This window comes from Labrys sp. LIt4 (genome assembly GCF_017813775.1).
Lineage (GTDB): Bacteria > Pseudomonadota > Alphaproteobacteria > Rhizobiales > Labraceae > Labrys > Labrys okinawensis_A.
In genome coordinates this window covers 1-115,343 of record NZ_JAGIPY010000008.1, presented here as the reverse complement: position 1 = coordinate 115,343, position 115,343 = coordinate 1, and the positions used below count along the sequence as shown (strand labels likewise).

Sequence of the window (115,343 nt, the reverse complement as noted above, 5' to 3'; positions counted from 1 at the left end):
GATGTCGAAATCGGTCGGCAACGTGATCGATCCGTTCACGCTTGCCGAGCACTACGGCGTCGACCAGCTGCGCTATTTCTTCCTGCGCGAGGTTCCCTTCGGCCAGGACGGCAATTATTCGCATGAGGCCATCGTCAACCGCATCAACGCCGATCTCGCCAATGATTTCGGCAATCTTGCCAATCGCTGCCTGAAGATGATCGCGGCCAATTGCGGCGGCAAGGTACCGAGCCCCGGCGACCTCCTGCCGTCCGACGAGCAATTGCTGAAGGCGGCCGACAATCTGGTCTGGCAGGCGCGCGACGCCATCTTCAATTTTGCCCTCCACACGATCTTGGCCGATCTGTGGAGCGTGGTGGGCGAAGCGAACCGCTATTTCGCGGCCGAGGAACCCTGGAAGCTGAAGACCAGCAACCCGGCCCGCATGGAAACCGTGCTCTATGTCACCGCCGAGGTGGTTCGCCAGGTCGCCATCCTGGCCCAGCCGGTCATCCCGGCGGGCGCGGCGCGCCTGCTCGATCAGTTGGGTGTGCCGGAAGACGCGCGCGACTTCGACCATCTCGGCATTGACGGCCGCCTGTCGCCCGACGTCGAGCTGCCGGCGCCGGCAGCGGTCTTCCCCCGCTATGTCGAAGCGCCCGATGGCGCGGGCAAGGCCTGAGACGAGCAAGGTAAGCCATGCTGATCGATAGCCATTGCCATCTCGATTTCCCCGATCTTCAGGCCGAGATCGACGATGTTGTTGCGCGCGCCCGCGAGGCGGGGATCGGGCGCATGATCACCATCTCGACCCGCATCCGGCAATTCGAGAAGATCAAGGCGCTGATCGAGCGCTATGACGATGTCTTCGGTTCGATCGGCACGCATTGCCTGCACGCCCACGAAGAGGACGACATTCCGCTCGACGCGATCCTGGAACTCGCCGCTCACCCCAAAGTGGTGGCGATCGGCGAGGCCGGGCTCGACTATCACTATGACTACGCCCCGCGCGACGTGCAGGCGCGCGGCTTTCGCAAGCATATAGCCGCGGCCCGGCTCACCGGCTTGCCATTGGTGATCCATGCCCGCCAGGCCGACCAGGACATCGGCGACATTCTCGAGGAAGAAATGGAGAAGGGCGCCTTCACCGCTGTCCTCCATTGCTATTCGTCGGGCCCCGAACTGGCGCGCCGGGGGCTCGCGCTTGGTTTCTACGTGTCTTTCTCCGGCATCCTCACCTTCAAATCGGCGGAGGAGATCCGGGACATCGCCCGCTTCGTCCCGCATGACCGTCTGCTGGTGGAAACGGATGCGCCTTACCTCGCGCCCATGCCGTTCCGCGGCAAGCGCAACGAACCCGCCTATGTAACCAATACTGCGCGGGTTCTGGCTGAGACCATCGGTCTCAGCGAGAGCGAGGTGGCGAGGCAGACCAGCGAGAACGCCTTCCGTCTCTTTGGCAAAATGCCTCGTCCCGACGGCATCCGGGCGGCAGCCTGACGCCGATGAAGTTGACTGCGACCTTATTGGGCTGCGGCTCCTCCGGTGGCGTTCCCCGTGTCGGGTTCGGCTGGGGCAGCTGCGATCCCCTCGAACCCCGCAACCGGCGCCGGCGTTGCGCTCTGCTACTGGAACAGGATGGGGCCGAGGGCGGCCGTACTACGGTGCTGATCGACACCGGCGCCGATATGCGCCAGCAATTGCTTGATGCCGAGGTCAAGGCGGTCGATGGGGTGCTCTATACCCATGATCACGCCGACCATACCCACGGCATCGATGATCTGCGCGTGCTGGCGCTCTATCAGCGCAGCCTCGTTGACGTCTATGCCGACCGGCGCACCGCCTCCTTGCTTCGGTCCCGCTTCGACTATTGCTTCGAGACGCCGCCGGGCTCGTCCTATCCGCCCATCCTCACGCTCAACACGATCACGGTCGGGCAGGCCGTGACGATCGGAGGCGCCGGCGGTTCGATCACGGCCCTGCCGTTCGAGCAGGACCACGGAGATATCCAATCCCTCGGCTTTCGCATCGGGAACCTCGCTTATTCCAGCGATGTCAACGGATTGTCGAAAGAGAGCGAAGCTTTGCTGCAGGGACTGGACGTCTGGATCGTCGACGCTCTCCGCCCCACGCCGCATCCCAGCCATTGGTCACTGCCGGAAACGCTGGCCTGGATCGAAAAACTGAAACCGCGCCGCGCCATCCTGACCAACATGCACACGGACATGGATTATCAGACCCTCAGACGCACCTTGCCGGCGGGCGTCGAGCCGGGTCACGACGGCTTGCGTATCGACCTGATGCGGCCGGAAGCAAAACGCCTCTAAACCGAAACGCTGCTTTGCTCCCAGCTTTTTGGTTCGACGCGTCCTTGCGATTGCTGACGTGGGTGCCAACGCGCCAGGCGCTCTGGAACAAACCGACCGAAAAGCACAAAATGTGACATTAATGTTCATGCTGTTTCAATTGCTTATGTGATAGATTCCTCTTTCTTGTCATGAAGAGGATTCGTCCTAAGGAATTATTCGGTTGGCTGGTCAGCACGTTTTTCTCAATCTTCTCGCCGGTGTCGCCCTTCTGATCTGGTCCACCCGTCTGGTAAAGACGGGCATCATGCGGGCCTTCGGCGAGCGATTGCGCGGCGTGATTTCGCGAGCGACCTCCAATCGTTTTTCGGCCTGCCTGGCCGGGGCAGGGGTGGCAGCGGCTCTGCAGAGTTCGACGGGCTCGACCCTGCTGGTGATGTCCTTCGTCGAGCGGGGGTTCCTCACGCTCGCCATGGCCCTGGCCGTGTTGCTCGGCAGCAATGTCGGCACCACGATCGTGGTCCAGGCTCTGTCCTTCGATCTTTCCGCCCTGATGCCGGTCCTGATTATCGCCGGCGTGGCCTCGTTCATGCTCGGGCGCTCGTCCGTGTCGCAGAATGTCGGCCGGGCCATGATCGGCCTTGGCCTGATGATCCTGTCACTGCATCTGGTTGTGGGAATTGCCGATCCGATCCGCCAAAGCGAGATCATGACGCTGATCTTCGAACGTCTCAACGGCCAGCCCTGGGCCGCGCTGCTGATCGGCGCGGCGCTGGCGTGGCTCGTGCATTCGAGCGTGGCGATCCTGCTTCTGGTGATGTCGCTCGCCGGGGCAGGAGTCGTGGGCATTCCGCTCGGATTTGCCCTGGTCCTGGGCGCCAATATCGGCTCGGGGCTCGCACCTCTGGGCTTGTCCCTGGCCGCGCCGATCGAAGTCCGACGTGCTTTGCTCGGCAATCTCGGCACCCGCTTGGTCGGGGCCGTGGTGCTCTTGCCGCTGATCGGCTTCATCCAGCCTTGGCTGGCGCAGTTGGAGGCCTCGGGAGCCCGCCAGATCGCCAACTTCCATGTCGGCTTCAATCTACTGCTTCTGATCGTTTTCCTGCCCTTCATCGGCCAGACCGCACGCCTGCTCGAAAGGCTGGTGAGGGCACCGGAAGCGCCGATCGGCGAGCGCCCATCGCCCGTGCTCGACGAGGGGGATTTCGACAGTCCTTCGGTCGCGCTGGTCGCGGCCTCCCGCGAGGTGATCCGGCTGGCCGAACTGGTTGAGATCATGCTGCGGGAATCGATCATAACCTTCGAGGAACAGGACGATTCCAGGCGCAAGCAGATCAGCCAGCTTGATTACCAGGTCGACCGGCTACAGGAGAACATCAAGCTCTATCTGACCCGGCTGACGCGGACGCCGCTGGACAAGGATATGAGCCGGAAGGCGTTCGAGCTTATCCTGTTCACCACCAATCTGGAGCATGTCGGCGACATTCTCGACAAGACCCTGCTGGAACTGGCGGCCAAGAAGCAGCGGCTCAATCTGAGCTTCTCGAGCGAGGGCTGGGCTGAAATCAAGGCCATGCATCGCGAAGTGGTGGCGCAGATGCGCCTCGCCATCACGGTGTTCATGACGCAGGATCCCGTCATGGCCCGGCAATTGGTGGTGGCCAAGGACCATATCCGCAATTTCGAACGCTCGGCGGCCGAGAGTCACCTCAACCGCCTGCGCGCCGGCACGCTGGCTTCGATCGAGACCAGCTCGCTGCATATGGACGTCATCCGCGACCTCAAGCGCATCGTCGCCCATTTGACGGCCGTGGCTTATCCGATCCTTGAGGCTGCTGGCGAGCTCTCGACGTCACGCCTCAAGGATGCCGGATAAAATCTAGCTTCACCAATGTGATAAATAGAATTTTTCGAGCGATTGATCAGCTACAGCGGATTGGGATCACCCCGGCGCAGCAGTGAGATCCCGCACCACCTCAAGGAGCACGCTCGCACCGGCGATCAGGTCGGCATCCGGCGTGAACTCCTTGGGATTGTGGCTAATGCCAGCGGCCTCCGCGTTCGCCATCTGCACATCCTCGGGGGTGAGACCGACGAGATCCCGATAGCGCTCGGGGTCGGTGGCGCCTTCGCTGTTGATCACCAGGACGCGGGCATCCGCGTCCAGGCCGAGAGCCTGACGCATGGCATCGTCGCGAGTAGCCCGGAGCAAACCGGCAAGACCGGCCGCGCCGCTCTCGCCGGCGACAATGGCGGGATCACCCGGCAGGGGGTGAGCCATGTCGTTCATCGCCGCGATCGCTTGCCCGTCGTCAACCGTCATGAAGCCGTCGGCCACACGCGCCAGGATCCGCCATGCGACCTGCGAGGGTTCGTAACATTCCAGCATCGCCATCACCGTGGGCGCTCCATGGCTGACCTTTACCGGGCGGCCGGCCTTTGCACTGGCGAAGACACAGGCCGAGAGAGCGGGCTCGACCACCACCAGCTTCGGTCGCCGGGCTTCGAGGACGAGTTCGGCATGACCGCCGAGCGCGGCGGCGACGCCTCCGACGCCGGCCTGGACGAATAAATGGGTTGGCGGCTCGCGCATCTGCAGCAAGGCTTCGCGCAGGATGGTGGTATAGCCCTGCATCACCAGGCTCGGAATGCGCTCATATCCCTCCCAGGACGTATCCGAGACAATGGTCCAGCCGCGGGTCTGGCTGACACGCGCAGCCTCGGCCACGGAGTCGTCATAAGTGCCGTTCACCCGCACGATGTCGGCCCCGAAGGCGGCGATCGCCTCCACGCGCCCCTGGCTCACGCCGCCATGTACGAAAATTACGGCTTTCGCTCCGACGAACCGCGCTCCCTGCGCCACGGAACGACCATGATTGCCATCGGTCGCGCAGGCGAAGATCATCCCCGCGGCAGCCGATCTGACCTCGGCAGAGCCGATTTCACTGTAATCGACCTGTCTCCCCAGCTGCCGGCTGGCCTCTTCGATCACAAGCCGGACCACGGCATAGGCCCCGCCAAGAGCCTTGAAACTACAAAGGCCTAGACGCTGTCCCTCATCTTTTACAAAGAGATTGCGGATGCCGATCCGCGCCGCGAGGGCCGGCAGCGAGAGCAGGGGAGTTGGGCGGTGATCGGCACGTACGGCCAGGAAGCGCCCGACCTCGTCTGCACCGGCGCTTCCCAACATGGCAGCGTCCTCGGCAGGCAGCGGAGAGCGGTAGTGAGGACCGGAATTGGCGAGAAACATCTTGATCTCCATTGTCGCGATGCAATCCTATTGCGCAGTGCATGATAAAAGCGCTCTGATTGGAGACAGTTGGCGCAATTTTGTATCGTCAGGTCTTCATGTCCCGCATTTCCGGCTCATCCCTCGAACTGGATGGCTTCGACGTTGCCATTCTGGCCATCCTGCAACGTGACAACCGGACGCCCCAGCGCAAGATTGCCGAGGCCATTCATCTATCGGCGCCGGCCGTGCAACGCCGCATCCACCGCCTGGAGGCGAGTGGCATCATTGCCGCGAATGTCGCCTTGCTCGACCCGGCAAAGATTGGACAGCCCCTGACCATCGTCGTGAACGTCGACCTGGAGCGTGAACACAGCGCCTTGATCGATGAAGCCAAAAAGGCATTTCTAGCCGAAACCAGCGTACAGCAATGCTACTATGTCGCCGGGGAAACGGATTTCGTGCTGATCTTGAACGTGCCGTCGATGGCCGATTACGAGGCCCTGACGCGGAAGCTGTTCTTCGCCAGCGACAACATCAAACGCTTCCGGACTTTCGTCGTGATGGATCGGGTCAAGACCGGCACCAGCCTGTCCCTGGACGGAGTTCCAGGGTCCACCACACAATCACGCCCGAATAAATAGAGTTAGAAAAATCAATCAATATGTTGATTTATAATAATATTTTTATATTCTTAAACACGAGAATCGTCGCTTTCATGACCAAGATTTCATATTGCTGGCCTTGAAGCCGCCCGGTTCTTGGCACCACATCCGGCCGTGCTGATCGATCGAATCCCGAGGTGGAGCGTCCGAAACTTCGTGGCGTGCTCGGGCCGGGCGATCGTAGAGGAGCAAGGCGAATAATGGATCTGAACAATCTGCTTGGAAAAGTGCTGGGTGCCGGTGGGCAAATTCTCGACACGCCAGGCAAGAAATTGGCAGCCGGCGGTGCCGCGGCAGGTATCCTGTTTACCGAGACTGGCCGGGACCTCGCTGGCGCTGCGGTGAAATATGGCGGTATTGCCGCTATCGGTGCGCTGGCGCTGCATGCCTGGCAGCGCAGCCAGGCCCAACAGGCTGGCGCGCCGGCAACGGCCGACAGTGGCGCGACCGCAGCGAACAACGCGCCTGGCGGCTTCCTGCCACCGCAATTGTCGAGCCCGCAGCCGCTGCCGCCCGTCATCGACGCCCGCGCAGTGGAGGCAATGCCTGTGGAAACGCCCGCGGCAGCTGAAAGCCACGCCAAGCTCTTACTGGGCGCCATGATCAATGCGGCCAAGGCCGACGGCAATGTCGATGCCGAGGAGCAGAGCCTGATCCTCGGCCATGCCGACAAGCTCGATCTCTCCGACGAGGAACGCAACTTCCTGTTCCAGGAATTGAGCAAGCCATTCGACATGGAGCCGATCGTGCGCGGCGCGACCACGCCGGAACTGGCGGCCGAAGTCTACGCGGTTTCGCGCATCGCCGTCGGCGCCGCATCGCCGGCCGAGAATTCCTATCTGCACGTGCTGGCCGGCCGCCTGAAGCTGCCGCAGACCGTGACCGGTCAGATCGACGATGGTCTGGCCGCCGCCGTCGGCCGATAGGCGCCACGGGGCGCCGGATGGCGATGATCCCCAACTCGCAGGAGACCGGGCTTTTGAGAAAAGCCCAGTTTTTCAAGCCCTTGGGTGGGTTGGGAGGACGGGATTATGTTCCATAATATATCTTATGCGAATTAGAGATGGGGCCAAGCGCCCCACTCCCGGGACTGGTTTCGGCCCGCCTTCGCCGCATCCTTGAGCAAACACTCACAATCGAAATAGCCGGCTGGCGGTGACGCATCTTACCGGCGTTAGCAGCGCTCTTCGGGCGTACGGGCTTCGTCCGTGCGGTATCTGGCAAGGCCGCAGCGCGCCACGCAGTTTCAGCCGACCATCGACTGCCGCTCATCGGCATGCCAATTTCAGCGACTAGGACCGACATTTTCGGAGGTCGTCCGATGCGCCGCATGTTCCTCGTCTGCCTGCTCTTGCTGGCGCCGCCGGCCTGGGCCGCTTCGGACTTCACGGATGGAGTCTGGCTCACGACGGGATATGGCCACGCCTATGCCATTAGCGGTGGCCATTTGCAGCGCTTCGAGATCACGGCAATCAGTTGCCAGAAGTCGGTCTCCGCCGAACGCGTAACCGCTTCTGGAAACGCCGCGCGGTTTGTCGGCTCCAGCATCAACAGCGATACCGGAGTGACCGATGCCTTCGTTTTTCGCCCTGGGCAGCGGCCCCATGAGCTCGTGCTGACTGTCGACGGCGCCGCAACCCAGACCGAACTCACCCGCTCCGACACGCTGCCGGCAACCTGCTCACAGACCGCCTCCACGGATGCCCTCGTCAATTTCGATATTTTTGCGCGGACCTTCGCCGAGCAATATCCTCTCTTCGCACAGCACCGCGTGGATTGGGCAGCCGTGACAGCCAGGCACCGTGCGGCCATCAGTTCCTCGACGGATGAACAGACGCTCTTCGCCCATTTTCGCGAGATGCTGGCGCCCCTCGAAGATGCCCATGTCTGGGTGGAGGCGCCGGCTCTCGGCCAGGAATTCAGCGGCTGGCGCCCACCCTTGGCCAGGAGCGAGGCAATTCACCAAAAGTCGCTCGCCATCGTCGAGAAGCGCTTCCTGGCGACGCCCCTCGCCTGGTATTGCAACCGCCAGCTTGCATTCGGCATGCTGCCCGACGGTATCGGCTATTTGCTGATCGTCAGTTTCGAGAACTACGACAGGAATGCCGAAACCGCAGTGCAGACGGCGGCGCTCGACGCCGCGCTGGACGATATCTTCGGCAAGGCACCAGGCCTGCGGGGTCTTGTTGTCGACATACGTTTCAATGGCGGCGGCACTGAAATGTTAGGGCTTCAGATCGCCGCGCGTCTCACCACCAGGCCTTATCCCGCCTCCAGCAAGATTTTCCGCATCGATCCGGTGGATTCGACGAAATTCAGCAAACCGCAGCCCATCATGGTCACGCCTTCCGGGCGCTCGGGTTTTTACGGGCCAATGGTGCTGCTGATGGGCCACGACAGCGTCAGCGCGGCAGAGGCTTTCGCCATGTCGCTCCAAGGGCGCACACCTGAACCCGTCTTCATCGGCGAGAACACCCAAGGGGTCTTCTCCGACGTGCTGATCCGCCATTTACCGAATGGCTGGCGCTTCGGCGTTCCTAATGAAATCTACTTGAATGAAGATAAGCAAGCCTATGATGTAGCGGGCATTCCGCCCGATGTTCCTGTCCCTCTGTTCACGGACGCTGATCTCGAGGCCGGGCGCGATCCGGCCCTCCGGACCGCGATGCGCGCCATTGACGAAGCGGCCCTTGCGGATCGTTTTCCGAGTCACTCAAATCGCTAGGAAGATACTTTAATTTATATATGCAATATATTGATATGTATAGCTTTTTATGATAGTCTTTGCTTCAATAATCTCTCGATCTCCGCGATCATGGCATCGGTACTGCGTGTACGGCAATAATGGCCGTTCATGCTCTCAATCGAAGCAATGTGATTTTCGGGCGTCTCGGCTGCACAACAATCCTCGATCTGCGTCACGAGGAAGCCGCGGTCGGCCGCATCTCGAATGGCGGATTCGACGCATTGGTCGGTCACCACCCCATAGATGACCAGGAACTCCACGCCGAGATTGCGCAGCACATACTCGATATTGGTGGCGTTGAAGATGCCGGATGCCGTCTTGGGAATGACGATCTCATCGCCCCTGGGACCGACGGCCTCGATCACCTTGGCCTCCCAGCAGCCCTTCGGGAAATTCAGGCCCGAGATCTTGTGGTCGAGGCTACGGTCCCGCCCATCCTGAGTGAGGCTTTCCAGCACGGTGAAGATAACCTCGATGCCAGCCGTCCTGGCCGCTTCCTGCAGGCGCGCCTGGTTCGGGATCACCACGCTGTCGATGCGCTCATAGAAAGCCCGCTTCGGCGCTTCCGGCGTACCGGGCATGCGCGCCCGGGCCAGGATCTGCGCATTGAACTCGCCGTTCTGCATGTCGACATTGAGCAGCGCCGTTCGGGCCGGAACGATCGCGCGCTCCCGGTAAGCGCCGCGCGGCGCGTCGATGGCTGGAAGGCCGGCCATGAGGTCCTCACAGATGGATGCCTTGTTGTAATTCAGATTACGGCTTTGCCCGTAATTGACCTATCCTGTACCGAGCCATTGTGAAAGACAATGGCATCCGCACGGACGCCGAGAAGAGGTATCGCCATGGAGCCCCCAAGAGCCGCCCTGCCCCAGACCGGCACGACGCTTGCCGACCGCGTCGCGGCGACCATGCCATCCCTGAGCGACGCGGAGAAACGGGCGGCCCGCGCCCTCCTCGCCCGTTATCCGACCACCGGCATGGAGACGGTGGCCCTGTTCGCCGAGAGGGCCAAGGTGAGCGCTCCCACCATTCTGCGCTTCGTGGCCAAGCTGGGATTTCCAGGCTATGCCGATTTTCGGCGTGCCCTGCGCGAGGAGATGGAGGCTCAGGCCGAATTCCCCCTGACGCGCCCCCATGCGGATGCCTCGACCTCGGCGCTCGCCGAATTCGGGGGCGCCCTGGCCGAGACGGTGCAAGGCTCGATCGCCATGATCAACGAGGCGGAACTCGCCCGTCTGGTCGACATCCTCGTCGATGAGCGACGCCAGGTCTTTCTGCTTGGCGGCGACTTTACCGAGCCGGCCGCACGTCATCTCGAATTCCATCTGCGCAAGCTTCGCGGCAGGGTCCGACTGTTCTCTCCGGGCCTGATGCGACGCGCCGACGAACTCGCCGAACTTCGGCGCAAGGACGTCGTCATTCTGTTCGACATCCGCCGTTATCAGGCGGATACCGTGCGTACGGCCGAGGTGGCCAGGAGCCGCGAAGCCGTGGTCGCTCTCTTTACCGACCAGTGGATGTCGGATGCCGCTCAGGTTGCTGATATCGTGCTGAGGGCCCGTGTCGACGTTCCCTCCCCCTGGGACAGCCTGATCGGTGTAATCGCCCTGGTGGAAGCGGTCGCCCTCGCCATCGACGCCCGGCAATGGCCGATTGCCAGAGCCCGCTTCGAAACCATCGAAGGTGTCCGTCACAAGCTGCTCCCATGACGCTCTTCATTTTTGCCAAAAATTACGGCATCGCCGCTATTAACATCATCTTGTAAGAAATAATTCTCGCATGCTAGCGTTCGTCCCCATAATAACAGGGGAACGGCACGCCAATGGCAACAAAGCCTGAGAGCGTCATCACGGTCTGCTGTAGCGACATTGCCGGCCAGGTCAGGGGCAAGGGATTTCCCGCAGCCGATCTGGAGAGCCGCCGTCGCTTCGGTGTCGGCTGGACCCCGACCAACGTCATGATCAACTGCTTCGGCCGTATCCCCGCCACGCCCTTCGGTGCGGAAGGCGACCTCATGCTGGTGCCGCAAGCGGGTGGGGATATCCGCCTGCCCTATGAGGACGGCACGCCCGCCGAGCACATCATTCTCGGCGATATCAAGACCATGGCGGGTGAGGCCTGGGATTGCTGTCTGCGCAGCCTGCTCAAGCGAGCCCTGGCCGCACTCGAAGCGGAGGCGGGCCTGCGCCTCGTCGCCAGCTTCGAGCACGAATTCTGGTACGAGGCCGGTGAGGAACGCCCGGGCGACTCGTATGCGGCCAGCAGTCTCAGAGGCATGGAGGGCTTCATCGGCTCCTTCCTGGCGGCCTTGCGTGCCAACGATATCGTCCCCGACACCTTCCTGCCCGAATATGGGCCGAGGCAGTATGAGATTACCATCGAGCCGGCGGAAGGTTTGAAGGCGGCCGACCAGGCGGTGAAGCTCCGCGAGATCTGCCGCTCGCTGGCCCGCCGCCACGGCAGCCATGCCAGTTTCTCGCCGGTGGTGACGCCGGGTATCGTCGGCAATGGCGTGCATATCCATTTCAGCTTGACCGATCTTGCCGGCAAACCAGTCTGTCATGCCCCCGCAGGTCCGGCCGGACTGAGCGAAATCGCTGCTTCCTTCTGCGCCGGCATTCTCAGGCATGCCCGGGCGCTATGCGCCGTTACCGCGCCAAGCGTGATCTCCTATGAGCGACTGAAACCGCATTCCTGGTCGGCCTGTTACGCCAATCTCGCCGATCGGGACCGCGAGGCGCTCTTGAGGATCTGCCCTTATCCGGAGATCCAGGGCGTCGATATCGCCAAGCGCTACAATATCGAATATCGCGGTGCCGATGCCGCTGCGAGCCCTTACCTGCAGCTCGCCATGCTGGTTTTTGCCGGCCTTTCGGGCATACGCGACACCCTGCCCGTTCCCTTCATCTCCAGCGGCGATCCGGGACGCTGGAGCACCGAGGAGCGCTCTCAGCGCGGTATCCATGACCTGCCGCGCAGCCTCGGCGAGGCCTTGGAAGCACTGGAGGCCGACAGCCTCGCCACGGCCTGGCTCGGCCCGGTGCTGACCAAGGCCTATCTGACGCACAAGCGCGGTGAGATCGAGATGGCCGGGGATAGGAGCCTGGAAGAACTCTGCGCGCTCTATGCGAGAGCCTATTGATGACCTCGCCCCTGCGCACAAGCTCGACCGGCTTGCTCACTGGCGGGGATCCGCCGCCGGTCGGCCTGCACAATGGGGAGGCCTCCTCGCCGTTCCTGATCATCTGCGACCATGCCGGCAATGCGGTTCCCGCCGCCTTGGCGGGGCTGGGCCTGCCGCAATCTGAGCTCGACCGCCATATCGGTGTCGACATCGGCATTCTGGGCGTCAGCAAAGGCCTGTCCGATCATCTGCAGGCGCCCCTGATCTTCCAGCGTTATTCGCGTCTGGTGGCCGAGTGCAACAGGCGGCTCGACTCGCCGAGCTTCATGACCCCCATTTCCGACGGAACGGTCGTGCCGGCCAACCAGGATCCAACGGCCGATGACCGCCAGGCCCGCATCCGCGAGATCGTCGAACCCTATCATGCCGAGATATCAGGCCGCATCGACCACAGGCTGGCGGCCGGCCTGCCCCTCATCCTGGTGTCGATGCACAGCTTCACGCCCTCGCTCCGCGCCGCGCCCGCCCCGCGCCCCTGGCATATCGGCCTTTGCTATCACCACAATCGTCACTTCTCGGACCTGGTTCTCGATGAGCTGGCCCACCAGCGAGATCTCGTGATCGGGCGCAACGAACCCTATGGCGTCAACATGGCCGAGGACTATTCCGTGCCCGTCCATGGCGAGGAACGGCGCCTGCCCTATGTCGAATTCGAGATCCGCCAGGACCTGATCGCCGATGCCTCCGGCCAGGCCGCCTGGGCGGAGCGGCTCGCTCCCGTCCTGAGCGCGGCCCATGCGCGCTTGGCAATGGAGAGCGGCCGATGATCCCCGACCGCAATGCCCCTCTCGATCCGGCCCGGACCGCCATCCTGGTGATCGACACGCAAGATGGCATCTTCAACGCACAGGCGGAGGTGACGCGTCCCCATTTCTATCGCTCGGCACGAGACATCACGATTCCCAACATCGCGCGCCTGCTGGCCGCCGGCCGGGCCGCCGGTACCGAGATCGTCTATACCGTCATCGCCAGCCTGACCAGGAACGGGCGCGACCGCAGCCTCGACTACAAGCAAACCGGCTTTCATTTCTCACCCGGCAGCCCGGAAACGCGTGTCATCGCCGAACTCGCGCCAGGGCCGGACGAGATGGTGCTGCCGAAGACCTCTTCCAGTCTCTTCAACTCCACCAATTTCGAATATCTCATCCGCAATATCGGGCTCGATACCATCGTGGTAACGGGCTTCCTGACCGACCAGTGCGTCGACCACACGGTGCGCGACGGCGCCGATCGCGGCTTTCGCATGGTCTGTCCCATCGACGCCTGCACCACCGACACGCCTGAGCGCCATGAACAGGCCCTGAGCGCCTTCAAGGGCTATTGCCGGCAGGCCAGCACCGACGAGTTGGTCGGCGAACTGGCGAGCCCGCGGAGACGCGGCGATGGCTGAACCGTCCGTGCAATCCACCGCTCCCCTGCTGCGCACGGCCGATCTCACCAAGGCCTTTCGCGGCCTGGTCGCCCTGCGAAATCACGCGATCAGCGTGGGGGCGGGCGAGATCGTCGGCATCATCGGTCCGAACGGATCGGGCAAAAGCACCTTCTTCAATCTGGTAACCGGCTTCTCTCGTCCCAATGCCGGCACGATCGAGTTCCTGGGGCAATCGATCGCCGGCCTGTCCACCGCTGCCATCGTCGAACGGGGCATCGCCCGGACCTTCCAGGGCTCGCGCCTGTTCGGCTCGCTGAGCGTGCGGGACAACGTGCTGGCCGCAGCGCAGCTTCGTCACCCCATCGGCCCGCTGGCGGCGATCGTGCGGGGCGCGCGTTACCGGGAGCGCCTGGCTGCCGCCCAACACTATGCCGATGAACTGCTCGAACTGATGGCCCTCAAGCCGAAGGCCCGGCAGCCCGCATCCGCCCTGCCCTATGGCGACCAGCGACGCCTCGAAATCGCCCGCGCCTTGGCGACGCAACCACGCCTGCTGCTGCTCGACGAACCCGCCGCCGGCCTCGATTCCCACGAGACTCGAATCCTGGCCGGACTGATCCGAACCATCCGGGATCGCTACGGCATCGCCGTCGTCGTGGTCGAGCACGACATGGACCTGATCATGACTCTGTGCGAGCGCATCCAGGTCCTGGCCACCGGCGAGGTCATCTGCACCGGCACCCCCGCGGAAGTGCGCAGCAACAGCAGGGTCCGGGAGGCCTATCTCGGCCATGCCTGACGCCCCCTCTTCCCCCCTGCTCCGGATCGACGGGCTCGAAGTCAATTTCGGCGCGGTGCGCGCGCTCAAGGGCGTGTCCCTCGATATCGGACAGGGAGAAGTCGTCGCACTGGTCGGTGCGAACGGTGCCGGCAAGAGCACGACGCTGCGCACGGTTTCCGGTCTGAGCCGCCCGAAGTCCGGAAGCATCAGCTTTGCAGGCAACACCATCACGGCCCTACGGCCGGCCGAGATCGTGCGGATCGGCATCTCGCACAGTCCGGAAGGCCGGCGCCTGTTCGGCAGCTTGACGGTAGCGGACAATCTGCGCCTCGGCGCCTGCACGCGTCGGGATCGCGCCGGCATCATCCGAGACCAGGAACGCATGTTCGCCCTGTTCCCCATCCTCAAGCAGCGCTTGGCGCAATTGGCCGGCACGCTCTCGGGCGGCGAGCAGCAGCAGCTTGCCCTTGCCCGCGCCATGATGGCCGCCCCCCGCCTCCTCCTGCTCGACGAGCCCTCGCTCGGCGTCGCTCCGCTGCTGGTCCGTCACATCTTCGACGCGCTGGCCGAGCTCAAGCGCCAGGGCATGACCATGCTCCTGGTGGAGCAAAACATCGCCATCGCGCTCGAGCTGGCCGATCGGGCCTATGTGCTGCGCACCGGCCGGGTGGTGCTGTCCGGCAGCTCCGCCGAGCTGACCGCCAATGACCGCGTCGCCCAGGCCTATCTGGGGGCCGATGAATGAGCGCCTTCGAATATATCCTCCAACAGATCATCAACGCCGTCAGCCTGGGCAGTCTCTACGCCCTGGTCGCCGTGGGCCTGTCCATCGTCTTCGGCGTGTTGCGGCTGACCAATTTCGCCCATGGCGATGTAATGATGGTGGGCGCCTTCACCACCGTGATCCTCGGCGCCGCCGGCATACCTTTCGCTCTCGCCATGCTCTGCGGCATCCTCGCCGCCGCCCTGGCCGGCTTCCTGATCGAACGCATCGCGTATCGGCCCATCCGCAGCGCGCCGGACGTGACGCGGCTGCTGACGAGCCTGGCCGTCACCTACATCCTGGAAAATCTCGGCATCCTGGCCTTTACCTCTTCACCACGTAATTTTCCCCTGCCCGACCTGCTCAACGGCTCCTGGCAATTGGCGGAGGGCGCCATCACCTTCACCAACATCAACCTGCTCACCATCGGCCTCTCCTTCCTGTCGCTGCTGGTCCTCGGCTGGTTCATCACCCGCACCACCGTCGGGCTCGGCATGCGCGCGGCGGCCGAGGACATGTCGGCCGCCCATCTCGTCGGCCTCGACGTCAACCGCGTGATCGTGATCGCCTTCGTGGTGGCTTCCGCCTATGCCGGGCTCGCCGGCGTGCTCTGGGCGGCGCAGGCGGGCGTCGTCCAGCCCCAGATGGGTTTCACGCCCTTGCTGAAGGCCTTCGTCGCCGCGATCATCGGCGGCTTCGGCTCGATCTCGGGCGCCCTCGTCGGCGGCTACATGCTTGGGGCGCTGGAGATCTTCATCGTCGCCTTCCTGCCGGATGCCGTGACGCCCTATCGCGACGCCATCGTCTTCAGCCTGCTGATCGCCTTCCTGCTGTTCCGTCCCGGTGGCCTGCTGCAGCCCAATCGCGAGATCAAGCTATGAAAGCCGGCCTGCGCCTTCCGCTCACCATCGCCCTGGGCCTGGCGCTCGCTGCCGTGGTCGCCATCGGTGCGCCACTTGTCCTGAGCGATTATTTCACCCGCATCCTCATCCTGATCGCGCTCAACTCGATCCTGGTGCTCTCGCTCTCCCTCAGCAACGGCTTCACCGGCGTGTTCTCGCTCGGCCATGTCGGCTTCGTCGGCGCGGGCGCCTATGCCTCGGGCATCCTGTCGCTGACGGTGCAGCAGAAGGCTGCCTTGCTGCCGCATCTACCGGCGCTGCTGTCGGGCTTCAGCCTGCCCTTCCTGCCGGCCACATTGGCGGCAGGCCTGTTCACGGCTCTGCTCGCGGTGATCGTCGGCTATCCCCTGATGCGCCTGTCGGGCTATTTCGTCTCGGTGGCGACGATGGGCTTTCTCATCATCGTCAACGTCGTCCTGATCAATGCGGCCGATTTCACCCGCGGCTCGCGCACTTTCACCGGCGTGCCGCTGCAGACCAACCTGCCCTGGGTGATGGCCTGGCTGGTGGTGACACTGCTCCTGCTGGCCCGCTTGGTCTATTCGCCTTTCGGCCGCTCGATGATGGCCGCCAGGGACGACACCATCGCCGCCGGCGCCGTCGGCATCGACGTGCTACGTACACGGCTGATCGCCTTCGTGACCGGGGCCTTCTTCGCGGGCGTGGGCGGCTCGCTCTATGCCCATTATCTCGGCTCTTTCTCGCCGATCACCTTCTACTTCGCCATGACGCTGAACCTGATCGCCATGCTCGTGCTGGGCGGCATGGGCTCCCTTTCCGGCGCCCTGATCGGCGTCGTCTACGTCTCCATTCTTTCGGAAGTGCTGCGCACGGCCGAGCGCGGGTTCAGCCTGCTCGGCCTGAGCGTGCCGCCTCTGTTCGGGGCGAGCCAGATCGTGCTCGGCATCCTCTTCATCCTGATCATGATCTTCCGGCCGAAGGGGATCATGGGCGACCGCGAACTGACTTTCGGGGCGACCAAAACATCGGCGAGCAGTCCATCAATTGAGAGGTGACCAGATGTTGACGTTGAGCAGACGCAGAACCCTCGCCCTCGGCCTGTCGGCCGCCGCCATGCTGGCGATTGCCGGCCCGGCTCTCGCCGCCGATCCGATCAAGATCGGCTATTCGGCCAATCTCACCGGCGTGCAGGCCTCGCTTGACGGGCCGATGCTGAACGGCGCCAAATTGGCGGCGCAGGAGATCAATGCCGCTGGCGGCGTACTGGGCCGGCCGATCGAGCTGGTGACCTATGATTCAAAATCGGACGCCACCGTGATCTCCACCGTCGCCAGCCAGATGATCGACAGCGACAAGGTGGTCGGCATCATCGGCTTTGCGGATTCGGATTCGGTACTCGCCATCGGCCCCCAGGTCCAGAAGGCGGAAATCCCCTTCGTCACCCCGGGCGCCACCTCGCCCAAGCTGCCGGCCCAGCTCGGCAACGAGGTCTTCCTCGCCGCCTTCGGCGACAATGTCCAGGCTGCCGTGGGAGCCGAGTTCGCGCTGAAGACGCTGAACGCCAAGACCTGCTATCTGCTCACGGATATCGGCACCGAATACACCACCCTGCTCTCCGACTATTTCGTCAAGGCCTATGAGCATGGCGGCGGCAAGATCGTCGGCAAGGACAGCTACAAGATCGGCGACAAGACCTTCACGGCCCAGATCGCCAAGATCAAGGCCCTGTCCGAAAAGCCGGCCTTCATCTATGCGGCCGCCAATGCCGAGGAGATCGGCCTCATCCTCAAGCAATTGCGTCAGGCCGGTATCACCCTGCCAGTGGTCGGCGGCGACGGGTACGACACGCCCCTGCTGCTGCAGGTCGGTGGCGAGGCCGCCAACGACACCTATTTCACCACCCACGCTTTCATCGGCGATGGCGCCAACGCCAAGGTGAAGGCCTTCATGGACGCATATCAGAAGGCCTACAACACCGCGCCCGAAAATGCCTTTGCCGCACTCGGCTACGATGCGGTGAAACTGATGGCCGATGCGATCAAACGGGCCGGTGCGCCCGAGTCCGCCAAGATCCGCGATGCTCTCGCGGCGACTTCCGGTCTCGACGGCGTGACGGGCACGATCACCTACCGCCCGAACGTCTCGGTGCCGGACAAGTCGGTCTCGGTGATCGGCGTCAAGGGCGGCAAGCTCACGCTCGCCGGCGAGGCCGCACCCTCCTTCGTCGCGGAGCCCTGACATGGCCGCGCCCCTGTCCTTGTGGGAGGTCTATCGCGCCGCATTCGCCGGCGCGATCTTCACCGATCTGAGCCACGCCTTCCACCCCGGGCAGCCCCGCTTCTCGGCCTTTCCGGACGAGGAGCGCCAGCTCGTATTCGACTACCCCAAGGGCGATGCCTTCCAGGTGCATCGCTATACCTTTGTGGGGCAATGGGGCACGCATGTCGATCCGCCGGTGCATTTCATCGAGGGTGGGCGTGCTGTTGACGACCTGCCGGTCACTGAAATGCTGCTGCCCCTGGTGGTGCTGGATATCCGCGAGAAAGTCGCCGGCAATGCCGATGCCACACCGGAGCCGGCAGATGTCGCAGCCTGGGAGGAGCGCAACGGGCCCATTCCCGCCGGATGCTTCGTTGCCCTGCGCACCGGGTGGTCGAAACGCTGGCCCGACAATGAGCGCTTCTATAATCGCTCGGCGGACGGTATTTCCCATTGTCCCGGCTGGTCGCGGGTGGTGCTCGAGGAACTGTTCGAGGGACGGGGGATCGCCGCCATCGGCCACGAACAGATCGACACCGATCCCGGCCAGGCGACGTCCAGGGGCGATTTCAGCCTCGAGCATTATGTACTCTCACGCGACCGATGGCAGATCGAGTTGCTCGCCAATCTCGATGAACTGCCGGAGGCCGGCGCCTTGATCATGGCATGCTGGCCAAAAGCGAAAGGAGGTTCGGGCTTTCCAGCGCGCGCCATCGCCATCCATCATTGATTTCCGACAGGTTCGGTCTCGTGCCTGCCCTGCCAAAAGCATTCCGACGGACCGCGCTCAACTCTTTCCAGGCCAGTATTCACATACGAAATCCGTCCGGACGATATCGCTTCACCGCGAAGACAGGCATTTCACGCCTAGCTTGACTTCACAAGCCAGCACTTCGACACACACTGCACTTACCTGACCCGTCGCACTCGAATCCATGTGACCGCACAACCATTCCGTGCTAGCCTATCCTTAGGTAATTTTGCCTGATACGCCTGGAGTGAACATGGGACTGTTCAATTTCATCAAAGACGCCGGCCACAAAATGTTCGGTTCGAGCAAGGCCGAGGCGGCACCGGCGCCGGCTCCGACCGATGTCGCCGCGCTGGTGAAAAAGCAGATCGAGGAAGCCGGACTCAAGGCCGACGGCCTGCAGGTTTCGGTGGACGGCGACAAGGTCGTCCTGGGCGGCACCGCTCCTTCCCAGGAAATTGCCGAGAAGATCATCCTCACCGCCGGCAACAACAATGGCGTGGCGCAGGTCGACAGCCAGCTCGGCGTCAACACCCCCGGCACGCCCTCGACCATGTATACGGTCGTCAAGGGTGACACGCTCTGGGCCATTGCCGAGAAGCATTACGGCAAGGGCAAGGGCAATCTCTACAAGGAGATCGTCAAGGCCAACACGCCGCCGGTCAAGGATCCCGACCACATTCTCCCAGGCTGGGTCCTGCGTATTCCGCCGATCGGGCAGGCCTAAAGCACATCCTGCGTCCCAGCTACAGATCGAACCCGGCGAGCCGTCTCGCCGGGTTTTTCTTTCGAGGAGGTGCTTTTCAGAAGATGACACACGCCGCACCTCTTGGCCGCAGGCGCCTCAACGCTTGCCTGTTGCCATCAAGGGAATCGACTTATCGCCCGTAGCTCTGGAGCCAGAGCGTGCGTCGCGCCAGTTCCTCCAAGCGACAACTCCTGTCATCGATCAAGGCAGCCTGACCGCCCTCGCCATCCTCGCCGCTATCACACGCATTCCACCGTGATTTCAGCCATTCGCGCTGCGACTGGCGCAGTGTCTCCCGGCTGGCTTCATCCTGAAGGCGCCTCAGTACGGCTTGATAGTTGGTATTCAATTTCTTGTCGACGCGCTCGAATTCGTCATCGATGCAGTCCGTGATCTTGGCGGTGACACCTTCGGTCCGGCCTGCGCAATCGTCATATTGCCGGGAATAGACCTTTCCATTGATCTCGTCATGGCTCGGTTTGAAGGCTTCGTAGGCGGGTGCGGCCAGCGCCGGCATCGAAGCGAGGCTGAGAAACAACAGGGAAAATGCAGGGAGTCGTGACATGGTGATCCTATTCTTCACGATTACCGACGGATGACACCGCATTCCGTCGCGCGCGGATATATGTTGTGGAACACCGTCTCGCATGCATGAAGGCAGGCAACGCTGACATATTCCCGCGCTTGGGGCGTCGCTGAGCAAAAACGTCGCCGCCGGTCGGTATGAGCCCCCTACTTCACCGCTCCTGCCGTAAGCCCCGCCACGATCTGACGCTGGGCGAACAGGGTCAGCAGCAGCACGGGCAACGTCACCACGAGCGCCGCGGCGGCGAGCGGCCCCCAGCTCACCTGTTCGAAGGACAGCATGTTGTAGACGGCCACCGGCAGCGTGCGCGTCTCGCGGCTGGCCAGCACGATGCCGAAGACGAAATTGTTCCAGGAGAAGATCACCGCCAGGATGAGGGACACCACGATACCCGGCTTGGCGATCGGCAGCGCCACCTTGAGGAAGATCTGCCATCGCGAGGCGCCGTCGATCATGGCGGCCTCCTCCAGTTCCAGCGGCGTAGTCTCGAAATAGCCGATCATGATCCAGATCACGATCGGGATCGTCACCACCAGATGGATGATGATCTGCGGCCACAGCGTACCGAGCAGGCCGAGCGACTGGAACAACAGGAACATCGGGATCAGGAAGGAAAGGCCTGGCGTCATGCGGGCGATCATGATCACCATTGCCGCCTTGTCCGCCTTGATGCGAGCGATGCCATAGCCAGCCGGCACGCCGACGATCAGCGCCAGCGCCGTGGCCGCGCCGGTTACGATCACGCTGTTCCAGAAATAGCGCAGGAAATCATTGGTGGCGAAGATCTCGGTATAGTTCGACCAGGCGAACTGCTCGGGGATCAGGATCGGCGGATAGGCGCCATTGTCGATCTCGTATTTCAGCGAGAGCGACAGCATCCAGATGAAGAACAGCAGCGCCGGCGACACCACGACAAAGCCGAGAAAGAGCGTGCCGGCGAGACGCAGGAGGCGTCGAAATTTCATCATCCTGGCCTCATGTATTCCATTTCGCGCGCTGGCGCAGATGCAGCAGCACCAGCGACATCACGATGATGATGATGAAGAACACCACGGCGATCGCCGAGCCGTAGCCGATGTCGTAATAGGAGAAGGCCACGTTGTAGAGGTAGAGATTGATGGTCTCCGAAGCCGTGCCCGGACCTCCCTGCGTCATGGCGTAGATGATGTCGAAGCTCTTGAGGGCGTCGATCGAGCGGATGATCACCGCGATCATCATGAAGGGCAGGATCATCGGCAGGGTGATGTAGCGGAACTTCTGCCAGGCATTGGCGCCGTCGATCTCGGCACCCTCGAAGGGCTCGCGCGGCATCGAGGCGAGCCCACCAAGCACGATGAGCATGATGAGCGGCGTCCACTGCCAGGTCTCGACCAGCACCAGGGACGGGATCACGGTGCCCTGCTCGAAGATCCAGGCCTGCGCCGGAATGCCGACCAGCGACAGCAGATAGTTCAGGACGCCGAGCTGGGGATGGAACATCATGGTCCAGACCAGGGCGACGGCGACGGGCGTGGCCATCATCGGCATCACGAAGATGCCGCGCAGCACGCCGCGCAGCGGCATTTTCGAATCGAACACCAGAGCAGCCAGCGTTCCCAGGATCAGCGGCGCCACCACCGAGAGCACAGTGTAGGTGAGCGTGTGCCACATCGACTCCCAGAACCGGGTATCGCCGACCAGGCGGGTATAGTTCTCCAGCCCGACGAAGCGCGGCGCCGATCCGACCTGCCAGGCGTTGGCACTCATGCCGACGGTAAACAGCCACGGGAAGACGATCACCGCCGCCACGAGTATGAGCGCCGGCAGGATGAAGGGCCAATAGCCCGGCCGCAGGGGGCCGGACGCATTGGCGTTCGTCTGGACAGACGCCATGGCGGGGCTTTGGACGCTCATTGCGCCTCGCTGCGGGCGAGCACGGGCTTGAAGGCTTCCGTCGCCTTCTTCATCTCGGCCGCCGGATCGGCACCGCCGAGCAGATTGGTCAGCCCGACGCCGATGATGTCGCGGAATTCCGTCACCGGAATGATCACGGGAAGCCCGAGCTGGCTGATCGGCGCCGATTGCGCGACGCAGTCGACCCAGCTGCCGGGCATGGTGACGCCTTCGCGCACCTTGGCGTCACCAAGGATCGAATTGCGGAACGGTACGCCGGCTCCAGCCTGCAGCAGGCGCGCGCCCATCTCCTTGGAAATCGCCCACTGGCAATAGAGATAGGCGGCTTCCTTCTTGGCCGAGGCCTCGGTGACGCCGATGCCGTCACCGAAAGTGGCGGAGGCCTGTGCAGCCGGCCCCTTGGGCATCACGCCATAGCCGACCTTGCCGACCACGCGGGACTTCTGCGGATTTTCCAGCGGCGGGGCAAAGCCGACGCCATCGAGCCACATGCCGACCTTGCCCTGCAGGAAGGCGGACTGGCATTCGGCCCAGTTGAAACCGGTGACGCCGCGCGGAGCCGACTTGGTCATCAGGCGCTGGTAGAGCGCGGCAGCCTCGATCGCCTCGGCGGAATCGGTCTGCAGCGAACCGTCCGCGCCGACGGGGCTCTTGCCATGGCCGAGCAGGAAGCTGGTCCACACCGGCACATTGGCGTTCTTGGCACCGCGCGCCACGAAGCCGGAAATGTTGTTGTCGGCATCTGTGATGGTTTCGGCCGCCTTGACCATCTCCTCGAAGGTCTTGGGATATTCCAGCCCCTTGGCGGCGAACAGATCCTTGTTCCAATAGACGATCCAGTAGTCGACCGAGAAAGGCAGCGCCCCGAAGCGGCCATTCTTGTCCTTGGCGAAAGCGAGACCCGCGGCAGCGAAATCACTCTCGACTAGGGAAGGATCCGTCAGTTCCGGATTTTTGAGGAACGGGCCGAGATCAGCCAGCCAGCCGGCCTTCTCGAACTGGCGCTTCTGTACGTGATAGCTGACATGGATGACGTCGAAGCTCGGCTTGCCGGAGGTCAGCTCGATCACCGCCTTCTGGCGTTGCTGCTGTTCGGGCGTCTGCTCGGCATTGACCTTGATGCCGGTCAGCTCTTCGAATTCCTTCTGGTATTTCTGCAGCGTATCGCCGCGCGGGCTCTTGATCAGGTTCACCTCGAGCGTGGTGCCGGCATATTTCTTCCAGTCGACAGCTGCGAAGGCAGGCCGAAGGCCGGCAAGGCCAGCGGCACCGAATGCGGCTGAACCGGCCAGAAATTGGCGACGCGACGGCTTCAACAAATCAAAACTCATAGGTTTCTCCTCCCAAAGCTTCTTATGGATCGTCTGTCTCGCAGATCGTCCCGGCGCTAGACCTTCAGCGCCAGGGCGCGGGCGTTGTTGATGTGTTCGGCAATGGCATCCACCGCCTTTTGCGGCTCGCGGCTCTCGATCGCAGCGAGAATGGCCAGATGCTCGCGCATGACCGGCACCACCCGGCCGTCGATCCGGAAGCGCTCCTGATTGATCAGGCGCATCTTGATGGAATTGACCCGGTAGGCCTTGGCGATGATCTCGTTGCCGACCGCATCGATGATGGTGTCATGCAGGTTCCAGTCGATCGCCTGGGCCTGCTCGACGATCTCGGGTGCGAGCTCTTCGGCCAGCCCCCGGGCGAGCATGTCCTCATGCTCGCGGCGCAGTTTCGCGACCACGGCATCCGATGCCGAAACGGTGAACAGCGCGATCGCCTCCTTTTCCAGAAAGAGACGGAACTGGAAGGCATCGCGGATGAGATTGAGATCGATATGGGCGATTTGGATGCCGCGCTGCGGGATGGTGGAAAGCAGGCCTTCGGCCTCCAGGCGCGGCACGAGTTCGCGTATGGCGCCGAGCGGCAACCCCGTCAGCGCCACCAGTTCGCGCTGCGACACGAACTGGCCGGGACGGACATCGCGCGCCAGGAGATGGCGAGTGAAACTGGCATAGGCCTTTTCCCGCAGTCGCAGCGGCTCGCCTCCCTCGTCCATCCGCCCCTCCCTGATCCGCAGCAGCGCGCGTCGGTGACCGCACGCTTGCCTGCTCCGCCTCTTCGTTTCGACGCTTTTTGCGATTCCTGCCGATTCCGGCAAACCGCAAAACGCTTCAGGCCGCCTTCGTCTGCCCGATACGATCCAACAGCCCGGCCAGTGTCCTGGCGTCATTATCCGACAGCGCGACCAGCGGCGCCCTCGTGGCGGACCATGCCGCATCGCCGGTGCGATGGGCAACCATTGCCTTGACCGCCGGGATCACCGGATAGCGAACGAGCTGGTCGACAAAGGCGGTCAGCCCGCTGTCGTCCCGCCCCTCCTGCACCATGGGGAGCATGCGTTCGGGGCAGATGTTCGCCATGCCGGAAATCGCCCCCTGCCCGCCCAGACGCACACCGGCAGCAAGGCCTCGCTCGTCGCCGATCAGGATGGCAAGATCGCGGTGGGCAGCCAGCAGGGATTGGGTGAATGCCCAATTGCCCGAGGAATCCTTGACGCCGGCCACCACCGCCGGAAAGGCCTGCTTCAGCCGTGCGATCAGATCGACCGAGAGCTCCACCGCGGTGACCGAGGGAATGTTGTAGAGATAAATGCCCCTGGCCTGGGGTCCGATAGCCTCGAACACAGCCGCGAACCAGGCGAACAAACCGTCGTCCTGCAGTCCCTTGAAATAGGAAGGGGGCGCAAGCAGCACGCCGCGGCACCCGGCATCCAGGGCCTGTTTCGCCTGTAATCCGGCATCGGCGATGGCGTTGGCCATCACACCGATGACGATCTGCCTGGCCTCTACGCCCTCAGCCAGGAAAGCGGCGAGCAAAGCCTGGCGTTCGCTGGCGCCGATCGAAGCGCCCTCCCCGGTGGTGCCGAACAGCGTGACGCTGCTGCAGCCATGGGCAAGGCACCAGCGCGCGTGGGCGACGGCACGGACCGCATCAATCTGTCCCCAGGAGTCGAACGGCGTCGTCAATGCCGCCGAAAGACCGAAACGTTCCTCTGCCATCCCAATAATTCCATCGAAATCTCAATATGCAATCTTCGATAACAGACTGACATGTCAGTCGCAAGACAGACGCCATGTTTGTCTGAACAATATTTCTGCTCACAGGCTTGACCCGGGAGATTGCGCCAATGGAAATAAGGGCATTGCTCACTTCACGGCTTCGGCTCGGCGCAGCTGCAAGCCGGACCGACAAAGCGCCCGACTTCTGGCCGATAATGATTTCATCCGAAAGGCTCGCCGCCGGCTGGCCCAACCTCGCACGCAATGCCGATTTCGCCGCCTTGCTCGATCGCAGCCTTCATCGCCTTACGGGCCAAGGCCTTCTTCCCGATCGCTTCGAAAACCAGGCTGCCGCCGATTGGCTCTATGCCGAGGCACCCTTCTGCCTCCTGGCTCACGACACCAGGGCGGATCCCATATTCATCTATGGAAACAAGGCTGTGCAGGCATGTTTTGAATATGATTGGGAGGAATTGACGCAACTTCCATCCCGCCTGTCAGCGGAATTTCCAGATCGGAGCGAACGCCAGCGCTTGCTCGACACCGTGAAGAAGCAGGGCTTCATTTCCGACTATCGGGGCATTCGTGTCGCCAAATCCGGCCGCCGCTTCCTGATCGAGAAGGCCATCGTCTGGGAAATATTCGACGACGCAGGCAACCGCCATGGCCAGGCTGCGACATTCTCATCCTGGCGCAATGTGAGCTGATGCTTCAGCGAATGAGCAGCGCCGTTCCCCACAGTCCGAGCGCAAACACGGTGTGCGCCATCAGGTTGAGCAGGCGCGCCTTGTTGGGATTAGGCGTCTTGGAGGCGGCCCAACCGATGCCGAGCCCTGGCTGCAGCAGGAACCAGCCGGCGCCGACCGTGACGATGCCCCAGATCCAGGCGGGAAGGAAGGTCGGGTTCGCCAGCCAGGAACTGCCCATGAAAACGACCAGCATAATGCCGTAGAGAATGCCCACGACATAATGGCCGATCCAGCCCAGCGCCAATTCATGATCATAGGGCGACGCCTTGGCGATATCGTCATGGAAGACGCGGCCATACTGCAGGTGCCAGAACCAGCGGCCGACCGGAGCCCAGTTCGGCAGGTTCTGACCGAAGAATTTGTGCAGCACTAGCGCCCACAGATCCATCAGGACCGTTGCACCGATACCGATCGCGACGCCGCGCCAGAGAAGCTCGAACATACCGAATCCGCAAAGCCCACCGTGAATTCATCATACAAAACACCGGGCGACTGGCCGGCGCAAGCTCTCAGGCCTCGAGAAGAGCGCGGATTTCGTCGGGATCGCCGGTGATGATACGGCGGGCCAGCGAAATGCTGAAACCGCCGCGGGCCAGCACGGCAATCTCCTTCTCGATCTCGAAAGCCCTTTCCTCACGGCGCCAGGGACCGATCCGCCGGCGCTGCGCCAGGCGGGCAGCCGCCCTTTCTTCCGCGTCATGCCGGTCCTCGCCCGCGAAAACTTGTGCCATCAGGGTGCGATCGATCCCCTTCGCCGCCAAGGCTGCGCCGATGCGGCGTGCGGAAAGCCCCCGACTGCGGCCGGCATGAAGGCGAGCCTCCACGAAACTGGTGTCGTCGACGAAGCCATATTGCCGGCAATAGTCGATCGTGCGTTCGATCATTTCGGCCACATCCACGTCCGGCCCGAGCCTGCGGCGCGCCCGCCGCTGCAAGACCTGGCGAAGATTGGCGACGCTGGTCGACCGCTGGCCGAGATAATGGAGCGCGGACTTGCGCATCCAGCTTTCTTCGCGGCTCAGCGACGGGATGACGGACATGGCGGCCTCGAATCGTTGGAAAGAACTTGCCGGAACTCATGGCCGCGCGCCATCATCACCGGGCTCGGACCTGGCTTGACAAGAATCGCGGCACGCCGGCCTCTGCACGTCTTCTCGGATCAGGCGGTTCCCATGTCCTTCTCTCTGGTGATTTTCGATTGCGACGGCGTTCTCGTCGATAGCGAGATTCTGTCGGCGGAAGTCGAAGCCGAGGCACTGTCGGCCCTCGGCGTAGAAGTCACCGCCCATGACGTGATGCAGCGTTTCCTGGGCCTGACCCAGGAGGCCTTGGAGGAGCGTTTCGAGCAGGATTTCGGCGTCAGGCTGCCGCCGGACCATGCCGAGACCACGCGTCGCATGCTTCGGGCGGCCTATGTAGCCCGTCTGGAACCCATTCCAGGCGTGCGCGACGTGCTTCAAAGCCTGCCGATGCCCTATTGCGTCGCCTCCAACAGCCCCCCCGCCAAGCTCGGCCTTGGCCTCAGCATCACCAACCTGTTCGAACTGGTCTATCCCAACATCTTCAGCGCGCAGCTGGTAGCGCAGGGAAAACCGGCGCCGGACCTGTTTCTTCATGCGGCAAAGGTTCTCGGGGCAGAACCCGCGGATACCGTGGTGGTCGAGGACAGCGTGGTCGGCATCAAGGCAGCCAAGGCCGCCGGTATGACGGCGATCGGCTTCGTCGGCGGGCTGCATCATATGCCGCCCAGCGAAGAAACCCTGGTCGCGGCAGGCGCCGATCACATCGCGCACACGATGGACGAGGTGAAGGCACTGATCCTGGCTTGAGATCGGGGGCTGTTGTCATTGCCGGTCTTCGTCGCGGCAATCCAGCAAAAGCCGCCGATCTCAATCCATCGAAATCTTGCCGCCGCGCAGCGATTTGACGTTGGAGCGACGCGATTTCGACTCGAGCCGCCGCGCTTTGGCGGCCTTGGAAGGCTTGGTTGCCTTGCGGGGCGGCGGGGGCGGCGTGGCGGCCTCGCGCAGCAGCGCAACAAGTCTCTCGCGGGCATCTTCGCGATTGCGCTCCTGGGTGCGGAAACGCTGGGCGAGGATGACGACAACCCCCTCCTGCGTCAGCTTGCGCCCGGCGAGCTTCTGAGCGCGGATGGCGACATCGTTCGGCAGCGAGGGCGAGGTGCGGATGTCGAAACGCAATTGCACCGCCGTCGACAACTTGTTGACGTTCTGTCCGCCGGGACCGGAGGAGCGAACGAAATCTTCGATGATTTCGCGCTCGTCGATGGACAAACTGGGGGTAATTTCAATCATGAGGCCTGCATAGCGCATGACTTTGGGCCATGCCGCTAAATTCTGCGGATAAGTTCACGAATTGTTCTTGTATTTTCAGAACCCCTCCTTCAATTTGCGAGCCAAAGCGCCTATCTCAGCCCGAAAGCCCACAGGATCGTCCGTATGTCTGGCCGCCCCACCTCCGGCAGCGCTGTTCCATCGCCTGCCGATCGCCGCTTCATTACCGTACGCGGCGCTCGCGAGCACAATCTCAAAAATGTCGATCTCGAAATCCCGCGCGACAAGCTGGTGGTGTTCACCGGCCTTTCCGGCTCGGGCAAGTCATCGCTCGCCTTCGACACCATCTATGCGGAGGGGCAGCGGCGCTATGTCGAGAGCCTGTCGGCCTATGCGCGTCAATTCCTCGAAATGATGCAGAAGCCGGACGTCGACCAGATCGACGGCCTGTCGCCCGCCATCTCGATCGAGCAGAAGACCACCTCGCGCAATCCGCGCTCGACGGTGGCAACGGTCACCGAGATCTACGACTATATGCGCCTGCTCTGGGCCCGCATCGGCATCCCCTATTCGCCGGCGACGGGACTGCCGATCGAAAGCCAGACGGTCAGCCAGATGGTGGACCGCGTCATGGCCATGCCGGAGGGCACCCGCCTGTTCCTGCTCGCCCCTGTCGTACGCGGGCGCAAGGGCGAATACCGCAAGGAACTCGCCGACTTCCTCAAGCGCGGCTTCCAGCGCGTCAAGATCGACGGCACCTTCTATGAGATCGCCGACGCTCCTGCCCTCGACAAGAAGCTCAAGCATGATCTCGACGTGGTGGTCGACCGTATCGTGGTGCGCGCCGACATCGCCAGCCGCCTGGCCGACTCCTTCGAGACGGCCCTCGAACTTGCCGACGGCATTGCCGTGGTCGAACTGGCCGACCAGAAGGAGGCCGACGGCTCGCCCAAGCGCGTGATGTTCAGCCAGAAATTCGCCTGCCCCGTTTCGGGCTTCACCATTCCGGAGATCGAGCCGCGGCTGTTTTCCTTCAACAATCCCTTCGGCGCCTGTCCGTCCTGTGATGGTATCGGCACCGAGATGACGGTCGATCCCGTCCTGGTGGTACCCGACGAAACGCTGTCGCTGCGCAAGGGCGCACTGGCGCCCTGGGCGAAATCGACCAGCCCCTATTACAGCCAGACGGTCGACGCGCTCGCCAAGCATTACAAATTCGGCGTGACCACGCCCTGGAAGGACCTGCCGGAAAAGGTACAGCAGGTGTTCCTCTACGGCTCGGGCGAGGAACAGATCGTATTTTCCTTCGATGACGGCCTGCGTTCCTACGAGACCCGCAAGGCCTTCGAGGGCGTGGTGACCAATCTGGAGCGGCGCTGGAAGGAGACCGATTCCGAGCAGGCCCGCGAGGATATTTCGCGCTTCATGGCGAATACGCCCTGCAAGGCCTGCGCCGGTTTCCGCCTCAAGCCGGAGTCGCTGGCGGTCAAGGTCACGCACAAGCATATCGGCGAGATCTCGGCAATGTCGGTGCGCCAGGCCCAACACTGGTTCGAAGCGCTGCCCGCCGAACTCAGCGCCAAGCAGAACGAGATCGCCGTCCGCATCCTCAAGGAGATTCGCGAGCGCCTGCGCTTCCTGGTCGATGTCGGCCTGGATTACCTGACGCTGGCCCGCAATTCCGGAACCCTGTCGGGCGGCGAGAGCCAGCGCATCCGCCTCGCCTCTCAGATCGGATCTGGTCTCAGCGGCGTGCTCTATGTGTTGGACGAACCCTCCATCGGCCTGCATCAGCGCGACAATGAACGCCTGCTCGAAACGCTGCGGCGCCTGCGCGAGCTCGGCAACACCGTGATCGTCGTCGAGCATGACGAAGACGCCATCCTGCAGGCCGATCATGTCGTCGATGTCGGCCCCGGCGCCGGCGTGCATGGCGGGCGCATCGTGGCCCAGGGCACGCCTTCGGAGGTGATGGCCAATCCGGCGTCCCTTACCGGCAAATATCTGACCGGTGAACTCTCGGTCCCCATGCCGGCCGAACGCCGCCGGCGCCAGAAAGGCAAGGCTCTGAAGCTCACGGGCGCCCGCGGCAACAATCTCAAGGATGTCTCGGTCGAGATCCCGCTCGGCCTGTTCACCTGCGTCACCGGCGTATCGGGCGGCGGCAAGTCGACCCTGCTGATCGATACCATCTACAAGGCCGTTGCCCGCAAGCTGAACGGCGCGCTGGAGCACCCCGCACCCTATGACAAGCTCGACGGCCTGGAACTGATCGACAAGGTCATCGATATCGACCAGTCGCCGATCGGCCGCACGCCGCGCTCGAATCCGGCGACCTATACCGGTGCCTTCACGCCCATCCGGGAATGGTTCGCCGGCCTGCCCGAAGCAAAGGCGCGCGGCTATCTGCCGGGACGTTTCTCCTTCAACGTCAAGGGCGGGCGCTGCGAGGCCTGCCAGGGCGACGGCGTCATCAAGATCGAGATGCACTTCCTGCCCGACGTCTATGTCACCTGCGACGTCTGCAAGGGCAAGCGCTACGGCCGCGAGACGCTGGACGTGCGCTTCAAGAACAAGTCGATCGCCGACGTGCTCGACATGACCGTCGACGAAGGGGCCGAATTCTTCAAAGCCGTGCCGACCATCCGCAACACCATGGAAACACTGGCGCGGGTAGGCCTGGGCTATGTCAAGGTCGGCCAGCAGGCGACCACCCTGTCGGGCGGCGAGGCCCAGCGCGTGAAGCTCTCCAAGGAATTGTCGCGTCGTTCCACCGGGCGAACGCTCTACATCCTCGACGAGCCGACCACCGGGCTGCATTTCCACGACGTCGCCAAGCTCCTGGAAGTGCTGCATGAGCTGGTCGAACAGGGCAACACCGTGGTGGTGATCGAGCATAATCTCGAAGTCATCAAGACGGCCGACTGGGTCATCGACATGGGGCCGGAAGGCGGCGACGGCGGTGGCGAGGTGGTTGCCGAAGGCACGCCGGAGGCGATCGTCCGCGAACCGCGCTCCCATACCGGGCGCTTCCTGCGCGAGGTGATGGAGCGTCGCCCCCAAGGGCGCCGGGGTGAAGCCGCGGAATAGCTTGCCTGGAAGGCGGGCCCCTCGCCCGTGAGCCTTGGCGGCAGCGCGGGCTTGGAGGGTCGATCTCCAGATCGACCCTCTTGAACATGCCGGGCGAGGAAACTCTGCCAGGAGCGCCGCCAACGATCCCGGGCTGCCGGCTGCGCGCCGCCTTCCGTTGCCAATCTCCCCTCGCAGCAAAACCATTGCCAAGCGGGCGTTTTGACGGCTAACGCTATAGCCATACATATATAACGAGTCGGCACAGCCGTTCCGTTTCCGGGAGATGCACATGCTCAGGGTCCTGCTCGCCTCTTGCCTGCTCTTCGGCGGCGCCGCCGCCCGGGCTGACGAGGTGGTGCTCTATGGCGCCGGCAGCCTGCGTGCGGTGTTGAGCGACATCGTGCAGGATTTCAGCCGGAAGAGCGGCATCAAGGTGCGCACCGACTTCGGTCCTTCGGGCCTGATGCGGGAAAAGATCGAGCAGGGCGACAAAGTCGACATCCTGGCCTCGGCGGACATGGCCAGTCCCGTCAAATTGCAGAAGGATGGCTTGGCGAGTGCCGTCGTCATGTTCACCCGCAACCGGCTTTGCGCCTTCGCCCTCCCGGAAGCCAGGCTCTCCGGCGCCAATTTTGCCGAACGCCTGCTCGATCCAGCCGTGAAGCTCGGCACGTCGACGCCCAAGGCCGACCCCGGCGGCGACTACACCTGGGCGATGTTCCAGCTGATCGACAAGCGAAACCCGGGCGCCTTCGTCAAGCTGGAAGCCAAGGCCAAGAAAATCGTCGGGGGCTCGGCCGCCCCCATTCAAGCCGGGGAAGATCCGATTGCCGACGCTTTCAAGTCCGGCCAGATCAATGTGATGATGGGCTATTGCAGCGGCGCGGCTCAGCGCAAGGCAGCCACACCCAAGCTGGATGTCGTCGAGGTTCCTGAAGCCTATGAGACCGGCCCCGAATATGGCCTGGCTCTGGCGCGCACCGACAATGCCGCTGCGGTGGCGCTGATGCTAGCGATTCTCTCGCCGCAAGGTCAGGCCACTTTCGGCAGATACGGTTTCGCGCCAGTCGGCCTGCCGACTCGCCCCTGAACGAAGCGACACAACCGACGTCGGCATCCGCTGCCCTGCACTGTCTATCGGCTTGCGTGATGGGCGAGCGCCCTGGGCGACGTATGTCTCGGCGGGTTCCATCGGAAATCGCGTGCGGACATTCCCGGCGGCTCCCCGCCACAGATGGCGCCAATGAACCAGGATGGCACGCAGGCGCCCCGTCACCGGTCTGCGCAGGGGCGCTGCCGCCAGCAGGATAAGGGCCCCTAGCAACAGGCTCGTACGCCCCTTCGTGACGCGCCCCGACCGGCCGATGGCGGAGAATGGTGTGGCCCGCAGCCAGGGTACGCGAAACAGCGCGAGAATGGCGTGAATATCGTCCTCATAAAGACGCCCGTCGGCAAAGCCGTTGGCGCTCTTGTTGCCGCCCACCGGCTCGGTATGCCGAACCGGGAATTCGTCGATCACGGCAAAATCGCGCGGGTCTTCCGCCACAAGGTTGCACCAGATGAGGTCGATGCCGCTTTCATATCCCAGGGCATAAAGCGGCGCGATCCGTTCGAGAATGTCGTGCCGGAAGACCGGGCACATCATCTCCACGAAATTGACATAGCGCAGAGCATATCGCTTCTGCTGCAGCAGGCAGGCATAGGTGAAATGGCTATCCCAGGTCAGCGCCGGCTGCGCGATCTTGAGATTGTACTCATCGCAGCGTGAAAAAATCCCGTTGATGCAAGCGGGAGACGCCTCGATATCGTCGTCGAAAAAACATATATATTTATACCGAGCCAGAAAATCAGCGTGCTCGCGCAAGAAACCAGCATAACCTGCGACTTTGCTGCCCCCGCGATATTCGAGATAGACACCGTCCTCGCGAATTTCGGGCAAGTTGGTGTCGTAGCTGCTGAGGAAGACGTCGTAATTTCTTTCCACGCCGGCGGCCAACCACTGGGCATGAAGACTCTTCGGCCCGATCCGCGCGACCAGCAGATATTTTCGGTCGCTTTTCTCCGGGCCATCTCCTGAACCGTTCGTCGTCATTGCTCCAGTCTCCCGCTAACCTTCCAAGGGTTCGGTGCACTTCGGCGTCACGTAAGCTCAGGACCCACCAAAAATAAATAAATGACTTCGAAACAAATAGGCTATGCAATATTTAGCAGGATTTACGCAATTTTATATTTGAATATATCTTTAATGTACGCGCCGTAAAACGCACCATAGATTTTTGATTATTCCTACTTTGTGGGCTCCCTATAGCATATCAGCACCTCAGGAAGCCAAGTCCAACTTTGGTGTATAGCGGTACTACTGGTGGGTAAGGCCTGCTAAGTCTCGACAGGCATTCCTGGGCGCAGATCAGCGCTGCTCCCTGCCAATTATGCCTAGCGGTATGATCATGTTTGTCTGGTGGTATTAGGCCGATACCACCACTTGTTTTTCAGGCGCTCAATCCCGAAATTTCGTAGGGACCAGGGCCTCAAGAGATATGCACAGCACGCATCACGTCAATTTCAAGGAAGCCGTTCTTGACGGTTTTCTGACAAAGGCGGCAATGCGGCATGCAAAAACCGCATGATTGTTGTGCAATGCAGCATCTACCTCGTTCGGCCAAAACCGGGCATATAGAGAATGTGAACGGCGTTGAGGAATTCGCTTCAACGCAGGTTCACAGAAGAGGAACCTTATCATGTTGTTCGCAGCTTTGATCGAACGTGTCCGCATCTGGCGCCGTGAGCGCGAGACGCTGGCCGAGCTCAGGCGCTTGAACGGACGCGATTTGGCCGACATCGGTATCAACCCTGCCGACGTTCGCGCAATCGCGCGTCAGGCCGCCCGCGCCTAATCTTGCAGGTAATGACCAATGGGCTGCATGGCTCATTGGTACAGTTTCGACGATCCGCCCGCGTGTCCATCTTTTGCAGTGGAAAGTCGTATCGCTTTTGCCAGCTGGTGGCATTCCGGCCGGCGATCGGGCTACGATGATATCGTGCCTAAGCGAAAAGTCGTAGGTGCCGTCTCGCAGGACCGAGGCCGAGCGCCAGATAGCCGCCCTTCCAGGGCGGCTTTTTATTGTGCCGGAGCTTCAATCGCGAAGCCCGATGGTCTAAAAGCCGGTCATGACCATCAGCCCCATTCATATCATCGGCGGCGGCCTCGCCGGTTCCGAAGCCGCCTGGCAGACCGCCCAGGCGGGTGTCCCCGTCATCCTCCATGAGATGCGCCCCGTGCAGCCGACCGAAGTCCACAAGACCACGGACTTCGCCGAGCTCGTCTGCTCCAATTCCTTTCGCTCGGACGACGCCGAGACCAATGCCGTGGGCCTGCTCCATGAGGAAATGCGCCGGCTGGACTCGGTGATCATGGCCTGCGCAGACATCCATAAAGTCCCGGCCGGCGGTGCCCTGGCAGTGGACCGGGACGGCTTTTCGGCCGCGGTGACGCAACGGCTGACGGCTCATCCCTTGATCGAGATCCGGCGCGAACATGTCGACGGCCTGCCGCCGGCTGATTGGGACAATGTCATCGTCGCGACCGGTCCCCTCACCTCCAAGCCGCTTGCCGATGCCATTGCTGCCCTCACCGGCGAAACTTCGCTCGCATTCTTCGATGCGATCGCACCGATCGTGCATCGCGAATCCATCAACATGGACATCGCCTGGTATCAGTCGCGCTACGACAAGCCGGGCCCTGGCGGTACCGGTGCCGACTATATCAACTGCCCCCTCAGCAAGGAGGAGTACGAAGCCTTTCTCGACGCCGTTCTTGCCGGCGACAAGACAAGCTTCAAGGAGTTCGAGGGCACGCCCTATTTCGATGGCTGCCTGCCGATCGAAGTCATGGCCGAGCGCGGCCGCGAAACCCTGCGCTTCGGACCGCTGAAGCCGGTCGGCCTCACCAACCCCCGCAATCCCGACGTCAAGCCTCACGCCATCGTGCAGTTGCGCCAGGACAATGCGCTCGGCACGCTCTACAACATGGTCGGTTTCCAGACGAAGCTGAAATATGCCGAACAGGTGCGTGTCTTCCGCCTGATTCCCGGGCTCGAAAATGCCGAATTCGCTCGTCTGGGCGGCCTGCATCGCAACACCTATCTGAATTCGCCGGTGCTGCTGGATTCGACGCTGCGCCTGAAAACGCAGCCGCGCCTGCGTTTTGCCGGCCAGATCACCGGATGCGAAGGCTATATCGAAAGTGCGAGCGTCGGCCTGATGACGGGCCGCTTCGCCGCGGCTGAACGCCTTGGCCGGCCCGTTACGATACCGCCGGCCACGACGGCTCTCGGCGCCCTGCTCAACCACATCACCGGCGGCCATCTCGTCAGCGAGGACGCAGGACCACGCTCCTTCCAGCCGATGAACGTCAATTTCGGCCTGTTCCCGCCTTTGGAACTCGCCCCCAAGGGGGAAGGCGGAAAGCGGCTGCGCGGCAGCGAAAAGGCCCTCGCCAAGAAAAAGGCAATGAGCGCCAGGGCCCTGGAAGCCCTGGAAGGCTGGAAGAAGGCGTCCGCAGGCGAGCATCTTCCGGCCTGAGCATCGCAGGTTGCCGAGGCGCTTGCCGTCCTGGACCAGGAAGCAGGATGGGCAGCGCCTCGATAAGGATGTAGCCTGCTTCCGGCTCCTGCCCGCCCCATATCATGGCAGGAACCGGAGATCCGATCGACGTTTCTAATCCCGCCTCGTCCTCTACGAACAGGATCCTGCCATGCCCCGCCTCCATGGCCTTGCGTCCGCCTTGGCCCTGCTTCTCGCCACCGGCCCGGCCTCGGCTGCCGACACCTCATCCGACGCCCCTGCTGCTGCGGCGACGCCCGACCTCGCCTCCATCCGGGCCCAGATCAAGGTGGAGGACTACAAAGCCGCCATAGCGGCCCTCCAACCCCTGGCCGACCAGGGCTCGAAAGATCCCGACGTCTACAATCTGCTCGGCTTCAGCCTGCGCAAGAGCGGAGACCGCAAGACCGCGCAAACCTTTTACGAGAAGGCGCTCGCCATCGATCCCAACCACAAGGGAGCCCTGGAATATCAGGGCGAGCTCTTCATTGAAAACGGCGATCTTCCCAAGGCCCAGCAAAATCTTGCGGCCCTGGTCAAGCTTTGCCCCCAGGGCTGCGAAGAGCGCGAAGACCTCGAGAAGGCGCTGGCACAGGCCGCCAAGTCGAAATAGTCAGTCCCGCCTGACCCGTTCGGGCCAGCGCCGATGCAATTCCCTTAAGCGCCTTCGAGTTTGCTCGAGCTTTGTCATTGCCGGGCTTGACCCGGCAATTCAGCCTGGGCCTCCGCGTTGCGCGGGGCAGCTTCCGAATAGTCAGGTCAAGCCCCACTATGACCATTCGGAACGCTTCCTTCCTACATGAGCTGCATTGGGTCTAACGCAGCTTGCGCGAGAAACGCCACAGATGCCATTGGCTGCGCCACTGCGGCAAGTCGGCTTCGTGGCGAAACCGGTCGAAACCAGGGCGTGCCATACGCCTGAGCAAAGGGTCGACCAGCCCGAGGCCGATATAGGCGGGCGCCACCGTGACGGGCGCGGCTGGCAGCAATTGCTCGGCCGTATCCAGATGATGCCGCGCCACCCCGGCGAGCTCGGCGAACATCGCACGCATCTCTTCGGTATTGCGCCCATTCAGCAGGTCCTCGCGAGCCATTCCGTGCTTGAGCACGAGATCGGCCGGCACGAAGATCTGCCCCCGCGCCGCATGCCGGGCGGCCTGTTTCATCAGGGAGGCGATGCCATAGGCCACACCGGCATGCCCGGCGAGATCGGCACTGCCGGGATCCCCGCCATCGGCAAGGATGAGGCTGGCCAGTCGAAACAGGCTGGAATAGGCCTCGCCGCAATAGCCCTCCAGATCGCCGATGCTCTGCAGCAGATCGTCATAGAGATCATGCGTATGGGCATCGATCAGGGTTGCGAGCGCGGAAACAGGCAAATGGTAGCGGTCCACGGCCGCGAGCAATTCGGAGGCAACGGGATGCCCCGATACATGTCCCCTCGCCTGCCCCTCCAGCAGGTCCCGCCACCATTGCAGGCGGACCTCGCCCGGTAGGGGCTCCGATACCATGTCCCGTATGCGCTCGATTTCGCTGTTGAAGGCGTAGAGCGCATTGAGGCCGCGCCGATGCTCGGCCGGCGCAAACAGATTGGCAAGCCAGCGATTGCGATCATGTTCGCGTAGCAGGCTCGCGCAATAGGCTTCGTTGCTCATGCTGACATTGGTATTGGCCAGGGAATTGGCCGGTCGATCGGCGCTCATGGCACGGCGATCAAGGCAGCAGCGACGCGCCGATCCTCGGCGAGCAAGACGTTCCAGGTGCGTGTGGCCGCGCCCGTCGGCATCGCATCGACGACGATCTTCAGATCGCGAAAACGCCAGCGTAGCGCCTCGGGAAAAAAAATAACATCGGGGCCGGTGCCGACAAGCAGAATCTCGATGGCATCGGCTTCCGCGAAGACCGGCTCGAAGGCCTGGACCGAGAACTCGGCCGCGCTCGTCACCGGCCAGGCATGCATGCCCGAAGGCAGGCAAAGAAGCGAGCCGCGATGCGACATTTCCGCAAAGCGGAAACCGCCGGTGCCATAGGCATCGATCGGCGCCACACGCGGCAGGAAGCGCCGTTCGCCTCCGGTCATGGCAGCTTACTCCGGCTTGTCGCCTCCGGCCGTCTCATGGCTGCCCGGACGCAGGCCCAGATAGATCAGGACGGGCGAGGCAATGAAGATCGAGGTGTAGGTACCGACCAGCACCACACCGAACAGCATGGTGGCGGTGAAGCTGTGAATGGCGTGGCCCCCGAACAGAAGCAGGGCGAGCAGCGCCAATGCCACGGTGACGTGGGTGATCACCGAGCGCGACAGCGTGGCGTTGATCGATTCGTCCAAGAGCTCATCCATCGGCTTCTTCTTGTACTTGCGCAGGAGCTCGCGGATACGGTCGTAGATCACCACCGTGTCGTTGAGCGAATAGCCGAGAATGGTCAGCAGCGCGGCGACGCTGGTGAGGTCGAAATCGATCTGCGTCAGCGACATGAAGCCGATGGTCAGCACGATATCGTGCACGTTGGCGATCATGGCGCCGACGGCGAATTGCCAGTCGAAGCGGAACCACAGATAGATCAGAATGCCCAGAATGGCGACGAAAATGCCGACTGTGCCGACCGTCACCAGTTCCTGCGAAACGCTCGGACCGATGATCTGGATCTGGTCGTCCTTGCCGGAAATATAGTCGGGCGCAAGGGTCTGCTTGACCTTCTCAGCTACCGCATTCTGCTCCGCGTCGCCGCCCGGCTGCAGGGCGATGCGCATGAGCACCTGCCCCTTATCGCCGAAACTCTGGATCTGGACCTCGCCCAGCCCGAGCGGGGCCAGCTTGTCGCGAATGGCCTGCACATCGGCCTGCCCCGATTGAGCCGTGACGCCAAGGGCGATGCCGCCCTTGAAATCGATGCCGTAATTCAGGCCATGGGTAAAGAAGAGCACCAGAGCCAGGATCGACAGCACAGCCGAAATCGGAAAGCTGATACGCCGGAACCGAATGAAGCCGAAGCTGGTGTTGTCGGGAACAATGCGAAGATGGCGCACCGCGCTCACTCCATCAATCTATCAAATCGGGATGGAACGAGGCTTGACCCCGCGATACCACCAGGAAACCAACAGGCGCGTGACCGTGAAGGCAGTGAACACCGTGGTGATGATGCCGATTCCCAGCGTCACCGCGAAGCCCTTCACGGCGCCGGTGCCGACGAAATACAGCACGGCAGCGGCAATGAAGGTGGTGATGTTGGAATCGAGAATGGTCGCCAAAGCTCGGGCAAAGCCGGCATCGAGCGACATCAGCACGGTTCGTCCGGCCCGAACCTCCTCCCGTATGCGCTCATAGATCAGCACGTTGGAATCAACCGCGATGCCGACCGTCAGCACGATGCCGGCGATACCCGGCAAGGTCAGTGTCGCACCGAGCAGGGATAGAATGCCGAAGATCATGCCGACATTGAGGGCCACGGCGATCGAGGCGATGATGCCGAACAGGCCATAGCTGGCAATCATGAAGCCGACGACCAAAAGAGAGCCGACCAGGGCCGCCATCTCACCGGCACGAATGGCCGCCTGCCCGAGGCCCGGGCCGACCGTCTGCTCCTGAATCACCGTCATCGGCGCGGGCAAGGCGCCCGACCGCAGCAGCAGCGCCAGATCCTGCGCCTGCTGCGTCGTGAAGCTGCCGGAGATTTGGCCCGAACCGCCAGTGATCGGTTCGCGAATGACGGGCGCCGACAACACCTTGCCATCGAGCACGATGGCGAAAGGCTTGTTGACATTCTCCGTCGTGACACGGCCGAACTGGCGAGCGCCATTGGTGTTGAAGCGGAAGGAGACCACGGGCTCGCGCGTATTCTGGTCGAAGCTCGCCTGGGCGTCGGTCAGTTCGTCGCCGGCGACCATCACCTGGTCTTCGATCAGATAGTTCTGGCCTCCGTCCGCCGACGGCAGAACCGTGGAGCCCACGGGCGGCCGCGTGCGCATGGCCTGGTCCACAGGCATGCTCAGGTCGACCAGCCGGAACTCGAGCTTGGCCGTCTGGCCCAACAGATTCTTGAAGCGATCAGGGTCTTCCAGCCCTGGCAACTGCACCACGATGCGATCTTCGCCCTGGCGCTGAATGATCGGCTCGACCACACCGGTCTGGTTGACGCGATTACCGACGATCTCCACCGAACGCTGGACGATGCGGGTCATGCGGTCACGCAGGCCTTCATCGGTCAGTGCCACGCTGACCTGCCCCGGCGTCGAGGATGTGATGGTCGCGGTGCGGTTGCCGGTGCCGAAGAGATTACCGTCGGCGGGGTTGCCCAGCACCTGCAGCAGCTGAACGGCCTTTTCGGTGTCGGCCGGATTGGGCAGCGTCACCAGGATGCCGCGCCCCTGCAGGGCGGCCTGGCTGCGGATCTTGTTGTCGTTCAGGATCTGGCGCGCCTGCGAGCGCAGGCTGGCGACCTGTTCCTTGATCACCGCATTCCTGTCGATCTCGAGCAGGAAGTAGGAACCGCCCTGAAGATCGAGCCCGAGCGTCAGCGTCTTGTGCGGCAGCCAGGACGGCATCGCCTTGACCCAGCTGGCCGGCATCAGATTGGGTGCGGCGAGCCATAGACCGATCAGCAAGGTGAGAAGAACCGAAGCCGTCTTGGCGGGAGAAAAGTGCAGCATAGCGGAGCAATTCCGAGCCTTGACAGGCCATTCTCAGGACAGTCGGGAGATGAAGAACCGCGCCGACCCTATCCTGAGTCTCTTATCGTGTCTTGTGATCGAAACCAAAGAAGGGCGTTACCCCTGCAGGCCTCAGGCAGCTTCGGTCTTCTTCACCGGCTCGGTCTTGGAGCGGACGGTGACCACCATCTCGCGGATGACCTTCACGCGGACTCCTTCGGCGATTTCGGCCTCGATCTCGGACTCGCCTTCGACCGCCTTGGTGACCTTGCCGATCATCCCGCCCGACATCACGATGGTATCGCCACGACGGATTGCCTTGAGCAGAGCGGCCTGTTCCTTCGCCTTGCGCTGCTGAGGGCGGATCAGCAGGAAATAGAAGATCACGAACATCGCGATCGGCAGCAGCAGCGTGCCGCCGAGACTGGAGAACAGGTCGCCGCCGCCCTGGGCTGCCTGGGCAAAGGCTGGTGTCGTGAACATGGGATCGCCTCTCAAGAGAAGCGGCCGGGACAGCCCAGCCGCGAATTCGCGCGGAATATAGTGAACCAGCCACCGAAAGCAAACAGAACGCCACTTTCGCCTAGCACATGACGAAAAATTCATGGCTAACGATGTGGGAAACCGTCCGTTCGGCTATCACGGCCTTTCGTCACGGACCAAGCGCCGGCGGGGAATCGCGCTCCCTGCGTCAAGGGAGCAGCCGGCTGGTCACGCCCCTGCCACGATCGGCGTCCGCCGGCGCCAGCCGTTTTGCGGCCGGTATCAAGCCTCGTCTGAGGGCGGGCGCGGCATGGCGCCGCTTTTCAGCGCCCCGCCGGCGCGTTAGAGACGAAGAGCCCCGAAATTCATTTCATCTGGTTGCCATGACAAACGTTTCATCCAGCGAATTGCCGCAATTGCTCGCCCGCATCGCCGAAGCGCTGGAGCGGCTGGCGCCGCCCGCCGCCATCAAGGCCGACTTCGATGCCGCCGAGGCCTTCATCTGGCAGGCCAGCGAAAAATATCTGCAACCCGTGCCGAAGGTGAACAGGGTTGCCATGCCGCTGCTCAAGGGCATCGACCTGGTGCGCGATCTCCTGGTCGACAATACCGAGCGCTTCGCCCGCGGGCTGCCTGCCAACAACGCCTTGCTCTGGGGGGCCCGCGGCATGGGCAAGTCGTCGCTGGTGAAGGCCTCCCATGCCGACATCAACGCCAAGGTGGGCGGCATCCTGAAGCTGATCGAGATCCATCGCGAGGACATCGACAGCCTGCCCGAACTGATGAACCTCACCCGTCGGGCTCCCTATCGCTTCATCGTGTTCTGCGATGATCTCTCCTTCGACAGCGACGACACCTCCTACAAATCACTCAAGGCGGCGCTGGAGGGGGGCGTCGAAGGGCGTCCGGACAATCTCATCTTCTACGCAACCTCGAACCGTCGTCACCTGATGCCCCGCGATATGATCGACAATGAGCGATCGACGGCGATCAATCCCGGCGAGGCGGTGGAAGAAAAAGTGTCGCTCTCCGATCGTTTCGGCCTGTGGCTCGGCTTCCATCGCTGCAGCCAGGACGATTATCTCGACATGGTCTATGGCTATGCCGATCATTTTGGCCTCGATCTCGATCGCGACACCATGCGGGCCGAGGCCCTCGAATGGGCGACGACCCGCGGCGCCCGCTCCGGCCGTACGGCCTGGCAATATGTGCAGGATCTCGCAGGCCGACTGGGCAAGACCCTGAACTGAACGGCTTCCTTCGGCGTAATGAAAAGTGGCCCGACATCACTGCCGGGCCACTCGAGCTGCTTCGGGGTCTCGCGGAGAAGCAGATTTCGTTATCAGGTGCCGGAAAGATAGCGGGTCGGATCGACCGGCGCTGCACCTTTGCGGACTTCGAACAGCACCTGCGGCGAGGTCACGTTGCCGGTCTGGCCCGCTGTCGCGATCGTCTGGCCTCGCCGGACGGTTTCGCCCTTCTTGACGTCGAGCTGCTTGGCATGGCCATAAGCCGTGACATAGCCGTTGGCATGGCGGATGAGGATCAGATTGCCATAGCCTTTCAGTTCGTTGCCGGCATAGGCGACGACGCCATCCTCGGCAGCCTTCACCTCGGTTCCTTCCGGCACGGAAATATTGATGCCGTCGCTGTTGCGGCCGAAGCTCTGGATGATGCGCCCCTTCACCGGCCAGCGGAACTCCGGGCTGCCCGGAGTGGCGGCATTGGCGTCCTTCGGCAGTTCCGCAGCAGGAGCAGCCGGCAGCTGCGCGCTCGCGGCGGGCGGGATCGTTCCCGTCGCGACCGGCGCAGGCTGGCTGGCTTCGGCAGGCTTGACCGACTTGGCGGCTGCCACCTGAGCGGGCTTGCTGACCGGCACCTTCTGCTTGGCTGCCGCCAGCTTCTCGGCCTTGAGCTTGCTCGTTTTGACCGCATCGGCCGGCTTGGCAGCCGCCACCTGGGCAGGCTTGGCCTTGACCTCGGCCGGAGCAACCCTCGCCGTCTGAACCGGCTTGACGGCAACCGGCTTGACGGTCGCGGTTTTGACGGTCTGCCCATGCGGCGCGGCTACCTGCATAGCCTCGGCGGCAATCGACTTCTGCGTCTTCGTGGTCTTCACCGGAGCCGGGGCGGCTGCACGTGCTGTTTGCACCGGCTTGGGCGCTGCCACAGGCCGCGGCTGCACGGCCGCGGCGACCGGCACGTCACGCGGCGGACGGTTGTCAACGACAGCTTCGGCCGCCGGTGCCGGCGCAGCGGCGTGGGCGGTTCCGCGTACGACCAGTTTCTGGCCGATTTTGACGCTCATCCATTCATCGATACCGTTCTCCTTGGCCAGACGCGGACGCGTCGTGCCATAGGCCTTGGCGATCGACGTCAGCGTCTCGCCCGGCTTGACGACGTGGACGCCGGAGGCAGCAGCGACAGGAGCCGGCTTCGGCTTGGCGCCCGCTGCCGGCGTGGTGGCGACAGGGCGAACCTTGACCTCGCCAACGCTACCCCGCGACGTTTCAGGCGCATCGCCGGGATAAGGCTGGTCGGTATTCGCGGCCACCGTCGTCACCGCGGCATTGCCATTCTGGGCCGCATTGTAGACGGGAATGATGACTTGCTGTCCCGGTGTCAGCGAACGGGAAGTCAGGCCATTGACCTTCATGATCGCATCGGAGGGCACGCCGTAGCGGTTGGAGAGCGTGTTGACGGTCTCTCCCGCGGCAGCGGTGACCGGCGTTCCGCCCGTGGCGGTCCAGCCACCGGCCTTGAAGCCACCGATCTGCGGCGCTGGCGTCGAGATCGCGCCGGTCACGATCGGCTGCTCTCCGCGCGCCAGGCGATATTGCGTGGAGGGCGTGCTGCGCTGCGCCACGGCGCCGACCGGCGGCAGAGGCTGCGAGGCAACCACACCCGCCGCGGGCACGGTGTTGACGGCGTAGCCGGAGTTGTCATAGCGCGGCCTCGCCTTGGAAGGCTGGGGCTGGGCGTAGGCCAACTGGTTGTCGCTCGAGGTGAACGGATTGGAGAAGGGATTCTCGGCGAACCTCGATGTGTCGCTGCAGCTTGCTGCGAGGCCTGCCACCAGGGCGATCACGGCGACGCGCGACAAGTGGCGCGAACGGATCAATTCGATCGGAAAACGCATAGGACGCTCACACCCACGCTTGAGAAGAAGATGGGGTGATTAAGCCTCTATTGGGGTAAACAACGCCTTAAGAGCCGGACTCAATTTGGACAGAATTTGGAAAAGGGGCCCGGTTGCACGGGGGCGTACAGGCTGCCCTGCGCGCGCCTCATCCCATTGAGATCGCTTTACTTTTCAGCCTAGAACTTCACGCTCCAACCTGTGTCCCGGCAGGAGTTCACAATCGAGGGACAGGATCGCTCCCGCCTCAGGCGTTAAAGCTACGCCGCGCCGGCATGCGCAGGGAATCGGCATCACCGGCGCGACTCACGAAGGGCGTCAGAGTGTCCATTCCAGACGGAGATTCTCGGCGCTGCGAATGCCGCCATGGCCCTCGACCTTCAGCTTGCCGACGAGCCTGGCCTGCGGAACACGACTGATGAGCGCCGCCAACCCTTCTTCCAGTTCGGCTTTTGCCAGGGCCTCCCCCAGACAGCGATGGGCGCCGCCGCCGAAAACATAATGCCAGCGCGTGTGATCGGTCCGCCTTATGTCGAATCGGTCGGGCTCGCCGAACACATCGGGATCGCGCAGAGCCGACATGGTGGAGAGCATCAGCAGCGACCCCGGCGCCAATGTGTGGCCGCCGATCTCGATGTCCTCCAGCACCAGCCGAGGCAGCGACGCCACCGAGGGCTCGAATCGCAGAGCTTCGGAAACCGCACCGGGAATGAGGCTGGGGTCGTCGCACACAGCCTGCCACTGTTCGCGATGCTCGAGCAGAAGCGCGGTCTGGATCGCCATCGAGGCCCGCGTGGTATCGCTGCCGCCCAGCACCACGATGATGATCTGCATGATCGCCTCGAGGGGCGTCATCTCGGGATTCTCATCAATGGCGGCGATATAGTCGGACAGGAAATCACCGCGAGGGTTCTGACGGCGTTCCGCGACCAGCTCATACATGTAGTCCGTCATCTGACGGCAGGCATCCTCGAGCTCAGGAATGTCCTTTTCTGTCCAGGACGTGCCTAGGCTGCGGGCAATGATATAGATCCAGCGCGCGAATTTCGGAATGTCGGCCTCGGGCATCCCGAGAATGGCAGCGACAGTATGGGCCGGAATGATTGCGGAATAGTCCTCGAACAGGTCCATCCCGCCAGCCTCGTAATGCCGGTCGATCAGTTTCTCCGCCATGGCCCGCACTTTGGGGCGGACCTCGGCGACCATCTTGAAGGCGAAGGTTCGCGCCATCGGCCCGCGACGCCTCTTATGAGCGGCCCCGTTCGAAAGCAGCATGCATTTGTCATAGAAGTCGAAGAGCGGCCCGGAGGTGACCCCTCTCAGCTGCAGGAGTTCCGTTTCGATCTGGCGCGTACGCTCGTCGGTGGTGAGGCTGACGACATCCTTGGCGCGCAAGATAAAAAGCGGGCCGTCGTCCCGTCGGATGAAAGGCGTCTCCGGTCGAAATTTGCGGAACAGGGCATGCGTGTCCTGGTCCAGTTCGGCAATGCTGAATGTTGGAATATCTGAATAGAATTGTTGTGCTGCCTGTTCGGTCATCTCAAATCCCCCAACCGACGTGCTGTTAGACCGATCGGCCAGGAGCGATCTTGAAATCAGACCTGGGCTGCCAATCCCGCGCCGTCGGAAACGCCGCATACTGCACGGGATGGCGGTATCCCGCCATCCCTCCGCGACCTGAATTTGCTGCGATCCACCAGGGCCGATACTTCGCCGTCGCACCGACAACCCGGCGACCGAAGTCTAGTCGGCACGAAAGACTGAACTGTCTTGCAATAATTGCGTCGACGGGACGAAAAACCGGGCCGGCCCTAGATTCGGCAGAGGCTCAAAGCCGGTCGGCCACGCCCAGAATCATGGACGCGGCGCGGATATCCATCAGGGGCGTATGGTGGAAGCCGTCGGCGTCGCGCACGATCATGGTCAATTGCTGCTCTTCGCCCGGCGGACCGATAGGCGCGATCATGCGCCCTCCCAGGGCCAACTGATCCAGTAGCTCTTCGGGTACCTCGCTCATCGCCGCCGTGGTGACGATACGATCGAAGGGCGCCTGCTGTCGCCAGCCGGAACTGCCATCGGCCACCATCATGGTGACGTTGAGAATGGTGACGGCCCTCAGCCTCTCCTCGGCCTCGGTGACCAGGGTGCGCCAGCGGTCGAGCGTGAGGACACGCTTGGCGAGGCGTCCGAGCACCGCCGTCAGATAGCCCGAGCCCGTGCCGATCTCCAGCACGCGGTGCAGCGGTTCGACATCCAAGCGTTCGGCGATGGTGGCTGCGAGCACTGGAGGGGTGATGGTCTGGCCGCACTGGATGGGAAGACTGAGATCGCGCCAGGCGAACTCGGCGAACTCCGGCAGCACGAAGACCGGGCGCGGCAAGGTGGAAACGGCATTCAGCACCTTCTGGTCCGTCAACCCGTGACGGCGCAGGCGCAGGATGAAGGCCATCATCTCCTGCGCATGTTCGTCGTCGGGATTCACAAAGGGCTCATAGTCCGTCATGTTGTCCGTCATGATGTCGGTCTTGGCACCGTTTAAAAGGCATCCGAAAGGCGTTTCAAAGCCGGCACGTCCGTCAGGTTGAGATGAAGGGGCGTGACGGAAATGCGCTTGTTGAAGAGAGCGTCCAGATCCGTACCTTCAAGCCGGGGCGGCGTTTCACGGCGCGGCGCCAGCCAGTAATAGGGGCCGCCGCGAAAATCCTGTCGCTCGACCACGTCCACCAGGGCGGCGTCGCGCTGTCCCTGCGTGGTCACGGCAATTCCTGCGACTTCGTCGGGCTCGCAATTGGGAAAATTGACGTTGAACAAGGTTCCCTTGGCGAAACCATGGGCCAGGAGCTTGCGGATCACGCCGGGTGCATGCTGTTCGGCACAATCCCAACGCATGCCGTCCCTCCCCCCGATGCCATAGGCCTGGCTGAGCGCGATCGAGGGAATCCCGAGAACGGTACCTTCCATGGCAGCAGCCACCGTGCCGGAATAGGTGACGTCTTCGGCGATGTTCTGGCCGCGATTGACGCCGGACAGCACCAGATCCGGCTGCTTGCCCTTGAGCAGATGCTGCACGCCCATCAGCACGCAATCGGTCGGCGTCCCGCTGACCGCATAGCGCTGTTCCTCGATCTGGCGCAGGCGCAACGGCGTGCTGAGCGAAAGGGAATGGGAAACGCCGGACTGGTCGGTTTCGGGCGCTACGACGATCACGTCGTCACTCAGGCTGCGTGCGATCTTCTCAAGCGAAACCAGGCCGGGCGCGTGGATGCCATCATCGTTGGTAATCAGAACTCGCATCCGCCGTCCGTCCTTGCTCGCTGAGTCCACGCCAGTGTGCCACAGGAAAAGGAGCTCCGGCGAGAGTTTGTCTTACACAATCCCCTGCCGCTGCAAAAATCCTTGCAGAAACAAATGATTGCTGCGCCCTTCCTGATTCTGGAATCAGGAAGGGGCGCGGCAAGATAAGCAGAGGCGGGGCTTATTGTCTTTCGATCCGGCGCAGGCCGCCCATATAGGGAACCAGAACATCCGGAACGGTGATGGAACCGTCCTCATTCTGGTAATTTTCCATCACGGCCACGAGCGCACGGCCGACCGCCACGCCCGATCCGTTCAGCGTATGCACGAAACGAGGGGCGCCTCCGGATTTCGGGCGGGTGCGCGCGTTCATGCGGCGCGCCTGGAAGTCGCCACAGACCGAGCAGGAGGAGATTTCGCGGAACAGCCCCTGTCCCGGCAGCCAGACTTCGATGTCATAGGTCTTCTGCGAGGCAAAGCCCATGTCGCCGGTGCACAGCGTCATCACCCGGTAATGCAGATCCAGCCCCTTCAGTACGGCTTCGGCACAGGCGAGCATGCGTTCGTGCTCGGCCCGGCTCTGTTCGGGCGTGGTGATCGAGACGAGTTCGACCTTCTGGAACTGGTGCTGACGGATCATGCCCCGAGTATCGCGCCCCGCCGCGCCGGCTTCGGCCCGGAAGCAGTGGGTCAGCGCGGTGTAGCGCAGCGGCAGCTCCTCCTCGGCGGTGATGGCGTCGCGCACGAGATTGGTCAGCGAGACCTCGGCCGTCGGAATCAGCCAGAAGTCGCCGGGCTGTACGCGGAACTGATCCTCGGCGAATTTCGGCAGTTGGGCGGTGCCGATCATGGCATCGTCGCGCACCAGCAAGGGCGCAGCGACCTCCGTATAGCCGTGCTCGCCGGTATGCTTGTCGATGAAATACTGACCGATCGCCCGCTCGAGCCGGGCCAGGCTCTTCTGCAACACCACGAAGCGGGAGCCGGAGAGCTTGGCGGCAATCTCGAAATCCATCAGGCCGAGCGCCTCACCCAGTTCGAAATGCTCCTTGGGGGCGAAGGTATAGGCCCGCGCCACGCCATGGCGGTGGTGTTCGACATTACCGTGTTCGTCGGCGCCGGTGGGAACCTCGTCGAGCGGCAGGTTCGGAATCGAGATGAGCTGGTCGTAGAGAGCCTTGTCGGCGAGCCGCAACGCTTCCTCGTCAGCCGGCATCGAGGCCTTGAGAGCATTGACCTCGGCCATAAGCGCCTGTGCCCTGGCTTCGTCCTTGGCCTGCTTGGCAGCGCCGATCTCCTTGGAAGCGGCGTTACGGCGCTCCTGGGAAGCTTGCAGCCTCGCGACGAGCGCACGGCGGCTCTCGTCGAGCTCGAGTATGGTGGCGGCCAGCGGCTCGAGCCCTCTGCGAACCCGGCCTTGGTCGAAGAGACCCGAGTTCTCGCGGATCCACTTCACATCATACATCAGATCAACTCCAGAACGGACGTCAGGACACCGACGGGCTATTCCGAAGTCTGAGCATCGCTTTCCGCGCGCTTCTTCTCAACCCACCGGACCGAATAGATCGAGAGTTCGTAAAGGAGCACGCCCGGCACGGCAAGCGCGATCATGCTCCAGGGGTCGGGCGGCGCCAGAACGGCCGAGATCGCTGTGACGATGACGATGGCATAACGCCGTTTTTCCTTGAGGAAGGTGGAATCGACCACCCCGATCCGCCCCAGTAGCGTCAACACCACCGGCAGTTGGAACACCAGCCCGAAGGCGAAGATCAGGTTCATCAGCAAGGAAAGATAGCCATCCACCGTCGCCAGCAATTCGATGGTAGCGATCCCACTGCCGCCGATCTGCTGCATGCTCAGCGCGAAATGCATCACCGCCGGCATGGCCAGGAAATAGACCAGCAACCCGCCGAGGAAGAAGAACAGAGGCGTGGCGATCAGATAGGGCACGAAGATGTTTCGCTCGTGCCGGTAGAGACCGGGCGCGATGAACCGGTAGACCTGAATGGCGAAGAAGGGAAAGCCGATGAAGGCGGCGGTGAAAAAGGCCACGCGGATCTGGGTGAACAGAAAATCCAGCGGGTGAGTATAGATCAACTTCACCTGGCCGGCAGGATAGCTCGACGCAGCCCATTCGTAGGGCCAGAGGAGAAAATTGTAGATCGTTTTAGAAATCGCGAAAGCGCCGATGAACAGGACGATGAACGCAATGCCGGATTTCATCAGGCGCGAGCGCAACTCGATGAGGTGGTCGAGAAGCGGCGCCTTGGAGGCGTCAATGTCGTCTTCGGTCATCTTAGGATTTGAACACTGCGAGGGGCGCGAAGGCGGAGGGGATTTCGACCCCGACGAGTTTGGCCGCCAAGGAGGAAGGGTTGGGGCCGGCAATGGAAGGCTCGAGCACCGCGGCGCCCCCTGCTCCGCTCTCCACAATCGGTGCGATTGCGGCCGGGCTGAGCGGAGGTTCCGAATCGAACACGGACGATCTCAGGGCGTTACGTGCCAGCCCTGCCGGACTGCTGATGCTGCTCAAGGTCGCCGCGGATTGGCGCAGCGTGTCGAATTCCTTCTTGACGTCCTCGAGATTGGCTTCCTTGAGCGCCTCGTTGAACTGCCCCTGAAACTCGCCGGCCATGCGGCGCAGCTTGTTCACGCCCCGACCGAGGGAACGCATCGTGCTGGGCAGTTCCTTGGGGCCGATGACAACGACAGCCACCGCCCCCACGATCAGGATATGGCTCCAGCTGATATCAAACATGCAACGCTCGGTCTGGCGAAACGAAATGCTCCGCGTTCATACGCGGAGCCAGGAAGACTCAGTCTTCAGGGTAAGACCACCGGCGCGAACCGCACCGGCTCACCCCGCCTTGGTCTGCTCTGCCGGATTGACGGTGGTACCGGCCTGGGTGTCGATCGTCTTCACGGGCTGCTGGGCAGCCGCCGGTTCGTCGTCCGCAATGCCCTTCTTGAAGGATTTGATGCCCTTGGCAACGTCACCCATCAAGTCGGAAATCTTGCCGCGTCCACCAAACAGGACGAGTACGACGACAGCCAGAATGATCCAGTGCGTAATACCCCATGTACCCATGATACCCTCCAACGCGGCAAAGCCGATTGCAACAACACTACAACGGCGCCGCACGCGACCCGATGATCCCACTGGAATCTAGGCGGGCTTCACGGCAAAAACAAGAAGGTTCGGTGTTGTTACTCAACCTTCATGTTCGGGTTCCGGTTCGGGAAATGCAAAGGAAAGGTCGGCGGACTCCAAGGGCTCCTCATCCGGCGTCAGGGCACTGTCGTCATTGGGCATCGGCACGCTGAAGCCGGGCGGCAGGCGGCCGTCGAGCAGGCCTGCCCCCTTGAGTTCATCGAGTCCAGGCAAATCCCCGACCCCATCCAGGCCGAAATGCTCCAGAAATGCCGGTGTGGTGCCATAAGTCACCGGACGTCCCGGCGCGCGCCGCCGCCCGCGCAGACGCACCCAGCCGGTTTCCAAAAGCACGTCCAGCGTGCCCTTGGAGATCGAAACCGAACGGATGTCCTCGATCTCGGCGCGTGTCACAGGCTGGTGATAGGCGATGATCGCCAGGGTTTCCATCGCTGCCCGCGACAATTTGCGCGTCTCGTAGGCATCGCGCGACAGGATCCAGGCCAGGTCGTCGGCGGTGCGGAAAGCCCAGCGCCCGCCCAACCTGACCAGATTGACACCGCGCGTGGCATAGTCCGCCTGCAAGGCGCCGATAGCGGCGCCGATATCGGCCCCCTCGGGCAGCCGTGATGCCAGCGTCGCCTCGTCCAGCGGTTCCGTCGCCGCGAACAGCAATGCCTCGATCAGGCGCATATGCTGCTGCAGCTCGGTCTGGGGCGCGACTTCCGGTTGGAACGATGCAATTTCGCCCAATGCCTAATCCTTCCCTATGCAGGCCGCGCCCAAAAAGTGGCACCGGCCGCATGGCCTGCCAAAACCCATTCACCATCCAGCGGATTCTTCCCGATCGAGCCGCGGCCGATCAGGAGGACTCCGCCTGGCCGGCATCCCCGCGCGACCGCAGATAGATCGGCGAGAAGGGAGTTGCCTGGCGCAAATCGAGCTTGCCTTCCTTCACCAGCTCGAGGCTCGCCGAGAAGCTAGAGGCCCGAACCGTCGCCCGTGTCGAGGGCTCGGCCAGATAGTCCACCAGAAATTCGTCGAGACTGAGCCAGTCCGCTCCCGGCCCGATCAGCGATTCCAGCAATTCACGCGCTTCGGCCAGCGTCCAGACATTGCGCTCGGGCAATCTGACATAGCCGACCATGGCGCGCTGGCGCTGCTGGGCATAGGCCGTGAGCAGATCATGCAGCGTCGCCTCGAAGCGCCCGTGATTGTTGAGCCTGATACCCTCGGGCATGCCCCGCTTGAATACGTCGCGTCCCAGGACGGCCCGCTCCTGCAGCTGGGCGGCGGCATTGCGCATGGCTTCCAGGCGCTGCAGACGGAAAGCAAGGGCAGCGGCGAGCTCGGCCGCCGGCGGTTCCTCGCCCTTGGGCGATTCCGGCAGCAGCAGGCGCGACTTGAGATAGGCCAGCCACGCGGCCATCACCAGATAGTCGGCCGCCAGTTCGAGCCTGAGACGGCGAGCCTCCTCGACAAAGGCGAGATATTGCTCGGCGAGGGCGAGGATGGAGATGCGCGTGAGATCGACCTTTTGACGCCGCGCCAGTTCCAGCAGCAGATCGAGGGGACCTTCGAAGCCATCGACGTCCACGACGAGCGTGGGGTCGCTGACCGCCTTGTCCACCCTCACCTCCTCCTCGAATTCGTCACTCATTCAGACCATGTCTCCGTCGGCGAGCGCGGCCGCCAGCCGTTGGCGCGCCTCGTCGATATCGAGCGGCTCCGGCAAATGCCGGATGCGGGCCAAGGCGGCGTCGGCGCGCCGACGTGCCTTGCCTGCCAGACTCGGAGCGGCACGGGCCACCCCCATCATCTCATCCATCTTGCCGTTGCAATGCAGGCCGAGATCGCACCCCGCGGCAAAGGCCGCCGCGGCCCGTTGCTCCAATGTTCCCTCGAGAGCCTGCATGGAAAGATCGTCGCTCATCAGGAGACCATCATAGCCGATTGCGTTCCTGATCACATGGCGGATCACCTTTTTGGACGTCGTAGCTGGGGATGACGGGTCCAAGGCCTGGTAAACCACATGTGCGGTCATCGCAGCGGGCATGTCGGCAAGCATGCGGAAGGGCAGGAAGTCGAGTGATTCGAGCTCGGCCCGGCTCGCGGATACGATCGGCAGCGAGAGATGGCTGTCCACGCCGGCGCGGCCATGGCCGGGCATATGCTTCATCACGGGCAGCACGCCACCGGCAATCATGCCCTCGGCCGCGGCCCTGCCGAGCGTGCCCACCGTGGCCGCGTCGACGCCATAGGCCCGGTCACCGATCACGTCATGAGCGCCAGGCACGGGAATATCGAGTACGGGCAGGCAATCGACATTAATGCCGACCTCCAGGAGGTCATGTGCGATCAGCCGCGCAGCCAGCCGGGTGATCTCGCGGCGCGTCACCGGATCGTTGGCATGGATCTGGCCATAGCGCCGCGCCGCCGGATATTTCTGCCAATGGGGAGCCGTCAGACGCTGGACCCGTCCGCCCTCCTGATCCACCAGGACGGGCGCATCGCGTCCCACCGTCTCACGCAGCGACTCCGTCAGGGTCCGTACCTCGTCCGGCGTGCCGACATTGCGCCGGAACAGGATAAAACCCCATGGATCCGCGTCACGGTAGAAGGCGCGCTCGTCGGGGGTGAGCGACAGGCCGGAACAGCCCAGGATCAACGCCGATTGGGGCATGACAGTCTCTTCGGTTTTCGGAAAAATGTGTGAAGGACGGCCAGGCCAAACTGGATCGGGGCGATCGGAACCCGGCTCCGATCGCCCCGATCCAGTTTGGCCTGGTCGAAATCTCTCGAGGGCTGAGCCCCGGCGCGGCCGGGCTCGAACCGGCCGGCAATCAATTGCGGGCGATCACGCAATCCCCGCCGGCAGCCTTGAGCTTGCCGCAGAAGGCCGTCGCCTCGGCGGGGGTCGACCAGCCGCCGACACGTACCCGGTAATAGGTGCCGCGATCAGGCAGATCGACCTTGCGGATTGAGGGCTTCATACCACCCAGCACCCCGGCGAAGCGGCGCTGCAGCGACTGGAAGGCGTTCTGGGCATCAGCCGGCGAGCGCTGCGAGGAAACCTGGACGACATAGCTGCCATTGGCGACCGGCGCGGCGACCGTCGCTGGTGCGGGCGCTGCTCCGGCGGCAGGCTCGGCCGACGCCACCTGCGCCGGCTTCGGCGCCGGCGGCATATGGCGGGGACGTACCGGCGGCACTGCAGGCGGCGCCACCTGGGTCTGGGTCGGCTCGACGAGCGTGGTGGCACCGTCCTCCTCGCCCGGCAAGGCCTGCGCCGACGCCTGCTCATCCGGCGATGCGGCGGCGGAGTCGGCGGGCACGGTTGCGACCGGGCCAGCGGAGGCCGGAGGCGAAGCCTGGCCCGCCTCGCCCTGGACGAGCGGCGCGGCCTCAGGGGCAACAACGGGAGCCGGCGGTGCCGCTTCGGAAGAGGGCTGGCCGGCAGGAGGCGTCGGAGCCAAGGCCGAGACATCCACGGAACGGGTCTGCGGGGCGCGCGGCTCGGCACTGGTGATCGGCGCTTCGCCCGTCACCACGGAACTGTCCGGCATGATCTTGATTGTCTTTACCCGCCGCGGCTCGTCGGGCGCCTGGGCAATCTGGGTTTCCGACGCATTGCTGGCGGTCTGGTCGGGCGCGGCAGTGCCCTCGGGGTTGGGGAGCACGATGTTGCTGGTCGTCACCGGACGCGTCGCATCGGCATCGGGTGCGGCCGGAGCCGCCGCCCCCTCCGGACGGGTCGGCACCACTGCGACGGGCTGCTCCTCGTGACGAACGAGACGTTCATCGGCCACGGAAGCGGTCTGGCTGCTGCGGTTGAAAATCTCATGAGTCGGCTGGCTTGCGACGGTGGCCGTCTCGGCTGGCTTGATCTTGACCGGATCGGTGCTTGCCTTGATCACCGGCGGCTCGCTGCCGATTCCCGGGATGTCGCTGCCGACGAAGCCACCTTTCTTCCAGACATAGGCCATACCGCCGCCAATGCTGGCGACGAGAACGAGAGCGGCAAGGCTGACGGCGCTGCCGCGAGACTTGCGCCGGGGTACCCGGGCCTCGGCGCGAGGAGCGAGATATTCGTCATCGGCCGCCGGCGCGTAGCGATCCTCCTCGCCCTCGGGATAGGCTTCCACATAGGGATTGCCGTCGCGATCGACCCAGACGCCGCGCTGCTCGTCGTAAACCCATTCGGGGCCCTGCTCCTCGCGCTCGTCATCGAAGACATAGGCCTTCGACTGGCGCGTGGCGACATCCTGGTAGTCGCCGTAATAATCGTCCTGATAGGCTTGCACCTGCTCCGCCTGGGCGTGTTTCGACACGGTCTCCGAATGACCATCACGAAGCTCGTGCCCATTGCGATCATAGCGATCCGTCATGCCCGCCTCCCGCGAACGCAAAACGCCGGCCGCAGCATAGGCCTTTGTGTCACGCCTTTCAGCATAAACATCGCGATCGCCGCCTGCGGTTGCCAGATCGGCCAGCCATTGATCGCTGCTGCTGGCTGCGACACGGCGATGTTCGGTTTCAATCATGACTCGTTCCTGACCAGGCTGGTCGATCACCGGGGCGATCTATGGCCAAAAGCGGCCGATCTCGTTTCAGCGCATCTCGTCCGGCGCAGAACTGCCGAGCAAGCCGAGTCCAGACTTAAGAACCATCTCGACCCCGCGCACCAACGCCAAGCGGGCGCCTGTTAACAATCGATCATCATCCCTAATGAAGCGTAAATGTGGAGCCCCGAGACTGCGATAATATTGCCGGTGCAACTCACCGGCGAGGCCACACAGATACTGGAGCAGCCTGTAAGGTTCGCCCCGCCTGGCGCCGAGATCGATTTGACTTGGATATAAGACGAGCAGCCGCAGAATCAACCGAGCACCCTCATCCTCGAAAGCGCGAACATCCCAACGCCCCGCGTCGAGATCGCCATGCCCGCGCCCTTCGCCCTGCTGGCGCAGAGCACAGCAGCGAGCATGGGCATAATGCAAGTCAAAGACAGGGTTGGCATGGCTCCGATCGAGCAGGAGATCGAGATCGAGCAGGAGAGGAGCGCCGGCAGGCTGCATCAGCATGCCCAGTCGAGCCGCATCGTCACCGATGACGCCGGCGATCGTCGAGAGATCGAGACCATCAGGGGGGAGGCCGGCCAGTATGGCGGAATCTCGTCCCTGGAAGCGCAGATTCGATCCGAGCCGGACAACGACATCGGCTTTCTCCGAACCTGCGCGAAAACGCCTGTCCGCGCGAAAACCAAGATGGTCCAGCATATTGGCCAAGGCGGTCCCGACCGCTTCGCGGCGTGCCTCCGGCAACGCCCCGGTGCTCTGCGGGTCTATGGCGCGAAAGCCGATCGTAATGTCGCGTGACCGTCCGCGCTCGCTGGCGCCGTAGCTCCCACCGGCCTTCAGCACGGCGGCAAGCATCGCCGCCCAAGCGCCTGGAGCCAGGCTCAGGTTCAGGAAGCCGGGCCCGGCAATTTCGACGCCGGCGATACCCTCGAAGTCCTCCAGTATTCCGGCAATAAGGCCAGCCAGGGTCTGGGAGGTCATTCCCGCCGGCCGGGCCAGCATGAGGGCGGCGTTGCAGGTGAAATCTCCCCGCCCTTCCTGATCCGACATCCCGATGCCGATCGGGGTGGGAGCGAGATCAGCCGGCAGGCGGCCCGCAGCCTGAAGCGAGGCGATAGCGTCCTGCACGCCACGCCTGAGCCATTCGATCGGATCCATGGCGGTCAGCGCAGATCCGGCGCTGAGCCGAACAGGCGCCGATGCTCGTTGATAGCGAAAGTATCCGTCATGCCGGCAATATAATCGGCGACCCGGCGCGCACGCTTGTCCTCCCGCGCACCCTCCAGCCCCTCACACCATTCGGCCGGCATCTGGCCGATATCGGCGAACAGGCGATCGAACAGGCGGGTGACCATTTCTGCGGCATGCATGCGCACGCGCATCACCCGTTCGTGCCGGTACATGTTGGGATAGAGAAAGCCCTTGATGCCCTTGTCGGCCAGCGCGACGGCCGGCGAAAAGGTAATGAGCATCTTGCCGGCAGCCCGCACATCCTCACTCGATCGATAGAGTCCGGCAGTGAAGGCGGCCCTGCCCATCCCGATCACATCTTCCACCAGGCGGGTGATTACGCGGCGCATCAATTCGTGCGTGGTGCGGCTGCGGTCGAGCCCGGGGTGCTGTTCGCCAATCTCGGCGAGCAATTCTCCCGCCAGCGGTACCTGCTGCATATCCGAAAGCTCGAACAGACCGGCACGCAATCCGTCATCGATATCATGGGCGTTATAGGCAATGTCGTCGGCGATGGCGGCGGCCTGCGCTTCGGCACTGGCGAAACTCTCGAGCTCGAGATTCTGCTGGGCCTGATATTCCAGGATGGCGACGGGAATGCCGCGCTCGCGATAGCGCGCGACAGGCCTGCCATCTGCCTGCAGCAGCGGCCCGTTATGCTTCACCAGCCCTTCCAGCGTTTCCCAGGCAAGGTTGAGCCCGTCGAACTCGGCATAGCGTCGCTCGAGGCGGGTGACGATACGCAGCGACTGGGCGTTGTGGTCAAACCCGCCATAGGCGCGCATCGCTTGGTCCAGCGCATCTTCGCCGGTATGGCCGAACGGCGTATGGCCGAGATCATGCGCCAGTGCCAGGGCCTCGGCCAGGTCTTCGTCGAGCGCCAGCGAGCGGGCGATCGAACGGGCAATCTGGGCAACTTCGATCGTGTGGGTCAGCCGGGTGCGGTAATGGTCGCCCTCATGCGCGACGAAAACCTGCGTCTTGTGCTTGAGGCGGCGGAAGGCCGTGGAGTGAATGACGCGATCGCGGTCGCGCTGGAAATCGGTTCGCGTCGGCGACTGCGGTTCGGCGAACAACCGCCCGCGCGATTGGGGCGCCACGGCCCACGGACCGCGAGGCCGGATCACGCAATCGGGTATCTCGAGTTCGGCCATCGCGCCTCACGCCTTGCTCGCGCCTGCATAGAGGTTGCCACGTGCCAAGGCAAAGCTTCTTTGCGACGTGATCGGCATTGAACCTTTGGTCCTTCGCACATATTTTCGGGTCAGGATGCAGACAAGTTTGCAGGATGTCATGACCAGTCCCGTTTCCGTGAGCGACCGCGCTGCGCGCCGGATCGCCAAGATCCTCGAAAATGAACCATCCGGCTCGATGCTGCGCATCAGCGTGGAGGGCGGCGGCTGCTCCGGCTTCCAGTACAAGTTCGTGTTCGACACCGAACGCCATGAGGACGATCTGGCGATCGCCAAGGAAGGCGCCACGGTGCTGATCGACGAGATGTCGCAGCAATATATGGAAGGCGCCGAGCTCGATTATGTCGAGGATCTGATCGGGTCCGCTTTCAAGATCAACAACCCGCAGGCCACCGCCGCTTGCGGCTGCGGCACCAGCTTCTCGGTGTGACATGGTGCGCATTGCCAGCTGGAACGTGAATTCCATCCGCCAGAGGCTTCCCCATCTCACGGGCTGGCTGAAGGACGCCCAACCGGACGTCGTCTGCCTCCAGGAAATCAAATGCGTGGACGAGGCATTTCCCGCGGCCGAGATCGAGGCGCTGGGCTACAACGTTGCCGTCCATGGCCAGAAAACCTTCAATGGCGTGGCCATACTCTCCAAGCACCCCTTCGACGAGGTGAAAACGCGGCTGCCGGGCAACGATGATGATGAACAGGCCCGCTATATCGAGGCCGTGATCTCCACCGCGTCGGGAGCACTGCGGGTCGCATCGATCTATCTGCCGAACGGCAATCCGGTCGGCACCGAGAAATACCCCTACAAGCTCGGCTGGATGGAGCGCCTCAGGCTGCATATCAGCGGCCTGCTCGCGCTGGAGGAGCCCTTCGTGATGGCGGGCGACTACAACATCATTCCGCAGGCGGCCGACGCCAAGAACCCGGCGGAATGGGTAAACGACGCCCTCTTCCTGCTGCAGAGCCGCTCCAAGTTCCGCGAATTGCTGGCGCTCGGTCTGACGGATGCGTTCCGGGCCTGCGAGGATGCAGCCGGACACTACACCTTCTGGGACTATCAGGGCGGCGGCTGGCAGCGGGACAATGGCATCCGCATCGACCATCTGCTGCTGTCGCCGCAGGCAGCCTCGCGCCTTCAAGGCTGCGCCATCGACAAGGCGATGCGCGGACAGGAAAAGGCTTCCGACCACGTGCCGATTCGCTGCGACCTCGCTCTCTAGAGGAAAGCACCTTCGGGCCTGAACGCGCTCTTTCGGGCCTGAACGCGCTCTCCACTAACTTTTTTTGGACGCGCCTTGGCGATTCTCGGTGGCTCTATCTCGCAAACGCTATCGGGCGTGTCGTCAGCCTCGCTGCTGCGGCGGGTTGAAGGTGGGGAAATTGAAGCCCGGCCGCCGCTGGCCACGGTTCTTGCCGCCACCGCCGCCATAGCGGCCGCAGAGTTGCGCCCCCGCCCCGGCCTCGGCGCAACGGGGTGAGAAAACCACCGGCGGCCCGCCACGGCGCGACTTGCTGCCGGGGAAGATGGTGATCGTGTCTCCCCGCCGTTTCAGAAGCGGGCAACGCCGCCGGCGCTCTTCTTCGACCGAAAGCCCTCTCTGACGCGGACAAACCTCGATAACGCCTTCCCAAATAGTAAACCGTTCATAACTATCGCTGATTTCAGCGGTGAAATTGGTCCCTCTCACGCCGATTCCGGCGAGCGGCGTCCGGATCCAATAAGCCTTCTTGGCGGAGACGCCGGTGGCAAAGCGAAACACTCCCTTCGACAGGCCGATCACCACGTCACGGGCCTGGCCACCCGAATAGACGAAGCGGTCGAGCTTGGCGGACGACGAAGAGCCGAGCGCCAGGCGCGTCTGGTCGAGAAACCTGATTTCGAGCGTGCCGGAAGGCCCGGTGCGTACCGTCTCGTCGCGATAGACAGCGACATCGACCCCGAGGTCGCCCGACACCGTGCCGATCGCGGCCGGCGTAACGCCGACGGCGGTGCCAACGGTCTCGGCTGCCACAGCGGGTGCAAGGGCCCACCCGCAGGCGACAATCAGTCCGAAGAGGCGGAAAGTCAGAAAGCGCGGTCGTGGCATGCCGATAGTCCGCCCTGTATACGGTCACTGAGTTGTTGTTGGCGAAAACCGGCCTCCGACCGTCGGCGCTCCAAGCGAGCGAGCCGAAGGGGTGACAGCGATGCCGAGACCATCATGACGCATTCGTTTCCATGATCAAGAGGCGAGACTTTTGCGGCCCACAACCTGTCGTGGCGGCTGCCGCAAGGGAAAAGCCGATAATTCACTGGCCGAGCCGGGCGAATTCCTCCAGTAGTACTTTCCGTGCCGGAGTATGAGCGTGACATCGACATGCGGCTGAAGCGCTTTTTTGGATATCCGTTGGTGGTGGCTCTGCCGCTGCTGATCTTCGGCCTGTTGACTTTGCTTGGCCCGGCCCCCCTGCCCCGGCTGCAGGACATCGTGTTCGACACGTATCAACGCTGGCACGCCAAGGGACGCGACCCCGATTCGCCTGTGCGCATCGTGGCGATCGACGAGAAATCGCTGTCCGAGATCGGCCAATTCCCCTGGCCACGCAGCGTGATCGCGACGCTCACGCAAAAGCTGGCCGACGCCGGCGCCGTCGTCGTCGCCTTCGACGTCCTGTTCAGCGAGGCTGACCAGACTTCGCCTGGACTGCTGGTCAAAAAACTGCCCACCAGCGCCGAACGGGAAGCGCTGGAAAAAGCCATGACCGCCTCCACCGCCTCCTATGACGTCATGTTTGCGCAGACCATGGCGAACATACCCGTCGTACTCGGTCTTTTGGGAACCGACGTCGGCGAGCCGGCCAAGATCAAAAGCGGATACGGCCAGGTGGGGGACGATCCCGTCAATTTCCTGCCCTCCTTCCCGGCCGCCAAAAATCCCCTCCCCGTCCTTTACGAGGCGGCGCGCGGAGCCGGCGCCATCAACTGGTTTCCGGACGGCGACAGCGTCATCCGCAAGGTGCCGACTTTCGTCGCCATCGGCGGCAAGGTGGTCCCCTCCCTCTCGCTCGAGACCATTCGCGTCGCCATGGGTGCCGACACCATCATGGTGCGCGCTTCCAATGCGAGCGGCCAACCCGCCTTTGGCGCCCAAAGCGGCATCAACACGATCCGAATCGGCGATGGCGACAGAAGCATTTTCATCGACACCGACAGCAATGGCGAGGTCCGCCTGGTTGCGCGCCAATCGGAGCCGTCATCCTGGATTTCGGCTGCCTCGATCCTCGACGGCAGCTTCAATCCGCAGGACATCAAGGATCACATCGTCTTTGTCGGCGCCGTCGCCATCGGGCTGCGCGATCAACGCAGCACTTCGGTGGAAGAGGCGATCCCCGGCGTCGAGGTGCATGCCCAGATCGTCGAACAAGTGCTTGCAGGCGCCAATCTGGTACGCCCCGACTGGATGCGGGGCCTGGAGGCTTTCCTCATCCTCGCCCTGGGCAGCCTGCTGGCCTGGATCTTGAGGCGCACCCGCAACATGCCGCTGGTTTCGACGGTGGCGGGCCTCTCCATCCCGATCATGATCGCCTGCTGGAGCTGGATCCTCTATGTGCGGCAAGGCGTGCTGTTCGATGCGGTCATGCCGAGCGTGGGTATTCTCTCGGTCTTTCTTGCCGCCACCGTCTATCACTACCAGGAGGCCGAGCATCGGCGGGCCGAGGTGCGCTCGATGTTCGGCCGCTTCGTGACACCGGCGGTGGTGGAGCGGCTGGTCGAGGCTCCGGATCGCATCGTGCTCGGTGGCGAGATCCGCGAACTCACCATCATGTTCTCCGACGTGCGCAACTTCACCGGCATCGCCGAGACCCAGTCGCCGGAGGGCGTGGTGTCGCTGATCCGTCGCATCCATACGCCGGCGACGGAGGCCGTTCTTCGCCACAGCGGCACCATCGACAAGTTCATCGGCGACGGCATGATGGCGTTCTGGAATGCCCCCCTCGACATGCCGAACCATGCAACGCTCGCCTGCAAGGCCGCGCTGGATATCGCCGTCATGGCACGCGAGTTTCGCGATCCGCCGATCCAGATGGGTATCGGATTGCATACGGGCGAGGCCTGCGTCGGCAATCTCGGTTCGGAGCAGCGGCTCGAATATTCGGCTCTCGGCGATGCGGTCAATCTCGCCTCGCGCCTGGAGGCCCTCACCAAGCTCTATGGCGTTGAGATTCTCGTCACCGAGGCCACAAGCCAGGCGGCGACCGGCATGCCATTCCTGGAACTGGATCGTGCCATGGTGCGAGGCCGGCAAGGTGCCATCGGCCTCTTCGCTCTTCACACCGGCACGGCGGATGCTGACTTCTTCCGCCTGCAGGCCGCCCAAGCGGAAATCCTGCCTCCCTATCGAGCCGGCGATTTCGTGCAGGCCCTGGCCCTGCTGGAAAAGAACAAGGCCGCCTATCAAAATGGCTATCAGCGATTGTTCGAATATTATTCAAAACAATTCAATAGATTGATGGGGGATCCTAAATTTGTCTGGCAAGGTGTGACGCAGCTTTGACAAGTGCACGCTTGTCGTTGCGAGACGCTCACCATGGCAAGGAATAAGTGCAACGGCTCGACTGCAGAGACAGAAAACAACGGCAATGCTCAAGAGAATCTGAAACTCGATGAGCCTGTTTCGACGGGTGACGCGCCGCCTCGGAACGCGCAACCTGACCACGCTATTGAGAGACCGCAGCAACACGCGATCATGGCGCGACGACAGGAACGCCGGACCGCTGAAGAAAAAGAGAGAGGCGCTGACGTCTATTGCTGCAACAAATCACTGCTGATACGACGGCGCCGCCGGCCCGCCCGTTCCCCGAACGGCGTGCGGGATAGACAGAATGTCAGCGTCTGGCCGCCCTCAATCCCGTTCGAATGAAACAGCGACCGTCGAACTATGAATGATCCTTGAGGAACTGCGCCAGATAAGTCAGGCACATCTCGCGCTCGTCCGGGGTCGCCTTGGCGAAGGCATCGTCATAGAGGTCGATGATCCACTGGTCGCGCTCGCCATTGGCGCCGTCACGCGCCAAGGTCAGATACATCAGGCCGCGCGCGCCCTGGCGCGGCATGTCGTTGCCCGACAGCAGGAGATGGCCGAGCACGGCCTGTGCCTGGCGATGGCCTTTGTCGGCGGCCAGACGCAGCCAGCGGCCGGCCGTGATGGCATCGCGCTTTTGCACGGCATTGCCGTCGAGATAGATGCGGCCGAGATTGTACTGCGCATCGCTGTCGCCGAAATAGGTGGCGGCATACTGGAACAGTTCGGTCGCGTGCCTGGGATTGGGCTTCACCTCGTTGGGAATGCCGGAAACGTAATAGGAGCCGAGCGCAACGATCGCGCTGGAGACGAAGCGGGCCTGGGCGGTATCCGGGCTGTCCTCGCCATGGGCGTCGACGATGGCCTGATAGTAGTCGAACGCCTTCTTGTCGTCGCGGGGAACGCCGTCCCCTTCCGAATACATGCGCGCAAGCTTCCACTGGGCCAGGGCATGGCCTTTGCTGGCGGCGAATTCCAGCGCCTGGGACGCACCGGCGAGATCGCCGGCCTTATAGGCCCTGGTGCCATTGCGGAAGGCCTGCATCGGGGAAGGGTCGTCCGCCGGCGTCTTGGTGCCGTCGAAAGCCTGTGCTGCCACGCAGCCCAGGGACAGGAAGAGGCCAAGGCCGCTCGCACGCAGAAGACAGCGCATCCTGGCAAGCGATTTGCCATGGCGCACCGGGACCCGATCGAGGGATCCGCCTGCCTGCCGGTCGGCCAAAAGAGAAATCTGGTTCATAGTGAAGGACATAGCCGACACTTCTGCCGATTCTTTGACCGATTCACGGCGGCTCTTCTGCCAAAGCCGCAAAGTTGATGGCTTTTTCGCGACGGCACCGTTCGGCCGGCGGAATCCCCCGGGCACGTGGACACGACCACGGGCCAATCCGGCGCTATCCATTGCGTGTTCGCGAAAAGCTCTATCCAAGTTCGACCGCCACTCAAGCAACTCAACTACGTCCGGCACGCTGGAGAACTTGACGCTCCAAAATGCAGGCTGAATTCAGCGGTTACTTTGTGGCAGGAACGCGGCCAAGTCGACGGCCCAAAGCCGTCGACGCAAGACTTCGAATCCGTGTTGCTCTATTGCCACACCGGACAGCGAAGCATTAACCATAGCATTTACGGTCGTACGCGAGGATAACGTGCCATCGCTTCCAGGTCGTCAAGGTCTATGGTGTTGCGCATATACTGTTTGGACGCGTCCTTGAAAGGTTGAAAGTCCCAAGAAGTCGCTTTTCCCGAGTTCAAGGCGTCGTCAACCACCCGCCTGCGGCGTTGGCTGGCGCGAACATCGGCATCAATAGCAGCAAGGTCCCAGCGCGTTTCTACGTCCTTACGGAAACCCGCGACGATTTCGGCATGGGCCGGATCAGCCGCAAGATTCGTCAGTTCGGCAGGGTCGGCAGCCAGATCATAGAGCTGATCGGGATCGGCAGGCGAATGCACGAATTTGAGGTTGCCGCGACGGAGCATCATCAAAGGCGCGATGGCCCCCTCGGCGAGATACTCGCCGCGAACCTCGTCATGTCCGCCTTCCCCGAGACAATGCGGCACCAGGCTGGCTCCGTCGATGCCGCTCAGCTCCGCAGCCGCTCCGGGCTCGGCCATATCCACCAGCGTCGGCAGGATGTCGACCAGCGATACGCTGGCCTCGACCCGGTGCGGGCGATAGAGTTGGGGCGCGGTGATGATCAACGGCACGCGGGCCGAGCCCTCGAACCAGCTCATCTTGTACCAGAGGCCACGCTCGCCCAGCATTTCGCCGTGGTCGCCGGTGAACAGAATGATCGTGTCCTTGTCGAGGCCCGTCGCTTCCAGGGCCTTGAGCAGCTTGCCGACATTGGCGTCGACATAGGAGATCGCGCCGAAATAGGCATGCCGGGCATTGCGGATGTGCTGGTCGGTGATCTCCGCCTTGTCCATGTCGCAGACATGGCGCAGGCGCCGGGAGTGCGGATCGAGTTCCTCGACTGGCACCACGTGGCCCGGCAGGGGAATATCCTCATTGCGATAGAGATCCCAATAGTCCTGCGTGATCGCATAGGGATCGTGCGGATGGGTCAGCGAGGCCACCATGCAGAAGGGGCGCTTGTCGGGGCTGCGCACATGTTCATAGAGCGCCCGCTCGGCCGCGAATACCACCTCGTCGTCGAAATCGAGCTGGTTGGTGCGCACGCACAGGCCGGCATCGGTCACCGAAGACATATTATGATACCAGCTCGGGCGCTCCTGCGGATGGTCCCAATCCGGCGTCCAGCCATAGTCCGCCGGATAGATGTCGGTGGTCAGCCGCTCCTCGAAACCGTGCAACTGATCCGGCCCGCAGAAATGCATCTTGCCCGACAGCACGGTGCGATAGCCCGCGCGCCGGAGATAATGCGCCCAGGTCGGAATGTCGGCGCGGAATTCAGCGGCATTGTCGTAGACGCCCGAACGGGACGGCAATTGCCCGCTCATGAACACGGCGCGCGAGGGCGAGCACAGAGGCGAGTTGCAATAGGCGCTGTCAAAGACCACGCCGCGCTCGGCCAGGGCCGTGATGTTGGGCGCCTTGACGAGATCGAAGCCGTGCACCGGCAGGAAAGCCGGGGCGAGCTGATCCACCATGATGATGAGAATATTGGGCTTGGACTGGGACATGACGAGCCTGACGCTGGGCTGGATTCGCAAAGGGGAATAGCAATTGTCGGAACACATCGCGAGAAGGCCTTGCTCGCATCCGACACGGGCTGGCCTCAATGGTGCATTTGGGCTTATACGGACGGCCCTATTTTCGGGAGATCGCCATGTCCCCTGCCCGCCTCACCACCCTTGCCTTCGACGCCGACGACACGCTCTGGCAGAACGAGCAGTATTTCAGGACGGCCGAGGAGGAATTGGCAAGCCTGCTCGCCGATTATGCCGATAAGGAAACCCTGCAGGCGCATCTTCTGGAGGTCGGCAAGCGCAATGTCGTGAGCCATGGCTTCGGCATGAAGACCTTCACCTTCTCGATGATCGACACCGCCATCGAGATCAGCAACGGCCAGGTGCCGGCGCCGGTGATCGGGCGCATCCTGGCACTCGGCAAGGAAATTCTCAACCATCCGGTCGAGTTGCTGCCGGGCGTCGCCGACACGCTGGAAAGCTTGGCGGGCAGCTACCGGCTCATCCTCATCACCAAGGGCGACCTGTTCCACCAGGAAAACAAGATCACCCAGTCCGGGCTGCGCGGATTGTTCGAGGCGGTTGAGATCGTCAGCGAGAAGAGCGCCGATACCTATGCGCGGGCCTTCGCCCGGCATGGCGAGGGTCCCGAGGCCTCCATGATGATCGGCAACTCGCTGAAGTCCGACGTGATTCCGGCTCTCCGGGTCGGCAGCTGGGGTGTCTATGTCCCCCACCCCCTGACCTGGGCCTTCGAACACGCGGAAGCGCCGCTGCACGAGCCCCGCTTTCGCGAGATCGAGGTCCTGACGCAGACCGTCGACGTGATCCGGGCGATTGAGGAATAGGAATACAGCGGGCCGCCCCCGACGGGCCTGCGACCTCACGCCGGCCTAAAAATCCGCGCCACCGAGCCCCCCGGAAAAGCGGTCGAGCTGATCGGCTTGAGGCGCCTTGGCAAGGTGATGTCGGAAAAGATCGACAAGCCCTTGCCGAGAGCCACCGGATGCACCAGCAGGAAGTATTGATCGACCAGTTCCCGGGCGACGAGGCTGCGCGCCAAGGCGGCACCACCATGGGCGATGATCGGCTTGTCGTCGCGGGCCTTCATCCTGGCGATCTCGTCGGCCAGATCGCCGCCGGCCACATAGGCTTCGCCCCAACTTTCCGCGCCCGGCTGCAGCGGTCCAGTTTGGCTGCTTCCGGCGGTGGCCGCCTTCAGGATTGCCGGCCCCTGTTTTGAGAAGACCGCCTTGGGAATTTGGTTCATCGGCGGCGCGAACACGGTGGTGGAAGTCGGCCAATAAGAGGCCATGACCCGGAAGGTATGGCTGCCCATGACGTGCAGGCTGGCATTCCAGACATTTTCCAACTTCCAGGCCATGGCCTCCTGGTCGCCATCGAATATCCAGTCGACTTCGCCGTCGGGGCCGCACACGAAACCATCGAGCGACATGGTCATCGCCAGGATCAATTCTCTCATTGCGTTCTCCTCGTGCCCATCCGCCCCAAGGACGTATGAGATCGACCGGTCCCGACACCGCAGGAAGTCGGGGGCTCAATAACCGATGGCAAGCCCATCCTTTCTCGGATCGGAGCCGCCGGTCAGAGTTCCCCTGTCCCAATCGACAAGAACCATCTGTCCGCCGCCAAGCGCCTCCTCGGCAGGGCCGACCTTGTGGCCGCGAGCCTCCAGCGCGCGGAGCGTGGCCGCGGGAACACCGCGCTCGGCGATAAGTTCGCCCTTCTGGTAGAAAACCCGCGGCAGATCGATCGCGGCCTGCGGATCCATGCCGTAATCGAGCAGATTGCTCAGCACATGAACATTGCCGAAAGGCTGGTAATCGCCTCCCATCACCCCAAACGGCGCGAACACGCGGCCATTGCGGGTCGCCATGCCGGGCATGATGGTATGAAGGGGGCGCTTGCGCGGGGCGATGCAGTTCGGATGACGGCGGTCGATGCGAAATCCCTTGCCCCGGTTCTGCAGGACGATGCCCGATTTCGGGCCGACCAGGCCGCTGCCGAAGGAATGATAGGTCGAATTGATGAAGCTGACCGCATTCCGATCGCGGTCCACCACCGAGAGATAGACGGTATCCGATGGCTCCATCACCGCCGCCGGCAGTTCCGTGTTGGCGATGGCCGGATCGATCCTGCCCCTCAACCCGTTGGCATAGGACGAGGACAGCAGGGCGTCGACGGGAACCTCGGCATGATCGGGATCGGCGATCAACTCGTCCCGGATCCCATAGGCAAGGCGGCCGGCCTCGACCTCCAGATGCAGCCGCTCCGCCCCCAGCGGGTCGAGCCCGGCGAGATCGAAACCAGACAGCAGGTTGAGCATCACCAGGGCCGTCAGCCCCTGGTTGCTCGGCGGCATCTGCCAGACATCGGTGCCGCGATAGCTGGTCCTGACAGGCTCTGCGTACTCGCCGCCGGCAGCAGCGAAGTCGTCAAGGGTGTGCAGTCCTCCTATCTTGCGCAGATGGGCTACCAGATCCTCGGCAAGTTCGCCCTCGTAGAAAGCCGCCCGCCCCTTGGCGGCGATGAGGCGTAGGCTCCTGGCGAGTTCCGGCTGGCGATGGACGTCGCCCGCCCTGGGAACGGCGCCGCCGGGCAGAAAGATGCGGGCAGCCGTGGCATCCTGCGCCAACAGGTCCTTCGCTTCGTGCCAATCGGCCTCGACCCGGTCATGGATCACATATCCCGCCTCGGCATAGTGGATGGCGGGGGCCAGCACGCGCTCGAGCGGTGTGCGGCCGTGATCGGCAGAAAGGCGGCACCAGGCATCGATCGCGCCGGGAATGGTGACGGCATGCGGACTGTCGGCCGGTATTTCCGTAAAGCCCTGCTCCTCATACCAGTCGATGGTAGCCGCTCCTGGCGCCCGGCCGGCACCATTATAGGCGAGCACCGAGCCTTCTCCGCCGGGCACATAGAGGCAGAAACAGTCGCCGCCAATTCCCGTCGACTGCGGCTCGACCACCGCCAGAACAGCGGAGGCGCAGATTGCCGCGTCGATGGCATTGCCGCCCTCCCGCAACAGAGTCAGGGCGGCCGCACTGGCCAGGGGGTGGGAAGTCGCGACCATGGCGTCCATGGCGCGGACGGGCGAACGGCCCGGAAGCTGAAAATCCCTCATGGTACATCTTCCTGAAACGGGTTGGGCAGAAGATCGATCGGCGCGTCGCCCCCATCGACGGTCCCCGCATCGACGTCCTCGAGCAGCAAGGCGTGCTGGACCGAGCGCAGGTGCCGTCGCATGGCGTTCTCGGCCGCCGGCGGATCGTGCCGGGCAATGGCATCGACGATCTGGCGATGATGGAGCGTGAGTTCCTCGAAGCGCTCGGCTGTGGTGGGATCGTTGCGCAGACGTCGCCAGGCGCCCTCCTCCCGCACGGCGTTCAGGCTGTCGAACACGGCGAGGGCAAGGGCATTGTGCGTCGCTTCGGCAATGGCCCTATGCAGGCGCACATCCCAGATGTCCCAGGTGGCGGCATCGCGGGCGGAGGCGCTCTTGTCGAGGAGATAGCGCAGATTGTCGATATCCATGCGACTTGCCCGCATGGCCGCGACCCGGGCATAGGTCGGCTCCGTCCACAGGCAGAGGTCCATGAGTTCGGCCGGGCTGGTGCTGGCGGTGATCAGCGACATGCCCAATTCCCGTTCGGGCGTGCGAGTGCCGACGAAAGTGCCCTTGCCGACATGCCGCCACAGGCGCCCTTCGGCTTCCAGCTGCGCCAGCCCGAGCCGGAGCGCGCGGCGGCTCAACCCAAGCCGCAGCATGAGATCGCGTTCAGGCGGCAGGCGACTGCCGGGAGGATAGGCGCCTCCATTCAACAGGCTGCGAAGGCTCTGGGTGGCCTGCTGTTTGCTATTCATTGCGTAACCAATTTAAGTATTGGTTCCATAGATTAGTATTGATTTTCTGGGATTGTCCATACGATTCTTCTTGCTGGCATGCCAATGTTATGTCCCAATATTGGTATCAATTAAAAAATTGGTCCCAAACAGGGGCCGAAACAAGCCATCCGGAGCAACACCATGCGCGCATTCCGTGCCGTACTGCCTCGCCTTCGCCCTGACTTTGCTTTCCTGTCGGCCAGCCTTTTGGCGGTGAGCATAACCACCACGGCCTGGGCACAGCCTGTCCAGCCGCCCGCTGCCATTGCCGAAGCCAAAAAGATGGTGATCTGCGCCGATATCGGATCGCCGCCGCTTTCCTTCTACAAGGACGACGGTTCGTTGGCCGGTGCCGAGATCGAGCTCGGCAATGCCATCGCCAAGCAACTGGGCGTCAGCGCGGAATGGAAGCAGGTGCAGTTCGACGGCATCATCCCCGCTTTGATCGCCAAGCAGTGCGACGTGATCATGTCCGAGCTTTACGACAAGCCCAAGCGCCGCGAGGTCGTCGATTTCGTCGACTACCTCGCCTCCAGCCAATCCCTCGTGGTGTTGAAAGGCAATGCGAGCCATATCTCAGGGCTCGCAGACCTTTCCGGCAAGAAGGTTGCTGTGGAGAACGGCACCACGATCCAGTCCCTGGTCGACGACGAGAACAAGAAGCTCGCCGGCGAAGGCAAGGCGCAGGCCCAGGTCGTGGTGTTTCCCAAGGACACCGATGCCTTCCAGGCCCTGCGTATCGGCCAGGTCGATGCCTATGGCACCACGATCAAGACGGCCGGCTATTATTTCAAGCAGGCACCGGATCTCTTTGAAATGGGCGGCGAACCCTTCGCCCAGGCGATCATCGGCGCTGCCTTCCGCAAGGATGACACCGAGCTGCAGAAGGCCTTCGCCGCGGCGCTCGATGCCGTCCGCAAGGACGGAACCTACAAGAAGATCCTGGAGAGCTGGGGCATCGAACGCGACGCCTTGTGAGGTCTTGCCATGAACTTCAACTGGGCCTTCTTTTTCCACTATTTGCTCGAACCCTCCAGCATCTATCTGCACGGTCTCTGGCTGACGCTCAGCATCAGCATCGTCGCGCAGATCGTCGGCACGAGCCTTGGTCTGTTCGTGGCCCTGGGGCGGCTGTCATCCTGGTGGATCCTGCAGGCGCTCGCCGCTTTTTACGTCTGGGTGATGCGCGGCACGCCGCTGCTGGTGCAGATCGTGTTCATCTACACCGCCCTCGCCGCCGCCGGCATTCTGCGCTTTCATGACATCGATTTCGGCTTCATGGTGCTGCCGGGCAATATCCAGGCAGGCATCATCGCCCTCAGCCTCAACGAAGCCGCCTATATGGGCGAGATCATCCGCGCCGGCATCACTTCGATCGATCGAGGGCAGACCGAAGCGGCCAAGTCGCTCGGCATGACGCCCGCCAAGCTCCTGCGGCGCATCATCCTGCCCCAGGCGGCGCGGATCATCATTCCTCCGCTCGGCAACAACTTCAACGGCATGCTGAAGAGCACCACGCTGCTCAGCGTGATCGGCGTGCCCGAACTCCTGCTGGCAACCCAGATGGTGACGTCGGCGACCTTCCGCGTCTTCGAACTCTATTCCGTGGTCGCGCTCTACTACCTCTCGCTCACCACCCTCTGGGGTTTTCTCCAGCGCATTATCGAGGCCCGCTTCAGCACGCCTTTTGCCGAGATGCGCAGCAAGGCGCCGCGCCGGCGGTTTCTCACCAGCCTGTTCGGAGCCAGTTCATGAGCACCGCGCAGACCCAATGGACCGTCGAAGCCACAGGCGTCGAGAAATGGTTCGGCTCGATGCAGGTGCTCAAGGGCGTTTCGCTCAACGTCCGGCGTGGCGAGGTCGTCGTCATCGTCGGCGCTTCCGGGTCGGGCAAGACCACCTTCGTGCGCTGCATCAACCATCTGGAGAAGATCCAGAACGGCCGCATCCGCGTGAACGGTCATCTCATCGGCTATCGTGAGAAGAAGGGCCGCCTCGTGGAGGACAGCGAACGCAACATCGCCCGCCAGCGCCGTGACATCGGCATGGTCTTCCAGCGCTTCAACCTGTTCCCGCATCTGAGCGCGCTCGGCAACATCATCGAAGCCCCGACGCAGGTGCTGGGCATCGACCCGGCGACGGCTCGTCGCGAAGCCATGGCACTGCTGGCGCGCGTCGGCCTCGAGCAGAAGGCGGACTCCTATCCGGCCCAGCTCTCGGGCGGCCAGCAGCAGCGCGTGGCCATCGCGCGGGCGCTGGCGATGAAGCCGACATTGATGCTGTTCGACGAACCGACCAGCGCGCTCGATCCCGAAATGGTCGGCGAAGTGCTGGAGGTGATGAAGGAACTCGCCCGCGACGGCATGACCATGATCGTCGTCACCCATGAAATGGGCTTTGCCCGCGAGGTCGCCGACCGTGTGGTGATGATGGATGATGGCCTCGTCGTCGAGGAGGCGGCGCCCGAGATTTTCTTTACGGCACCGCGCTCCGAGCGCTCGAAGGCGTTCCTAGCGCGCGTGTCGTGATCGGCCTCATTGATGTGCCGGTCTGAAGACCGGCACACATTTCATTACAGGCCGGCCAGGGCATCCTGCAGCTTGGCGCGGCGGGCTGTGGCTTCTTCGAGGCGCTCGCGGTTTTCCTCGATCACCTCCTCCTTGGCACGGGCGATGAAATCGGGATTGCTGAGCTTGGCATTGATCTTGGCGATCTCGCCGTCGATCTTGTCGGTTTCCTTCTTCAGGCGTGCCTTCTCGGCCTCGATGTCGACCACGCCCTCCAGCGCCAGGGCCGCCACCGCTCCACGGGCGATGATCTGCACCGAGCCCTTCGGGGCTGACGGCGCGAAGCTGATCTCGCTGATACGGGCCAGGCGCTTGAGCGTCTCGCCATGGGCAGCGACCCGTGCCTCGATGGCAGGGGATGCGTTCACCATGACCAGCGGCACCTGCGCGCCGCCGGGCACACCGACTTCGGTACGGATCGAGCGGATCTCGGTGACGAGGTCGACCAGCCAGCCGATCTCCTCGTCCGCCGCCGCATCGAGCAGACCGCCAAGATCCGGCCAGGCGGTCAGCGCCGCCATCTGAGCCCGCGGGGTCGATCCCGCCGTTACCGACCAGAGCTCCTCGGTCATGAAGGGCATGAAGGGATGCAGCAGGAGCGTGGACTGATCGAGGATAAAGGCCACCATGGCGCGCGTTTCGGCCCGCGCCGCCTCGTCCTCGCCCTCGATGATCGGCTTGGCGAGCTCGACATACCAGTCGCACACCACGTTCCAGATGAAGCGATAGACCGCATTGGCGGCATCGTTGAAACGATAGGCCTCGATGGCGCGCTGGATTTCGCCGGTGGCCTTCTCGGCCTCGCCGGCGATCCAGCGGTTGAGGGCGATCTTCGCCGATTTCGGGTCGAAGTTGGGATCGCGCACGCAGCCCTTCATCTCGGCAAAACGCGTGGCGTTCCACAGCTTGGTGCCGAAATTGCGATAGCCCTTGACCCGGTCGATCGACAGCTTGATGTCGCGCCCGGGAGCCGCCATCGCCGCCAGGAAGAAGCGCAGGGCGTCGGCGCCATAGCGCTCGATGCCGTTCGGATAGGCTTTCCGCGTCTCCGAGGTGACACGGGCGACATCGGCCTTGTTGGCCAGGGCCGAGGTGCGCTTGGCGATGAGGGCTTCGAGCTCGATGCCGTCGATGATATCCAGGGGGTCCATCACGTTCCCCTTGGATTTCGACATTTTGGCGCCCTTCTCGTCACGGACGAGAGCGTGCAGATAGACATCCTTGAAGGGCACGTCGTTCTGAGTGAACAGGCCCGTCATCATCATGCGGGCGACCCAGAAGAAGATGATGTCGAAGCCCGTCACCACCACGGAGGTCGGGTAATATCTGGCCAGTTCCGCCGTCTTGTCCGGCCAACCGAAGGTCGAATAGGGCCATAGGGCCGAGGAGAACCAGGTGTCGAGAACATCCTCGTCGCGGGTGATCGCAACGCCTGCGCCCCATTTTTCATCGGCCTTGGCGCGCGCTTCCTTCTCGTCGCGGGCGATGACGTAGCCGCCATCCGGGCCGTACCAGGCCGGGATCTGGTGTCCCCACCACAGCTGGCGCGACACGCACCAGGGCTGGATGTTCTCCAGCCAGTCGAAAAAGGTCTTCTCCCAGTTCTGCGGCACGAAGCGCGTCTGGCCGCGACGCACGGCCGCCAGGGCCTCCTCGGCGAGCGGACGGACGTTCAGATACCACTGGTCGGTGAGCCAGGGCTCGATCGGCACCCCCGAACGATCGCCATGCGGCACCTGGTGCTTGTGCTTTTCGATCTCGACCAGGCGGCCTTCCGCCTCCATGTCCGCGACGATGCGCTTGCGCGCCTCGAAGCGTTCCAAACCGCGATAGGCCTCGGGTGCGTTGTCGTTGATCCGGGCCTCGGCCGTGAGGATATTGATCACCTCGAGGCTGTGCCGCCTGCCGACTTCGAAATCGTTGAAGTCATGCGCCGGCGTGATCTTCACCGCGCCGGTGCCCTTCTCGGGATCGGAATATTCGTCGGCGACGATCGGAATCAGCCGGCCGACCAGCGGCAGTCGCACTTTCTTGCCGACCAGATGGGTATAGCGTTCATCCGAAGGATGCACCGCCACGGCGGTATCGCCGAGCATGGTTTCGGGGCGGGTCGTGGCGACGGTGATCGTCTCTCCGGTTTCCTTGCCCGCCTCGTCGACCACTGGATAGGCGAAGTGCCACAGACTGCCATTCACCTCGATCTGCTCGACTTCAATGTCGGAGATCGCGGTCAGGAGCTTGGGGTCCCAGCTGACCAGGCGCTTGTCCTTGTAGATCAGGCCCGCCTCGTTCAGGCGCACGAAGATCTCGATCACCGCCTTGGAGAGGCCCTCGTCCATGGTGAAGCGTTCGCGCGACCAGTCGCAGGAAGCGCCAAGGCGTTTGAGCTGGTTGACGATGGTGCCGCCCGATTCCGCCTTCCAGGCCCAGACATGTTCGAGGAACTTCTCGCGTCCGATCTCGCGCCGGTGAATCTGGCGTTCCTGGAGCTGGCGTTCGACCACCATCTGGGTTGCGATGCCGGCATGGTCCGTGCCGGGCTGCCAGAGCACATCCTTGCCGCGCATGCGCTCGAAGCGGCAGAGGATATCCTGCAGCGTGTTGTTAAGTGCGTGGCCCATATGGAGCGAGCCGGTGACGTTCGGCGGCGGAATCACGATCGAGTAAGGTGCGGCGCCGGCCCGATCGGGGCGGCCCGCGCGGAAGGCCTGCGCCTCTTCCCAGGCCGCGGACACGCGCGGCTCGACGCTGGCGGGGTCAAAGGTGGTCTCGATCATGATCTTCTTTCAAGGCAAGTCAGATGGCGTGGGCGGCAGGCACAGGCGCCGGCGGCTCCGTGATTCGGCCTGCCGGCATGCCCACGCGTGAACAGCCCACGCAATTCACGGCCGGTAGTGGCAGAAACGGGCCCTCAAAGTCAACGAAACAAGCGCCATCGCTGCTGAACTTGGCCGCTTTGCGGGATTTACCCGACCCCCAAGGCGATCTCGATCACACCCTCCCCTCTTCCCGGCCCGGCATCGAGCTTCACGTGCGGGAAAGGACCGGCCCGAGCAAGAAAATGGAAAGTCTCTCCTTCTACATCATGAAGTCGTCACGATTCTTCGGTTGAAGCCGACAGCTCGGGCATGGGGATGATCGGGGCACGATGCCGCGAATACACCCGCCAGTTGTTGCCGGCGACCGTATCACCTATGGTGCCCCGATGAAGACCCGACGCTTCCTCCCGAGGGACGTGGTGCCGTTCCTTGCCCAGCCACACCTATTGCGCCTGCCGAAAGCGCGTTAAGAAGACCATGAACAGACGCGACTTCTTGAAATTTGCCTCCATAGCCGCCGGTGTGCTGGCCTCCCCGCAGGGAGCCCGGGCAGCGATCGACGCCCCCGGCCTGAAGGAAGGCGAGGTCTTCTCCCGCGACAAACTCCTGGAATATGCAAGGAACCTGGCCAAGGCCCCCTATCAGGCTCCGGACGCCACATTGCCGTCCTCCCTGCAGAATCTGGACTACGAGCAATATGTCTCGATCCGGTTCCGGCCCGACCGGGGCATTTGGAGCCAGGATCACCGCGGTTTCGTGATCGAGCCCCTGCATCGCGGCTTCATCTATGCCACGCCCGTCGATCTGTTCACCGTCGAGGACGGCCGTGTCCTCATCGTGCCTTATGAGCCGGCGATGTTCGATTTCGGCAAGATCGCCGCGCCGCCGCCCGATTCAAAACTCGGCTTTTCCGGCTTTCGTCTGAAGGCGCCGATCGACATGCCCGATCGGCTCGACGATTTCGCCATCTTCCAGGGCGCCAGCTATTTCCGCGCCATCGCCAAGAACCAGGTCTATGGAGCAGCGGCGCGCGGTCTGGCGATCAATACGGGCGAAGCCAGCGGCGAGGAGTTTCCCGCCTTCCGCGCCTTCTGGATCGAGCGTCCACCGCAGAACGCCGAGAATCTGGTGGTGCACGCCCTGCTCGACTCGGAAGCGGCGACGGGCGCGTTCCATCTCACGCTGCATCCGGGCGAGATCACGACCATCGATGTCGAGACCACGATTTTCCCGCGCGCCAAGATCGAGCATGTCGGCATCGCGCCGCTGAATTCCATGTATTTGTTCGGATCCAACGACCGCAAGGGTGTCGACGACGTGCGCGTGGCCGTGCACGGCTCCTCCGGGCTGCAGATGCTGTCCGGCGGCGGTGAATGGATCTGGCGTCCGCTGCAGAATCCGGAGACGCTGCAGATCTCTGCCTTTGTCGACAAGACGCCCCGCGGCTTCGGCCTGCTGCAGCGCAATCGCGATCCGGCCGACTATGAGGACAGCCGGCATCGCTACGAAATGCAACCCAGCGTATGGATTACGCCCAAGGGCGACTGGGGCGAGGGCTCGATCCAGCTCGTGGAGATCCCGACGGATCAGGAAATCCACGACAACATCATCACCTATTGGCGCCCCAAGGATGCCCTTGAGGCGGGCAAGGACTATTCCTTCGCCTATCGCACCAATTGGTGCTGGACGCCGGCGGAACGCCCGCCGATGGTGCTCGTGCACGAAACGCGTGTCGGCGCCCTGGGCTCAAAGCGGCGTCTGTTCGTGATCGACTTCCAGGGTGATCTGTTCGCCAATGCCGACAACCTCAATGGAGTCACCCCGGAGATCACCGTCAATCCCGGCAAGTTGAGCGACGTCAGTTTGACTCTGGAAACGGAGCGGCGCATCGGTCGCCTGAGTTTCGGCCTCGACCCGAGCAGCGAAACCTATTCGGAAATGCGTGCCGTGCTGGTCAAGGACGGCAAGCCTGTAAGTGAGACATGGCTGTATCGATGGACACCGTAGAGGAACACACCGGCGGCACCACCCCCGCTCCGTCGCAGGAATGGGTCTATCAGCGCCCCGCCATGCCGGAGGAGAGCCGGCTGGAGATGCCGGTGCAGTCGCTGACCAAGTGGTCGCGCTCGGAACGCCGCTCCTGGATCCATCCGGCCCTGCATCACGGTTCCTGGCTCATCCGGCTGTTCGTTTTCGGCGGCATGCTGGCGCTCACCGCTTTCGGCGCCTGGGAAATGTACAAGGTCGTCGAAGTCGGCGGGGTCACCTTCCTGGAATGGGCCCTGGTCTGCCTGTTCGTGCTGAACTTCTCCTGGATCGCCCTTGCCTTCACAGCGGGCGTCGCGGGCTTCGTCTATCTGCTCTTCCACCGGCGCCGCACCCAGCCGCTGCCGCAGCAATTGAGCACACGCACCGCCGTGCTCATGCCGATCTACAACGAGGCGCCGAGCCGCGTTTTCGGCGCGATGCAGGCCATCATCGAATCGGTGGAACAGACTGGGCTCGGCCGCGCCTTCGACTATTTCTTCGTCTCCGACACCACCGATCCGAATGTGTGGATCGCCGAGGAGCGCGCCTTCCTCGCCATGCGCAAGCGACTGGGGCCGGACATCCAGCTCTGGTACCACCATCGTCAGCGCAATACGAACCGCAAGGCGGGCAACATCGCCAATTGGGTCACGCGCTGGGGCGGCTCCTACGACCATATGCTGGTGCTCGACGCAGACAGCCTGATGACGGGTTCCTCCGTCGTGCAGCTGGCCGCCGCCATGGAGCGCGACCCGGATGCCGGCATCATCCAGACGCTGCCGCTGATCATCAACCGCAACACCCTGTTTGCGCGCATCCAGCAATTCGCCGCCCGCGTCTATGGCCCGGTGATCGCCGAAGGCCTGTCGCTCTGGATGGGCCATGACGGCAATTACTGGGGCCATAACGCCATCATCCGCACCAAGGCCTTTGCGGCGCATTGCGGCATGCCGGACCTGTCCGGCCGCCCCCCTTTCGGCGGCCATATCCTCAGCCATGATTTCGTCGAGGCGGCGCTGATCCGCCGTGCCGGCTATGCCGTCTATATGCTCAACGACATCACGGGTTCCTACGAGGAGAGCCCGCCTTCGCTGATCGACCTGTCGGCGCGAGACCGGCGCTGGTGCCAGGGCAATCTGCAGCACGCCCGCGTGATCGGCTCCAAGGGGTTCCATCCCTGCACGCGCCAGCATTTCGCCAACGGCATCTTCTCCTATCTGGCAAGCCCGCTCTGGCTGCTCCAGCTCCTGGTCGGTCTGACCATCGCGCTGCAGGCCCATTTCATCCGGCGCGAATATTTCACCGACGAGTTCTCGCTCTTCCCGACCTGGCCGGTGTTCAATGCCGAACTCGCTCTGGCGCTGTTCGGCGGCACCATGGGTATCCTGCTGGCGCCGAAGATCTTCGGCCTGATCATCATGCTGCTCGACGGTCCCAACCGCCGGGCGAGCGGCGGCGGCCTCCGGCTGACTCTGTCGGTTCTGCTCGAGATCATTCTCTCGGCCTTGCTCGCCCCGGTGATGATGCTGATCCAGTCGGGCGCGGTATTCGAAATCCTGGTCGGACGCGACTCCGGATGGAAGCCGCAGCGGCGCGACGACGGGTCGATCCCTTTCCGCGACATCGTCAAGCGCCATCGCTCGCACACCATCCTCGGTGCCTTTGCCGGTGTGGCTGCCTATGTGATCTCGCCCTATCTGTTCACCTGGATGTCGCCGACCATCATCGGCCTCCTGCTCGCCATCCCGCTTTCCTGGGCGTCCGGGCAGCTCGCCCTTGGCCTGTGGCTCCGCCGCCACGGCATCCTGGCGACACCGGAGGAGACGCATCCGCCGGAGGTGGCGACCCGAGCCAACGCGCTGAGCACCGAACTCGCAGCCATTGGCGAAGACGACAGCGATGCCATCGAGGTCGTCTACCGCGATGCGGGCTTCCGGGCGCTGCACGAGACCATGCTGCCGGCTATGGCATCGCGGGAGCGCGGTCGTTTCGAGCAGGATCGCGTCATGGCGCAGGCCAAGATCGCAGAGGCCGCCTCGATCGAGGAGGCCGCCAAATGGCTGAATGCGAAGGAGCGCTTCGTGGCGCTGCATGACCGCAGCCTGATCGCCAGCCTGTCCCGCCTGCACGAACCGGCCAAGGCCGAACCGGCCTAAGGGCCCACCGGCAAACGCGGCATCCGGGCGGGCCTTGAGCGCCTGACCGAAAAGCCGGCAAAACACGACTTTCGTCATTGCCGGGCTTGGTTCGGCAATCGACGGCCAACCTCGACGAGCGACGCTATCTGGATGCCCGGGACAGGCCCGGGGATGACAAAACTCAGCTTTTCTCGGCTCTGTTTGCGATTATCGAGTCAGGGCCTGAAGACCTGCCCCCTGTCGCAGAGGCAATGAAGCGGCTATTGACCGACGGCCTCGCCTTCCAGACCCGGCTCCGTGCCGAAACCGGCCGCAAGCCGAGATTTCAGACGGTTTTCCTGGCGCCGCTTCGCATAGGGCGTGCTGCGATCTGCCGTTTCCTGGACCAGTGGATCCAACCTTTCGTCGATGGCGGCGATGGCTTCGTCGGCATAGGGGAATTCATCCTGGCGCCCCCAGGCCCGCCAAGCCTTGGCCACGCTCAGGCGCAGCCGGCCATAGGTATAGGCATAGGCGCCCATGGTCCGCGCAAAGCGCCAGGCATAGCGGGCATAGAAATGCAGCGGGTTTTCGAGCGGCAGCCCATAGCGCCGCTCCCGGCGGTCGATGATGCGGCCGAGACCGAATTCTGCGAAGGCAACGCCTTCCCGCCGCGGCCCTTCGCGATAGGCGATCAGATTGTAGAGAGTGGTCAGCCGCATGCCGTTCCTGAGCTGCACCCGGCGCTTGAACACCCGCTCCATATGCCCGAAATCATAATAGCGCCGGCTGGCCTCGTGGAAGACGGCGTCAAGCTCGGCGTCGCTCATTTTGGGATGATGGGTGACGCGATGGTTCAGGTCATATTTGTTGAAGTCCGGGTCCATCCATACGCCGGCGTCCTTCATGCGCTTGTGATCCTCGCTGCCGGGCAGAGGCGTAAGGATGTTGAAGTAGAGCACGTCGATGGCCAATTCACGCTTGATCAGATCCACGTCGCGCAGGATCGATTCTCTCGTATCGGCGGGAAAGCCGATGATGTAGCCGCAGCTGATCACCACTGGGTGGCGCTTCCACGCCAGCACCATCTCGCGATATTCCTCGATGCGGTTCTGACGCTTCTTGGCCGCTTCGAGATTGTCGGGATTGATGTTTTCGAGCCCGATGAAGATCAGCCGCACGCCGGCCCGCACCACCTTGTCGATAAAGCCGGGAATGCGATGAGCCATGGTGTCGACCTGAATCAGCAGCCGGGCCTCCAGACCCTCGCGCTCGCGCAATTCGATCAGCCGGTCGCAATAGGCTTCCCAATTGCGGTTGCGGGCGAAATTGTCGTCCGTCACGAAGAATTTGCTGACGCCCTCCGCGGCATTCAGCCGGATGATGGCCTCCAGTTCATCCGCCGTGCGGAAGCGGCTTTTGCGCCCCTGGACGTTGATGATGGTGCAGAAGGAGCATTCGAACGGGCAGCCGCGGCCGAGATCGAAACTCGACCAGTGGGTGAAGGAGCGCCGCACGATCGGCCCAGGCAGGAGCGGCACAGGCACGTTCTGCAGGCCGGGCTGGTCCTTCAGATGATTGTAGAGCGGCTTCAAGGTGCCGGCCACGGCATCGCGCAGCACGGCATCGAGGCGATCGGGCTCGGCCTCGCCGGCGAACTGGCTGACACCGAGTTCCCGTGCCAAAGAAAGCTCCTCGGCATCCTCGCCCAGCATGGCGACACAGCCCGAGACATGGAAGCCGCCGATACAGACCGGCACGCCGGCGGCTCGCAGCGGACGCGCAATATCCATCGCCCGGGGATATTGGTTGGTCTGCACACCGACCAGCATCACGATAGCCCGCGCGCCCTCGGCCTGATGGCTCCTCAGAATGGCCGAGATGTCGACGCGCGTATTGGTCTCGTCGATGGCGTGGACCCGGGTTTCGACACCGGGACCGAAGACCTGCCGGGATATGGCATCTTCCACCAGGGCCCAGACGCAGGCGAGCGAGTTGGATGGAATGGCGGACCGTATCCAGCGGATCGGATAGCCGTCATCGTCATATCGCGTAGCCTTGATCAGCCAGATATCGACACGATGCACCCGGCTCCCCGGCAGGCCGCCCGGTCTGCCTAGCTCTGCAACCGCCTGCCCCCGCATGCCATGTGCCTCAAGCTATATTATTACTTTTTTGTAGAGCTTTCTTTTCTAATGGCAAGATGAATTTCGCTTGATGGCAAGCTATGCGATGTACCGTCGGGTATTTTACACGAACACCGATGCACCGGCGCCGTCAACACCCTCACGCATTGGCGGACGGGTAAGTAGTAGGACGCCAAATCTCAGCATATCCGCTGCAATGACCTCCCTCCCAACAGACGCCGGCCGTTCCTGATCCTGCCCGCGACATCTCCAGCGAACCATCGCTCGGAGTTCGGCGCCGCAAACCGAGCGCGCGAACACCGCCGGCACAAGGACGAGCGTCCCAGCCTCCAGCCTTGACCCGGCTGACCGTTTGAGCCCACCATGACCACTCGGATATTTCGCCCATTGCACTCAGCAAACGACATCGTTTGACGCGCATTGCTTTCATCCTCATCCCCGCCCTGGCTGCCCTGGCTATCGCAGCAGGGCTCTGGTACGCCCCCATCGACTGGAATATCGCTCCCGCCGAAATTGGCTCGGGCCTGCTCTCGCGCGGTTTCTGGACGGCCGCTGCCGTCGGGCTGCTGGCCCAGATCGTCGATGGCGCCCTCGGCATGGCCTATGGAGTGACCTCAACGACCTTCCTGCTTTCGGCCGGCGTGCCGCCGGCCGCGGCTTCGGCCTCGGTTCACATCGCCGAGATCTTCACCACCGGTTTTTCCGGCCTGGCACATTGGAGGCTGGGCAATGTGGACGGCAGGCTGTTCGCACGCCTGCTCATTCCAGGCGTCGTCGGCGCCGTGTTGGGAGCCTATCTGGTCACCACCATCGATGGCGAGCTCCTCGCGCCCTGGATATCGGCCTATCTGCTGCTGCTGGGCCTCTATATCGTCAGCAAGGCGTTCCGGACCATTCACGTCCGCACCGATCCGCCAACCTTCGTCGCACCACTTGCCGTTGCTGGCGGCTTCGTCGATGCGATCGGCGGTGGTGGTTGGGGGCCGGTGGTGACGACCTCGCTGCTCGGCACCGGCCAGGACCCGCGTACCACGATCGGCTCGGTCAACGCCGCCGAGTTCTTCCTTGCCATCGCCAGCGGCTTTTCCTTTGCCCTGCTCGGCGGTTTCACGCATTGGACCACCATTGCCGGCCTGGTCTTCGGCGGGCTGTTCGCCGCTCCCCTGGCGGCCCTGCTGGTCAGGCAGCTGCCAACCCGCGCCCTGCTTGTCATAGTCGGCGTACTGATCACCTCGCTCAGCGCCTGGAACCTTTGGAAAGCCCTGACATAGCCAAGGCCGCGTTGGCCATTCGGCCGCCGGCCTATCGGCAGCTGAATGGCCGGAACCGATGATCGTTCCCGCTTACGCCCCCACGCCGAGCGATTTCAGCTTGCGATGCAGAGCCGAGCGTTCCATGCCGACGAACTCGGCCGTGCGCGAGATATTACCGCCGAAGCGGTTGATCTGGGCGATCAGATATTCGCGCTCGAACAATTCGCGTGCATCGCGCAATTGCAGCCCCATCAGCTGTTCGCCCCCCTGCCCGTTCGGGCGGGTCGGCATCAGCGCACCGATTTCCGGCGGCAACATTTCGGCGGTGATGGTGGCATCGGCATCGCCGCCCACCAGAATCATCAGCCGCTCGATATTGTTACGGAGTTGGCGCACATTGCCGGGCCATTCATGCGACTGCAGCACCGCCATGGCGTCGGGGCCGACCACGCGCCGCGGCAGGCCGGTCGCCTGGGCGATCTGTCCCTGGAAATAGTCCACCAGTTCCGGAATATCCTCGCGACGCTCGGACAGGCCGGGCACGCGGATCGGCACCACCGAGAGACGGTGCAGGAGATCTTCGCGGAAGCGTCCATCCGCCACTTCCTCCGTGAGGTCACGCGAGGTCGAGGTGATGATGCGCACGTCGACATGCACCTTGGTGGCGCCACCGACGCGAGAGAAGTTCTGGTCGATCAGCACCCGCAGGATCTTGCCCTGGGTTTCGCGGGGCAGATCGGCGACCTCGTCGAAGAACAGCGTGCCGCCATGGGCCTCCTCGAAAGCACCGACTTTGCGGGCCCGGCCATCGCCGCCTTCCACGCCGAACAACTCGGTTTCCATGGTTTCCGGCAGGATCGAGGCCGAATTGAGCACGACGAAAGGTCCCTCGGCACGCTGCGAGGCCTGATGAATGGTGCGGGCAGCCAGTTCCTTGCCCGATCCGGGCGGACCGGCGATCAGGATACGGCTATTGGTCGGTGCGGTCTTCTCGATCACCTGCCGAAGCTGGTTCATGGCCGAGGAGCGCCCGATCATCTTGGACGTGCTGCCCGAGATCTGGCGCAGCTGGTTGACCTCCCGGCGCAGACGCGAAGTCTCCAGGGCACGCTCGGCAACCAGCACCAGCCTGTCAGCCTTGAACGGCTTCTCGATGAAGTCGTAGGCACCGATCTTGATCGCGGCTACGGCGGTTTCGATATTGCCATGGCCCGAGATCATCACCACCGGAACTTCGGGGTGCTCGGCCTTCAGGACCTCCAGGAGCTGGAGCCCGTCGAGGCGAGACCCCTGCATCCAGATATCGAGGAAGATGAGATGAGGCCGGCGCTGGGCGACACTCGCAAGGGCATCGTCGGCATCTTTCGCCGTTCGCGCGCCGTGTCCTTCATCCTCGAGGATGCCGGCAACGAGCTCTCGGATATCGGCCTCATCGTCAACGATCAGAATGTCGGTCGCCATCGTCTAGTTCCTGCTTGCATGAGGTGAATCCAACGCGTCCCCCGGATGAGACCAGGCACGTCGCTCGCAAACGCTTTTCAAGCGCGTATCGCATAAGCTGCCATCGCCAGAGGGAAGACTGGGTCGAAGCATCATTGCGCCGCCTGGTTCTTGGCTGTGCCGGGCTCGGCTGCGTCGGGCTTCGCCGTCGCTTCGGCCGGAAACCACAGGCGCATCATGGCGCCATGGCCGCCTTCGGCCACCGCCGGCGCGTCGAGCAGCTCGATGCCGCCGCCGTGCTCCTCCATGATCTTGCCGACAATGGCCAGGCCAAGGCCGGTGCCCTTCTCGCGCGTGGTGACATAGGGCTCCAGCAGCTTCTGGCGGTTTTCCTTGGGCAGGCCGATGCCGTTGTCGATCACCTCCACGGCGATATCCGCCCCTCTGCGCACCACCCGCACGTCCACGGTGCCCGGACCCTTGCGATCATCGGGCCGGCCGGCAATGGCCTCGGTGGCGTTCTTCACGATGTTGGTGACGGCCTGCGAGAGCAGGCGCCGGTCGAAGCGGGCGATGATCGGCTCAGGCGGCGGCTGATAGTTGAAGCTGATGTCGGGATAGCCGATGCGCATCATGAACACGACCTGCTTCACCATTTCTCCGAAATCCTCGCTCTCGATCGAGGGCTTGGGCATGCGGGCGAAGGAGGAAAATTCGTCGACCATGCGCTTGATGTCATCGACCTGGCGCACGATGGTATCGGTGCATTGGTCGAAGACCTCGCGATCTTCCACGATGACCTTGCCATATTTGCGCCGGATGCGTTCGGCCGAGAGCTGGATCGGGGTCAACGGATTCTTGATCTCGTGGGCGATGCGGCGCGCCACGTCCGCCCAGGCCGAGCTGCGCTGCGCCACCACGAGCTCGGTGATGTCGTCCAGCGTGACCACATATCCGTGCTCGCGCATGGTGGACTGCTCGGAGGTGACGCGCACGGTGAGATTGCGCTCACGCCCGTCTCGATTGATGGTGATCTGGCCCTGGACCAGCCGCGACCTCGTGCCGAGGGCGTCGGCGAGGTAGGTGGAGAGTTCTGGCATCAGCTCGGCCAGGGGGCGCCCGACGGGGGACTGGCGCGATTTGATCCAGGTACTGGCGAGGGGATTGACCACGGTGATCTTGCCTTCGTCGTCAATGCCGATCACGCCCGTGGAAACGCCGGACAGCACCGCCTCGATGAAGCGCCGGCGGCTGTCGAGCAGATCATTGGCACCAAGCAGGTCATTGCGCTGGGTGCGCAGCGTATCCGTCATGTTGTTGAAGGTATCGCCGAGCTTGCCGAGATCGCCCGAGCGTCGTTCCACCGGCACATGCACGTTGAGATTGCCGCTGCCGACCTGGTCGGCGGCACTGATCAGGCGCCGGATCGGTTCCACCAGGCGATTGGCGAAGGAAAGGCCGATCCAGATCGCCGCCAGCAGCATATTGAGGGCGATGATGGCATAGAGCAGCGCGAAGTTGACCTGGGTCGGGAAACGGGATGCCTTCAGATTCTCGAAGCGAGCCGAGTCCTCGCCGGTCTGGCGGATATATTCGGCGATCTTGGGATCGAAGGGCCGGACGATGAAGAGATAGCGGTCGGTGTAGGCGGCCAGCTTGATGATCTGGCCCGTGACGTTCTGCGTGCCGGGGTCGATACGCACGGCCGGCTGCTGATCGGCGGCGGCAAGAGCTGGAAACAGCTTGGCCGGCAGAAAGAAGGGCAGGCTGCCGGGCACATAGGACTGGTCGGTCACCTGGCCGTCCCGCGTCAGGATCATGGCGCTGGACAGGCCGTAATTCACGGCGAGCATGTCGAACAGGCGCTGAAATTGCGACCTGTCGGCCGAATAGAGCGGCGAATATTTGTTGAGGTCGGCCGCCATGGACAGGCCGGCAAACCGCAACTGCTGGGCCTGCTCGTCCTGGTAGGAATTGGCGACCGCGACCGAGGTGTTGACGATGTTGCTGACGCGCGTCGAGAACAGATTGTCGAGGCCGCGGTCGAGCGAGATGATCGCCACCGTCGCCAGCAGCAGGACTGGCACGGCGGATACGACGGAAAACAGTCCGATCACCCGCATATGCAGCGCCGCGCCGGCCTGCCCGCGGCGCCTTGCGACGATCAGATTGCCGGCTTCGACCGCCAGCAGCACCAGCAGCGCCACGATGAAGGAAGCATTGACAATGAAAAGCGCATCGATGGCGTTGCTATAGGCGATATCGGTATTGGGCGCCTGCACGGCCGCGTCGATGCCGAGATAGAAGCGCAGATGGGAGACCGTGCTCTTGAGCAGCAACGACACCGGCTCGACGTCGACCAACACGAAGAAGGTGCCAATGGCCGAGGCGACCGAAAGAATGACGAGGCCGAAACCGAGCAAGCCGAGGCGCCGCGCCGGCATGCTGGCAACGTCTGGCACCGTTTGCTGGGCGCTGTCTGCAACTGCCATTCGAACGCCGTCCTCACCTCTGTGTCGATCGATCAGCTCGGCGATTCCGCGCTGAGTGATTCTTGCAACAGTGTTGCCGAATTGTAACAGAATCAAGGCGAAACTGACGAGCGGACTCATCAGAGTTCAGGCGAACTCGCTTTGCTCGCCGATCATCGCCTCGGCTGCCGCCTCGGCGGCATTGCAGAGCCAGTCTTTCCCGCGCCTGCGCAAATCCGCCTGCAGAAGCGGCACTCTGTGGGGATCATCGGCCTGGCAATTGGCGATTTCATGGCCCATCAATGCCAGCATGCGGGGCGACAGAAACTCGTCGGCCGCAGTTTTCACCTCCAGCTTGCGGCTGTTGGGCGACAAGCGCCGCACCAGTATGTCGTCCTTCACTCCGTAATGCGGGTCGGGCGCCCGGCAGCGGCCGGTCGCGATCGTTTCCGCCAGGATCGCCCTGGCCTTGGGATCGAAACGGCAGGACCAGGCCGAGATGGTCAGCCTCTTGGCCTCGCGCAGCACCGGCCCTCCCCGCCACTCGCCGCAGGCGACGAAGCGCGCCCGGCCGAGACTGCCGGTTCCCGCCCGCCTGGGAGCGAAACGGCATTCGCTCCGCGGATCGGGCATCGAGGCCCGCAGCCTCTGTTCGTAATCGGGCCTGATGGGGTTTCGTGTCCTGATATCGAACTTGCTCCAGAACGCCTTGCGTTCGAGTTCGGGCAGCAGCACCGCCTTGCGCAGCCATTTGTGATCGCGCTCGAGCACGACGGGCGCCGGATTGGCGAGCCCCGCGGCATAGCCGTCCGCGATTGCCCTGCAGACCTCCCGCGCCGGCGGATCGCCACGGCCACGCGCCAGCAAAGCACTGGTGGCAAGCCGCACGAGATCGAGCACATAGGGCATGGAGGCGGCATCGTCGAAATCATTGGCGCCCCAGATCAACCGCCCTTCGCTATCGCGCCAGGTGCCAAAATTCTCCAGATGAGTGTCGCCTATCGCCAGCACTTCAGGCGCCTCGGCAAGCTCCGGACAGATCTCCAGGATCGTCTCGGCCCACCGCCAATAGGTCGCACGCAGGAAGGCGAAAGCGCTGCTGCGCATCCTGCGGTGTTTTTCGTCGAGGTCTCCCTCGACGAAATCGGTTCCAATTTCTGCCTTCAGCCAGTTTTCGTAGGCGCGCACCGAGGTCCTGATTGAGTTCATGCCTGCATCCCCTGTCCGGCTGAGTGTAGGAGTGCCGCGAGGCCAGGTGATAGCGGATTTGTCGCCTTGCCCATGTCACGCAACGGTCGGACGCCCATGCTCTATTCTATTCGCGCAGTTGCAACGATCGGCGCATGAAGCGGGAGAACCAGGCATGCGAGCGCAAGCAACGAATGGCGATCTTTCGCTTCGGGCCATCGCCGGCAGCCATGTGGTAATGACGAGAACATGCTGCTCATCCGCGGGGACACGCGCGTGGCCGACATCTACATGACGGAGTTCGACCGCATCTTCCGGCACTTCTATTTCCGCAATGTCGCGAACCAACTCGCGCTCAAGGGCAGCGAGGGAACGCAGGCGATCTTCCTCGACCCGACCGACGGATGGGTCGGCGAGAATTTCGAGCCCGCCCGCATGAAGTCCAAGCGGCGCAGGCTCTTCTTCCCGCAATCGCCGAATTGAGCCCGCGCCCGCGCCTCACCGGATGGCGCGGATGACCTGGATATCGAGGTCGCGGATCTTCTTGCGCAACGTGTTGCGGTTGACGCCGAGAAGTTCGGCCGCCTTGATCTGGTTTCCGCGCGTCGCCGCAAGCGCCGCTCCGATCAACGGCTCCTCGATGTCGCGCAGCACTCGGTGATAGAGGCCGGGCGGCGGCAGATCGTCGCCGAACTTCGAGAAATAGCGGGTCATGTGGCGCTCGACCGAGGCCGACAGGGTTTCGTCGACCGAGTTCTCCGCCTCCAGCGGCATGGTCTCCGAGGTCGCCAATTCCTGCTCGATGATGGCAGCCGTCAGCGTCTCCTGGGGATAGAGCGCGCAAAGCCGGCGCACCAGGTTTTCGAGCTCGCGCACATTGCCCGGCCAGCGATGGCGCTTGAGGCGTTCGACGGCGGAGGCGTCCAGATGCTTGGCCGGCAAGCCCTCCCGCTCCACCAGCTTGAAGAAGTGGCGGGCGAGGTCCGGCACGTCCTCGGCGCGCTCACGCAGCGGCGGCAGGCGCAGCGGCACGACGTTGAGACGGAAGAACAGGTCCTCGCGGAACAGGCCCTGCTGGATCAGGATGCGCAGATCCTTGTTGGTGGCGGCCACGATGCGCACGTCGGTCTTGATCGGCGTGCGCCCGCCCACGGTGGTGTATTCGCCCTGCTGCAGAACGCGCAGCAGGCGCGTCTGCGCCTCCATCGGCATATCGCCAATCTCGTCGAGGAAGAGCGTACCGCCCTCGGCCTGCTCGAACCGTCCCACGGAACGGGCATTGGCGCCGGTGAAGGCCCCCTTCTCATGGCCGAACAATTCGGATTCGATCAGGTCCCGCGGGATCGCCGCCATATTGATGGCGACGAAGGCGCCACTGCGCCGCTTGCCATAGTCGTGCAGAGCCCGGGCCACCAGTTCCTTGCCCGTGCCTGACTCACCGGAGATCATCACGGTCAGGTCCGTCTGCATCAGGCGGGCAAGGACGCGGTAGATCTCCTGCATCGCCGCCGAACGCCCGACCAGCGGCATGCTCTCGGCTTCTTCACCCGAGCGCGCCGCCGGCTTGCCGCGCGGCTCGCTCAAGGCGCGGCCGACGATGGCGATCAGTTCCTTCAGGTCGAAAGGTTTGGGCAGATAGTCATAAGCACCCTTCTCGGAGGCCCGGATCGCCGTCATCAGCGTGTTCTGGGCGCTCATCACCACGACGGGCAGTTCGGGCCGCACCTTCTTGATGCGCGGCAGCATGTCGAAGGCGTTCTCGTCCGGCATCACCACATCGGTGATGACGAGATCCCCCTCGCCTTGACTGACCCAGCGCCACAGGGTGGTGGCGTTCCCGGTCGAGCGCACTTCATAACCGGCACGGGACAGCGCCTGGTTGAGCACGGTCCGGATGGCGGCGTCGTCATCCGCGACGAGAATACTGCCTGCCTGCATACTCGATTTTCCTATGCGCTAAAGCGTTTTGTGATTTGAACGTTTCAGTTCAAATCACAAAGACGCGTCGAAAGAACAAACAAGCGGTCACGGCTGAACCCGCTTTGCTTCGGAGTCGGAACGATACATGGGAAGAAGGATGCGAAAGACCGTGCGCTTGTTCTGGCTCTCGCATTCCACGATGCCTCCGTGATCGCCGACGATCTTGGCGACGAGGGCCAGTCCCAGCCCAGTACCGCTGGTCTTGGTGGTGACGAAGGGATCGAACAGATAGGGCAGGAGATCGGGCGCCACGCCGGGCCCGTTATCCTTGATGCACACTTCGATGGGCAGGCTGACCCGCGAGGAAGAACCCGGCACCGAAAGGCGCACGCCCGGCTTGAAGCCGGTGGTCATGGTGATCTCGCCATCCGCCTCGCCGTCAACGGCCTCGGCAGCGTTCTTGACCAGGTTGAGCACGACCTGAACGAGCTGGTCCTTGTTGGCGTGAACCGGCGGCAATGAGGGATCGTAGTCCTCGATGAACTTGATCTTGCGGGCAAAGCCGGACTGGGCCAGCTTCTTCACATGCTCCAGCACGACATGGATGTTCACCGGGCTGCGCGCCACCGGGCGCTCATCCGAGAACACTTCCATGCGGTCGACCAGCTTGACGATGCGGTCGGCCTCCTCGCAGATCAGCTGCGTCAGCTCGCGGTCGGCGTCCTCGACCGACTGCTCCAGGAGCTGGGCCGCACCGCGAATGCCGGAGAGCGGGTTCTTGATCTCATGAGCCAGCATGGCCGCCAGCGCCGTCACCGACCGTGCGGCGCCGCGATGGGTAAGCTGACGGTCCATCTTGTCGGCAATGGTGCGTTCCTGCAGCATGATCACCACGCCGCCGGATTGATCCTGCATCGGAGCGACCTGGATGTCGACATGCCGCTCGCCCCCGAGGCGGGGCGAGCCGAGATCGACCCGATATTCGTTCACTGGGGCGTTGCGTTCGCGAACCTGCTCGATCAAGGCCAGCAGCGGCGAGCCGAAGGGCAGGAGATCCTTGATCAGATTGCGCCGCATCATCGGGGCGCTGACGTCGAAGAAGGCCTCGGCCGCCATATTCGCATCGAGCACCCTGCCCTGCGCATCTACGGACAGAATCGCGTGGGGCAAGGCATTCAGGACGGCTTCATGATTGGGCATGTGGCGCGGCAGGGCTGTCATGCGGCCACCCGATCGAGACTGGCGAAATAGGCGGTGAAGGCGGTCGCCACCTCGCCGGGCTGGTCGCCCGTCAGCACCGACTGGCGCAGCTCGGCATTGCCGCCGCCGAAATAGGCCTGAGCCGCCTCCATTGCGGACGCCAGATGCTTGCGGGCGTGGCGAATACCGTGCGCCGGCCCGTAGAGATCGAGCAGGCCGTGATAATGCTCGAGCGCGAGATCGCGCTGCACCTGTGCATCGGGCACCGGCAGAGCTTCGCCGGCTGCGAGCTCGCGGGCGATATGTCCCGGCAGCCATGGCCGTCCCTGGGCGGCCCGGCCGACCATGATGGCATCGCAGCCCGATTGCTGCAGCATGGCCAGGGCGTCACTGAGCCCCCGGCAATCGCCATTGGCGACGACGGGAATGCTGACGGCCTGCTTGACCGCCCGGATGGCCTGCCAATCGGCCGTGCCCTTGTAAAATTGCATGCGTGTGCGCCCATGCACGGTGATCATGGCGGCCCCCGCCTGCTCTGCGCGGCGGGCGAGCTCCGGCGCGTTCAGGCTGGCATGATCCCAGCCCAGGCGCATCTTCACCGTCACCGGAACCTTCACGGCCGATACCGTCGCGTCGATCAGGGTAAGCGCATGATCGAGATCGCGCATCAGGGCAGAGCCCGACCAGCCGCCGGTGACTCGCTTGGCCGGACAGCCCATATTGATGTCGACGACATCAGCGCCGGCGTCGACCGCCACCCGGGCCGCCTCCCCCATCCAGCGCGCCTCGCACCCCGCGAGCTGCACGACATGGGGGCCGCCGCCGGGCGCTTCGGCCCGCAAACGCGCCTCCTCGTCACCCGTAGCGAGACGATCGCTCGCCACCATCTCGGAAATCACGAGGCCCGCACCCTGGCGCTGCGCGATACCGCGCAGCACGGCATCGGTCACACCAGACATCGGTGCCAGGACCACCGGGTTCGCCAACTCGACCGTGCCGATCCGCAGCCGCCTTGGCGGCACGGATTCGATCGTGGCCGTGATTTCCTTGCCTACCATGAATGCAGGGCTCCTTTGTGCTCACAATCTAGCCAGTCGCATGGGCGGCAGCAAGCGGAATTCGCCTCCTAAACAAGCATGCCTGCAAAACGGGCAACGCAGGGCAACCCCACCGGTTCCCCCGCTCTGATGCGCCGATTTGCACATTGTCCGCGTTTGGCAAATGATGTGGTTGCGCAAGGGCACCTTCTAAGATCCCTTACAGCCGCGTCCGGGAGTGAAATCGATGAAGTTGAAGCTGTCACAAATCGTTATAGCCGCTATCTCAACCATTGTGTTGGCGGGGGCCGCCCAGGCGGGCGATGCTTCCGGAACCTGGCTGAGGGAGAATGGCGAATCGAAGGTGAAGATAGCCCCGTGCGGGGAAGCTCTGTGCGGCTCCGTCGTCTGGGTCAAGGATCCCAAGCATCAGGGCAATGTCGGCAAACGCGTGTTCTACGACATGGCGCCGTCGGGCGATGACAAATGGAAAGGCAAGGCCTTCAATCCCGAAGACGGCAAGACCTATACCGGCACCATGACCCTTTCGGGCAACCGGCTCACCACGGCAGGCTGCGTTCTCGGCGGCTTGATCTGCCGGTCTGTCAGCTGGAGCCGTCAATAGGCCCTGCAGGCGCGCTGCCCAGACGCGCGGCGCGCCCTTTCGGCTGAAACGAGGCCGGGACTTGTTGGACGAAAGGATGTGGAGCGATGGCGGCAGAAAGAGAGCCGGCGGCGCGGCCGATTTCGTCGCATGACGTGTCCTGGACGGAATGGGCCGAGGTGCCGCGTTTCGGCGTGCGCTACCGGCACCTCACCCAGGCGGCCATCGGCGGATCCTACCATGTCGGCGTGGCCATCGAGGAGCTGGAGCCGGGGAAGCAGAGCTCGCCGGCGCATTTTCACATCTTCGAGGAAGAGCATGTCTACGTCCTCGAGGGCGAGCTCACGGTACGGGTCGGCACCGAAACATACAGGCTGAAGGCCGGCGACTATATCTGCTTTCCTGCCGGCCAGCGGGCCGGCCATTGCCTGCTCAATCACGCCAGTGCGCCGGCCCGCTATGTGATCGTCGGCGAACGCAACGAGAATGAGGTGGTGGTCTACACCGACTCGAACAAGGTGCTGGTACGGGCGCTCGGAAGGGACGCCCTCCTCGACCTCGAGGCAGCGCGCAATTACTGGGACGGCGAGGACACCGGCCTCGACGATCCAGCCTTTCCACGCCCCGACATCATCGGCAATCTTGCGGCAAAGCCGATCAAGCCGCTTGCGCCCATCTCACAGGACGACGTGCCCTGGGACGAGAACGGTGCCGGGCCGCAATTCGGCGGCTCTTCCAAGCACCTGACCTACGCCGCCGCGGGCAGGGCCTATCGGGTCGGCGTGCTGATCGAATCCCCGGCTCCCGGCATGCGCCTCTGTCCGACCCACTACCATATGCTGGAGGAAGAGCATGCGCTGATCCTCGAAGGAGAGCTGACGCTCATCCTGGGAGAAGAGCGCCTTGCCATGAAACCGGGAGACTATGTCTGCTTTCCTGCCGGGCGGAAGATCGGCCACTCCTTCGTCAATAGCGGCGCGGGTCCCTGCCGCTACCTGATGATCGGCGAGCGCAATCCGAACGAGGTCTGCGTCTATCCCGACTCCAACAAGATGGCGGTCGACGCCCTCCGCGTGGAGCCGGGGGTTTTCGACATGTCGGCGACAAAGGGGTATTGGGACGGCGAGAAGACGCGATAGGCGCCAATTCCCGCGATCCCGGAGAGAAACCGCGCCGCTGATTACAGCCCGAGCTTGGCCTTGAGGATGTCGTTCACGGCCTGCGGGTTGGCCTTGCCGCCACTCTGCTTCATCACCTGGCCGACGAACCAGCCGAGCATGGTGGGCTTGGCCTTGACCTGCTCGACCTTGTCGGGATTGGCCGATATCACCGCATCGATGGCCGCCTCGATCGCACCGGTATCGGTGACCTGCTTCATGCCGCGGGCCTCGACGATGGCGCGCGGGTCGCCGCCCTCGGTCCAGACGATCTCGAACAGATCCTTGGCGATCTTGCCCGAAATGACGCTCTCGCCGATGAGATCGACGATGCCGCCGAGTTGCTGGGCCGAGACGGGCGAAGAGGTGATGTCGAGCCCCTCCTTGTTCAGCCGGCCGAACAATTCGTTGATCACCCAGTTTGCCGCGATCTTGCCGTCACGGCCCTTGGCGACCTCCTCGAAGAAGTCCGCGGATTCGCGCTCGGCCGTCAGCACGCCGGCATCGTAAGCCGACAGGCCGTACTGGCTGATGAAGCGCGCCTTCTTGGGGTCGGGCAGTTCCGGCAAATGGCTGGCGAGATCATCGACATAGGCCTGATCGAATTCGAGCGGCAGGAGATCCGGATCGGGAAAATAGCGATAGTCATGCGCTTCTTCCTTCGAACGCATGGACCGCGTCTCGCCCTTGTTGGGATCGTAGAGGCGGGTCTCCTGGTCAATGGTGCCGCCATCCTCCAGAATGCCGATCTGGCGACGGGCCTCCACCTCGACGGCCTGGCCGATGAAACGGATCGAGTTGACGTTCTTGATCTCGCAGCGCGTGCCGAAGGGCTCGCCCGGGCGGCGCACGGAGACGTTGACGTCGGCACGCAGATTGCCCTTATCCATGTCGCCGTCACAGGTGCCGAGATAACGCAGGATCGTGCGCAGCTTGGTGACATAGGCGCGCGCCTCGTCGGCCGAACGCAGGTCGGGCTTGGAGACGATCTCCATCAGGGCCACGCCCGAGCGGTTGAGATCGACCAGCGAGACGTCGCCCACATGCATGGACTTGCCGGCATCCTGCTCGAGATGAAGCCGCTCGATGCCCACGCTCAGCGTCTCACCGGTCTCCGGCACCTCGACGATGATGGTGCCCTCGCCGATGATCGGCTGCTTGTACTGAGAGATCTGGTAGCCCTGCGGCAGGTCGGGATAGAAATAGTTCTTGCGATCGAATACCGATTTCAGATTGACCTGCGCCCTCAGGCCGAGACCGGTGCGGATGGCCTGGCGCACGCATTCCTCGTTGATCACTGGCAGCATGCCGGGCATGGCAGCATCGACCAGCGACACATGGCTGTTGGGCTCCCCGCCGAACTTGGTGGAGGCGCCGGAAAACAGCTTGGATTCGGAGGTGACCTGGGCATGGATTTCCATGCCGACAACCACTTCCCAGTCGCCCGTGGCGCCCTTGATCAGCTTCTTGGGGTCAACCGTGGCGTTCATGTCTAGGCTCCGGTTCAGAATAGAATTCAATGTTGCAGCGGGCTGACGTCAGCCTCGTCTGTCGGCATTCAGGTGCCGGTTCTCGTAGTCGATGATCCAGGCCACCATGTCTCGCCAGATGAGTTCGGCGAGTTCGGGCGGCAATCCTTCGATTTCAGCCCGCCTGCAGGCAGAGGCCACCACTTCCTCGACGCGTTCGGGGATATTGGCGGGCAGGCCGTCGCGGTTCTTCACCTTGACCACCCGTTGCACGACCCTGAGGCGGCTGGCCAGCAGATGCACCAGCTTTTCGTCGATGGCATCGATCTCCCGGCGCAGATCCGCCAATGTCTCGGTCGTGCCCGATGTTTCGCCGGTGTTCTGGCCGTCGCTCATGCTCAGGCCCACCAGCGTTCTGGTCGGCCGGGCGAGCCGGCCGCCTGTTCGACGGCATGGCCGAGGGTGAACAGCGTCTCCTCGTCGAAGGGGCGCCCGATGAGCTGCAGGCCGAGCGGCAGGCCGCCCGAGGACAGCCCCGCCGGGACGGACAGGCCCGGCAGGCCGGCCAGGTTCACCGTCACCGTGAAGACGTCGTAGAGATACATCTCCACCGGATCGGCCCCACCCTTTTCGCCGATGCCGAAGGCGGGTGACGGTGTGGCCGGCGTGAGGATGGCGTCGACGCCCGCGGCATAGGCCTGTTCGAAATCGCGCTTGATCAGCGTGCGGATCTTCTGGGCCCGGACGTAATAGGCGTCGTAATAGCCGGCCGAGAGCACATAGGTGCCGATCAGGATGCGGCGCTTCACCTCGGCGCCGAAACCGGCAGCGCGGGTGTTCTCGTAAAGCTCGGTGATCTCGCGGCCGGCAACCCGCTCACCATAGCGCACACCGTCATAGCGGGCCAGGTTGGAGGAGCACTCGGCCGGCGCCACGATGTAATAGGCCGGCAGGGCATATTTGGTGTGCGGCAGGCTGATCTCGCGGATCTCGGCGCCGGCATCACGCAGCCAGTCGATGCCCTTCTGCCAGAGCGCGTCGATCTCCGCCGACATGCCCTCGACCCGATATTCCTTGGGAATGCCGATGACCTTGCCCTTGATGCTGCCGCCGATCGCCGCCTCGTAGTCGGGTACGGCGATATCCATGGACGTCGTGTCCTTGGGGTCGTGCCCGGCCATCGAATTGAGCATGACGGCGCAATCGCGCACCGTATGGCCGAAGGCGCCCGCCTGGTCGAGCGACGAGGCGTAGGCGATGATCCCCCAGCGTGAGCACCGGCCATAGGTCGGTTTGATGCCGGTGATACCGGTGATGGCGGCGGGCTGGCGGATGGAGCCGCCCGTGTCGGTGCCGGCCGCACCGGGGCACAGGCGCGCGGCCACAGCGGCGGCGGACCCGCCCGAAGAGCCGCCGGGAACCAGGAAGCCGTCCGGCGTCTTGCCGGCAGAGCGTGCGTCATCGAGCTTGCGCTTGCCTTCCTCGGCGCTCCAGCCCGGCGGCAGCCAAGGCGAGACGGCCGCTCCGAAGGCGGAGGTTTCGTTCGACGAGCCCATCGCGAATTCGTCATTGTTGGTCTTGCCGAGCATCACGGCGCCATCGCGCCAGAGCTGGCTCGTCACAGTCGACTCGTAGGGGGGCACGAAATTGTCGAGAATGCGCGAGCAGGCGGTGGTGCGTACGCCCTCGGTGGCAAACAGGTCCTTGACGCCGAGCGGCACGCCTTCGAGCGGGCCGCCCTCGCCCCGGGCGAGCTTGTCATCGGCCCGCGCAGCCATCGCAAGCGCCTGTTCCGGCGTCTCCAGCACATAGGCGTTGAGGCCGCGTGCCTTCTCCATCGCATCGAGATAGGCCTTGGCCGCCTCGGTCGCGGTAAACGCCTTGGCCTTCAGGCCGTCGCGGATTTCGGCAAGGGTGAGGTCGGTAATATGGCTCACGGAAGAATGTCCTGAACGGATACGGCCCGGGTTCGGAGCGGCCGGGAAGGCAGCGGCTCGAACGCGCGGGGCCTGGAAACGGCGTAACTCAGTCGACGACCTTGGGAACAAGGAAATAATTGTCCTCGGAAGCCGGCGCGTTGGCGACGATCTTCTCGGCGATATTGCCGTCCGTCACCACGTCCTGGCGCTTCTTCATCACCATCGGTGTCACCGACGTCATCGGCTCGATGCCGTCGACGTCGACTTCGTCGAGTTGGGCCACGAAATCGAGGATGGCATTCAGTTCGCCCTGCAAATGCGGAACGTCTTCTTCGGTGACGGCAATGCGCGCGAGACGCGCGATACGCTTCACCGTGGCGGCATCGACAGACATGAAACCCTCGATTGTGCGCAAAATCACGGAACGGCGCGGTCTATCACGCGTAGCTTTGCAGGCGCAACCAGTCTTGTCCCCCATGATGCCGCAAGTCGGGGGAACGAGTCACGCTTGTTTGACGCCATTTGCGCGATGGCTCTCGCACGAGGCCGTTGCGCAAGCTATCCTGCCTCTGCGATTGGGGGACTTCCATGAGAGCACGCTGTGTCCTGCTCCTGTTCGTGCTCCTGGCTTTCGGGAGCGGCATGACGCCGGCCTCCGCCAAGCTGCTCGCCCTGATCGTAGGCAACAACACCTATCAGGAAGTGCCGCCGCTGCAGACGGCGGTGAACGATGCCCAGGCGATGCGCGAGGCATTGCAGCGGGCGGGCTTCGCGGTCACGCTCGTGGAGAACGGCACCAAGCGCCAGATCAGCCGGGCCATGGCGACGGTGGAGGGCGCCATCAGCCCTGGCGACACCGTGCTCTTCCACTACTCCGGCCACGGCGTCGAGATCGACGGTCAGAACTGGCTGTTGCCCGTCGACATCCCTACCGCAAAGGAAGGCGAGGCCGGCCTCATCAAGGACGAATCCTTCAACGCCGCCGACATCATCGATCGCTTCCGCGCCAGGGGCGCGCGGCAGGTGGTGGCGATACTCGATGCCTGCCGCAACAACCCCTTCGCCCAGGGCGGCACACGCGCGCTGCCCGCGACCAGGGGGCTTGCACGCATGGAAGCGGATGGCGGCGTCTTCATCATGTTCTCGGCCGGCACCAAGCAGGAAGCGCTGGATCGCCTCTCGGCGGCCGATCCGGAAAAGACCTCCGTCTTCGTGCGCTCCTTCCTGCCGCTGCTGGGGCGGCAGGATCTGACGCTGATCGACATGGCCAAGGAAACGCAGGAGAAGGTGCGTACCCTTGCCCGCAGCGCCGGACGAGAGCAGGTGCCAGCCTATTATGACGGGATCGTCGGCAGGGTCACGCTGACGGGCGAGCTGCCCTCGGCGCGCTCAAGCACCTCATCGCCTGCAATCACGCCTGACCCACCTTCCGCTGGCAACGGCCAGTCGGAAAACCTGTTCTGGCAATCGATCCAGAACAGCTCCGATCCCGCCATGTTCCAGGCCTATCTCGACCAGGTGGGCGCCGGGACGTTCACGGGCACCTACAAGGTGCTTGCCCAGATCAAGCTCGCCGCGTTGCAGCCCAAAGCCGCGCAACAGCCGGCAACGAAACCGATTCCTTCCCCGCCTCCGGCAGCCGGGCAGGCCACGGCGTCACCGCCGCCCATGCCCGGCAACGCGCCCCTGGATGCCGCCGTGACCGCCTGCGACCAGGCTGCCGCCGATACGCGCGATCCCGACAAGCCGGCCGCAGTCACCGGAGTGAGGCTGTCGGCCGACAGCGCCTCTGCGGCTATCGCCGCCTGCAGCAAGGCCATTGCGGTGCCCGGTGCGCCGCGCCGCGTCTATTATCAGCTTTCCGCTGCCTACGGACAGAATGGACAGGACGCTCTGGCGCTGGCGCAGCTTCAGAAGGCCGCTTCGCTCGGCCACGGGCTTTCACTCTACGAGTTGGCCGGGCGCTATCTGGCCGGGCGCGGTGTTCCCAAGGATGCCATCAAGGCACTCAGCCTCTATTACAAGGCTATCGATGGAAATTATGGGCCGGCCATCAGTCGAATCGCCTGGATGTATGCCAACGGCCTCGGCGCCAGCCGCGATTATCGCAAGGCCGTGGCGATCTACGAACTCGGGGTCAAGAACAAGGAACCCACGGCCTATTCCGGCCTCGGCCTGCTCTATCTCAAGGGCCAGGGCGTGGCCAAGGATGTCGGCAAGGCCTGCGACCTCTTCAGGCAGGGCGCGTCGGCCGGGGACGCCGACGCGGCCGGCAATCTCAATGCCAAATGCCCGCCGGGCTGAGCGACAGGCGCAGGCAGCCCGGATGGTTAGACATGAGCGGAGACGAGGGATGTCGATGAAACTGCTGGCAGGTCCGCTGTTCGCCACGGCGCTGGCGCTGTCGTGGAGCGCACCGGGCCTGGCGGATCACGCCCGTCCCCTGCTGCTTGCCCAGGCGAGCCAGTCGGCCGAGGACATCTTCTGGCAATCAGTGCAGAACAGCACCGATCCCGCCATGTTCCAAGCCTATCTCGACCAGGTGGCCAACGGGACCTTCAAGGGCATCTACAAACCCCTCGCCGACCTCAAGCTGAAGGCCCTCGGCAAGGCTGCCGCGCCGGTCGCCAGTGAAGTCGCGCCCGCTCCAGCCGCGACGCCGAGCGCGCAGCCAGCAGAGCCGCGGCCAACCTCCACCCCCCCGGAACCGTCATCGGCGCCAACAAGCGACGTGGCGTCGCCCGATATCGAAGCTTGCGATCGGGCGGCGGCTCATGCAATGGACGAGCAAAAACCGGCCAACCTGCCCGGTATCACCTTCGACAGGCTCGACACCCAGGCCGCGATCAACGCCTGCCTAAAAGCCACCAAGATCCCCGGCGCCCCGGCACGTGAGTTCTTTCAGCTCGGCCGCAGCTATGAAAAAGCCGAGAACTACAAGGACGCCATGGCGGCCTACAAAACTGCCATGGAAAAGGGGCATAGAAGAGCCATCTACAACGTGGCAACGGGCCTGATGCAAAACCGTCGCGGCGTGAAGAAAGATCCTGCCGCCGCGCTCGCGCTATTGGAGCAGGCGGCCTCCGCCAAGGTGCAATACTCGCTCTCCGCCCTTGGGAATTATTACAAGGACGGCGTCGGCGGCAGGCGCAATTATGCCAAAGCCATCGACTACTACAATCAGGCCATCGCCACGGGAGACACGCTCGGCTATGTCGGCCTCGGCATCATGACGTATGACGGCATCGGCATGCGCCGCAACCGCAACAAGGCCTGCGATCTATGGCAGCAAGGTTCGACGCTGGGGGACGAAAGTTCGGCCAACCTCAGCAAGCGCTTTTGTCGCTATCGGTAAGGCCGCGTGACCGATCGGCCTCGTTTCGGATAGGCAGCCGTAGGGAGGCTGCCTATCGGCGCGGACTCGGTGGAGATGATGCAAGATCGACACGCCACGTCTCGAACGTTTCAGCCTGCAAATTCATCGCCTAGGGTGCAGGCTGCCTGCGCTCCTCCCATGCATCCTCACCCGACTTCCACGCTCTCGCCGGACTTGGGAGCGAGCACCCTCGTCTTGGTGCCGGCGAGCCCCGCGGCGAAGGTGTCGGCATTGCTTACCAGGCCGGGGAAGGTGGCGTAATGGCAGGGGATGGCGACATCGAGATCGAGATAGCGCTTCACCGCCAGCGCCGCGGTTTGCGGGCCCATCGTGTAGCGGTCTCCGATCGGCACCAGGCCGATCTTGGGCTGATGCAATTCCGCGATCAGGGCCATGTCGGAAAAGATGTCGGTATCGCCGAGATGATAGAGCGTCGGCTGGCCCGGCGCCTTGAGGATGAGCCCATTGGCGTTGCCGACAGCAATGCTGACGCCATTGTCGATCAGACTGGCCGAATGATCGGCTCGAACCATGGTGGCGCTGAAACCGCCGAGATCGACGGTGCCGCCGGTGTTCATCGGCTCGATCTTTTCCACGCCCTTGCCGGCCAGGAAGGTCACGAGATCGGCGTTGGAGACCACCGTCGCGCCGGTTTCCCGCGCCAGCTCGATGGTGTCACCGACATGATCGGCATGACCATGGGTGAGCAATATGTGGCTGATGCCCGCACTGACGGCGGCACGATCGCCTTTGAAGGAGGGATTCCCGCTCAGGAAAGGGTCGAACAACACGGCCTTGCCGTCGAATTCGACCCGAAAAGCGGCATGGCCGAGCCAGGTAATACGCATTTGGGAAATCCTTTGAACAATGAGGTTGGTGCTTGGATCAGAAAACCATAACGCCTGAGCGGCGCAAAATGCTATCGGGATTCTCGCAGGGGTCCACGATGAGGCGCCCTTACCGGGAGCGCGGAGGTCCTCGTCCGCTTCCAGGACCGTGACATTCAATGGATGGGTAGAGCGGACGAGGACGTCCGCGCTCCCAGGGATATTTCCTTGATTGTTGATCTCTTCGACCTTGCAGAAAACCTGCCCGCCCATCAGCGCCTGCTCGGCCTCGATCTCGGCACCAAGACGATCGGCCTGGCGCTTTCCGACGTGATGCTCACCATCGCCTCGCCCCTGGAGACGATCCGCCGCACCAAATTCACCACCGATGCCGAGCAGTTGCTCGCTCTCTGCGCCCGGCACGAGGTCGGCGGCCTGGTGCTCGGCTATCCCCTCAACATGGATGGCAGCAAAGGCCCGCGCGCCCAGGCTTCCGAGAGCTTTGCCCGCAACCTGCAGCGCCTGAGCGACCTGCCGGTTGCCCTCTGGGACGAACGCCTGTCGACGGCCGCAGTGACCCGAACCTTGCTTGAAGCCGACGCTTCGCGTCGCAGGCGGGCAGAAGTCGTCGACAAAATGGCGGCATCCTTCATCCTGCAAGGCGCGTTGGATCGCCTGGGCTACGGGCGATGACCTCATGCGAACCATCACTGAACCAGCGCGCCAAATCGACGTCATCCTGGAAACCGACGTGCTGGTGGTCGGCAGCGGCCCGGCGGGGCTGGCAGCCGCCCTCGCCTCCGCGCGTGCCGGCGCCGAGACGACTCTGTTGGAGCGCCATGGCTGCTTCGGCGGCAACATCACCCAGGTGGGGGTCGAGGGCTTTGCCTGGTACCGACACGAGCACACGGTCGACAGCGAGGGTATCGGCATCGAGTTCGAACAGCGCGCCAAGGCGATGGGCGCCGCCCAGCCCGAACCGCAATCCGACAGCCAGGCGCTCGACGCCGAACTGTTCAAATACGTCGCCGACGTCCTGGTCCAGGAAGCCGGGATCCGCCCCCTGCTCCACAGGCTGGTCGTGGGCACCCTTGTCGAGGACGGCGAGATCAGGGGTGTGATCACCGAAAGCAAGGCCGGGCGGGAGGCGATCCTCGCCAGGCGCGTGGTGGATGCGACCGGCGATGCCGACATCGCTTTCCGGGCGGGCGCTCCCACCTACAAGACACCACGCGAAGAGATGCAGGCCGCTTCGGTGATGTTCTCAATGTGCGGCGTCGACAAGCGCCGGTTCATCGAGGCGGTGAAGTCCGATCCGCAGACCTACAAGGACTGGGGCGGCGGCGAATGGACCGTGGAGACCACCGGCAAGGAGGATGCTATGTTCTCGCCCTTCCTGCGCAAGCCTTTCAGCAAGGCAATCGAGGCCGGCGAGATTCCCGCCAATCTGTCCACCATCTGCGGCACCTGGGGAGCGGTTTCCGACCAGGGGGACCTGACCTATCTCAATCTGGTGCATCTGCCCGAGGTGGATGGGACGGATCCCGGCGACCTCACCAAGGGCGAGATCGAGGGGCGGCGCCAGGCTGTGATGGCGGTGGAAGCCCTGCGCCGCTACATGCCCGGCTGCGAAACCGCCAAGCTGCGCAATTTCGGCATGACGATCGGCATTCGCGACACCCGCAAGATCGACGCCCACTACAACATGGCGGGTTCGGATGTGCGCGAACAGGCGCGTTTCGATGATTCGATCGGCATCTTCCCCGAATTCATCGACGGCTACGGCATTCTGATCCTGCCGACGACCGGGCGATATTTCCATGTGCCCTACCGCGCCATGCTGCCTTACAAGATCAAGAACCTGATCGTCGCCGGCCGGAGCATCGGTGGCGACAAGGTCTCGCATGCGGCCGTGCGTAACATGATGTGCTGCGCCGTTGCCGGCCAGGGGGCGGGCGTCGCCGCAGCGGTTTCCCTGAAGAGCGGGCGCTCCTTCCACGACGTCGATATCGCGCAGGTGCAACAGGAACTGCGCCGCCAGGGCGCGCGGATCCATTGATGCCGGCCGGAGCCGAAACGGCGGAAGCGATCAGCGTCCGTGCCGTTCCAGCGCTTCGATCACCGCCTTGGGGACCTCGATGGCGTCCTCCGCGTGCCTGCGACCGGGAATATGCACGCCCTTGCCGGACAGCCTTTCCAACTGCTGCTTCAAGCGGTCGGCAAAATCCGGCTCCAGCAGATCGGGCTTCAGGGCGAGAACGAACAGGCCCGCACCCGGGCTCTTCGCACCGGTCATGAAGCGGGGAGCATCGAGCGACCAGTTCGCCCCGCTGATGCCGGCCGCCAGCACTTCGACCATCAGCGCGATATTGCCGCCGCGCGCGCCGCCGAAAGCCAAGAGGGCTCCCTTGACGGCTTCGCGGGCATCGGTCGTCGGCTGCCCCTGTGCATCGATCGCCCAGCCCTCGGGAATGGCCTCGCCCTTCTCGGCGGCCTGCCGGACATTGACGAAGGCCGTGGCGCTGGAAGCCTGGTCGATCACCAAGGGGGGCTCGCCGGCGACAGGCGCCGCGAATGCCAGCGGATTGGTGCAATAGACCGCCTCGCTGCCCAACGCGGCTGCCATCAGGGCCGGACCATTCGAAGCGGCAAGAGCCACCAGTCCCCGCTCGGCCAGGCGGCGCACATAGGACCCGAGCTCCCCGGTGGTATAGCTGTTGCGCTGGGCGAAGGCGGCCAGCCCATAGCGGCCTGCGCGGTTGCACAATTCCTCGAAGGCCCTGTCGAAACCAAGCTGGGCGATGCCGCCTTTCGCGTCAGAGCGGATGATGGCCAAGGCCGGATCGTCGAGCTCCGGCTCCACGTCGGTGGCGATCCTGCCCGAGGTAAAACCGACCAGGTAATCGCGCAGATGGGAGAGCCCCACCGAGGAGCGCCCTGCCCATTCGGCGGCCACGACGGCATCGGCGAGCGACCACGCGATCGCCTCGCCGGCACCGGCTCCGCGGCAGGCGCCATAAGCGAGAGTCCAGGCCGCCTCCCGCCCCAATCTCACGACATCCGACATCGGCGACCATCACTCCCAAAGCGTCCTGCGATCTGCCGGAATACACAGGAAATTGTCCAGCAAAGAGTTGGAGCAACCGAGCATTCGGGCACGATCGCCCGATTGTCTAGAACGCCGAAGCCGGATCCGGCCGGCTGCTTGCCAGTTTCGTGCGATAGATGAGCAGCGCCGCGACCAATCCGCAGGCTGCCGCCACCGACAGCCACAGCCCGGGAGCGGCCTTGTTCTGCAAAAGCGAGATCAGCCAAGTGGAGATCGCCAGCGAGAAACCGCCAAGCGCCGTGGCGAGGCTGTAGGCCAGCGAGAAGCCCGTCGTGCGGACATGGGCCGGCACGATCTCGGTCAGGGCCACCACCATGGCGCCGTTATAGCTACCATAGAGGAAGGAAAACCACAGCTCGACCTCCAGCATGCGGGAAAAGCTCGGGGCACTGACCAGCCAGGACAGCGCGGGATAGGCCGTCACCAGCATCAGGAAGGAGAAGATCGCCAGAATGGGAAAACGCCCAATGCGGTCCGACAAAGCTCCCATCACCGGCAGCCAGATGAAATTGGAGATGCCGACGCAAAGGGTGACGACCAGGGCATCGGACTCCGACAGCTTGAGCACATTCTTGCCGAAGGTCGGCGTGTAGACCGTGATCAGATAGAAGGAGACGGTGGTCATCAGAACGAGCATCACGCCGAGCAGCACGACCTGCCAGTTCTGCAGCAGGGAAGACACGGCCTGCTGCAAGGTCGGGCGGATGTGGCGTGCCTCGAACTCGGCCGTCTCCTCCAGGCTCCGGCGCAGGAAGAACAGCAGCGGCACGATCATGCAGCCGATGAAGAAGGGAATGCGCCAGGCCCAATCGGTGATGGTCGCCGGCACGAACACGCGATTGAGCGCATAGCCGATCAGGGCGGAGACGATGATGGCGACCTGCTGGCTGCCCGATTGCCAGGAGACATAAAAGCCCTTGTTGCCCGGGGTTGCCATCTCCGCGAGATAGACGGACACGCCGCCCAGTTCCACGCCCGCCGAAAAGCCCTGCAGCAACCGCCCGACCAGGACCAGGATCGGCGCCATCAGGCCGATGGTGGCGTAACCGGGCACGAAGGCGATCAGCACCGTCCCCATCGCCATGATGCCGAGCGTAACGATCAGCCCCTGCCGCCGGCCGATGCGATCGATATAGGCGCCGAGGAACAATGCGCCGAGCGGCCGCATCAGGAAGCCGGCACCGAACGTCATGAAGGCTTGCAGAAGAGACGTCGTTTCGTTCTGAGAGGGAAAGAAAGCCTGGGAAATCTGGGTGGCGTAGAACCCGAACAGAAAGAAATCGAACATTTCGAGGAAATTGCCGCTGGTGACCCTGAGTACGGTCCCCACTTTCGACTGAGCTGCCGCCGCGCCTGCCATGAGCGTCCTTCCTGTCTGCTCGTGTTCTGCGCCCCCCGGCGCGAGCATTAAGAGCCAGCCCCCGCGCCCGGACAAGGGAAATATTCCGTGGGCCGGGAGGAGAGCGGCCCTCCCGATCCATGCGAAAAGGCCGCCGCCGGAAAGCTCGGCAAATCGCGGATGGCCCGGCGGAGAGGGTTCACCTCCCCGCCGGGCTGACCGAAGCGAAGAACGCCTCCGGCTCGTCCACCTCGATGAGTTTGCGGCCCTCGATCAGCCAGAAACGGCTGCCGACGGCCCGTACGAAGCTCCTGTCATGCGAGACCAGCAGACAACTGACGTTGGGACGCAGCAATTCCCCCTCCAATGCCTCCTGGCCTTCGATGTCGAGATGATTGGTCGGCTCGTCGAGGAGATAGAAGTTCGGCTCGGCCAGGCGCAGCATCAAAAGGCCCAGGCGGGCCTTCTGGCCGCCGGAAAGCCGGCCGATCGGCCGGGTCTGCTTTTCGATGGCGATGCCGGCTCCGGCCAGGAGGGAGCGCCCGCGCTGGTCGCCGATATCGAATCGATGGGTCAGGGCGTGATGCGGCGTCTGCCCATCGTCGAGATCGGCCAGGGCCTGGTCGCCATAGCCCAGCACCAGTGCGGGCGTTGCCTTGATGCCTTCCGCGCCTATTTCCGGCTGCGCTATGGCGCGGCGCAGCATGGTGACGAGGCGGCTCTTGCCCGTCCCGTTCCGGCCGAGGAGGACGATGCGATCGCCCTGGCAGATGAAGTGCTTGCCGGTCCGGAACAGCAGCGTGCCATCCGGTGTCGTCACGGCCGCATCCTCCAGCGTCACCAGCACCTTGGCATGTGTGCCCTGGCTGGCAAGACGAACCGCCCCGGCGGAGCGCTCCTGATGCGCCGGCCTTGCCGCCTCCTCCAGCCGCTCTGCCCGCTCCTTGAGCTGCTTGGTCTTGACCACCAGCAGATCGCTGCCGGAGTTGATGCCGATATTGTTCAGCTTCGCGGCTTGCTTGCGCAACTGCTGGGCCGTCCTGATGTCGCGCTGATAGCGCCGCTCCTCCGAAGCGTCGGCTTCCGCGAGAGCAGCGCGCGCCCGCGAATAGGCCAAGGGAAACAAATGCGACCCCTCCGGGCGCAGGAACAGGGTGCGGTTTGTCGTGGCATCGAGGAAGGCGCGATCATGGCTTGCCACCATCACGGGCACGTCCCGCGGCAGGGCGTTGAGCCAGTCCTCCAGCAGCGCGATCTTGGTAAGATCGAGATGGTTGGTGGGCTCGTCGAGCAGCAGGAGATCGGGCTCCCTTACCCAGACCCGGGCCAGCATGGCAAGCCTCAGCCACCCCCCACTCAACTGCCCAAGAGGTTTTTGCCGCAGATCGTTCGGCACCTGCAGCGAATCGAGGGTGACGTCGACGCGCCAAGCCTCGCTCGCCTGCGCCTCTTCGGGCAGCGCCGCGAGGACGGCCTCGTAAAAGGGGATGTCCAGAAGGAGGGACGGCACATTTTGTTCGACATGGCCGACGGTCAGCCCGCGTGACCTTATGATGTCCCCCTCCCCGGCTTCCATCGTGCCGGCAATGCAGCGGAGCAAAGTGGACTTGCCCCGGCCGTTGGCCGCCACCAGGCCGATGCGGTCGCCGGCATTGATGGTGAGGGTGAGTTGCGAGAAGAGCGGTGCGCTCAGCGTCACGCCGAGGTTGCGCAGGGTAATCAGGCTCATGGAAATTCTCTGGTCCGAACCGGCGATCGCAATGTCCCGGGCATCAAGCCATCGGGGGGATGCAGGGCGAAGGCGCGGCGTTTGACGATGCGCAATCACGAGCGGGAGCTCGTTCTGCACGGCCATCAGGGCAGACCAGTACGGGGGAAGAAACGGCCTCTGGTCAGCCCTGCAAACGCATTTGCAGGGCCTGGACTGGGCCACGCTGGCGATGATGGTCGGAACGAATAATCATGCGCAGCCCTCCTTTCCCAGGTTCGAGTACCGCGATCGCGGATAGCATTGGTCGGGGGGATAGGCAAGGCAGTCCGGAGGGGCGATCTCCAGATCGATCACTTTCTTGTGGCGATGGCAGCACTTCCAGGAGGTCGATCGCGCCATCATTCGATGGAGCTGAGGAGATAGCCCATCCAATGCCCGCGGTGGAAAAATGCGCCAGCCTCATCTCCTGCCTTGCTGCCGTCACCTGTGCGGCCTATGAAGTCGGCTTTGATGACAAAGCCAGCTCCAGCGACGTATCCGCACCGCCACCTCCTCGGCATAGAAGGCCTGACGGAGAGCGATATCATCAGCCTGCTCGACGAAGCCGACGAGCACATCGCCTTCAACAGGCAGGTCGAGAAGAAATCATCCGCCTTGCGCGGGCGGACCCAGATCAACCTGTTCTTCGAGCCCTCGACGCGCACTCAGTCCTCCTTCGAACTGGCAGGCAAGCGTCTCGGGGCAGACGTGATGAACATGTCGGTCGGCTCGTCCTCGGTGAAGAAGGGCGAGACGTTGATCGACACGGCGGTGACCCTCAACGCGATGCGGCCCGATGTGATCGTGGTGCGCCATAACCAGGCTGGCGCCGTGCATCTCCTGGCGAGAAAAGTCGATTGCGCCGTGGTCAACGCCGGGGATGGCGCCCACGAACATCCGACCCAGGCCCTGCTCGATGCTCTCACCATCCGCCGCAACAAGGGGCGGATTGCCGGGCTGACGGTGGCGATCTGCGGCGACATCCTGCATTCGCGCGTCGCCCGCTCCAACATCCTGCTGCTCGGCACGCTTGGCGCCCGCGTGCGCCTGATCGCCCCCTCCACCCTGTTGCCGGCCGGCATCGACCGCTTCGGCGTCGAGATCCACAGGGACATGAAGGAAGGCCTGGATAACGCCGACATCGTGATGATGCTGCGCCTCCAGCGCGAGCGCATGGCCGGCGCCTTCATCCCATCCACCAAGGAATATTTCCGCTATTTCGGGCTGGACGAGGAAAAGCTCAGTCATGCCAAGCCGGATGCGCTGGTGATGCATCCGGGCCCGATGAATCGCGGAGTGGAGATCGATACCGCCGTCGCGGATGGCGCGCAGTCGCTTATCCGTGAGCAGGTGGAAGCGGGCGTCGCGGTCCGCATGGCCGTGCTCGAAGCGCTCGCCCGCAACCTGCCGAATGCCTGAGGGGAAAATCCGTTGAATAGTGCTCGCCCTCTGCTTCTGGCCAATGCCCTCCTGACCGATCCCGCCGCCCGCAGCCAGCAGCGCGGCGGCCTGCTGATTTGCGACGGCGTCATCGCCGATATCGGACCCCACCTCACCGCCGGTGCCGTTGGCCCGGATATTGCCGTCATCGACTGCGAAGGCCAGATCCTCGCACCCGGCCTCATCGACATGCGGGCCGTGACGGGCGAACCAGGCGCCGAGCATCGCGAAACGCTCGCTACCGCCTCTCAGGCCGCTGCCGCCGGCGGTGTCACCACCATCGTGTGCACGCCTGAAACCCATCCGCCGATCGACGATCCCGCCGTGGTCGATTTCGTGCTGCGCCGCGCCCGCGACACCGCCATCGTGCATGTCCATGCCATGGCGGCGCTGACCAAGGGTCTGGCCGGCCAGGAGATGACCGAAATCGGCCTGCTCGGCGAGGCCGGCGCCCTGGCCTTCACCGACGGCGCACGCAGCGTGATGAATGCGCGCGTGATGCGCCGGGCGCTGACATATGCGCGCGATTTCGACGCCCTCATCATCCATCACACCCAGGACAAGGACCTGGCCGGCGACGGGGTGATGAACGAGGGCGAATTTGCCAGCCGCCTCGGCCTGCCCGGCATCCCCGCCGAGGCCGAGGCAATGCTGCTGGAGCGGGACATGCGCCTGGTCGCCCTGACCGGCGGGCGTTATCACGCCGCCACCGTCACCTGCCGCGCCTCCCTGAACGTATTGCGCCGAGCCAAGCAGGACGGGCTCAACGTCACCGCCTCGACCTCGATCAACCACGTCACTCTCAACGAGAACGACGTCGACGGCTTCCGCACCTTCTGCAAGGTCTCGCCGCCGCTGCGCCATGAGGATGACCGCTTGGCCCTGGTGCAGGCCATCAAGGACGGGCTGGTCGACGCGATCGTCTCCGATCACAACCCCCAGGACGTCGAGACCAAGCGCCAGCCCTTCGCCGAGGCGGCCGACGGCGCCATCGGCCTGGAGACCATGCTCTCGGCGGGACTTCGCCTGGTACATGACGGTTCGCTCGACCTGATCGGCCTGCTGCGCGCCCTATCGACCCGCCCCGCCGAGATCCTGCGCCTGCCCGGCGGCACGCTGGCCAAGGGGGCCGGCGCGGACATCATCGTCTTCGATCCCGACGTGCCCTTCGTGCTCGACGCGGCCAAGCTGCGCTCGCGCTGCAAGAACTCACCCTTCGACGAAGCCCGCCTCAGCGGCCTGGTTTCGCGGACCTTCGTCTCTGGCAAGCAGGTGTTCGAGCGGAGCTGATACCAGCGCCCCCGTTCGCTGGAGCTTGGGAAAAGCCATGCAGGTCGCGTGTTGCCCGACCTGGCGCTGCGAAGGCGGTCGTTGATATGCCGGTCTGAAGACCGGCACACCAGACCGCGCCCAGGCATTATTCGTCGAAAGCCTGGTCCAAGGCCTGTTTCTGCGCCGCGCTGGGAGCGCCCAGATAGACCGGCCTGTCGCCGTCGCGGACCTCCGCCCAGGCCCGGCGGCCATCGGCCGTGAACAGGAAGACGCTGCCATATTCGGCACAGGTCACGTTGGTCGGGCAGACCATGGCGACGCGATAGGGAGAACCGTCGACATTCACCTGCTTGGAACCGAAGGTCATGTAGTCGCCCTTGCGCCTGAGGACGTCGGACAGATAGTCGGGAACGGGCGACAATTCCTTCAGCAGGGCACTATAGGCACCCTTGTAGGGCTGGGCCTTCACCAGCCTGTCCAGGGCGGGAAACTCCTTTTCGACCTGTTCGTTATAGGTCGGCTGCTGCGCGAGGGCAGCGCCGGCAAACGCGAGGAACAGGGCCGAAGCCACGATGGCACGCATTCAAATCTCCTTCAGTCGGCCGGCTCCCGCACATGCGGCCTGCGCTGGAGCAAAGCGCGTTCACATGCGAACGCTTGTTTGCCCTAGCTCTTAACTCTTTGTTCCGACCCGTCTTTGCGATTCTCGGTGATTCCGGGAAATCACAAAACGCTTTAGCGTCATACAGCATTGAACCAGCTCGACACATGGGGAAAGCCTTAGCGTGCTCCCGGGTCATCGCAATCTGGTGCCCATCAAAGGCTGAGGAAAACTCCTTCACCGGCACCTCACCCCGCGTGTCGATGAAAATTTTCGTGGCCGGGCCTTGGTCAGTGGCGATAGTGTGCGGCACGGACTTTTCCTTCAAAGCGAGCTGCCGATGTTTGCCGACCTGACCCTGACGACGACGCTGGCGGCGCTGCTGCTCGGCTATCTGCTCGGGTCGATCCCCTTTGGCCTGATTCTCACCCGGGTGGCAGGGCTGGGTGATATCCGCGCCATCGGCTCGGGCAATATCGGCACCACCAACGTCCTGCGCACCGGCCGCAAGGATCTGGCGGCGGCTACCCTGATCCTCGACGCTCTCAAAGGCACGGCCGCCGTGCTGCTTGCCCGCCATTTCTGGGGGGATGGGGCCGCCGTCGTCGCCGGGCTCGCCGCCTTTGTCGGCCATCTCTTCCCGATCTGGCTGAAATTCAAGGGTGGCAAGGGGGTCGCGACCTATCTCGGACTGCTTGCCGCCTTCGCCTGGCCCATCGCCATCTTCTTCGCACTGGTCTGGGTCCTGGTGGCCTTCACCACCCGCTATTCTTCCGCCTCCGCCCTGACCGCCAGTCTGCTGAGCCCGATCGGGCTGTTGCTGATGGGCTACCAGCGTGAAGCCCTGCTCTTTGCCGTCCTCTCGGCGGTCCTCTGGGTGATGCACCGCGCCAATATCGGCCGCCTCCTCAATGGCACGGAGAGCCGCATCGGAAAGAAGGCGTGACGTCGCCAGGCTCAGTCCTTCCGGATGAAGAAAAGCTGGATTGGCTGCGCCTGATCCGCTGCGACGGCATTGGCCCTATCAGCTTCAAGGGCCTCCTGGAAAGCCACGGCTCCGCCCGCGCGGTGATCGAAGCCTTGCCGGAGATCGCCAGGCGCAGCGGCCGAGCCCTCAAGCTGCCATCCGAGGCCAGCCTCCAGCGCGAATTGCAGGCCATGGCTGCCCTTGGCGCCCGCTTCGTGGCCATAGGCGAAGCGGATTACCCCGTCTCCCTGGCCGCTATCGATTCGGCTCCGCCCCTCCTCGCCGCCTGGGGTTCGCTCGCTCCCTTGTCCCGGCCGATGGTCGCTATCGTGGGCGCCCGCAATGCCTCCGCACTCGGACGCCGATTCGCTGCTACAATGGCGAGCGAACTCGCCAATGCCGGCTTCACCGTGGTTTCCGGCCTGGCACGCGGGATCGATGAAGCGGCCCATAGCGCGACGATCGGAAACGGCACCGTCGCCGTGGTCGGCGGCGGGCTCGGCAATATCTATCCTCCCCAGCACCTACAGCTCGCACGGGACATCGGCCAGGCGGGCTGCGTCCTGTCCGAAATGCCGTTCGACTGGGTGGCGACCGCACGTGATTTTCCCAAACGCAACCGTATCGTTTCGGGCCTGTCGCTTGGCGTGGTGATCATCGAGGCCGCCGCGCGTTCCGGCTCTCTCATCACCGCCCGCTTGGCTTTGGAACAGGGGCGGGAACTGATGGCAGTCCCGGGCTCCCCGCTCGACCCGCGCAACGAAGGCAGCAACAAATTGCTGCGCGAGGGTGCCGTCCTGGTCCGGCATGCCGGCGACGTGCTGGAAGCCCTTGCGCCACTGGTCGAGCGCCCGGTAGCGCCGCCGCGGCGACCCGTTCAACCTCGTTTCAATTTCGAGCCCCCCTCCTCCGAAGCCCCTCCCACCCCACCGTTCGCCTCGACGGGCGACCCCGACCAGGATCGGCTGATCGCCGTGCTCGGTCCCTCGCCCGTGGCTATGGATGAGCTGGTGCGCGCCAGCGGCCTCGATGCCCGGCGGGTTCAGCTCGCTTTGCTGGAGCTCGATATGTCGGGACGGATCGAACGGCACGGCAACGGCATGGTGTCGCTGTTGTAAGCCGCTCGGTCGAATTGACTTACCTTCGCCTTTTGCCCATCTTGCCGCCGCCTTGGTGGTTGCAACACCGCCTGATCCGACAAATGCGCCGGTTTGCAATTTTCGGATTTACCCTTATTTGGCAGTTAGTCGACGGCTCCAGGACGCCTATTCGCGCCGAAAGCCGGACGGCCTGCTCGTTTCCATGCCCTGTTTGGCCGGCCACCAAGGTGAGCTCCTGGCAGGGAAGATTTCGTTTTCCGCGTAGTGAACGGCCCGCCCCATGCCTGTCGTCATCGTTGAGTCGCCTGCCAAAGCACAGACGATCAACAAATATCTCGGTTCCAACTACCAGGTGATCGCCTCCTATGGTCACGTGCGCGACCTGCCGGCCAAGGACGGTTCGGTGGAGCCCGACGCCGATTTCGCCATGGTGTGGGAAAACGACGCCAAGGCCGGCAAGCGCCTGTCCGACATCGCCAAAGCGGTGAAGGAGAGCGACAAGCTCATTCTGGCAACCGACCCCGACCGCGAGGGCGAGGCGATCTCCTGGCACGTCCTGGAGATCCTGCGCCAGAAGCGCGCCATCAAGGACATTCCTGTCGAACGTGTGACCTTCAACGCCATCACCAAGGATGCGGTGCTGAAGGCCATGAAGGCACCGCGCGAGATCGACGAAGGCCTGGTCGACGCCTATCTCGCCCGCCGGGCCCTCGACTATCTCGTCGGCTTCCGCCTGTCGCCGGTGCTCTGGCGCAAACTGCCGGGCGCCCGCTCGGCCGGACGCGTTCAATCGGTAGCCCTGCGCCTGGTCTGCGACCGGGAACTGGAGATCGAGCGCTTCGTCGCCCGCGAATATTGGTCCCTCGTCGCTACGCTCGCCACGCCGCGCGGCGATCTGTTCGAGGCTCGCCTCGTCGGGGCCGACGGCCAGAAGATCCAGCGCCTCGACGTGGGCACGGAGAAGGAGGCGCTCGCCTTCCGGGACGCCCTCGATCGGGGCCATTATGTCGTCGCCAGCGTCGAGGCCAAGCCCGCCCGGCGCAATCCCTTCCCGCCCTTCACCACGTCGACGCTGCAGCAGGAGGCCAGCCGCAAGCTCGGCCTGTCGCCCAACCGCACCATGCAGATCGCCCAGCGTCTCTATGAAGGCGTGAACTTGAATGGCGAACAGGTCGGCCTGATCACCTATATGCGTACCGATGGCGTCGACATGGCCCCGGAGGCCGTCGCTGCCGTGCGCAGCATGATCGGCAAGAGCTATGCCCCGGGCTATTTGCCCGAAACGCCGCGCCGCTACACCACCAAGGCCAAGAACGCCCAGGAAGCCCACGAGGCGATCCGCCCGACCGATCCCTTCCGCACCCCCAAGGATGTCGCCCGTTTCCTCGACAACGAGCAGGCCCGGCTCTACGAGTTGATCTGGAAGCGTACGATTGCCAGCCAGATGGCGTCCGCCGAGCTCGAGCGCACCACCGTCGACATCCTGGTCGAGGCCGGCGGCCGCAAGCTCGACCTGCGCGCGACCGGTCAGGTCGTCAAGTTCGACGGCTTCCTCACGCTCTACAATGAAGACCGCGACGATGATGGCGACGAGGAAGACGGCAAGCGCCTGCCCGCCATGTCGGCTGGCGAAACGCTCGACAAGAAATCGATCGCCGCTACCCAGCATTTCACCGAGCCGCCGCCGCGCTACAGCGAGGCAACGCTGATCAAGCGCATGGAGGAACTCGGTATCGGGCGGCCCTCGACCTATGCCGCGACGCTCGCCACGCTGCGGGATCGCGAATATGTCTCCGTCGACAAGAAGCGCCTGAAGGCCGAGGACAAGGGCCGCCTCGTCACCGCCTTCCTCGAGAGCTTCTTCGCCCGTTACGTCGAATATGACTTCACCGCCGCGTTGGAGGAAAAGCTCGACCGCATCTCCAACCACGAGCTCGACTGGAAGGAAGTCCTGCGCGATTTCTGGCGTGATTTCTCAGCCGCCATCGACGGCACCAAGGAATTGCGCACCACCCAGGTGCTCGATGCCCTCAACGACCTGCTCGGTCCTCACATCTTTCCCGACCGGGGCGACGGCTCCAATCCGCGCCAATGCAAGGTGTGCGGTACCGGCACGCTCTCGCTCAAGCTCGGCAGGCAGGGTCCCTTCATCGGTTGCTCCAACTATCCCGAATGCCGTTACACCCGCAATTTCTCCGCCGGCGCCGGCGCGAATGGCGAGGCGGAAGGTGGCGGGGAGGCAGGCACGAAGAAGCTGGGGACCGATCCGGAAACCGGCCTCGACGTCACGCTTCGCGACGGGCGTTTCGGTCCTTACGTCCAACTCGGCGAAGGCGACAAGCCCAAGCGTTCCAGCCTGCCGCGCGGCATGAGTGCCTCCGGCGTCGACCTGGAGCGGGCATTGGCGTTGCTCTCTCTGCCCAGGGAAGTCGCCGTCCATCCGGATACGGGAAAGCCGATCCTAGTCAATATAGGCCGCTACGGTCCTTATGTTCAGCATGAGAAGACCTTTGCCAGCCTCGACAAGGACGACGACGTGCTCTCGATCGGCGCCAATCGGGCGGTCGACCTCATCCTCACCAAGGAGAGCGGCGGTGCAGGCCGCCGCTTCGGCGGCAGCGCCCCGGCCGGCCGGCCCCTCGGCGATTATCCCGGCGGCGGCAAGATCGAGGTCAAGCCTGGCCGCTATGGCGCCTATGTCACCAATGGCAAGGTCAACGCCACCCTGCCCAAGGGTATGGAAGCCGATTCCGTCACCCTCGAGCAGGCGATCGAGTTGATCGCCGCCAAGGCCGGCAAGGCACCGGCGGCCAAGAAGGCGCCAGCCAAGAAAGCCACCGCCGCCAAGAAGCCTGCCGCCAAGAAGGCAACCAAGGCAATCGTCGATTCCGACGAGGTGCCATTCGATACCGATTGAGGCGGCGTTTCCGGCAACTGTAGTTGAGCGAGTGTCAGGCCTTGAACGGGGCCTGATCGCGCAAGATTGCATTGAGAGTGATGA

General features: G+C 63.5%; 102 protein-coding genes (1 of these 102 running past the window's edge). 48 read left to right on the top strand and 54 right to left on the bottom strand.

Translation table 11 applies throughout. The features are described from left to right. From metG to J8I29_RS16495, 4 genes are all read left to right on the top strand, one after another. Positions 1-661 carry the final stretch of a methionine--tRNA ligase gene (gene metG / locus J8I29_RS16510; protein WP_209432489.1) on the top strand. It extends 905 nt beyond the left edge of the window, so only the last 661 of its 1,566 coding nucleotides appear in the window; the start codon falls outside the window, past its left edge; the stop codon is at positions 659-661. A gap of 17 nt (positions 662-678) precedes the next feature. Beyond that, complete coding sequence (locus J8I29_RS16505) at positions 679-1,479, top strand: TatD family hydrolase (protein WP_209432488.1); 801 nt, start codon at positions 679-681, stop codon at positions 1,477-1,479. 5 nt (positions 1,480-1,484) lie between these two features. Further along, entirely contained in the window at positions 1,485-2,306 is an 822-nt protein-coding gene (locus J8I29_RS16500) for an MBL fold metallo-hydrolase (protein WP_209432487.1), read from the top strand. 202 nt (positions 2,307-2,508) lie between these two features. Further along, positions 2,509-4,161, top strand: a complete 1,653-nt coding sequence (locus tag J8I29_RS16495) for a Na/Pi cotransporter family protein (protein WP_209432486.1) — start codon at positions 2,509-2,511, stop codon at positions 4,159-4,161. A 66-nt stretch (positions 4,162-4,227) separates the two neighbouring features. Here the strand turns inward: J8I29_RS16495 and J8I29_RS16490 are convergent, their stop codons facing one another. Beyond that, the gene (locus J8I29_RS16490; RefSeq protein WP_209432485.1) at positions 4,228-5,535 is read right to left on the bottom strand and encodes a diaminopropionate ammonia-lyase; all 1,308 of its coding nucleotides are present in this window, start codon (positions 5,533-5,535) and stop codon (positions 4,228-4,230) included. 98 nt (positions 5,536-5,633) lie between these two features. Between J8I29_RS16490 and J8I29_RS16485 the strand changes: the two genes are divergently transcribed. From J8I29_RS16485 to J8I29_RS16475, 3 genes are all read left to right on the top strand, one after another. Next, positions 5,634-6,158, top strand: a complete 525-nt coding sequence (locus J8I29_RS16485; protein WP_209432484.1) for an Lrp/AsnC family transcriptional regulator — start codon at positions 5,634-5,636, stop codon at positions 6,156-6,158. Between the two features lie 221 nt (positions 6,159-6,379). Then, positions 6,380-7,105 carry a tellurite resistance TerB family protein gene (locus J8I29_RS16480; RefSeq protein WP_209432483.1) on the top strand — a complete coding sequence of 242 codons (726 nt, stop codon included), beginning with the start codon at positions 6,380-6,382 and terminating at the stop codon, positions 7,103-7,105. 395 nt (positions 7,106-7,500) lie between these two features. Then, complete coding sequence (locus J8I29_RS16475; RefSeq protein ID WP_209432482.1) at positions 7,501-8,904, top strand: S41 family peptidase; 1,404 nt, start codon at positions 7,501-7,503, stop codon at positions 8,902-8,904. Between the two features lie 47 nt (positions 8,905-8,951). Here the strand turns inward: J8I29_RS16475 and J8I29_RS16470 are convergent, their stop codons facing one another. After that, positions 8,952-9,641 carry an isochorismatase family cysteine hydrolase gene (locus J8I29_RS16470; protein WP_209432481.1) on the bottom strand — a complete coding sequence of 230 codons (690 nt, stop codon included), beginning with the start codon at positions 9,639-9,641 and terminating at the stop codon, positions 8,952-8,954. A gap of 126 nt (positions 9,642-9,767) precedes the next feature. Here J8I29_RS16470 and J8I29_RS16465 point away from each other — a divergent pair, with 126 nt between their 5' ends. From J8I29_RS16465 to lysM, 11 genes are all read left to right on the top strand, one after another. Then, positions 9,768-10,634 carry a MurR/RpiR family transcriptional regulator gene (locus J8I29_RS16465; RefSeq protein WP_209432480.1) on the top strand — a complete coding sequence of 289 codons (867 nt, stop codon included), beginning with the start codon at positions 9,768-9,770 and terminating at the stop codon, positions 10,632-10,634. A 113-nt stretch (positions 10,635-10,747) separates the two neighbouring features. Then, positions 10,748-12,067, top strand: a complete 1,320-nt coding sequence (locus tag J8I29_RS16460; protein ID WP_209432479.1) for a glutamine synthetase family protein — start codon at positions 10,748-10,750, stop codon at positions 12,065-12,067. Then, complete coding sequence (locus J8I29_RS16455) at positions 12,067-12,876, top strand: N-formylglutamate amidohydrolase (RefSeq protein ID WP_209432478.1); 810 nt, start codon at positions 12,067-12,069, stop codon at positions 12,874-12,876. Before J8I29_RS16460 ends, J8I29_RS16455 begins: the two co-directional genes overlap by 1 nt. Next, on the top strand, positions 12,873-13,499 hold the full coding sequence (locus J8I29_RS16450; RefSeq protein ID WP_209432477.1) for an isochorismatase family cysteine hydrolase: 627 nt from the start codon (positions 12,873-12,875) through the stop codon (positions 13,497-13,499). Before J8I29_RS16455 ends, J8I29_RS16450 begins: the two co-directional genes overlap by 4 nt. After that, positions 13,492-14,280: an ABC transporter ATP-binding protein gene (locus J8I29_RS16445; protein ID WP_209432476.1), complete on the top strand. Its 789-nt coding sequence runs from the start codon at positions 13,492-13,494 to the stop codon at positions 14,278-14,280. Before J8I29_RS16450 ends, J8I29_RS16445 begins: the two co-directional genes overlap by 8 nt. Further along, complete coding sequence (locus J8I29_RS16440; RefSeq protein WP_209432475.1) at positions 14,273-15,007, top strand: ABC transporter ATP-binding protein; 735 nt, start codon at positions 14,273-14,275, stop codon at positions 15,005-15,007. Before J8I29_RS16445 ends, J8I29_RS16440 begins: the two co-directional genes overlap by 8 nt. Next, positions 15,004-15,906 (top strand): branched-chain amino acid ABC transporter permease, encoded by a 903-nt coding sequence (locus tag J8I29_RS16435; protein ID WP_209432474.1) that lies wholly within the window; start codon positions 15,004-15,006, stop codon positions 15,904-15,906. Before J8I29_RS16440 ends, J8I29_RS16435 begins: the two co-directional genes overlap by 4 nt. Next, positions 15,903-16,943, top strand: a complete 1,041-nt coding sequence (locus J8I29_RS16430; RefSeq protein ID WP_209432473.1) for a branched-chain amino acid ABC transporter permease — start codon at positions 15,903-15,905, stop codon at positions 16,941-16,943. The genes J8I29_RS16435 and J8I29_RS16430 overlap by 4 nt, the downstream gene beginning before the upstream one ends. 4 nt (positions 16,944-16,947) lie before the next feature. Then, positions 16,948-18,126, top strand: coding sequence for an ABC transporter substrate-binding protein (locus tag J8I29_RS16425; RefSeq protein WP_105863199.1), 1,179 nt, complete (start codon positions 16,948-16,950; stop codon positions 18,124-18,126). A gap of 1 nt (position 18,127) precedes the next feature. Then, entirely contained in the window at positions 18,128-18,877 is a 750-nt protein-coding gene (locus tag J8I29_RS16420; protein ID WP_209432472.1) for a cyclase family protein, read from the top strand. 274 nt (positions 18,878-19,151) lie between these two features. Further along, positions 19,152-19,625: a peptidoglycan-binding protein LysM gene (gene lysM, locus J8I29_RS16415; protein WP_105863201.1), complete on the top strand. Its 474-nt coding sequence runs from the start codon at positions 19,152-19,154 to the stop codon at positions 19,623-19,625. 151 nt (positions 19,626-19,776) lie between these two features. Here the strand turns inward: lysM and J8I29_RS16410 are convergent, their stop codons facing one another. From J8I29_RS16410 to J8I29_RS16385, 6 genes are all read right to left on the bottom strand, one after another. After that, positions 19,777-20,211 (bottom strand): lysozyme inhibitor LprI family protein, encoded by a 435-nt coding sequence (locus tag J8I29_RS16410; RefSeq protein ID WP_209432471.1) that lies wholly within the window; start codon positions 20,209-20,211, stop codon positions 19,777-19,779. Positions 20,212-20,378: 167 nt separating this feature from the next. Beyond that, a complete protein-coding gene (locus J8I29_RS16405) occupies positions 20,379-21,197 on the bottom strand; it encodes a carbohydrate ABC transporter permease (RefSeq protein WP_105864695.1) in 819 nt (272 codons plus the stop codon). Positions 21,198-21,207: 10 nt separating this feature from the next. Beyond that, positions 21,208-22,104, bottom strand: a complete 897-nt coding sequence (locus tag J8I29_RS16400; RefSeq protein ID WP_245197095.1) for a sugar ABC transporter permease — start codon at positions 22,102-22,104, stop codon at positions 21,208-21,210. Positions 22,105-22,121: 17 nt separating this feature from the next. Beyond that, positions 22,122-23,456, bottom strand: coding sequence for a sugar ABC transporter substrate-binding protein (locus J8I29_RS16395; RefSeq protein ID WP_209432469.1), 1,335 nt, complete (start codon positions 23,454-23,456; stop codon positions 22,122-22,124). A 56-nt stretch (positions 23,457-23,512) separates the two neighbouring features. Further along, positions 23,513-24,172 (bottom strand): GntR family transcriptional regulator, encoded by a 660-nt coding sequence (locus J8I29_RS16390; protein ID WP_209432468.1) that lies wholly within the window; start codon positions 24,170-24,172, stop codon positions 23,513-23,515. Positions 24,173-24,287: 115 nt separating this feature from the next. After that, complete coding sequence (locus J8I29_RS16385; protein ID WP_209432467.1) at positions 24,288-25,175, bottom strand: dihydrodipicolinate synthase family protein; 888 nt, start codon at positions 25,173-25,175, stop codon at positions 24,288-24,290. A gap of 215 nt (positions 25,176-25,390) precedes the next feature. Between J8I29_RS16385 and J8I29_RS16380 the strand changes: the two genes are divergently transcribed. Next, positions 25,391-25,882, top strand: coding sequence for an MEKHLA domain-containing protein (locus J8I29_RS16380; RefSeq protein ID WP_209432466.1), 492 nt, complete (start codon positions 25,391-25,393; stop codon positions 25,880-25,882). A 4-nt stretch (positions 25,883-25,886) separates the two neighbouring features. Here J8I29_RS16380 and J8I29_RS16375 read toward each other — a convergent pair whose 3' ends face one another. Both J8I29_RS16375 and J8I29_RS16370 read right to left on the bottom strand, forming a co-directional pair. Beyond that, positions 25,887-26,366 carry a DUF2938 domain-containing protein gene (locus J8I29_RS16375; RefSeq protein ID WP_209432465.1) on the bottom strand — a complete coding sequence of 160 codons (480 nt, stop codon included), beginning with the start codon at positions 26,364-26,366 and terminating at the stop codon, positions 25,887-25,889. A gap of 67 nt (positions 26,367-26,433) precedes the next feature. Then, a complete protein-coding gene (locus J8I29_RS16370) occupies positions 26,434-26,964 on the bottom strand; it encodes a RecX family transcriptional regulator (RefSeq protein ID WP_209432464.1) in 531 nt (176 codons plus the stop codon). 132 nt (positions 26,965-27,096) lie between these two features. Between J8I29_RS16370 and J8I29_RS16365 the strand changes: the two genes are divergently transcribed. Continuing rightward, positions 27,097-27,753, top strand: coding sequence for an HAD family hydrolase (locus J8I29_RS16365; protein ID WP_209432463.1), 657 nt, complete (start codon positions 27,097-27,099; stop codon positions 27,751-27,753). Between the two features lie 60 nt (positions 27,754-27,813). Here J8I29_RS16365 and arfB read toward each other — a convergent pair whose 3' ends face one another. Beyond that, positions 27,814-28,239 (bottom strand): alternative ribosome rescue aminoacyl-tRNA hydrolase ArfB, encoded by a 426-nt coding sequence (gene arfB / locus J8I29_RS16360; protein ID WP_209432462.1) that lies wholly within the window; start codon positions 28,237-28,239, stop codon positions 27,814-27,816. Between the two features lie 144 nt (positions 28,240-28,383). On the opposite strand from arfB, the gene uvrA reads away from it, so the two are divergent. Further along, complete coding sequence (uvrA, locus tag J8I29_RS16355) at positions 28,384-31,308, top strand: excinuclease ABC subunit UvrA (protein WP_209432461.1); 2,925 nt, start codon at positions 28,384-28,386, stop codon at positions 31,306-31,308. A gap of 271 nt (positions 31,309-31,579) precedes the next feature. Continuing rightward, positions 31,580-32,380 (top strand): extracellular solute-binding protein, encoded by an 801-nt coding sequence (locus J8I29_RS16350; RefSeq protein WP_209432460.1) that lies wholly within the window; start codon positions 31,580-31,582, stop codon positions 32,378-32,380. Here the strand turns inward: J8I29_RS16350 and J8I29_RS16345 are convergent. Next, on the bottom strand, positions 32,300-33,382 hold the full coding sequence (locus J8I29_RS16345; protein ID WP_209432459.1) for a hypothetical protein: 1,083 nt from the start codon (positions 33,380-33,382) through the stop codon (positions 32,300-32,302). The genes J8I29_RS16350 and J8I29_RS16345 overlap by 81 nt on opposite strands. A gap of 646 nt (positions 33,383-34,028) precedes the next feature. Here J8I29_RS16345 and J8I29_RS16340 point away from each other — a divergent pair. The 3 genes from J8I29_RS16340 (at position 34,029) to J8I29_RS16330 (ending at position 36,505) form a co-directional block, all read left to right on the top strand. Next, positions 34,029-34,184 (top strand): DUF1127 domain-containing protein, encoded by a 156-nt coding sequence (locus tag J8I29_RS16340; RefSeq protein ID WP_082979542.1) that lies wholly within the window; start codon positions 34,029-34,031, stop codon positions 34,182-34,184. A 274-nt stretch (positions 34,185-34,458) separates the two neighbouring features. Continuing rightward, positions 34,459-35,871 (top strand): methylenetetrahydrofolate--tRNA-(uracil(54)-C(5))-methyltransferase (FADH(2)-oxidizing) TrmFO, encoded by a 1,413-nt coding sequence (trmFO, locus tag J8I29_RS16335; protein ID WP_105864502.1) that lies wholly within the window; start codon positions 34,459-34,461, stop codon positions 35,869-35,871. A gap of 172 nt (positions 35,872-36,043) precedes the next feature. Next, the gene (locus J8I29_RS16330; protein WP_209432458.1) at positions 36,044-36,505 is read left to right on the top strand and encodes a tetratricopeptide repeat protein; all 462 of its coding nucleotides are present in this window, start codon (positions 36,044-36,046) and stop codon (positions 36,503-36,505) included. A gap of 202 nt (positions 36,506-36,707) precedes the next feature. Here J8I29_RS16330 and J8I29_RS16325 read toward each other — a convergent pair whose 3' ends face one another. From J8I29_RS16325 to yajC, 5 genes are all read right to left on the bottom strand, one after another. Next, on the bottom strand, positions 36,708-37,595 hold the full coding sequence (locus J8I29_RS16325) for a phytoene/squalene synthase family protein (RefSeq protein ID WP_245197069.1): 888 nt from the start codon (positions 37,593-37,595) through the stop codon (positions 36,708-36,710). Further along, complete coding sequence (locus J8I29_RS16320) at positions 37,592-37,972, bottom strand: MTH938/NDUFAF3 family protein (protein ID WP_209432457.1); 381 nt, start codon at positions 37,970-37,972, stop codon at positions 37,592-37,594. Before J8I29_RS16320 ends, J8I29_RS16325 begins: the two co-directional genes overlap by 4 nt. 6 nt (positions 37,973-37,978) lie before the next feature. Further along, a complete protein-coding gene (gene secF / locus J8I29_RS16315) occupies positions 37,979-38,920 on the bottom strand; it encodes a protein translocase subunit SecF (protein WP_245443527.1) in 942 nt (313 codons plus the stop codon). A 21-nt stretch (positions 38,921-38,941) separates the two neighbouring features. After that, entirely contained in the window at positions 38,942-40,540 is a 1,599-nt protein-coding gene (gene secD / locus J8I29_RS16310; protein ID WP_105864506.1) for a protein translocase subunit SecD, read from the bottom strand. Between the two features lie 132 nt (positions 40,541-40,672). Next, complete coding sequence (gene yajC / locus J8I29_RS16305) at positions 40,673-41,023, bottom strand: preprotein translocase subunit YajC (RefSeq protein ID WP_105864507.1); 351 nt, start codon at positions 41,021-41,023, stop codon at positions 40,673-40,675. 383 nt (positions 41,024-41,406) lie between these two features. Here yajC and J8I29_RS16300 point away from each other — a divergent pair, with 383 nt between their 5' ends. Beyond that, entirely contained in the window at positions 41,407-42,273 is an 867-nt protein-coding gene (locus J8I29_RS16300) for an ATP-binding protein (RefSeq protein ID WP_105864508.1), read from the top strand. A gap of 92 nt (positions 42,274-42,365) precedes the next feature. Here the strand turns inward: J8I29_RS16300 and J8I29_RS16295 are convergent, their stop codons facing one another. The 14 genes from J8I29_RS16295 to J8I29_RS16230 all read right to left on the bottom strand — a co-directional run bounded on the left by J8I29_RS16295 (position 42,366) and on the right by J8I29_RS16230 (position 57,571). Next, a complete protein-coding gene (locus J8I29_RS16295; RefSeq protein WP_209432456.1) occupies positions 42,366-44,162 on the bottom strand; it encodes a peptidoglycan DD-metalloendopeptidase family protein in 1,797 nt (598 codons plus the stop codon). A gap of 318 nt (positions 44,163-44,480) precedes the next feature. Further along, positions 44,481-45,701, bottom strand: coding sequence for a cytochrome P450 (locus J8I29_RS16290; protein ID WP_209432455.1), 1,221 nt, complete (start codon positions 45,699-45,701; stop codon positions 44,481-44,483). Between the two features lie 289 nt (positions 45,702-45,990). Next, complete coding sequence (locus tag J8I29_RS16285) at positions 45,991-46,677, bottom strand: protein-L-isoaspartate(D-aspartate) O-methyltransferase (protein ID WP_209432454.1); 687 nt, start codon at positions 46,675-46,677, stop codon at positions 45,991-45,993. Between the two features lie 20 nt (positions 46,678-46,697). Then, positions 46,698-47,456, bottom strand: coding sequence for a 5'/3'-nucleotidase SurE (gene surE, locus J8I29_RS16280; protein WP_105864512.1), 759 nt, complete (start codon positions 47,454-47,456; stop codon positions 46,698-46,700). A gap of 181 nt (positions 47,457-47,637) precedes the next feature. Continuing rightward, a complete protein-coding gene (gene serS, locus J8I29_RS16275) occupies positions 47,638-48,921 on the bottom strand; it encodes a serine--tRNA ligase (protein WP_105864513.1) in 1,284 nt (427 codons plus the stop codon). A 38-nt stretch (positions 48,922-48,959) separates the two neighbouring features. Next, on the bottom strand, positions 48,960-49,751 hold the full coding sequence (gene tatC, locus J8I29_RS16270; protein ID WP_209432453.1) for a twin-arginine translocase subunit TatC: 792 nt from the start codon (positions 49,749-49,751) through the stop codon (positions 48,960-48,962). A 1-nt stretch (position 49,752) separates the two neighbouring features. Beyond that, a complete protein-coding gene (gene tatB / locus J8I29_RS16265) occupies positions 49,753-50,214 on the bottom strand; it encodes a Sec-independent protein translocase protein TatB (protein ID WP_105864515.1) in 462 nt (153 codons plus the stop codon). Between the two features lie 99 nt (positions 50,215-50,313). Further along, positions 50,314-50,544, bottom strand: coding sequence for a twin-arginine translocase TatA/TatE family subunit (locus tag J8I29_RS16260; protein ID WP_105864516.1), 231 nt, complete (start codon positions 50,542-50,544; stop codon positions 50,314-50,316). 123 nt (positions 50,545-50,667) lie between these two features. After that, positions 50,668-51,360 (bottom strand): SMC-Scp complex subunit ScpB, encoded by a 693-nt coding sequence (gene scpB / locus J8I29_RS16255; RefSeq protein WP_245197068.1) that lies wholly within the window; start codon positions 51,358-51,360, stop codon positions 50,668-50,670. 109 nt (positions 51,361-51,469) lie between these two features. After that, the gene (locus J8I29_RS16250; protein ID WP_209432452.1) at positions 51,470-52,267 is read right to left on the bottom strand and encodes a ScpA family protein; all 798 of its coding nucleotides are present in this window, start codon (positions 52,265-52,267) and stop codon (positions 51,470-51,472) included. Then, complete coding sequence (gene nagZ / locus J8I29_RS16245) at positions 52,268-53,290, bottom strand: beta-N-acetylhexosaminidase (protein ID WP_209432451.1); 1,023 nt, start codon at positions 53,288-53,290, stop codon at positions 52,268-52,270. A gap of 160 nt (positions 53,291-53,450) precedes the next feature. Next, positions 53,451-55,151, bottom strand: a complete 1,701-nt coding sequence (locus J8I29_RS16240; protein ID WP_209432450.1) for an SPOR domain-containing protein — start codon at positions 55,149-55,151, stop codon at positions 53,451-53,453. Between the two features lie 66 nt (positions 55,152-55,217). After that, the gene (locus J8I29_RS16235) at positions 55,218-56,345 is read right to left on the bottom strand and encodes a DALR anticodon-binding domain-containing protein (protein WP_209432449.1); all 1,128 of its coding nucleotides are present in this window, start codon (positions 56,343-56,345) and stop codon (positions 55,218-55,220) included. Between the two features lie 5 nt (positions 56,346-56,350). Beyond that, entirely contained in the window at positions 56,351-57,571 is a 1,221-nt protein-coding gene (locus tag J8I29_RS16230; protein WP_209432448.1) for a deoxyguanosinetriphosphate triphosphohydrolase, read from the bottom strand. A 139-nt stretch (positions 57,572-57,710) separates the two neighbouring features. Here J8I29_RS16230 and erpA point away from each other — a divergent pair, with 139 nt between their 5' ends. Beyond that, positions 57,711-58,040: an iron-sulfur cluster insertion protein ErpA gene (gene erpA / locus J8I29_RS16225; protein WP_105864701.1), complete on the top strand. Its 330-nt coding sequence runs from the start codon at positions 57,711-57,713 to the stop codon at positions 58,038-58,040. Between the two features lie 4 nt (positions 58,041-58,044). Continuing rightward, on the top strand, positions 58,045-58,827 hold the full coding sequence (xth, locus tag J8I29_RS16220) for an exodeoxyribonuclease III (protein ID WP_209432604.1): 783 nt from the start codon (positions 58,045-58,047) through the stop codon (positions 58,825-58,827). Between the two features lie 123 nt (positions 58,828-58,950). Here xth and J8I29_RS16215 read toward each other — a convergent pair whose 3' ends face one another. Beyond that, complete coding sequence (locus J8I29_RS16215) at positions 58,951-59,694, bottom strand: FecR family protein (RefSeq protein ID WP_209432447.1); 744 nt, start codon at positions 59,692-59,694, stop codon at positions 58,951-58,953. Positions 59,695-59,997: 303 nt separating this feature from the next. Between J8I29_RS16215 and J8I29_RS16210 the strand changes: the two genes are divergently transcribed. Then, positions 59,998-62,142 (top strand): adenylate/guanylate cyclase domain-containing protein, encoded by a 2,145-nt coding sequence (locus J8I29_RS16210; RefSeq protein WP_181161307.1) that lies wholly within the window; start codon positions 59,998-60,000, stop codon positions 62,140-62,142. A 382-nt stretch (positions 62,143-62,524) separates the two neighbouring features. Here J8I29_RS16210 and J8I29_RS16205 read toward each other — a convergent pair whose 3' ends face one another. Both J8I29_RS16205 and betC read right to left on the bottom strand, forming a co-directional pair. Next, on the bottom strand, positions 62,525-63,421 hold the full coding sequence (locus J8I29_RS16205; RefSeq protein WP_245197064.1) for a sel1 repeat family protein: 897 nt from the start codon (positions 63,419-63,421) through the stop codon (positions 62,525-62,527). Positions 63,422-63,792: 371 nt separating this feature from the next. After that, positions 63,793-65,313, bottom strand: coding sequence for a choline-sulfatase (betC, locus tag J8I29_RS16200; protein ID WP_209432446.1), 1,521 nt, complete (start codon positions 65,311-65,313; stop codon positions 63,793-63,795). 146 nt (positions 65,314-65,459) lie between these two features. Here betC and J8I29_RS16195 point away from each other — a divergent pair, with 146 nt between their 5' ends. Further along, a complete protein-coding gene (locus J8I29_RS16195; RefSeq protein ID WP_209432445.1) occupies positions 65,460-66,167 on the top strand; it encodes an HAD family hydrolase in 708 nt (235 codons plus the stop codon). A gap of 35 nt (positions 66,168-66,202) precedes the next feature. On the opposite strand, the gene J8I29_RS16190 is transcribed toward J8I29_RS16195, so the two are convergent. From J8I29_RS16190 to J8I29_RS16180, 3 genes are all read right to left on the bottom strand, one after another. Further along, on the bottom strand, positions 66,203-66,802 hold the full coding sequence (locus J8I29_RS16190; RefSeq protein WP_209432444.1) for a dihydrofolate reductase family protein: 600 nt from the start codon (positions 66,800-66,802) through the stop codon (positions 66,203-66,205). Between the two features lie 75 nt (positions 66,803-66,877). Beyond that, entirely contained in the window at positions 66,878-68,464 is a 1,587-nt protein-coding gene (gene ggt / locus J8I29_RS16185; RefSeq protein ID WP_209432443.1) for a gamma-glutamyltransferase, read from the bottom strand. Next, positions 68,461-69,204, bottom strand: a complete 744-nt coding sequence (locus J8I29_RS16180) for an FCD domain-containing protein (RefSeq protein WP_209432442.1) — start codon at positions 69,202-69,204, stop codon at positions 68,461-68,463. Before J8I29_RS16180 ends, ggt begins: the two co-directional genes overlap by 4 nt. Before the next feature lie 162 nt (positions 69,205-69,366). On the opposite strand from J8I29_RS16180, the gene J8I29_RS16175 reads away from it, so the two are divergent. The 3 genes from J8I29_RS16175 to J8I29_RS16165 are packed head-to-tail and all read left to right on the top strand — an operon-like array spanning position 69,367 to position 71,753. Next, positions 69,367-70,203 (top strand): ABC transporter substrate-binding protein, encoded by an 837-nt coding sequence (locus tag J8I29_RS16175; protein WP_105864528.1) that lies wholly within the window; start codon positions 69,367-69,369, stop codon positions 70,201-70,203. 9 nt (positions 70,204-70,212) lie between these two features. Continuing rightward, positions 70,213-70,980 (top strand): amino acid ABC transporter permease, encoded by a 768-nt coding sequence (locus tag J8I29_RS16170; RefSeq protein WP_209432441.1) that lies wholly within the window; start codon positions 70,213-70,215, stop codon positions 70,978-70,980. Continuing rightward, positions 70,977-71,753, top strand: coding sequence for an amino acid ABC transporter ATP-binding protein (locus J8I29_RS16165; protein ID WP_105864530.1), 777 nt, complete (start codon positions 70,977-70,979; stop codon positions 71,751-71,753). The genes J8I29_RS16170 and J8I29_RS16165 overlap by 4 nt, the downstream gene beginning before the upstream one ends. Before the next feature lie 44 nt (positions 71,754-71,797). On the opposite strand, the gene J8I29_RS16160 is transcribed toward J8I29_RS16165, so the two are convergent. After that, a complete protein-coding gene (locus tag J8I29_RS16160) occupies positions 71,798-74,569 on the bottom strand; it encodes a valine--tRNA ligase (protein WP_209432440.1) in 2,772 nt (923 codons plus the stop codon). 519 nt (positions 74,570-75,088) lie between these two features. On the opposite strand from J8I29_RS16160, the gene J8I29_RS16155 reads away from it, so the two are divergent. Then, on the top strand, positions 75,089-76,618 hold the full coding sequence (locus tag J8I29_RS16155) for a glucan biosynthesis protein (protein WP_105864532.1): 1,530 nt from the start codon (positions 75,089-75,091) through the stop codon (positions 76,616-76,618). Continuing rightward, positions 76,594-78,795, top strand: coding sequence for a glucans biosynthesis glucosyltransferase MdoH (gene mdoH, locus J8I29_RS16150; protein WP_280870643.1), 2,202 nt, complete (start codon positions 76,594-76,596; stop codon positions 78,793-78,795). The genes J8I29_RS16155 and mdoH overlap by 25 nt, the downstream gene beginning before the upstream one ends. Positions 78,796-79,037: 242 nt before the next feature. On the opposite strand, the gene J8I29_RS16145 is transcribed toward mdoH, so the two are convergent. Beyond that, a complete protein-coding gene (locus J8I29_RS16145; RefSeq protein ID WP_348536036.1) occupies positions 79,038-80,843 on the bottom strand; it encodes a radical SAM protein in 1,806 nt (601 codons plus the stop codon). Positions 80,844-81,400: 557 nt separating this feature from the next. Between J8I29_RS16145 and J8I29_RS16140 the strand changes: the two genes are divergently transcribed. Then, the gene (locus J8I29_RS16140; protein ID WP_348536056.1) at positions 81,401-82,174 is read left to right on the top strand and encodes a sulfite exporter TauE/SafE family protein; all 774 of its coding nucleotides are present in this window, start codon (positions 81,401-81,403) and stop codon (positions 82,172-82,174) included. Between the two features lie 72 nt (positions 82,175-82,246). Here J8I29_RS16140 and J8I29_RS16135 read toward each other — a convergent pair whose 3' ends face one another. The 3 genes from J8I29_RS16135 to J8I29_RS16125 form a co-directional block, all read right to left on the bottom strand. Beyond that, the gene (locus J8I29_RS16135; protein WP_105864535.1) at positions 82,247-83,617 is read right to left on the bottom strand and encodes a sigma-54 dependent transcriptional regulator; all 1,371 of its coding nucleotides are present in this window, start codon (positions 83,615-83,617) and stop codon (positions 82,247-82,249) included. A gap of 131 nt (positions 83,618-83,748) precedes the next feature. Next, positions 83,749-86,088 (bottom strand): PAS domain-containing sensor histidine kinase, encoded by a 2,340-nt coding sequence (locus J8I29_RS16130; RefSeq protein WP_209432439.1) that lies wholly within the window; start codon positions 86,086-86,088, stop codon positions 83,749-83,751. Between the two features lie 126 nt (positions 86,089-86,214). Further along, positions 86,215-87,276 carry a DUF2252 family protein gene (locus J8I29_RS16125; protein ID WP_209432438.1) on the bottom strand — a complete coding sequence of 354 codons (1,062 nt, stop codon included), beginning with the start codon at positions 87,274-87,276 and terminating at the stop codon, positions 86,215-86,217. Between the two features lie 228 nt (positions 87,277-87,504). On the opposite strand from J8I29_RS16125, the gene J8I29_RS16120 reads away from it, so the two are divergent. Next, entirely contained in the window at positions 87,505-87,738 is a 234-nt protein-coding gene (locus J8I29_RS16120; RefSeq protein ID WP_209432437.1) for a hypothetical protein, read from the top strand. 15 nt (positions 87,739-87,753) lie between these two features. Here the strand turns inward: J8I29_RS16120 and ntrC are convergent, their stop codons facing one another. The 3 genes from ntrC to dusB form a co-directional block, all read right to left on the bottom strand. Then, on the bottom strand, positions 87,754-89,193 hold the full coding sequence (ntrC, locus tag J8I29_RS16115) for a nitrogen regulation protein NR(I) (RefSeq protein ID WP_209432436.1): 1,440 nt from the start codon (positions 89,191-89,193) through the stop codon (positions 87,754-87,756). 87 nt (positions 89,194-89,280) lie between these two features. Next, complete coding sequence (locus tag J8I29_RS16110) at positions 89,281-90,396, bottom strand: nitrogen regulation protein NR(II) (protein WP_105864540.1); 1,116 nt, start codon at positions 90,394-90,396, stop codon at positions 89,281-89,283. After that, complete coding sequence (gene dusB, locus J8I29_RS16105; protein ID WP_209432435.1) at positions 90,393-91,433, bottom strand: tRNA dihydrouridine synthase DusB; 1,041 nt, start codon at positions 91,431-91,433, stop codon at positions 90,393-90,395. The genes J8I29_RS16110 and dusB overlap by 4 nt, the downstream gene beginning before the upstream one ends. Before the next feature lie 226 nt (positions 91,434-91,659). On the opposite strand from dusB, the gene J8I29_RS16100 reads away from it, so the two are divergent. Further along, positions 91,660-92,037 carry a DUF2147 domain-containing protein gene (locus J8I29_RS16100; protein ID WP_209432434.1) on the top strand — a complete coding sequence of 126 codons (378 nt, stop codon included), beginning with the start codon at positions 91,660-91,662 and terminating at the stop codon, positions 92,035-92,037. A gap of 86 nt (positions 92,038-92,123) precedes the next feature. Then, positions 92,124-93,155 carry a cupin domain-containing protein gene (locus J8I29_RS16095; protein ID WP_209432433.1) on the top strand — a complete coding sequence of 344 codons (1,032 nt, stop codon included), beginning with the start codon at positions 92,124-92,126 and terminating at the stop codon, positions 93,153-93,155. A gap of 41 nt (positions 93,156-93,196) precedes the next feature. On the opposite strand, the gene gatB is transcribed toward J8I29_RS16095, so the two are convergent. The 4 genes from gatB to gatC form a co-directional block, all read right to left on the bottom strand. Next, a complete protein-coding gene (gene gatB, locus J8I29_RS16090; protein ID WP_105864544.1) occupies positions 93,197-94,663 on the bottom strand; it encodes an Asp-tRNA(Asn)/Glu-tRNA(Gln) amidotransferase subunit GatB in 1,467 nt (488 codons plus the stop codon). Positions 94,664-94,711: 48 nt separating this feature from the next. Continuing rightward, complete coding sequence (locus J8I29_RS16085) at positions 94,712-95,038, bottom strand: chorismate mutase (RefSeq protein ID WP_209432432.1); 327 nt, start codon at positions 95,036-95,038, stop codon at positions 94,712-94,714. 2 nt (positions 95,039-95,040) lie between these two features. Further along, a complete protein-coding gene (locus J8I29_RS16080; RefSeq protein ID WP_209432431.1) occupies positions 95,041-96,579 on the bottom strand; it encodes an amidase family protein in 1,539 nt (512 codons plus the stop codon). A gap of 88 nt (positions 96,580-96,667) precedes the next feature. Continuing rightward, complete coding sequence (gatC, locus tag J8I29_RS16075) at positions 96,668-96,955, bottom strand: Asp-tRNA(Asn)/Glu-tRNA(Gln) amidotransferase subunit GatC (protein WP_068297110.1); 288 nt, start codon at positions 96,953-96,955, stop codon at positions 96,668-96,670. Positions 96,956-97,149: 194 nt separating this feature from the next. On the opposite strand from gatC, the gene J8I29_RS16070 reads away from it, so the two are divergent. Continuing rightward, positions 97,150-98,865, top strand: a complete 1,716-nt coding sequence (locus J8I29_RS16070) for a caspase family protein (protein WP_209432430.1) — start codon at positions 97,150-97,152, stop codon at positions 98,863-98,865. Further along, positions 98,843-99,916 (top strand): SEL1-like repeat protein, encoded by a 1,074-nt coding sequence (locus J8I29_RS16065; RefSeq protein WP_209432429.1) that lies wholly within the window; start codon positions 98,843-98,845, stop codon positions 99,914-99,916. Before J8I29_RS16070 ends, J8I29_RS16065 begins: the two co-directional genes overlap by 23 nt. 167 nt (positions 99,917-100,083) lie before the next feature. Here J8I29_RS16065 and J8I29_RS16060 read toward each other — a convergent pair whose 3' ends face one another. Continuing rightward, entirely contained in the window at positions 100,084-100,785 is a 702-nt protein-coding gene (locus tag J8I29_RS16060; RefSeq protein ID WP_209432428.1) for a metal-dependent hydrolase, read from the bottom strand. A 207-nt stretch (positions 100,786-100,992) separates the two neighbouring features. Here J8I29_RS16060 and ruvX point away from each other — a divergent pair, with 207 nt between their 5' ends. Next, positions 100,993-101,457 (top strand): Holliday junction resolvase RuvX, encoded by a 465-nt coding sequence (gene ruvX, locus J8I29_RS16055; RefSeq protein ID WP_245197062.1) that lies wholly within the window; start codon positions 100,993-100,995, stop codon positions 101,455-101,457. Between the two features lie 4 nt (positions 101,458-101,461). Continuing rightward, a complete protein-coding gene (locus tag J8I29_RS16050) occupies positions 101,462-102,823 on the top strand; it encodes an FAD-dependent oxidoreductase (RefSeq protein ID WP_105864550.1) in 1,362 nt (453 codons plus the stop codon). Between the two features lie 30 nt (positions 102,824-102,853). Here J8I29_RS16050 and J8I29_RS16045 read toward each other — a convergent pair whose 3' ends face one another. From J8I29_RS16045 to J8I29_RS16035, 3 genes are all read right to left on the bottom strand, one after another. Then, positions 102,854-103,831: an Ldh family oxidoreductase gene (locus tag J8I29_RS16045; protein ID WP_209432426.1), complete on the bottom strand. Its 978-nt coding sequence runs from the start codon at positions 103,829-103,831 to the stop codon at positions 102,854-102,856. Positions 103,832-103,937: 106 nt separating this feature from the next. Then, a complete protein-coding gene (locus J8I29_RS16040; protein ID WP_209432425.1) occupies positions 103,938-105,233 on the bottom strand; it encodes an MFS transporter in 1,296 nt (431 codons plus the stop codon). A gap of 178 nt (positions 105,234-105,411) precedes the next feature. Continuing rightward, a complete protein-coding gene (locus tag J8I29_RS16035; RefSeq protein WP_105864552.1) occupies positions 105,412-106,941 on the bottom strand; it encodes an ABC-F family ATP-binding cassette domain-containing protein in 1,530 nt (509 codons plus the stop codon). 492 nt (positions 106,942-107,433) lie between these two features. Here J8I29_RS16035 and J8I29_RS16030 point away from each other — a divergent pair, with 492 nt between their 5' ends. Beyond that, positions 107,434-108,381: an aspartate carbamoyltransferase catalytic subunit gene (locus tag J8I29_RS16030; protein ID WP_105864553.1), complete on the top strand. Its 948-nt coding sequence runs from the start codon at positions 107,434-107,436 to the stop codon at positions 108,379-108,381. A gap of 12 nt (positions 108,382-108,393) precedes the next feature. Beyond that, entirely contained in the window at positions 108,394-109,692 is a 1,299-nt protein-coding gene (locus J8I29_RS16025; RefSeq protein WP_209432424.1) for a dihydroorotase, read from the top strand. A gap of 127 nt (positions 109,693-109,819) precedes the next feature. Here the strand turns inward: J8I29_RS16025 and J8I29_RS16020 are convergent, their stop codons facing one another. Next, positions 109,820-110,257: a hypothetical protein gene (locus tag J8I29_RS16020; RefSeq protein ID WP_209432423.1), complete on the bottom strand. Its 438-nt coding sequence runs from the start codon at positions 110,255-110,257 to the stop codon at positions 109,820-109,822. 358 nt (positions 110,258-110,615) lie between these two features. On the opposite strand from J8I29_RS16020, the gene plsY reads away from it, so the two are divergent. The 3 genes from plsY (at position 110,616) to topA (ending at position 115,259) form a co-directional block, all read left to right on the top strand. Beyond that, positions 110,616-111,221 carry a glycerol-3-phosphate 1-O-acyltransferase PlsY gene (gene plsY / locus J8I29_RS16015; RefSeq protein WP_105864557.1) on the top strand — a complete coding sequence of 202 codons (606 nt, stop codon included), beginning with the start codon at positions 110,616-110,618 and terminating at the stop codon, positions 111,219-111,221. Continuing rightward, positions 111,218-112,360, top strand: coding sequence for a DNA-processing protein DprA (dprA, locus tag J8I29_RS16010; protein WP_348536034.1), 1,143 nt, complete (start codon positions 111,218-111,220; stop codon positions 112,358-112,360). The genes plsY and dprA overlap by 4 nt, the downstream gene beginning before the upstream one ends. A 262-nt stretch (positions 112,361-112,622) precedes the next feature. Next, on the top strand, positions 112,623-115,259 hold the full coding sequence (gene topA, locus J8I29_RS16005; RefSeq protein ID WP_209432422.1) for a type I DNA topoisomerase: 2,637 nt from the start codon (positions 112,623-112,625) through the stop codon (positions 115,257-115,259). The last annotated feature ends 84 nt before the right edge of the window (positions 115,260-115,343 follow it).

Bases quoted from the DNA above. Each gene is read 5' to 3' on its own strand.
- J8I29_RS16465 (WP_209432480.1), top strand. From the start codon at position 9,768: ATGGAGCCCCCAAGAGCCGCCCTGCCCCAGACCGGCACGACGCTTGCC.
- J8I29_RS16385 (WP_209432467.1), bottom strand. From the start codon at position 25,175: ATGGCAGAGGAACGTTTCGGTCTTTCGGCGGCATTGACGACGCCGTTC.
- nagZ (WP_209432451.1), bottom strand. From the start codon at position 53,290: ATGCCCCAATCGGCGTTGATCCTGGGCTGTTCCGGCCTGTCGCTCACC.
- gatC (WP_068297110.1), bottom strand. From the start codon at position 96,955: ATGTCTGTCGATGCCGCCACGGTGAAGCGTATCGCGCGTCTCGCGCGC.
- tatC (WP_209432453.1), bottom strand. From the start codon at position 49,751: ATGACCGAAGACGACATTGACGCCTCCAAGGCGCCGCTTCTCGACCAC.
- J8I29_RS16085 (WP_209432432.1), bottom strand. From the start codon at position 95,038: ATGAGCGACGGCCAGAACACCGGCGAAACATCGGGCACGACCGAGACA.
- J8I29_RS16400 (WP_245197095.1), bottom strand. From the start codon at position 22,104: ATGGCGTCTGTCCAGACGAACGCCAATGCGTCCGGCCCCCTGCGGCCG.
- J8I29_RS16060 (WP_209432428.1), bottom strand. From the start codon at position 100,785: ATGCGTATTACCTGGCTCGGCCATGCCGCTTTTCGGGTCGAATTCGAC.
- J8I29_RS16455 (WP_209432478.1), top strand. From the start codon at position 12,067: ATGACCTCGCCCCTGCGCACAAGCTCGACCGGCTTGCTCACTGGCGGG.
- J8I29_RS16440 (WP_209432475.1), top strand. From the start codon at position 14,273: ATGCCTGACGCCCCCTCTTCCCCCCTGCTCCGGATCGACGGGCTCGAA.
- J8I29_RS16180 (WP_209432442.1), bottom strand. From the start codon at position 69,204: ATGAATAGCAAACAGCAGGCCACCCAGAGCCTTCGCAGCCTGTTGAAT.
- J8I29_RS16040 (WP_209432425.1), bottom strand. From the start codon at position 105,233: ATGGCAGGCGCGGCGGCAGCTCAGTCGAAAGTGGGGACCGTACTCAGG.
- J8I29_RS16390 (WP_209432468.1), bottom strand. From the start codon at position 24,172: ATGGACGAGGGAGGCGAGCCGCTGCGACTGCGGGAAAAGGCCTATGCC.
- uvrA (WP_209432461.1), top strand. From the start codon at position 28,384: ATGTCTGGCCGCCCCACCTCCGGCAGCGCTGTTCCATCGCCTGCCGAT.
- J8I29_RS16135 (WP_105864535.1), bottom strand. From the start codon at position 83,617: ATGGCGACCGACATTCTGATCGTTGACGATGAGGCCGATATCCGAGAG.
- J8I29_RS16500 (WP_209432487.1), top strand. From the start codon at position 1,485: ATGAAGTTGACTGCGACCTTATTGGGCTGCGGCTCCTCCGGTGGCGTT.
- mdoH (WP_280870643.1), top strand. From the start codon at position 76,594: ATGGCTGTATCGATGGACACCGTAGAGGAACACACCGGCGGCACCACC.
- J8I29_RS16460 (WP_209432479.1), top strand. From the start codon at position 10,748: ATGGCAACAAAGCCTGAGAGCGTCATCACGGTCTGCTGTAGCGACATT.
- J8I29_RS16235 (WP_209432449.1), bottom strand. From the start codon at position 56,345: ATGGATCCGATCGAATGGCTCAGGCGTGGCGTGCAGGACGCTATCGCC.
- J8I29_RS16050 (WP_105864550.1), top strand. From the start codon at position 101,462: ATGCGAACCATCACTGAACCAGCGCGCCAAATCGACGTCATCCTGGAA.
- J8I29_RS16370 (WP_209432464.1), bottom strand. From the start codon at position 26,964: ATGTCCGTCATCCCGTCGCTGAGCCGCGAAGAAAGCTGGATGCGCAAG.
- J8I29_RS16110 (WP_105864540.1), bottom strand. From the start codon at position 90,396: ATGACAGCCCTGCCGCGCCACATGCCCAATCATGAAGCCGTCCTGAAT.
- betC (WP_209432446.1), bottom strand. From the start codon at position 65,313: ATGTCCCAGTCCAAGCCCAATATTCTCATCATCATGGTGGATCAGCTC.
- J8I29_RS16120 (WP_209432437.1), top strand. From the start codon at position 87,505: ATGCTGCTCATCCGCGGGGACACGCGCGTGGCCGACATCTACATGACG.
- J8I29_RS16095 (WP_209432433.1), top strand. From the start codon at position 92,124: ATGGCGGCAGAAAGAGAGCCGGCGGCGCGGCCGATTTCGTCGCATGAC.
- erpA (WP_105864701.1), top strand. From the start codon at position 57,711: ATGACCAGTCCCGTTTCCGTGAGCGACCGCGCTGCGCGCCGGATCGCC.
- gatB (WP_105864544.1), bottom strand. From the start codon at position 94,663: ATGAACGCCACGGTTGACCCCAAGAAGCTGATCAAGGGCGCCACGGGC.
- J8I29_RS16505 (WP_209432488.1), top strand. From the start codon at position 679: ATGCTGATCGATAGCCATTGCCATCTCGATTTCCCCGATCTTCAGGCC.
- J8I29_RS16395 (WP_209432469.1), bottom strand. From the start codon at position 23,456: ATGAGTTTTGATTTGTTGAAGCCGTCGCGTCGCCAATTTCTGGCCGGT.
- J8I29_RS16240 (WP_209432450.1), bottom strand. From the start codon at position 55,151: ATGATTGAAACCGAACATCGCCGTGTCGCAGCCAGCAGCAGCGATCAA.
- J8I29_RS16450 (WP_209432477.1), top strand. From the start codon at position 12,873: ATGATCCCCGACCGCAATGCCCCTCTCGATCCGGCCCGGACCGCCATC.
- J8I29_RS16190 (WP_209432444.1), bottom strand. From the start codon at position 66,802: ATGAGAGAATTGATCCTGGCGATGACCATGTCGCTCGATGGTTTCGTG.
- J8I29_RS16295 (WP_209432456.1), bottom strand. From the start codon at position 44,162: ATGCGTTTTCCGATCGAATTGATCCGTTCGCGCCACTTGTCGCGCGTC.
- J8I29_RS16485 (WP_209432484.1), top strand. From the start codon at position 5,634: ATGTCCCGCATTTCCGGCTCATCCCTCGAACTGGATGGCTTCGACGTT.
- J8I29_RS16285 (WP_209432454.1), bottom strand. From the start codon at position 46,677: ATGACGGACAACATGACGGACTATGAGCCCTTTGTGAATCCCGACGAC.
- ggt (WP_209432443.1), bottom strand. From the start codon at position 68,464: ATGAGGGATTTTCAGCTTCCGGGCCGTTCGCCCGTCCGCGCCATGGAC.
- J8I29_RS16155 (WP_105864532.1), top strand. From the start codon at position 75,089: ATGAACAGACGCGACTTCTTGAAATTTGCCTCCATAGCCGCCGGTGTG.
- J8I29_RS16020 (WP_209432423.1), bottom strand. From the start codon at position 110,257: ATGCGTGCCATCGTGGCTTCGGCCCTGTTCCTCGCGTTTGCCGGCGCT.
- J8I29_RS16365 (WP_209432463.1), top strand. From the start codon at position 27,097: ATGTCCTTCTCTCTGGTGATTTTCGATTGCGACGGCGTTCTCGTCGAT.
- J8I29_RS16195 (WP_209432445.1), top strand. From the start codon at position 65,460: ATGTCCCCTGCCCGCCTCACCACCCTTGCCTTCGACGCCGACGACACG.
- tatB (WP_105864515.1), bottom strand. From the start codon at position 50,214: ATGTTTGATATCAGCTGGAGCCATATCCTGATCGTGGGGGCGGTGGCT.
- J8I29_RS16430 (WP_209432473.1), top strand. From the start codon at position 15,903: ATGAAAGCCGGCCTGCGCCTTCCGCTCACCATCGCCCTGGGCCTGGCG.
- J8I29_RS16070 (WP_209432430.1), top strand. From the start codon at position 97,150: ATGAGAGCACGCTGTGTCCTGCTCCTGTTCGTGCTCCTGGCTTTCGGG.
- J8I29_RS16345 (WP_209432459.1), bottom strand. From the start codon at position 33,382: ATGACGACGAACGGTTCAGGAGATGGCCCGGAGAAAAGCGACCGAAAA.
- J8I29_RS16445 (WP_209432476.1), top strand. From the start codon at position 13,492: ATGGCTGAACCGTCCGTGCAATCCACCGCTCCCCTGCTGCGCACGGCC.
- J8I29_RS16420 (WP_209432472.1), top strand. From the start codon at position 18,128: ATGGCCGCGCCCCTGTCCTTGTGGGAGGTCTATCGCGCCGCATTCGCC.
- J8I29_RS16320 (WP_209432457.1), bottom strand. From the start codon at position 37,972: ATGACCGGAGGCGAACGGCGCTTCCTGCCGCGTGTGGCGCCGATCGAT.
- J8I29_RS16205 (WP_245197064.1), bottom strand. From the start codon at position 63,421: ATGTCCTTCACTATGAACCAGATTTCTCTTTTGGCCGACCGGCAGGCA.
- secD (WP_105864506.1), bottom strand. From the start codon at position 40,540: ATGCTGCACTTTTCTCCCGCCAAGACGGCTTCGGTTCTTCTCACCTTG.
- arfB (WP_209432462.1), bottom strand. From the start codon at position 28,239: ATGATTGAAATTACCCCCAGTTTGTCCATCGACGAGCGCGAAATCATC.
- J8I29_RS16165 (WP_105864530.1), top strand. From the start codon at position 70,977: ATGAGCACCGCGCAGACCCAATGGACCGTCGAAGCCACAGGCGTCGAG.
- yajC (WP_105864507.1), bottom strand. From the start codon at position 41,023: ATGTTCACGACACCAGCCTTTGCCCAGGCAGCCCAGGGCGGCGGCGAC.
- J8I29_RS16100 (WP_209432434.1), top strand. From the start codon at position 91,660: ATGAAGTTGAAGCTGTCACAAATCGTTATAGCCGCTATCTCAACCATT.
- J8I29_RS16065 (WP_209432429.1), top strand. From the start codon at position 98,843: ATGCCAAATGCCCGCCGGGCTGAGCGACAGGCGCAGGCAGCCCGGATG.
- dusB (WP_209432435.1), bottom strand. From the start codon at position 91,433: ATGGTAGGCAAGGAAATCACGGCCACGATCGAATCCGTGCCGCCAAGG.
- J8I29_RS16290 (WP_209432455.1), bottom strand. From the start codon at position 45,701: ATGACCGAACAGGCAGCACAACAATTCTATTCAGATATTCCAACATTC.
- J8I29_RS16160 (WP_209432440.1), bottom strand. From the start codon at position 74,569: ATGATCGAGACCACCTTTGACCCCGCCAGCGTCGAGCCGCGCGTGTCC.
- J8I29_RS16475 (WP_209432482.1), top strand. From the start codon at position 7,501: ATGCGCCGCATGTTCCTCGTCTGCCTGCTCTTGCTGGCGCCGCCGGCC.
- J8I29_RS16405 (WP_105864695.1), bottom strand. From the start codon at position 21,197: ATGAAATTTCGACGCCTCCTGCGTCTCGCCGGCACGCTCTTTCTCGGC.
- J8I29_RS16325 (WP_245197069.1), bottom strand. From the start codon at position 37,595: ATGAGCGCCGATCGACCGGCCAATTCCCTGGCCAATACCAATGTCAGC.
- J8I29_RS16170 (WP_209432441.1), top strand. From the start codon at position 70,213: ATGAACTTCAACTGGGCCTTCTTTTTCCACTATTTGCTCGAACCCTCC.
- serS (WP_105864513.1), bottom strand. From the start codon at position 48,921: ATGTATGATGTGAAGTGGATCCGCGAGAACTCGGGTCTCTTCGACCAA.
- J8I29_RS16330 (WP_209432458.1), top strand. From the start codon at position 36,044: ATGCCCCGCCTCCATGGCCTTGCGTCCGCCTTGGCCCTGCTTCTCGCC.
- J8I29_RS16435 (WP_209432474.1), top strand. From the start codon at position 15,004: ATGAGCGCCTTCGAATATATCCTCCAACAGATCATCAACGCCGTCAGC.
- J8I29_RS16470 (WP_209432481.1), bottom strand. From the start codon at position 9,641: ATGGCCGGCCTTCCAGCCATCGACGCGCCGCGCGGCGCTTACCGGGAG.
- lysM (WP_105863201.1), top strand. From the start codon at position 19,152: ATGGGACTGTTCAATTTCATCAAAGACGCCGGCCACAAAATGTTCGGT.
- J8I29_RS16350 (WP_209432460.1), top strand. From the start codon at position 31,580: ATGCTCAGGGTCCTGCTCGCCTCTTGCCTGCTCTTCGGCGGCGCCGCC.
- J8I29_RS16480 (WP_209432483.1), top strand. From the start codon at position 6,380: ATGGATCTGAACAATCTGCTTGGAAAAGTGCTGGGTGCCGGTGGGCAA.
- plsY (WP_105864557.1), top strand. From the start codon at position 110,616: ATGTTTGCCGACCTGACCCTGACGACGACGCTGGCGGCGCTGCTGCTC.
- J8I29_RS16215 (WP_209432447.1), bottom strand. From the start codon at position 59,694: ATGCCACGACCGCGCTTTCTGACTTTCCGCCTCTTCGGACTGATTGTC.
- J8I29_RS16035 (WP_105864552.1), bottom strand. From the start codon at position 106,941: ATGAGCCTGATTACCCTGCGCAACCTCGGCGTGACGCTGAGCGCACCG.
- topA (WP_209432422.1), top strand. From the start codon at position 112,623: ATGCCTGTCGTCATCGTTGAGTCGCCTGCCAAAGCACAGACGATCAAC.
- J8I29_RS16230 (WP_209432448.1), bottom strand. From the start codon at position 57,571: ATGGCCGAACTCGAGATACCCGATTGCGTGATCCGGCCTCGCGGTCCG.
- J8I29_RS16380 (WP_209432466.1), top strand. From the start codon at position 25,391: ATGATTTCATCCGAAAGGCTCGCCGCCGGCTGGCCCAACCTCGCACGC.
- J8I29_RS16125 (WP_209432438.1), bottom strand. From the start codon at position 87,276: ATGAACTCAATCAGGACCTCGGTGCGCGCCTACGAAAACTGGCTGAAG.
- J8I29_RS16260 (WP_105864516.1), bottom strand. From the start codon at position 50,544: ATGGGTACATGGGGTATTACGCACTGGATCATTCTGGCTGTCGTCGTA.
- J8I29_RS16130 (WP_209432439.1), bottom strand. From the start codon at position 86,088: ATGGCAGTTGCAGACAGCGCCCAGCAAACGGTGCCAGACGTTGCCAGC.
- J8I29_RS16375 (WP_209432465.1), bottom strand. From the start codon at position 26,366: ATGTTCGAGCTTCTCTGGCGCGGCGTCGCGATCGGTATCGGTGCAACG.
- ntrC (WP_209432436.1), bottom strand. From the start codon at position 89,193: ATGCAGGCAGGCAGTATTCTCGTCGCGGATGACGACGCCGCCATCCGG.
- J8I29_RS16425 (WP_105863199.1), top strand. From the start codon at position 16,948: ATGTTGACGTTGAGCAGACGCAGAACCCTCGCCCTCGGCCTGTCGGCC.
- J8I29_RS16030 (WP_105864553.1), top strand. From the start codon at position 107,434: ATGACAAAGCCAGCTCCAGCGACGTATCCGCACCGCCACCTCCTCGGC.
- J8I29_RS16300 (WP_105864508.1), top strand. From the start codon at position 41,407: ATGACAAACGTTTCATCCAGCGAATTGCCGCAATTGCTCGCCCGCATC.
- surE (WP_105864512.1), bottom strand. From the start codon at position 47,456: ATGCGAGTTCTGATTACCAACGATGATGGCATCCACGCGCCCGGCCTG.
- J8I29_RS16410 (WP_209432471.1), bottom strand. From the start codon at position 20,211: ATGTCACGACTCCCTGCATTTTCCCTGTTGTTTCTCAGCCTCGCTTCG.
- J8I29_RS16045 (WP_209432426.1), bottom strand. From the start codon at position 103,831: ATGTCGGATGTCGTGAGATTGGGGCGGGAGGCGGCCTGGACTCTCGCT.
- J8I29_RS16340 (WP_082979542.1), top strand. From the start codon at position 34,029: ATGTTGTTCGCAGCTTTGATCGAACGTGTCCGCATCTGGCGCCGTGAG.
- J8I29_RS16490 (WP_209432485.1), bottom strand. From the start codon at position 5,535: ATGTTTCTCGCCAATTCCGGTCCTCACTACCGCTCTCCGCTGCCTGCC.
- J8I29_RS16175 (WP_105864528.1), top strand. From the start codon at position 69,367: ATGCGCGCATTCCGTGCCGTACTGCCTCGCCTTCGCCCTGACTTTGCT.
- trmFO (WP_105864502.1), top strand. From the start codon at position 34,459: ATGACCATCAGCCCCATTCATATCATCGGCGGCGGCCTCGCCGGTTCC.
- J8I29_RS16250 (WP_209432452.1), bottom strand. From the start codon at position 52,267: ATGAGTGACGAATTCGAGGAGGAGGTGAGGGTGGACAAGGCGGTCAGC.